The sequence below is a fragment of the Mesorhizobium sp. GW821-FHT07A06 genome (assembly GCF_059419085.1).
Genome location: NZ_JBWKRC010000009.1, coordinates 1 through 115,343, shown reverse-complemented (window position 1 = coordinate 115,343; position 115,343 = coordinate 1). Strand labels below are relative to the sequence as shown.

General features: G+C 62.9%; 67 protein-coding genes and 1 pseudogene (1 of these 68 running past the window's edge). 37 read left to right on the top strand and 31 right to left on the bottom strand.

All coding sequences use genetic code 11. From position 1 onward, the window contains the following. The 6 genes and pseudogenes from AC07SZ_RS25285 to AC07SZ_RS25260 form a co-directional block, all read left to right on the top strand. A protein-coding gene (locus AC07SZ_RS25285) for a nucleoside/nucleotide kinase family protein (RefSeq protein WP_494916350.1) crosses the window boundary here: on the top strand, positions 1-297 show its final stretch. It extends 1,146 nt beyond the left edge of the window; only the last 297 of its 1,443 coding nucleotides appear in the window; its start codon lies off the left edge, out of view; it ends in the stop codon at positions 295-297. After that, positions 290-1,153, top strand: coding sequence for a hypothetical protein (locus AC07SZ_RS25280; protein WP_244493920.1), 864 nt, complete (start codon positions 290-292; stop codon positions 1,151-1,153). Before AC07SZ_RS25285 ends, AC07SZ_RS25280 begins: the two co-directional genes overlap by 8 nt. A gap of 18 nt (positions 1,154-1,171) precedes the next feature. Beyond that, on the top strand, positions 1,172-2,110 hold the full coding sequence (locus AC07SZ_RS25275; RefSeq protein WP_056565065.1) for a radical SAM protein: 939 nt from the start codon (positions 1,172-1,174) through the stop codon (positions 2,108-2,110). 89 nt (positions 2,111-2,199) lie between these two features. Further along, the gene (locus tag AC07SZ_RS25270; protein WP_056565063.1) at positions 2,200-2,982 is read left to right on the top strand and encodes a SapC family protein; all 783 of its coding nucleotides are present in this window, start codon (positions 2,200-2,202) and stop codon (positions 2,980-2,982) included. A gap of 106 nt (positions 2,983-3,088) precedes the next feature. Next, positions 3,089-33,265, top strand: a complete 30,177-nt coding sequence (locus AC07SZ_RS25265; RefSeq protein WP_494916347.1) for an LEPR-XLL domain-containing protein — start codon at positions 3,089-3,091, stop codon at positions 33,263-33,265. A gap of 35 nt (positions 33,266-33,300) precedes the next feature. Beyond that, positions 33,301-33,752: pseudogene (locus tag AC07SZ_RS25260) on the top strand (arginine deiminase family protein); the annotation flags it as partial. Positions 33,753-34,275: 523 nt separating this feature from the next. Here AC07SZ_RS25260 and AC07SZ_RS25255 read toward each other — a convergent pair. The 5 genes from AC07SZ_RS25255 to AC07SZ_RS25235 form a co-directional block, all read right to left on the bottom strand. After that, the gene (locus AC07SZ_RS25255) at positions 34,276-34,449 is read right to left on the bottom strand and encodes a hypothetical protein (protein WP_171883328.1); all 174 of its coding nucleotides are present in this window, start codon (positions 34,447-34,449) and stop codon (positions 34,276-34,278) included. A gap of 32 nt (positions 34,450-34,481) precedes the next feature. Next, a complete protein-coding gene (locus AC07SZ_RS25250; protein ID WP_494916345.1) occupies positions 34,482-35,609 on the bottom strand; it encodes a WD40 repeat domain-containing protein in 1,128 nt (375 codons plus the stop codon). 12 nt (positions 35,610-35,621) lie between these two features. Then, positions 35,622-35,945, bottom strand: coding sequence for a hypothetical protein (locus AC07SZ_RS25245; protein ID WP_056565051.1), 324 nt, complete (start codon positions 35,943-35,945; stop codon positions 35,622-35,624). Further along, positions 35,942-36,415, bottom strand: a complete 474-nt coding sequence (locus AC07SZ_RS25240; RefSeq protein WP_494916344.1) for a hypothetical protein — start codon at positions 36,413-36,415, stop codon at positions 35,942-35,944. The genes AC07SZ_RS25245 and AC07SZ_RS25240 overlap by 4 nt, the downstream gene beginning before the upstream one ends. 245 nt (positions 36,416-36,660) lie before the next feature. Beyond that, the gene (locus tag AC07SZ_RS25235; protein ID WP_494916343.1) at positions 36,661-36,864 is read right to left on the bottom strand and encodes a hypothetical protein; all 204 of its coding nucleotides are present in this window, start codon (positions 36,862-36,864) and stop codon (positions 36,661-36,663) included. 115 nt (positions 36,865-36,979) lie between these two features. Here AC07SZ_RS25235 and AC07SZ_RS25230 point away from each other — a divergent pair, with 115 nt between their 5' ends. The 8 genes from AC07SZ_RS25230 (at position 36,980) to AC07SZ_RS25195 (ending at position 45,952) form a co-directional block, all read left to right on the top strand. Beyond that, positions 36,980-38,653 (top strand): aromatic/alkene/methane monooxygenase hydroxylase/oxygenase subunit alpha, encoded by a 1,674-nt coding sequence (locus AC07SZ_RS25230; protein ID WP_196772366.1) that lies wholly within the window; start codon positions 36,980-36,982, stop codon positions 38,651-38,653. Between the two features lie 51 nt (positions 38,654-38,704). Then, on the top strand, positions 38,705-39,766 hold the full coding sequence (locus tag AC07SZ_RS25225) for an NADH:ubiquinone reductase (Na(+)-transporting) subunit F (RefSeq protein ID WP_494916342.1): 1,062 nt from the start codon (positions 38,705-38,707) through the stop codon (positions 39,764-39,766). 47 nt (positions 39,767-39,813) lie between these two features. Then, positions 39,814-40,872 carry an aromatic/alkene monooxygenase hydroxylase subunit beta gene (locus AC07SZ_RS25220; protein ID WP_172374333.1) on the top strand — a complete coding sequence of 353 codons (1,059 nt, stop codon included), beginning with the start codon at positions 39,814-39,816 and terminating at the stop codon, positions 40,870-40,872. A 17-nt stretch (positions 40,873-40,889) separates the two neighbouring features. Continuing rightward, the gene (locus AC07SZ_RS25215; RefSeq protein WP_056565037.1) at positions 40,890-41,261 is read left to right on the top strand and encodes an MmoB/DmpM family protein; all 372 of its coding nucleotides are present in this window, start codon (positions 40,890-40,892) and stop codon (positions 41,259-41,261) included. 75 nt (positions 41,262-41,336) lie between these two features. After that, the gene (locus AC07SZ_RS25210; protein ID WP_172351752.1) at positions 41,337-42,359 is read left to right on the top strand and encodes an amidohydrolase family protein; all 1,023 of its coding nucleotides are present in this window, start codon (positions 41,337-41,339) and stop codon (positions 42,357-42,359) included. A 5-nt stretch (positions 42,360-42,364) separates the two neighbouring features. Continuing rightward, positions 42,365-43,162, top strand: coding sequence for an iron-sulfur cluster assembly protein (locus tag AC07SZ_RS25205; protein ID WP_056565031.1), 798 nt, complete (start codon positions 42,365-42,367; stop codon positions 43,160-43,162). Between the two features lie 77 nt (positions 43,163-43,239). Beyond that, the gene (locus AC07SZ_RS25200; protein ID WP_056565029.1) at positions 43,240-44,871 is read left to right on the top strand and encodes a molecular chaperone GroEL; all 1,632 of its coding nucleotides are present in this window, start codon (positions 43,240-43,242) and stop codon (positions 44,869-44,871) included. A 37-nt stretch (positions 44,872-44,908) separates the two neighbouring features. Beyond that, positions 44,909-45,952, top strand: coding sequence for an NAD(P)-dependent alcohol dehydrogenase (locus AC07SZ_RS25195; protein WP_027045789.1), 1,044 nt, complete (start codon positions 44,909-44,911; stop codon positions 45,950-45,952). Between the two features lie 107 nt (positions 45,953-46,059). Here the strand turns inward: AC07SZ_RS25195 and AC07SZ_RS25190 are convergent, their stop codons facing one another. Both AC07SZ_RS25190 and AC07SZ_RS25185 read right to left on the bottom strand, forming a co-directional pair. After that, complete coding sequence (locus AC07SZ_RS25190) at positions 46,060-48,138, bottom strand: sigma-54-dependent Fis family transcriptional regulator (RefSeq protein WP_056565027.1); 2,079 nt, start codon at positions 48,136-48,138, stop codon at positions 46,060-46,062. Between the two features lie 86 nt (positions 48,139-48,224). Further along, on the bottom strand, positions 48,225-48,698 hold the full coding sequence (locus tag AC07SZ_RS25185) for a hypothetical protein (protein ID WP_056565782.1): 474 nt from the start codon (positions 48,696-48,698) through the stop codon (positions 48,225-48,227). A 396-nt stretch (positions 48,699-49,094) separates the two neighbouring features. Here AC07SZ_RS25185 and AC07SZ_RS25180 point away from each other — a divergent pair, with 396 nt between their 5' ends. The 4 genes from AC07SZ_RS25180 to AC07SZ_RS25165 all read left to right on the top strand — a co-directional run bounded on the left by AC07SZ_RS25180 (position 49,095) and on the right by AC07SZ_RS25165 (position 54,537). Next, positions 49,095-51,644, top strand: a complete 2,550-nt coding sequence (locus AC07SZ_RS25180; RefSeq protein WP_494916341.1) for a caspase family protein — start codon at positions 49,095-49,097, stop codon at positions 51,642-51,644. 17 nt (positions 51,645-51,661) lie between these two features. Continuing rightward, positions 51,662-51,988, top strand: a complete 327-nt coding sequence (locus AC07SZ_RS25175; protein ID WP_494916340.1) for a hypothetical protein — start codon at positions 51,662-51,664, stop codon at positions 51,986-51,988. 202 nt (positions 51,989-52,190) lie between these two features. Continuing rightward, positions 52,191-53,291 (top strand): OmpA family protein, encoded by a 1,101-nt coding sequence (locus tag AC07SZ_RS25170; RefSeq protein ID WP_494916339.1) that lies wholly within the window; start codon positions 52,191-52,193, stop codon positions 53,289-53,291. Positions 53,292-53,298: 7 nt separating this feature from the next. Further along, positions 53,299-54,537: a caspase family protein gene (locus AC07SZ_RS25165; protein ID WP_494916337.1), complete on the top strand. Its 1,239-nt coding sequence runs from the start codon at positions 53,299-53,301 to the stop codon at positions 54,535-54,537. 44 nt (positions 54,538-54,581) lie between these two features. Here the strand turns inward: AC07SZ_RS25165 and AC07SZ_RS25160 are convergent, their stop codons facing one another. After that, entirely contained in the window at positions 54,582-55,118 is a 537-nt protein-coding gene (locus AC07SZ_RS25160; RefSeq protein ID WP_244493917.1) for a DUF6931 family protein, read from the bottom strand. Between the two features lie 231 nt (positions 55,119-55,349). Between AC07SZ_RS25160 and AC07SZ_RS25155 the strand changes: the two genes are divergently transcribed. Further along, entirely contained in the window at positions 55,350-55,886 is a 537-nt protein-coding gene (locus AC07SZ_RS25155; protein ID WP_494916336.1) for an OmpA family protein, read from the top strand. 185 nt (positions 55,887-56,071) lie between these two features. Here AC07SZ_RS25155 and AC07SZ_RS25150 read toward each other — a convergent pair whose 3' ends face one another. From AC07SZ_RS25150 to tagH (AC07SZ_RS25120), 7 genes are all read right to left on the bottom strand, one after another. Then, complete coding sequence (locus AC07SZ_RS25150) at positions 56,072-58,480, bottom strand: M23 family metallopeptidase (RefSeq protein WP_494916334.1); 2,409 nt, start codon at positions 58,478-58,480, stop codon at positions 56,072-56,074. After that, entirely contained in the window at positions 58,477-58,872 is a 396-nt protein-coding gene (locus tag AC07SZ_RS25145) for a DUF1036 domain-containing protein (RefSeq protein ID WP_081294656.1), read from the bottom strand. Before AC07SZ_RS25145 ends, AC07SZ_RS25150 begins: the two co-directional genes overlap by 4 nt. A gap of 117 nt (positions 58,873-58,989) precedes the next feature. Beyond that, positions 58,990-61,572, bottom strand: a complete 2,583-nt coding sequence (locus AC07SZ_RS25140; protein ID WP_494916332.1) for a serine/threonine-protein kinase — start codon at positions 61,570-61,572, stop codon at positions 58,990-58,992. A 5-nt stretch (positions 61,573-61,577) separates the two neighbouring features. Further along, on the bottom strand, positions 61,578-62,351 hold the full coding sequence (locus AC07SZ_RS25135) for a PP2C family protein-serine/threonine phosphatase (protein ID WP_056565005.1): 774 nt from the start codon (positions 62,349-62,351) through the stop codon (positions 61,578-61,580). Between the two features lie 159 nt (positions 62,352-62,510). Next, positions 62,511-66,068 (bottom strand): type VI secretion system membrane subunit TssM, encoded by a 3,558-nt coding sequence (gene tssM / locus AC07SZ_RS25130; RefSeq protein WP_494916330.1) that lies wholly within the window; start codon positions 66,066-66,068, stop codon positions 62,511-62,513. 22 nt (positions 66,069-66,090) lie between these two features. After that, on the bottom strand, positions 66,091-67,572 hold the full coding sequence (tssL, locus tag AC07SZ_RS25125) for a type VI secretion system protein TssL, long form (protein ID WP_494916329.1): 1,482 nt from the start codon (positions 67,570-67,572) through the stop codon (positions 66,091-66,093). A 300-nt stretch (positions 67,573-67,872) separates the two neighbouring features. Continuing rightward, complete coding sequence (gene tagH / locus AC07SZ_RS25120) at positions 67,873-68,928, bottom strand: type VI secretion system-associated FHA domain protein TagH (RefSeq protein WP_494916328.1); 1,056 nt, start codon at positions 68,926-68,928, stop codon at positions 67,873-67,875. Positions 68,929-69,174: 246 nt separating this feature from the next. On the opposite strand from tagH (AC07SZ_RS25120), the gene AC07SZ_RS25115 reads away from it, so the two are divergent. Genes AC07SZ_RS25115 through AC07SZ_RS25090 form a run of 6 tightly spaced genes read left to right on the top strand, consistent with a single transcriptional unit; the run spans position 69,175 to position 75,531 of the window. Beyond that, entirely contained in the window at positions 69,175-71,502 is a 2,328-nt protein-coding gene (locus AC07SZ_RS25115; RefSeq protein WP_494916326.1) for a type VI secretion system Vgr family protein, read from the top strand. 10 nt (positions 71,503-71,512) lie between these two features. Beyond that, a complete protein-coding gene (locus AC07SZ_RS25110; protein WP_056564993.1) occupies positions 71,513-71,938 on the top strand; it encodes a DUF6484 domain-containing protein in 426 nt (141 codons plus the stop codon). Next, the gene (locus tag AC07SZ_RS25105) at positions 71,938-73,011 is read left to right on the top strand and encodes a HEAT repeat domain-containing protein (RefSeq protein ID WP_494916440.1); all 1,074 of its coding nucleotides are present in this window, start codon (positions 71,938-71,940) and stop codon (positions 73,009-73,011) included. Before AC07SZ_RS25110 ends, AC07SZ_RS25105 begins: the two co-directional genes overlap by 1 nt. A 4-nt stretch (positions 73,012-73,015) precedes the next feature. After that, entirely contained in the window at positions 73,016-73,975 is a 960-nt protein-coding gene (locus tag AC07SZ_RS25100) for a DUF4150 domain-containing protein (protein WP_065004919.1), read from the top strand. Between the two features lie 10 nt (positions 73,976-73,985). Next, the gene (locus tag AC07SZ_RS25095) at positions 73,986-74,540 is read left to right on the top strand and encodes an SMI1/KNR4 family protein (RefSeq protein WP_494916325.1); all 555 of its coding nucleotides are present in this window, start codon (positions 73,986-73,988) and stop codon (positions 74,538-74,540) included. 13 nt (positions 74,541-74,553) lie between these two features. After that, positions 74,554-75,531 (top strand): type VI immunity family protein, encoded by a 978-nt coding sequence (locus AC07SZ_RS25090; RefSeq protein WP_494916324.1) that lies wholly within the window; start codon positions 74,554-74,556, stop codon positions 75,529-75,531. Here AC07SZ_RS25090 and AC07SZ_RS25085 read toward each other — a convergent pair. The 15 genes from AC07SZ_RS25085 to tssA all read right to left on the bottom strand — a co-directional run bounded on the left by AC07SZ_RS25085 (position 75,518) and on the right by tssA (position 93,834). Next, positions 75,518-76,609: a beta-ketoacyl synthase N-terminal-like domain-containing protein gene (locus AC07SZ_RS25085; RefSeq protein WP_056564984.1), complete on the bottom strand. Its 1,092-nt coding sequence runs from the start codon at positions 76,607-76,609 to the stop codon at positions 75,518-75,520. The two genes, AC07SZ_RS25090 and AC07SZ_RS25085, sit on opposite strands and share 14 nt — an antisense overlap. After that, positions 76,609-77,664 carry a DUF2169 family type VI secretion system accessory protein gene (locus tag AC07SZ_RS25080; RefSeq protein ID WP_494916323.1) on the bottom strand — a complete coding sequence of 352 codons (1,056 nt, stop codon included), beginning with the start codon at positions 77,662-77,664 and terminating at the stop codon, positions 76,609-76,611. The genes AC07SZ_RS25085 and AC07SZ_RS25080 overlap by 1 nt, the downstream gene beginning before the upstream one ends. 80 nt (positions 77,665-77,744) lie before the next feature. Beyond that, positions 77,745-78,287, bottom strand: coding sequence for a type VI secretion system-associated protein TagF (gene tagF, locus AC07SZ_RS25075; protein WP_494916322.1), 543 nt, complete (start codon positions 78,285-78,287; stop codon positions 77,745-77,747). Continuing rightward, positions 78,269-81,805, bottom strand: a complete 3,537-nt coding sequence (gene tssM / locus AC07SZ_RS25070) for a type VI secretion system membrane subunit TssM (RefSeq protein ID WP_494916320.1) — start codon at positions 81,803-81,805, stop codon at positions 78,269-78,271. Before tssM (AC07SZ_RS25070) ends, tagF begins: the two co-directional genes overlap by 19 nt. A 1-nt stretch (position 81,806) precedes the next feature. After that, on the bottom strand, positions 81,807-83,129 hold the full coding sequence (gene icmH, locus AC07SZ_RS25065) for a type IVB secretion system protein IcmH/DotU (RefSeq protein ID WP_056565768.1): 1,323 nt from the start codon (positions 83,127-83,129) through the stop codon (positions 81,807-81,809). Positions 83,130-83,133: 4 nt separating this feature from the next. Next, positions 83,134-84,468: a type VI secretion system baseplate subunit TssK gene (gene tssK / locus AC07SZ_RS25060; RefSeq protein WP_494916319.1), complete on the bottom strand. Its 1,335-nt coding sequence runs from the start codon at positions 84,466-84,468 to the stop codon at positions 83,134-83,136. A gap of 39 nt (positions 84,469-84,507) precedes the next feature. After that, complete coding sequence (gene tssJ, locus AC07SZ_RS25055) at positions 84,508-84,960, bottom strand: type VI secretion system lipoprotein TssJ (RefSeq protein ID WP_056564974.1); 453 nt, start codon at positions 84,958-84,960, stop codon at positions 84,508-84,510. A gap of 3 nt (positions 84,961-84,963) precedes the next feature. Continuing rightward, positions 84,964-86,430, bottom strand: a complete 1,467-nt coding sequence (gene tagH / locus AC07SZ_RS25050; RefSeq protein ID WP_494916318.1) for a type VI secretion system-associated FHA domain protein TagH — start codon at positions 86,428-86,430, stop codon at positions 84,964-84,966. Further along, the gene (gene tssG, locus AC07SZ_RS25045) at positions 86,427-87,530 is read right to left on the bottom strand and encodes a type VI secretion system baseplate subunit TssG (RefSeq protein WP_494916316.1); all 1,104 of its coding nucleotides are present in this window, start codon (positions 87,528-87,530) and stop codon (positions 86,427-86,429) included. The genes tagH (AC07SZ_RS25050) and tssG overlap by 4 nt, the downstream gene beginning before the upstream one ends. Beyond that, complete coding sequence (tssF, locus tag AC07SZ_RS25040; protein ID WP_056564970.1) at positions 87,494-89,368, bottom strand: type VI secretion system baseplate subunit TssF; 1,875 nt, start codon at positions 89,366-89,368, stop codon at positions 87,494-87,496. The genes tssG and tssF overlap by 37 nt, the downstream gene beginning before the upstream one ends. 1 nt (position 89,369) lies before the next feature. Next, complete coding sequence (gene tssE / locus AC07SZ_RS25035) at positions 89,370-90,125, bottom strand: type VI secretion system baseplate subunit TssE (RefSeq protein WP_056564968.1); 756 nt, start codon at positions 90,123-90,125, stop codon at positions 89,370-89,372. Further along, positions 90,112-90,567 carry an Hcp family type VI secretion system effector gene (locus AC07SZ_RS25030; RefSeq protein ID WP_056564966.1) on the bottom strand — a complete coding sequence of 152 codons (456 nt, stop codon included), beginning with the start codon at positions 90,565-90,567 and terminating at the stop codon, positions 90,112-90,114. Before AC07SZ_RS25030 ends, tssE begins: the two co-directional genes overlap by 14 nt. 48 nt (positions 90,568-90,615) lie before the next feature. Then, positions 90,616-92,121 carry a type VI secretion system contractile sheath large subunit gene (tssC, locus tag AC07SZ_RS25025; RefSeq protein ID WP_056564964.1) on the bottom strand — a complete coding sequence of 502 codons (1,506 nt, stop codon included), beginning with the start codon at positions 92,119-92,121 and terminating at the stop codon, positions 90,616-90,618. A 3-nt stretch (positions 92,122-92,124) separates the two neighbouring features. Then, positions 92,125-92,664, bottom strand: a complete 540-nt coding sequence (gene tssB, locus AC07SZ_RS25020) for a type VI secretion system contractile sheath small subunit (protein WP_056564962.1) — start codon at positions 92,662-92,664, stop codon at positions 92,125-92,127. 6 nt (positions 92,665-92,670) lie between these two features. Beyond that, positions 92,671-93,834 (bottom strand): type VI secretion system protein TssA, encoded by a 1,164-nt coding sequence (gene tssA / locus AC07SZ_RS25015; RefSeq protein WP_494916314.1) that lies wholly within the window; start codon positions 93,832-93,834, stop codon positions 92,671-92,673. A gap of 336 nt (positions 93,835-94,170) precedes the next feature. Between tssA and tssH the strand changes: the two genes are divergently transcribed. The 4 genes from tssH to AC07SZ_RS24995 all read left to right on the top strand — a co-directional run bounded on the left by tssH (position 94,171) and on the right by AC07SZ_RS24995 (position 100,240). Further along, on the top strand, positions 94,171-96,981 hold the full coding sequence (tssH, locus tag AC07SZ_RS25010; RefSeq protein WP_494916313.1) for a type VI secretion system ATPase TssH: 2,811 nt from the start codon (positions 94,171-94,173) through the stop codon (positions 96,979-96,981). A gap of 251 nt (positions 96,982-97,232) precedes the next feature. After that, a complete protein-coding gene (locus AC07SZ_RS25005; RefSeq protein WP_056564955.1) occupies positions 97,233-97,907 on the top strand; it encodes an N-acetylmuramoyl-L-alanine amidase in 675 nt (224 codons plus the stop codon). Positions 97,908-98,288: 381 nt separating this feature from the next. Next, entirely contained in the window at positions 98,289-99,818 is a 1,530-nt protein-coding gene (locus tag AC07SZ_RS25000) for a peroxidase family protein (protein ID WP_162258873.1), read from the top strand. Between the two features lie 17 nt (positions 99,819-99,835). Then, positions 99,836-100,240: a hypothetical protein gene (locus AC07SZ_RS24995; protein ID WP_056564951.1), complete on the top strand. Its 405-nt coding sequence runs from the start codon at positions 99,836-99,838 to the stop codon at positions 100,238-100,240. Positions 100,241-100,262: 22 nt separating this feature from the next. Here AC07SZ_RS24995 and AC07SZ_RS24990 read toward each other — a convergent pair whose 3' ends face one another. Beyond that, on the bottom strand, positions 100,263-102,296 hold the full coding sequence (locus tag AC07SZ_RS24990; RefSeq protein ID WP_494916310.1) for an AfsR/SARP family transcriptional regulator: 2,034 nt from the start codon (positions 102,294-102,296) through the stop codon (positions 100,263-100,265). On the opposite strand from AC07SZ_RS24990, the gene AC07SZ_RS24985 reads away from it, so the two are divergent. The 8 genes from AC07SZ_RS24985 (at position 102,295) to AC07SZ_RS24950 (ending at position 115,302) form a co-directional block, all read left to right on the top strand. Next, complete coding sequence (locus AC07SZ_RS24985) at positions 102,295-103,761, top strand: YcaO-like family protein (protein ID WP_494916308.1); 1,467 nt, start codon at positions 102,295-102,297, stop codon at positions 103,759-103,761. The genes AC07SZ_RS24990 and AC07SZ_RS24985 overlap by 2 nt on opposite strands. Before the next feature lie 88 nt (positions 103,762-103,849). Beyond that, complete coding sequence (locus AC07SZ_RS24980; protein ID WP_494916306.1) at positions 103,850-104,830, top strand: hypothetical protein; 981 nt, start codon at positions 103,850-103,852, stop codon at positions 104,828-104,830. A 4-nt stretch (positions 104,831-104,834) separates the two neighbouring features. Then, positions 104,835-107,639, top strand: coding sequence for a S8 family serine peptidase (locus AC07SZ_RS24975; RefSeq protein ID WP_494916304.1), 2,805 nt, complete (start codon positions 104,835-104,837; stop codon positions 107,637-107,639). A 153-nt stretch (positions 107,640-107,792) separates the two neighbouring features. Continuing rightward, a complete protein-coding gene (locus AC07SZ_RS24970; protein ID WP_196772367.1) occupies positions 107,793-108,656 on the top strand; it encodes a DNA/RNA non-specific endonuclease in 864 nt (287 codons plus the stop codon). A 44-nt stretch (positions 108,657-108,700) separates the two neighbouring features. After that, positions 108,701-109,957 (top strand): S8 family peptidase, encoded by a 1,257-nt coding sequence (locus AC07SZ_RS24965; protein ID WP_494916302.1) that lies wholly within the window; start codon positions 108,701-108,703, stop codon positions 109,955-109,957. A gap of 145 nt (positions 109,958-110,102) precedes the next feature. Continuing rightward, positions 110,103-111,800 carry a hypothetical protein gene (locus tag AC07SZ_RS24960; protein ID WP_494916301.1) on the top strand — a complete coding sequence of 566 codons (1,698 nt, stop codon included), beginning with the start codon at positions 110,103-110,105 and terminating at the stop codon, positions 111,798-111,800. A gap of 14 nt (positions 111,801-111,814) precedes the next feature. Then, on the top strand, positions 111,815-112,951 hold the full coding sequence (locus AC07SZ_RS24955) for an AAA family ATPase (RefSeq protein WP_056564934.1): 1,137 nt from the start codon (positions 111,815-111,817) through the stop codon (positions 112,949-112,951). Beyond that, positions 112,948-115,302 (top strand): hypothetical protein, encoded by a 2,355-nt coding sequence (locus AC07SZ_RS24950; protein ID WP_494916299.1) that lies wholly within the window; start codon positions 112,948-112,950, stop codon positions 115,300-115,302. Before AC07SZ_RS24955 ends, AC07SZ_RS24950 begins: the two co-directional genes overlap by 4 nt. Positions 115,303-115,343: the final 41 nt, after the last annotated feature.

The window sequence follows — 115,343 nt, the reverse complement described above, 5'->3', positions numbered from 1 at the left end:
CGCCACCATTGCCCGGACGACCGGATTTTCTTCATGGAGGTGCAGGAAGACGGATCGCCTCGGCATTCCTTCGACATCAACTTCTACTCGGCCGGTCTCCAGGTTGCCTCGGTGGAGGACACGGTCGGGCGGCTGGGGCGTGCCTATCATATCGAGCCGGCTAAGATTGATGGATGGCTTTCGCGGATCGCCGGCGAACCGCTCGGTCATCTGTCCGGCGGAATCGGACGCAATGGCCGGGATTTCGCGACGCTTTATTTTGGCGCATCCGCGAGAAAGGGCGTTGGCCGTGGCTGACTTTCTTGAGTGGACGCAGCCGGGTGACAAGCAGTTCGACTACTGCCTTTGGCCCTACGAACCGGTGGCCGCCACGGCGGGCAAGCTGCGCTCCTCGACGCTGCTCTGGCAATCCTTCGAGGCGCTTGGCGCTCCGCCCCTGCTGAACGAGATGGTGCGCGCGGTACAGGGCGAAATCGGTCCGTTCCGGACCGTGTGGGGCGTCAAGCAAAAAGGGAGCGATTTCAGCTGGGAGCTCTATTTCTACGACTACGAGCGCCTTGAGCGAGAAGTCTCGATAGAACGGGTGCTGGCTGCGTTGGCGCCCTATGCGCCATCGGCGCTCGCCTTGTCGCCGAAGCGCCCCTACTTCATGTTCTCGCTCGATCTCGATGCCGCACTCGGCGCGCAGGAACGCGGGATCGAAGAGATCAGCGTCTATCTCGGCAATCCGAGCGGCGTGGTTTCGTCCGGGCTCTGCTACCAGCTCAGCCCGTCCGGCTTGCGCTTCGACAACCTCTATTATTTCTTCGACGCCAAGGATGATTGGGAAGACATTGTGGGCAAGGTCGCGGCGTCGGCGCATCTCGACCTCGACGGCCTCGATATCTCCTCCATCCTGTGGCCGGAACTCTGCGACTGCGGCATCATCGTCGTTGCCAACAAGAAGTACAATGACGGTGTTTATTTCTCCCGGATACGCATCGACCAACTGATCTGGTTCGTCGACAGGCTAGGCTATCCCGACGCCATCCAGGCCTTCCTGACCGCCAACAAAGCCCGGCTCGACCACATGCTCTATGATGTCGGCATCGATTACCGTATGATCGACGGCAGGCTGGAAATTCTCAAAAGCGCCTATTACGGCGTTCTGTAGATTTCTCATGGGCGCGTGATGGCAATCTACGATCATAGCAAATACGTGTCGCTGACGATGGAGTTCCGCTGCAACCTCAAATGCGTGCATTGCATGATCGAGGGCACGATGGATCGCCTTGCGCCCGAGAGCGATGACAGCTTCCGTGAGTTGCTCGCCCACAACAGCCGCACCCGCCAATGGACGGGCCTTATCCTCACCGGCTCGGAAATCACACTTCGCCGCGACCTGCCGGACCTGGCTCGCCAGGCACGTGCCGCCGGCTTCGACCATGTCCGTATTCAGACGCATGGCATGCACCTGGGCCGCCGGGCGTACAGTGAGAGCCTCGTGGAAGCGGGTATAGATGAATTTTTCGTGAGCGTCGCCGGAAGCGACGCCATGACCCACGACACGATAACCACGGTCAAGGGTTCGTTTGAAAAGACGGTACGCGGATTGGAGATCCTCGACGAATATCCGGGCGTCGCTACAATCACCAATACTGTTGTAACTGAAGCCAGCTATCGATTGTTGCCGGCCGTTGTTGACAGGCTTGCGCATCTGAAGCGGCTCACGCAGATGGAATTCTGGTTGTATTGGCCGATGGCCGAGACCGACGAGAAGGGCCTGGCCGCCAACCATCTGGACGTATTGCCCTACCTGAAGGAGGCGGCGCGCAAAGCGCGCGCATACGGTCGTTCGGTGGAGATCAAGAACTTTCCCGAGTGCCTGCTCGGCGACGATTCTTTACTTCTGGTTAACGATCAGCCGCAACTTTACATCGACCCTGCCTTCTGGGACGAGTTCGCAAAAAACGGCTTCTATCAATGCCCCTACAGGGACAGTTGCGCGTCAACACAATGCCTTGGCCTCAACAGCGCTTATGTCAAAAGATATGGCGATCATGCAGATCGACTGGTCCCGCTGATCAATTCTTCAAAAGAAGCTGTTGCCCTTGCGGAAACCATCGTCTAGTTTCCTAATAAAGGGTTTCCTTAATGTTTTTTTGGACGGAAGCCGAACGAGATCGTTCGGTTGCTTTTTTGTGCTGATACGGGTGGGGAATGGTTAAGCAACTTTTAATATATGAGCGCGCGGTACCGGTATCACGCCAAAGCCACGGCGACTTGTCGGTCAAGACCGGCAACAATTTTGCTTTCGCCAGGCAGGTTAACTCGGTGCCGCTGATGGCCGCCGAATTTTCCGGTGCCGCGGCAGAATATGCCGTGGTTTTCGCCGGACAGGGCGAAAGTATAATTCCTGTGGTTCTGCTCGGCGTGCGCGACGGTGAGAATCTCTTTGTCAATGAGGACGGATCCTGGGGCGGGCGCTATGTCCCGGCGTTCCTGCGCCGCTATCCCTTCGTCTTCTCGAGCACCGATGACGGTGCGAATTTCACGCTTTGCGTCGACGAGGAATTCGAGGGCTGCAACCGCAAGGGGCGTGGCGAGCGGCTGTTCGACGGCGACGGCGAACGCACATTGTACCTGCAAAACGTGCTTGGTTTCCTGCAGGCCTATCAGGTGCAGTTCCAGCGCACCCAGGCGCTGACCAAGCGGCTCAACGATCTCAACCTGTTCGAAGCGATGCAGGCCCGCTTCACGTTGCGCGACGGCAAGACGCTGATGCTGTCGGGATTTTTCGCGGTCAACCGCGATCGGCTGAAGGCGTTGTCTGGCGATCAACTGGCCGAGCTTGCCAGGGCCGACGACCTGGAACTGATTTATTTGCATCTGCAGTCGATGCGCCATCTGTCGGCGACGGCCGAGCGCATGGGGGCGGGAGCGGTCGGGCTGAAAGATGAAGCGCCCGAGCCGGAAACTGCTCCGGAGCCTGCGGACGCATGATTTGAAGGAGGGCGCATTCAATGCGCCCTTTTTCGCCATTGGGCAGGGAATTTGGGGCGTTCCGCGCGGTTCATGAGATGAGCGCGCGAGCGGGGGGTAAGCGAAGATGGCATTTCCGTTCAAGTCGGAAGGCATTTCCGGCAGGCCTATATCGCACCGGCGGGCGAAGCTTTCTGAAATCCTGAAAGCCAAACTGGCGCGCTTGGTCAAGGGCTCGCGCGTGCAGCGCGAACTCGCCGACCGCATTCGGCTGATCTTCGATCCACTCGAGCCGCGCCTGCTGCTCAATGCCGACCTCAATGTCAATCTGGCAACCGACGGCCCGAACGTCGACCATGAAATCCTGGTCCGTCTGATCGAAGAGGTGCAGACGGTCAACAACGTCGCCACCACCATCCAGCAGGTCCAGATCATCGACCAGACCGATGGCGGCAAGGTGCTGGCATTCGGCGACCTGAGCACCATCAATGCCAGCGCAAACACGTCGTCGATCTCGATCACCGGCGGCAGCGGCAGGGATACGCTGAAAATCGACGAGGATTCGTTTGGCGCCAATACGCTTTCCAAGTCGATCCTGTTCGACGGCGGCGGCGGCAACGACAAGGTGGTGTTCGACAGCTCCGCCAACACCGCCTGGACGCTGAACGGCAACAATGCCGGCACCATCAATGGCGCGCATGTCGATGTGGCATTCACCGGCACGGAGAACCTGAAGGGCGCCGACGGCAACAACGACACCTTCACGATCGCGGCCGCGGGCAAGCTCAGCGGCACGATGGACGGTGGCTTCGGCGGGCAGGACACGATTGTCTATTCGGGAGGCCTGGCCGCCAGCAGCGCGACGCTGGGGGCGAACGGTTCCGGAAAGGTCACGTTCGCCAATCCGAACGGCTCGACGCTTGCCTTCGAGAACATGGAGCCTTTCGCCGTCGGTGGCGGCGTGCTCGTCGTCGACCGCTCGGCCACGGTTTCGGCGGCAGCCAACAAGAACGTCACCGTGCAGGCGAACGGCGCCAACTCCCTGCGCGTGATCATCGACGGCACCAATTACGATTCGGCGGCGACCAGCAAAGTCTGGCTCTATCTCGGCGACAGCGCCAATGTGACGACGCTTTCGTCATTGCCCAGCAATGCCGGCTTCTCGCTGATGCTGGATGCCGGCGAGGAGATCGCCGTCAATTCGGCCGTTTCAACCACGGGCAGCCTTGGCTTGAGCGCCGAGGACATCAACATCGGCTCCTCCGCCGTGATCAGCGCACAGTCGATCGACATAGAGGCCGTTGACTGGGCTCGCACATCGATCGACGCGGCCGGGATCGTTTCGACGCTCAGTGCAACGACGGCGACGTCGGCAACCGTCACCATCGCCGGATCGCTTGCGGCGGCCGGCGGCGCGGTGACGGTTTCGTCTCAGGTGTCCAACACGGTCAAGGCCCACGGCAAGGCTCAGAGCACCCTGCGCACCATCGCCGCGACGCTGACCGACACATCGACGGTGACGCTGGCTGCCACGGCGTCGCTCACCGGATCGGCGATAACGATAGCGGCCAACACCGGTGTCGATGTAGACCTGATGATCACCGAGGTTCCGATCCCCAACCTCCTCGGCCTTACCGAAGTCGTCGTGCCCGACAACGTTCTTGCGCTTACCAGCATCCCGCAAGACACGATCGCCCAGATCAAGGCCGGCTCCGGCGGCATTTTCGATACCAGCTCGCAGGCTTTCAATGACGCGCTGTCGCGCGGCGAGATTGCCGCGGAAGACCTGGCGACGATGGCGAAGACCGTCATCAACGGTTTTACGAACTCGCAGGTTCAATCCAACGTCACTGTCACCAACACGACGGCAACGTCGGTCGATGCCGCAGCAAAGATCATTCAGACCGGCGGCACGATCAACGATGGCGTCACGGACGTGCAAATCTCGGCCGCCGACGACAGCCGCGTTGCGGTCGATCTTCAGACCGAAACCGATGTGCTGATTCCCGGCACCGAGGGGATAGTCATCTTCTCGGCTGTCAGTTCGGACACCAATGTCAATCGGACCACGGGCGTCACTGTCGGTCCCGCAACCGCCGCCGTCTCCACCCATCCAGTGGCGATCAGTGCCCATGGCGATGTTGCGCTCGCCGCGTCCAGCAAGGGCGAGGTGCGCAACGCCATTGTCTCGGGCTCGCTCGGCTCGGTGACCAATGTCGCCTCCGATGCAACGAAGGCGCTGGCCCGTGGGATCACCGTGAATGCCGGTGGACTGGAGGTTACGGCCGAGAGTGCGACCACCTACCGTTCGACCGGTCTCGACGCCGAGAATCGCGTCACTGGCGAAACCAGCGCCGGGATAGACGAGAGCGTTGTCAACGCCGGCACTGGCGGCGTTTCTGTGCTGGCCGGCGACTATTCGACCTTCATCGCGATCGCGACACCCTTCCAGCCGCGCGTGAACCCCAACGACACAGCGCCCTCGACGCAGGTCGCGCGCGTCAGCGTCATCAACATGGTGACCAAGACGACCGCCGCTTCGATTTCGCAGTCGAATGTCGACAGCGACGGCACGGTCACGGTCGCCGCGATAAACCAGACCAACCTTTTGGCCTACTCGTCCTCGGCCCCGGTCGGTGAGGATGCGAATGCCCCGATTGTCGCCAAGACAGCGGTCGCCGGCGTTCTGGCTGTCAACGTCGTCAATGGCTCGACCACGGCAACGATCGATCTCAGCGATGTCCAGACGACCGGCACCGCCGACGTCGTCGTTTCGGCCACCGACAACAGCTTCGTCGACGCAACCATCTATGTCGATATAGACGGTCGTGGTCCGGTCAGCCTGGCCATGGGTTCTTCGAAGGCTGTGACCGGGCTGGAGGCGCTCAACGTCATCGGCTTCAATGTCGGCAGCACGGCCGCTGGTATCGCCAGGGCGACGCTCGATGTCCTGCTCGGCACCCAGTTCTGGACCAACGAGCAACAGGTCAAGGTCAGTGCCACGATCTCGGATTCCGTGGTCGCGGCAGCCGGCGCGCTGATGGTCACGGCACTTTCGAAAGGCGTCGTCAACGCCACCGTCAGCAATGCCTCGCGCAATGTCTCCGAAGGCGGCATTCTCTCCAGCGGCGCGAAGTCGATCGGCGCGATCCTGTCGAGCAACCAGGTCAGCAGGCTTGCCTCGGCGACGATCGACGGCGGTTCGACTTCCAAGCAGGTCAGCGCGAGCGGCGCACTCGATGTCAGCGCCCGGGACGACACCACGATCAATTCCAACACCAAGATCGAGACGGCGGCGATCGCCTCCAGTGACGGCGGGCTGCACGCGCTTGCGGATCTGTTCGATGACGGGCAGAAGCCCGACACAGACCGCTTGCTGACCGACGACAAGGTGGTGCCGCTGGCCTATGGCACCAAGGTCGGACTCGATTACGACGTCAAGACCGATGGCAACACCGGCTCGATCGACGTCAAGACCGGCGATATCGTCTATGTTTCGGTGCTGGGCGGCGCCGGCCATCTCTACAAATATACCGGCCCCGACAAGCATATCGATTTCACGCATAGCTCCACGACCGTCGATTTCGCGACCGATCCCGCCTTCGTCCTGCTGACCGGCGAACGCGGGCAAACCTACACCTATCTGGGCGCCGACAATCCGACGCTCGACCTGACGGATCCGAGCCAGGTCGATTTCACCGACAAGGATCTGTGGAAGGCCGATCTCGATTATTCGATACTCGATTTCAACCTGCGCGCGACCAGCGGCAGCGCGATCGGCGCGGCCATCGTGTTCAACGACGTGCGTGGCGGCGCGACCGCGCTCATCAACAAGGCCAAAGTTCAAGCAGCCACTGTCTCGGTGACGGCGGATTCGACCGGCGCCATCCGGGCCATGGCGGATGTGCTCAGCGAAGCCGAAGGCGGTTCGCCGTTCAACCAGGATGCGCTGGTCCAGAAGGCGCTCGGTTCGGTCAAGGGCTTCCTGTTCAAGGCAGGCGCCACCAGCGGGCAGAGCGCTATCGTGGCAACCAACCTGATCCAGGGGCAGACCTCAGCCAAGATCACCAACGCCACCATCGGTACGAGTGCTAACACGGTCGGCGACGTCACCGTCCACGCCGAGAACCATTCGCTGATCGAGTCCGAAAACAAGACCGTCGCCGAAGTGGGAGAAGGCGAAAAGGCCGCGGCGTTCCAGATCGCCAACAACACGATCGGTTGGGAGCGCGGCAACTTCCTGTTCAACACGGTGGAGACGCTGCTCGGAGACGTCGTCGCCGATGTCGCCGGCGCGACGGGCGATACCAACACGTCGCTTCGCCATGAAAACCCGTTCAATGTCGAAGCCTCGATCACCAATTCCAACGTCACCTCCCATGGCGAAGTGCTTGTCGAGGCGGTATCGAGCGCGCTGATCACCGCGACGATCACCAACGAGGCCTCCGCCTCGGTCGAAGCCCTGTTTGACGGTGCGACGACCGGCTACGGCGCGGTCATTTCCGGCAATAAGGTCAGCAGCACGGCGACCGCGTTCATCAGCGGCGGCACGGTCGTCGCCAAGACGGTCGCGGTCAGTGCCGCCGACGAGGCCGGAATCGAAGCCACAACCGGCCTTGGCGTCAGTTCCCAGCTCGACAACACCAATGGTGTCAACATCGTCAACGAGATCGCCGGCGACATGCTGGACGATTACAAATACACGACGAAGTCGGGCACGCCTCATCTCAACCTGGGCGACACCGTTCGTATCAGCGACGCGGACGACTATGCGGGCACGGGCGAAAAGGGCGGCATCTACCAGTACATGGGACCGGACGGCGCGGCTGTCGATCTGGCGACGGCCAATTTCGACGATTTCGGCCTGTGGAAGAAGCTCAACAGCGACAACCTGATCCCGGCGGATCTGGCCAAGACGGGCCTTTTGGCGGCCGGCATGTCGGAGAAATCCGTGGTCGGCAATGCCACGGGCCTGGGCGGCATCTTCGACCGCAATCAGGTCAAGAGCAATGTGATCGCCAAGCTCGTCAACACGTCGGTGACCACGAACGGCGCGGTTTCGGTCACGGCGGATGAGTCCGCCACCATCACCGCCGTCGACACCAGCGTCATCGATTCCTGGGATTCGACCAGCGGCGTCTCGGTTTCCAATACCGTGCAGGGTGGTGCGTCGGCTTCCGTTGAGAACAGCTCAGTCACCAAGGCAACGAGTGGGATTGCCGGTAACGACCTGACCGTCAAGGCGACGACCAAAGCGACAATCGACGCAACGGCGCTCAGCCAGGCCTATGGCTCGGGCAGCGTCTACGGTTTCGTGCTCGCCTTCAACGCCGTCGGCTGGCAGCCGCAGAACCTGCTCTTCGATGCGGTCGACACGCTGATCGGATCACCCGAGATAGGCAAGGCGCTCGGCAACGAAACACCGGTGCTGACCACCGCCTTCATCACGAACTCCAGCATCGACATCGCCGGCGACATCGATCTGTCGGCCGTCAATGAGGCCGGCATCACCGCCACGACCGGCAACGAAACGGCGATGGACTGGACGAACACGTTCACGCCTTCCGCCAAATATGGCGTCAGCGGCACCGCGGCCGGAGCGATCCTGGCCAGCAACAAGGTCAGTTCGGGTGCGTCCGCCTATATCGACAACAGCGGTACCCCGGCCAGGACCGTCACCGCGGGCGGCGCGGTCGACATCGAGACCTCGAATGCGGCGACGATATCGGCCGACATATCGGTGGTGTCGACAGCCGCGCCGGGCAGCACGCTCGGCGCGCTGCAAGATGTCGTCAGCAAAGTGGCCGATGAACTGGGCGCCGGCGATTACAAATACACAACCAAGTCCGGAACACGCACGGTCGAGAACGGCGACAAGGTCCGTGTCGCGCTCGACTATCTCGACGCCAAATACGATCTCGACACGGTGAGCGGGTCCGTCGACATCACGCATGGCGATCTGGTCGAGAAGGGCGGCACTATCTACCGCTATCTCGGCGACGATCCGATCACCCAGACAAGCGGCATCACCCTGACCGACACGGCGCAGTGGAAGGCCCTCGATGTCAATTCGGGCGAGGTCTACAAATATATCGGCGACACGCCGTTCACCGCTGACCTCGGTGGCGGCTCCGTGGACTATTCCGACATCACGAAATGGCAGCAGCTGAAGACGTCCGACTTCGAGGACATCTTCTTCCCGGCAATCGGGAATGTGGTGACGACCAATTCCAAGGCGATCGGCCTGTCCATCGCCTACAACGACACCCGTGGCGATGCCAAAGCCTACATCAAGGGCACGACTGTCGCGGCCAATGGCGGCGACTTGACGGTTGCGGCCAAGGGCGCCTCGACGATCACGGCCTACACCACGAACACGGTTTCGGCCGCCGGCGGCAGCGGCATCGACGGCTCCGGCGACGTGCTCGGCTTCAGCGGCCAGATCGACACCAATGTCGTGCTCGGCAAGACCTCGGCCAGCATCGAGGACAGTTCGGTCACCGCCAGCGGCAACCTGGTCGTGTCGGCGGATAACGAGGCGCGCATCGACGCCAGGCTTTATTCGTCGGGCGTATCCGGCGCGACGGCTGTCGGTGTGACGCTCGCCTACAATTCCGTCGGTTGGGAAGCGCAGAACATTCTGTTCAACACGCTCGACACGCTGATCGGTTCGCCTTACCTCGCCGACAATGCCTTCGACGGCAATGTCGGCGCCGACGCCACCGCCTCAATTCTGAGGAGTTCCGTCGACGCCGGTGGCGGCATCGACGTTTCGGCGCTCAACAACGCGCAGATCAACGCTACCGTGTCCAATGCGGCCGTGACCGACACGGCGGCGCTGTACGGGGCATCCGGCGCCTCCTACGGCGCGGTGATATCGGGCAACAAGGTCTCGGGGGCAGCCAAGGCGACCATCGACAACAGTGGCACGACCGGCAAGACGATCAGTGCCGGCGACACGATCTCCGTCACGGCCAACGATTCCTCCGGCATCTATTCGAACTCCAAGCTGGTCGCCGAGACCTCGGTCAGCACCGATGGCGGCGCATCGATCATCCAGGAGACCATCAACGACATCCTGCCGGCCGATTACGACACGAAGCCTGACGCAGGCATCGGCACCAAGATCCGCGACATCAAATTTGGCGACCGTGTGCGCATCGCCGACGACTACACCGGTAATGTGGTCATCAATCTCGACCAGATGCTGCCGCCGTCGAAATTCCCGATCTCGAACGGCGACGCGGTCCAGTTCGAGGCTCCCGAAGGCGAGGACAGTGGCCCGATCTACCGGTACAATGGCGAGGACGGCGTCATCGATCTCGAGGCGCTGGTCAATGCAATCGACGCTGGCACGGAAGACATCGACAACGATCCTAACTGGACCCGCATCGGCGGTAACGCCGGCAGCATCTATATCTACATGGGCGACAACGCGAGCGGTCAGGGGCTCGATCTCGCCAGCACCGACTTCACTAATCTCGGCTATTGGAAGGAAGCGCCGGAGGCGACTGTCCTGCTGCAGGATCTGAACCTGTCGGCGGCGCCCTCGCGGGCGGTTGGCGGCCTGGTGGTCATGAACGACGTGCGCGGCGGTTCCGACGCCTCGATCAAGAACGCCACCGTCTCCACCACTGCCGGCGACGTGCAGGTTGTGGCGCTGGAAAGCGCCGACATCAAAGCCAAGGTTGACACGTCGATCACGGCGAATGGCGGCAGTTCGATCGACTGGGACGGCGATTCCAAGACCGACGGCAGCAACGGCAAGCCGGCCGACACGGATCCCGGCACCGACCACAAGCCGGGCTCGCCGGCCGATCCGGCCAATCCCGTGACGCCGGCCGATCCGAAGGAAGAGACACCGGCAGACAAGGTGTTGGCGATCAACGGCACCATCGCCACCAACATCGTGCAGAGCAGCGCCACGGCTACGATCTCCAACAGCGACGTGACCAGCGCCGGCGCCGTGACCGTGGCCGCGCAGAACGTGTCTGCAATCAAGGCCGATACGCAGAGTTCGGCCTACACAAGCGGCGGCGACACGGGCGGCGTGACGCTCGCCTTCAACACGATCGGCTGGAAGGCGAGCAATGTGCTCTTCAACGGCGTCGACGCCCTGCTTGGCGACGACCTGATCGCCGACGCGTTCGGAGGCCGCAATCCGGCGATGACGCAGGCGACCATCGTCGATTCCAACATCGCGGCCGGTGGCGCCGTTTCGGTGACGGCCGACAACAAGTCGATCATCGACGCTACGGTCGGCAACAAGGCTACCTCGTCCTCGACCTCGATTTCGGGCACGGACGGCAAGGCCTTCGGCTTCATCCTGGCGATGAACAAGATCGCCAGCGAATCCACGGCATCCATCGACAACAGCGGTGCCTCGACGGCCCAGGTCAAAGGCACGGACGTCACGGTGGCCTCGACAGACGATGCCTCGATCACGTCCGACGGTAAAGTTCAGGCGCTCGCCGAGATCAAGAACGATTACGGCGCCTCGGTGGTCACCAATCTGATCAATTCGGCGCTCGGCAGCTATCAGTTCACCACCAAGTCCGGTGTCCAGACTGTCAACAGCGGCGACCTCGTCTATATCGACGACGATACGGGCCTCAACGGTCCGGCAACCGGCGAAAAATGGGTTTATGACGGCCCCGACGGCGCGTCGATCGATCTGTCGAGCATCGATTTCTCGGACGGCAACTGGTCCAAGTTCATCGCTACCGACATTGTCGACTGGATCAACACCAACCTCGTGCCCAGCCTGGCCGGCGGCAGCGCCATCGCGGCGGGCGGCATTGCCACCCGCAACGACATTGACAGCGGTGCGTCCGCCACGGTCACGGCTGCCAGTATCATCGCCACCGGCAACGTGCTGGTCTCGGCGCTGCAAACCGGGATGATCACCGCCACCACCACGGCGCGCGTGGAAGCTACGGGCAGCGCCAAGGGCAAGTCGATCGCCGTCAACGGCGTCATCGCCACCAACAACGTCGTCAGCCATGCCACCGCGCTGGTCGAGGACAGTCACGTCGAAGGCGCCGACCTCGCCGTCACGGCGGAAAGCCACGCGTCGATCGACGCCTCGATCGACGCCGACACGATCGCCAAGGCGACCGCGGCCGGCATCACGCTGGCTTTCAACACGATCGGGCTCGCCGGGCAGAACTTCCTGTTCAACACCGTGGATGCATTGGTCGGCACCAATCTTGTCGACACCATCTACGGCCACGATCCGGCCGCGCAGGTCAGTGCGCGGATTTCGAATTCGACCACCGACATGAGCGGTGCCCTGACCGTCTCGGCGACGGCTTCGCAGACGATCAACGCGGAAATCTCCAACTACGTGAAGACCCTGCGCGGCGGTGCCCCGACGGCGGTCAGCGTGGGCGGCGTTTTCGCCCTCAACCGGGTCATCAATTCCGTCGAGGCGGCGATCGAGGACTCGACCGGCATCGACGCCGACGGCTTGGTCACGGTCTCGGCCAGCAACATCAGCGAGATCACATCGCATGTGGTCCTCCCCGTCATAGCCATCAACTACACTTACGGCCAGGATCCTGACGGTAAATCCGTTTCGATCGGGCTGGTGGTGTCGCGCAATGCGATCGACGCCACGGTTTCCGCCACCATCGACAATGTGTCCGACCTCAATGCGGGCAGCGTCTCGGTCACCGCTTCCCAGGCTGGCAAGATCGATGCCACGGCGGCGGCGGCTTCCGTGTCGGTGGCCGCCGGAACTGGCAGCGGGCTGGCAGTCGGCGTCGCCGGCACCATTGCCTTCAACACCATACTGGGCGCGGTCGGCGCGCTGATCCAGGACAGCGATGTGCAGGCGACCGGCGACGTCACCGTGTCCGCCACCAACAGCGCCGACATCGACGCCACCATTGCGGCCGCGGCCGCCTCGGTCGCCGGAGGTTTCAATTCGTCGGGCACCGCGATTGCCGTCGGGATCGTGCTTGCCTTCAACTATGTCGGCTATGCCGGCAGTATCGAAGCACCCGGAGTGGCGACACCGCTGAAAACCGAGGCTCGCATCCGCAATTCCAGCGTCGGCGGTTCCAAGTTCGGCGTGTCGGCGACGTCCGGCCAGACCATAGATGCGCTTACCGTTGCAGGTTCCGTCGCGGTCGGCATTTCGGCGTCCGGCAACGGCACATCCTTCAGCGCCGGTGGCGTGTTTGCCCAAAACAGCATCGCAGCCGACACAACGGCACTGATCGACGGCGGCACTGTCGCCAACGGCAAATCGACCATCACCGCCGGCGCCGGCGGCGTCGATGTCGAGGCAGTGAACACAAGCGAGATCCATGCGCTGGCCGCGGCCGCAACCGTCGCCGCGTCCTTTGCCGCTAAAAATGCGACCGCTATATCGATCGGCCTTGCCGTCGCGCTCAACGACATCAAGGGCAGCGTTGGCGCCGGCGTCGCCGACACGGATGTGACTTCGGACGGAGCGGTCAAGGTAAAGGCCGACAATCACGCCGTCATTGATGCCAAGGGCGCCGCGGCGTCGATAACGGTCGGTTTCTCCGGCAACAATTCGATCGCCATCAGCGGCGCGGGCGCCGCGCTGTCCAACATCATCAACGTCGATACTTCGGCTTCGATCGTGGACTCGGACATCATCGACAGCGCCAGCGTCGATGTCGAGGCGCTGAGCGAATCGACGATTACCGCCACCGTGCTTGCCGCGTCCGTCGGCATCGGCGTGGGCGCGAATGCCGGCATCGGCGCCTCGATCGGCGCCGCCGTCGCCATCAATCGCATCGGCGACTGGTCGGTCGAGGAAGAGGAAGACGATGCGAGCGGCCAGACCTTGCCGACAGGCAATGCAACGCTTGCCAGCGACGGCACCAACGGTGTGCGCGCCTTCATAAGCAACACCGATGTGAACAGCGACGGCCAGGTGAAGGTCGATGCGCATTCCACCGGTTCGATCGAAGCCATTGTCGCGGCTGGGTCGGTTGCGATCGCCGGCGGCGGGTCGACCGGTGTCGGCGTCAGCGTCGCGGGCGTCTACACGCTGAATTTCGTCGCGGTGGCGACCCAGGCCTATATCACCGACGCCAGCAGCGTCTCCGTCGGATCGATCGACATCTCGGCCAAGGACGAAACGACGATCAACGTGCTGGCCGGCGCGGCAAGCCTTGCCGCCGGCATGGCCGGCACCACCGGCGTCGCCGTGTCGATCGGCTTCGCCATGGCGCAGAACAAGATAGAGAACAACGTTGCCGCCTATCTCAAGAACGCCGACAGCGTGGACGCGACGGCGGGCGGCATTTCGATAAGCGCCGAAAACGCCGCCAAGATCCACTCGACGGTTGCCACCGCCTCCATCTCGGTGGCTATCGGCGGCTCCGCCGGTATTTCGTTCAGCGGCGGCGGCGCGGTGGCGCTCAACAACATCGCCACCGACACCAATGCCTTCATCGAGGCGAGCGGCATTTCACAGGCGGATTCCATCTCGGTCACCGCGAGCGGGTCCTCGACCATCAAGGCGGAGACGCTCGCCGTGTCGCTTTCGCTCGGTATCGGCGGCGATGTCGGCGGCGCGGCATCCTTCGGCGCGGCAGTGGCGGTCAACGAGATCGGCCATGGCGAGGCGGACCGCGACCAGGTGCAGGCCTATGTGCGCGGCAGTTCCATCGAAGCCACCGGCGCGCTTACGCTGGGCGCGACCTCGAGCGGAACCATCGACGCCATCGTCGCCGCCGGGTCGGCCGCGATCGGCGCCGGCACGGCCGGCGTAGGCATCAGCGGCGCCGGCGCGGGTACCCGCAACACGGTCGCGGTGCGCACCGCTGCGTTCCTCGACGATCCGAGCGATCAGGCCGGGTCCGTCATCACGGTCGGCTCGGCGGCTATCGGCGCCACCGACACGTCCCACATCAACGCGATCGTCGGGGCGGCGTCGCTGGCGGCCGGCTTCGGCGCCGTGGGTGTCGCCGTCACCATCGGTATCTCGGTCGCTCTCAACGACATCCACAACGACACCTATGCGGGCATCCTCGATGGGCAGACACTAACCACGACATCGGGCGCGATCTCCGTCAAGGCTACCCAGAGCGCCACGATCGACGCCATCTCGGTGGCGGCATCGATCGGCATCGGCATCGGCGGCGCCGGCGGCATCGCGTTTTCGGGCGCGGGTGCCGCTGCCAAGAACACGATCAACGACAACACGATCGCGACCGTCGTCGGCAGCACGCTGGTCAGCGCCGGCGCGGTTACCGTCGAGGCGCTTTCGACATCCTCCATCACCGCCAAGATCGCCGCGCTGTCGCTCGCGGTCGGGGCGTCGGCAGGTCCCGGTATCGGCGCCGCCATCGGTGTCTCGGCCGCCATCAACCGGATCGGCAACTGGACTGTTCCCAACAATCCAGACAATGATCCGACCCTGGCGCCGATCTTCAACGCGACCGGCAGCGGTGGCGTCAGTGCCACGATCATCAACAGCGGCGTGACGGCGGGCGGCACGCTGACGGTTCATGCCAAGGCCGACCAGACAATCGACGCGTTGGTCATCTCTGGCGCCGTGGCGCTCGGTGCCGGAACCGTCGGTGTCGGCGTCGCCGGCGCGGGCGTCTACACCGAAAACATGATCGGCGTGCTGACCGAAGCCTCGATCACCGGCAAGTCCGCCGCCGACAAGGCGACGATCAGTGCGGCCAATGTGACGGTGGGCGCGGAAGATACCTCGCACATCACGGCCAAGGCCGGCGCCGCCGCGATCTCGGCGGCCGTCGGTCTAGTGGGCGCCAGCGTCAGCTTCGGTGTCGCGATCGCCAAGAACACGATCGCCAACGATGTCGACGCCCATCTCGATTTCGCCGATGTGGCGGTCACCGACATACCGATCCACAATCCGACTTACACCAGCGGTGTCGAGACGAACGTGCCGGCACCCGCCGCCGCACCGGGCACCATCACGGTCTCGGCTACGGAAGGTGCGACGATCGACGCCATTTCGGCCGCTGCCGCCGTCGCAATTTCCGGAGGTGCGGTGGCCGTATCCGTCGCTGGCGGCGGTGCCGTCGCGACCAACGTCATTCTCGGCGGAACCCGCGCCTACGCGCTCGACAGCGTCCTCGACGCGGGCGGCGACATTGGCTTCAGCGCCGCGAACACATCGGCCATCACGGCGGACATCGTCGCCGCGGCCGTTGGCGTGGCGATCGGCGGCGTTGCGGTCGGTGCCTCGCTCGGTTTCGGCGTCGCGCTGAATTCCATCGGCTACACGGTCGGTGGTGCGCGCTCCGCGGTCGAGGTTTCAGCCTATCTGAAGGACACCAATGTCGACACATATGGCGCGCTCGGCGTGTCGGCGAACTCCGACCAGTCCATCGATGCCAATGTCGCCGCCGCATCGGTCGCCCTCTCCCTCGGCATGTATTCCTTCAGCGCCGCGGGCGCGGCCGCCACGACGCTGAATCGCGTCGGGGCCGACGTGCACGGCTTCATCGAGGGTGGCATCATCAAAGCCGGCGACGTTGCCATCGAAGCGATCGACTCGTCTTCCATCGATGCTTTTGCCGGCGCGGCCGCGGTGGCCATCTCCGTCGGCTTCGGCGGCGGCAGCAGCGCGCTGGCGCTGGGCGTCGCCTATGCCGAGAACCTGATCTCCAACGACATCTCGGCCTACGCCGAGAACACCAACATCACCGCGACCGGCCAGATTCCGGTGCAGTCGAACGGCTATATCTACACCTTGCCCGGCGCTGTTCACCCGGGCACGGGCATCTCGACCGTGGTCAACAACGTGCTCGTCTTTATCCCGCCGGTGTACGATCGCGTCATGCCGGCCTATCAGGCCAAAACTGGGTCGCTGGCGATCACCGCCAGGGAAAGCGCCTCGCTCTCGTCCGCCGCCATCATGGCCTCGCTGGCGGCATCGACGGATATCGGCGTCACCGTCGCCGGTGGCGGCGCGGTCACTAAAAACACCGCCTCATCAAGCACGGCGGTCTCGCTGACCGGCAGCACCATCAACGTCAACGGCGCGTTCACCATGAGCGCGCGCGACGTCACCTCTGTGGTCACTGAGGTCGAGGCGATTTCGCTGGCGATCGGCATCTTCAGCCTTGCCGCCGGAGGCGCATCGGCGCAATCCAATGTCAATTCCAGCGTTTCGGCGGAGATTTCCGGCTCGACGGTCACGGCCGGGGCGGTCGATGTCGAGGCGGTCATGACACCGAAAGCGCGCTCGCAGGCGGCCGGCGTCAACGCCGGCACCGCCGCGGTCGGTGTGTCGGTGGCCAAGGCCTATGTCGACACGCATGTGAGCGCCCAGACCAGCAGCACCACGTTCAATGTGGACAGCCTGCGCATCGCCGCAAGCCAGACGCTGCCTTCGATCGGCGATACCGCCAACGCCAAGGCGCAAGGCCTTGCCGGCGGCCTAATCGGCGTCGATGCGACGATTACCGAAGCGATCAACACCAGCACGGTGGTCGCTCTGCTCGGCGCCGGCACGCTGATCACGGCGGCCCGCGGCGTCAGCGTCGCGGCGCAGAACGACAGCCGCCAGCGCGCCGATTCCAACAGCGCTGCCTACGGTCTGGTCGCCGCGGGCGCCACCAAGGCCAAGGCGCAGTCGCTGCAGCATTCCAACAATGGCGTGCCGGTGGCCAACACCACGGCCCAGGTGGCCGACAATGTCACGATCAGCGCTGGTGCGATGAGCATCTCGGCGCTGGGCAGCGACGACAACAAGGCATCGAGCTCGCCGGGCGCCGGCGGCCTCGTCGGCATCGCCGCTGCGGTGGCCGACACGACCTCCAACGCCGTCACTCAGGCGGTGCTGGGAAACAACACGCAGGTAACGCTGTCCAAGGCCGCTACCCAGTTGGCGGGCGAGAGCGCTGCGGCCTTCACCGCCTACCAGGGCATCGCCGGCCGTTTCGCCATGACCTCCGACCATCTGGCGCGCGCCAACACGGTGATCGTCACCAGTGCCTATGGCTTGCTTTCCGGTTCGGGCGCCGAGGCCGACAACAACATCAACTCGACCTCCAACGTGATCGTCGGCGACGGCGCCAAGGTTACCGCCTATGCGATCAACGCTACGTCGCTCAACCGGTTCGACAAGCCGAATATCGGTGACAACGTCAACGGCAGCACCGGCGGCCTGGTCAACGGCGCGGGCGTCAGCAGCGACACGCACCTGACGCTGAACACCAAGACGCTGGTCAAGAACAACGCCCAGCTCAAGGTGATCGGGACGTCGATCAACGCCGGCGAGTTCACGCTCGCGGCGCGGAACGACATCACCTTCTACGAGAACGTCTCCTACAAGGGCGGCGGTCTCGGGTCCGGCATCGGCGCAGAGAGCACATTTGACGCCGACAATGTCTTCGCGACCGTCCAGATCGGCACCAACACGGCCGTCGACAGCAATGTCGAGCTGAGCACCGTCGGCGAGATGGATCTCAAGGCCGACACCAACGCAAACGCGGAACTGCATGTCAGCGTCGACAACTATGGCGGCGTGACCGTGTCCGTGGCCGACGCCACCATCAATCTCAGCCCGACCAACAGCATCCTCGTCGGCAACGGCTCGCACATCAAGGCGCTGTCCGACGTCAACATGCTGTCGGGCATGGATGCCAACTCCAACCATGACGTCTATCGCGTGGCGGTCTACAGCGACACCTTCGCCGGCAGCGTCATCCCGATCGACCACGTGGTTTCAGACGCGCTCCTGTACCAGGAAAACGTGATCACCATCTATGCCGCCGCGCTGGTCGAAACGGGCGGAAATGTCAGGCTGTTCGCCGATAAATCCGCCTTCGCCGACATGACTTCGCAAGGCAAGGCGGTCAACTGGGCGTCTTCGCTGTCGGGCGCCATCGACAAGGCGCTGGGTGGCAATGCCTATGCGCAGTTCGACGGCACCGCGCACACCGATTCGCACGCCTTCGTTACCGTCGACGGCACGGTGAGGACCGGCCTCAACCGCAACATCAATATCACCATCAACAGCATCGGCGGGACCGCGGCCAACCCAACGATCGACTATAGCGGTCCCGGCTCCGAGACCGTTTCGCTGAGCGTTGATCAGGCGCCGCTGGTTTCCGGTTATTTCGACCTGATCGCCGATGCCGAAAACAAGAAGGCGCAATACGCCGACAACCAGGACCTCGTCGATTTCTACGATCGCGAGATCGCCCGCATGACCAACGAGTTGCTCTTCCTTGGGCTTGCCAAGGTGGAAACACTGGTTGACGGTAACGGCAATCCGATCCTGGATTCGAACGGGCATGTCCAGACCGCGCTTTTCGCGGTCCAGAAAAAGGTGCTGACAATCCATGTCGACCCGATCCTGGCGGCGGCCGGGTACATTGATATCCGGGGCGATGTGCTGCAGGGCCAGGGCAAGCTCGACGCGCCCGGCAACGTCAACGTCACGATCGTCAACAACACGGTCGCCTTCCTCGACATCGGCGGCATCTATATCCCCGAGAACAATGGCGGCGTCTATTTCAACGGCTTCCAGAACGAGATTTCGCAGATCGACAATCCGGCGACCGATCCGGCCGTGGTGCGCGGCCTGCTCAACGGCGTAATCGCCGCCCAGAACCAGGCCAATGCCAACTCCGACAATTCGGACGGCCAGCGCGGCGGCGAGCCGGTGTTGGTGCCGGGCCTCGTCAACCTTGACATCACCCGTACCTTTGGTGTTGCGCCGGTCAACAAGGTGCTCATCCAGAACACGCTGATCGTCGATACCAACCACAACCCGTGGCCGGGAATAACGATTTCCGGCGACATCGACGCGATCTCGGCCGACGTCACGATCGACAACAGCGTCGGCTCTGGCAACATCACCATCACCGGCAGTATCCACAGCGCCTCGTTGAAGGTCATCACCGCCGGCATGGTGGTGATCGACCTGCCGCCGGGCAGCGTGCTCAACACCGGCGGCGACCCCTATATTGCCTGGAAGCAGATCACCAGTCCGGATGGTATGGGCGCGGCGACCGACGCCAACCGCGACGCCGAACTCGCCAAGCAGCCGACCAGCGGCATCTATGCCAGCCTGATCTCGATCAACGCCGAATATGTGAACCTCAACGGCCTGATCCAGAGCGGTTCGAGCGACTATGTCCTGAACATCGGCGCCGACACGATCGCCGAGATCGACCAGATCAAGAAGGACATTGCCAGCGGCAAGATCCAGGGCGGCAAGGTCATGCTGAAGACCGCCCAGTACAACGAATTCAAGGCGTACTGGGATTCCGACCTCGGCAAGATCGTCATCCAGGAGTTCAGGACGCCGGCCGGATCGATCACGATCACCGGCAAGCTGATGAACACCGGCAACGGGCAGATCAAGGCGCTCGGCGCCTATGTCAACGTCACCGTCAACAATGCGTCTAACTACGACGTGCTGATCAAGCGGATCGACGTGACGGAGCGCGGCCTCGGCACGATCATCCTCAACGACAAGTCGAAGCGTACCGATGGCGGCTACACCCAAACCTGGTACCAGACGCAGATCGACGGCACGGTCGACGTGCGCGTTGTCGACTTCGCGCCGGTGCTGAACGCGCTCGGCGCAAATGGCCAGCCCGTACCGACCAAACAGATGGTCGAAGCCGGAGCGGCAACACTCAACACCTATACAGGCCAGCACAACGGCACCTGGGACTACGTCACGCAGTACAACCCGCAGGCGGGATGGCGCTACGGTTGGTCGGTTGCGACCAAGACACTGGAAAGCGTGACGACCACCTATGGCACGTCGGCCTGGCTGGGGATCGATTTCCTTGCCAGGGATCCGGACAACGTCGTCAATACGGAATACACGCTGCTCGAGAAGCCGACCCTGGTCCCGGGCAGCGATTATTTCTACCAGAGCAACGTCTCCGACCCCTATACCCACAGCTCGTCGACCGTGACGCTGAGCCAAACCGATCCAGTGCCTGGCGACAAGTGGACGACCAGCACCTGGTACGGCAAGAAGACCTATTATCAGAAATTCACCGTCGAGCGTCGTACGCAGACGACGGCGACCAATTCGATCAAGGCTGATCTGCCGGTGCAGATCAGCTTCATCGGCTACGAGGAAGCAACGGTTAAGGTCAATTCGACCGGGGCCGGCAAGGTCATCATCGACAACGGCATCTACAACGATACGGGCCTTACCCAGATCGTCTCCAACACCACGATCGAGGCCAGCAACGACGATTCCGTCGTGCAGGGCGTGCGCGTCACGCTCGACGGCAATCTGGGCGTCGGGACCGCCGAACGGGCACTGCAGATCGATCTCGTCGACCTCTATCCCCAAGGCTACAAGGGGCAGTCCGGCGTGAAGCCGACCGCCTACGCCTACCTGACCGGCCATTCCGCCAATGGCGACATCTATATCAAGGAACGCACCGGCGACATGTCGATCAATTCGGTCGTTGCCGACAAGGGCAATGTGACGCTGACGGCCCAGGCCGGCATCGTCGTCGCCGATTCCGGGCCCGGCACCTACCTGCAGGGCCTGGTGAAGGGTGCCAAGATCACGCTGGTCGCCGACACCTATGTCCACGGGCAGGGTGCCTTGCCGGCTGGCGCGCAGGGCGGCGTCGGCAATTCGGCGCTGCGTCCGCTGCTGCTCGACTCGGGCAATACCAACGACGACAAGGTCAATATCAGAGCGCAGGGCGACGTCTTCGTTTCCGAGGTTGCCGGTGACCTTCACCTTGAGCGCGCCATCACCCAGGGCGACGTCTGGATCCAGGTCCAGAACGGCTCGCTGCTCGATTGCGACGACGTCTCGGTCAAGGACAAGCGCACCTATGACGAACTGAAGGCCGGCGTCTGGACCGACCTGCAACTGACCGGGACCACCGGCGTGCAGGACAAGATCAACTCGACGCTGCTCGGCTACGAGTTGCTGAAGCGTGGCGATTACGACACCTATTGGCGCCTCAAGGCGAACTACGATCAGGTCTCGGGGACGGTGAAGCTCAGCGATGCCGAGCGGCAGTACTACGAGGACACGCTTTCCCCGGCCGACGCCGCGGCAGCGATAGCGACGCTTGAAGCCTCAAGGACAGCCCAGTTCACCGCTCTTGATGCCATCTACGCAAGCTACGGCTCCATCTACCGTGCGGACATCGAGGTCGCTTACAAACAATATTGGGCCTATCGCCATACACAGGCGAATTCGACGACCTACAATCCAGGCACCACCGTCGGCCTGACGGCGAGCCAACTCGCCGATTATGCCGACCTGCAAATGATGTTCGGCCGCCTCGGCGAGGCGCAGCAGGACACGACGCTGTTCATGAGCGCCGATATCAATGCCGACTATGACCGGTACTGGGGATATCGGAGCGGCCAGACCGATCCGACGAAGTTCGATCCCGAATATGTCGTGGCCATCACCGGCGCCGAACTGACCGCGCTCACCAGTGACTTGACCACGCAAGGCCAGCTTAGCGGTCTTTCCGGCAGCGCACTCGACGCCTATGTCGCCGATGGGATCCAGACCGAGCGCGATATCCGCACCACGGAATACCGCAAGCTCAACGAGCAGTTCGGTACGCTGAACGAGACGCAGAAGGACGCCAGCCGAACCTTCGGATACAAGCTCCTGTTTGCCGTGGGAGACAAGGCGACCGAACTCACCAGCACGATCAAGGTCTGGTCGGAGGCAGAACTGCTCAACGCGTTCGGATCCGGACTGACCAAGTCGGTGACCGATACCGAGGTGGTGATCGAAAGCGCCAACATCGTCGGCAAGAACATCGAGATTCACACCAGCCAGAACATCGGCGTCGTGCTGGGCGAACTCAACATCGATCTCAGCGATGGCAACAAGCACATCATCCTCACCGATGACCAGCGCGTCGCGCTCGCTGCCGCCGAGCGGCAGGACATCGTCTATGTAGGCGGCTATGAGACCTCGCCTGGCGTCGTCGCCAGCTCCTACATCGCCTCCACGGTCGTCAACTTTGCCGCCGTGGCCGGCGGCACACAGGGTACGATCACCGCTGCCAGCGCCTGGCCGGCGGGCATGTTCAAGCCGGGTGACCTGCTCTACATCGCCGGAAACACGCAGAACACGACCGAGGACGACGCCTATTTCACCGTTGCCTCGGTGGTCGGCAACGTGATTACGGTCAACCTGGCTCCCGATCAGTCGTTCGTCACCGAGCTCGGTCGCACGGTCACGCTCGCCGCCGTCGTCGACGATCCGCTGAGCACGACCGAGCGCATCACCCGCATCATCGTCAATCGCCGCGAAGACGTCGACGTGACGGTGGGCAACCTGCTTACGGCCAAGGCCGGGGGCGCTATCTATCTCGGTTCCGAAACCACCATCAAGCTCGGCAATGTGGTTGCCGGCGAGGGTCACGCGAACGGCGACGACATCCGCATCAAGACCAGCGGCAGTCTGATCAACGGCGCGACGAGCGGCGTCAATCTGGACGGCGCCAACATCCTGCTGGAAGCCAGCAAGGGCCACATTGGCGAGGCCGGCGCTGCCGTCACCGTGACGATGCGCGGCCAGGGCGGGCTCATCGCCAGGGCACAGGACGATGTCCGCATCACCGCTCCGACCAGCGACCTCAGGGTGGAATCCGTCTATTCGAAGAGCGGGGACGCCTTCCTGACCGCGACGGCGCAGTCGATCCTCGACGCGCTGCCGGGCTCGACCGCGACCAAGGTGCAGGCGCAGCACATATCACTCAGCGCCGGCGGAAGCATCGGAACGAGCACCAACGCGCTCGAGATCGACGTCACCGGCAACCTGTCGAGCGACCCTGCGATCAATGCGACGAACCGCGGCACGATCATCGCGATCGCGGGCGGCTCGATATTCCTGACGGAAACGCACGGCGACATGAATGTCCGCGGCATCCATTCGATCAACGGGGATGTCACTTTGGTCGCCGAAGAGGGATCGATCATCGATGCCGAGCTTCCCGATCCAAACTACAATCTCACCATTCCGGACTCGAATATCGACCCGTCGCATCCGACACGGGCGGTCGTGCTGCCGAAGGCCGACGTCATCGGCCGCAACATCAATCTCACCGCGCATCTCGGCATCGGCACCGTCGCCAACGAGCTTGATATCGACAGCTCCGCGTCCGGGCCGGGCACTGTCAGTGCGCACACCGATCTCGAGAGCATCTACTTCATCGAGACCTCGGGCGATCTCGTCCTCAACGAGGTCGGCGCCGGGATGGCCAATGCAGCGGCGTTCGCCGACGCGGTGGCCTTCATCACCGCGGTCAACGGCAGCATCCTGAACGGTCGCACCGACGGCCTTGCCAACGTCATTTCGAAGAAAACCTATCTGTTCGCTTCCAAGAGCATCGGCACGTCCTCGAAGCGCGTCACAACCTCTGTCGCCAACCTCGAATCCTGGTCCTACCAGAACGACACGTGGATTCAGAATCTCGGTGCGCTCGAAGTTGGCGGCGTGCGCGCCGAGACTTCCGGCGTCAATGCCGGGGGCGGCGCCTATATCATGGCGTCGAGCCCGATCCTGATCACCGAAAGCAGTATCGCCCAGCACGCCACGCTCGAATTCTGGGCCGAGGACGACCTTGAGGGCACACACATCGGCGATGACGACCTGCCGGACGACATCACCGTCGCGGCGGGCGTGATACTGGAAGCCTCGGTTGGCGATGTTCGTATCCTGGCGGGCGACAACGTCTATACGGATGCGACCTCGGTCATCATCTCGCCCACCAAGATACTGATTGCCGGCGACTATCAGGCTCCGGCTGTGACAGATCCCGATCCAGGCGTGGGCTCCAGCATCGAACTGCACGGCACGCTGCAGGCGCCGCAGATCGAGATCGCGGGCGGCGGCGACAAGGACAACATCCTGATCGACGTGGCCTCGCTGCGCGGCAACACGCTTGTCCATGGCGGGGGAGACGAGGATCTCATCACCGTCAACAAGCTGCCGTCGATGACCACCTACCTGGGCAAGGACGTGGCGCCGGGCGCCAACGGCCTGCCGGCGTTCGGCCGCGACGCCACCGGTCGCATCATTCGCGACGAACTGACGATCGACGGCGAGGGCGGCACGGATTCCGTGGTCGTCAACATCGAGGGCGATGCCGACTATGTCATGAACATCCATGACAGCGGCGCCGGCGGTGACGGCGTCGACACGCTGACGATCGAGGGCACGAGCGTCGCGGACACGTTCCTGTTCCGCAAGAACTTCATCGCCCATATGGTGCCCGATGGCAGCGGCGGCTACAGGTCCGCCGTCGAGCGCATCAACTATGATGCCAGCAGCAATGGCCGCGTCATCGTCGAAGGCAATGAGGGTGACGACCGCTTCTATTTCGACGACAATTCGGCGATCCTCACCGTTGACGGCGGCATCGGCAACGACTTCTTCCAGGTCGGCCAGATCTTCGGGAGTTCACGCGACCAGAAAGTCGATGCGAACGGCAAACTCGACCCGAACGGCGCCTATGCCATCATCTCGGAAGAAGACCGCTTCGCCACGATCGAGACGACCCTTGGCTATCTGTCGCAAGGCATCACCGTGCCGGCCGTGCTCTATGGCGGCAGCGGCGAGGACATGTTCGTCGTCTACTCAAACCATGCCGACCTCAGGCTCGAGGGCGAGGACGGCAATGACGAGTTCATCATCCGCGCCTTCGCGCTGGCCGACGGCGTCAATGTCAAGGTCAATGGCGGCAATGGCGACGACGTCATCCAGTACAATGTCAACGCGCCCGTCAACATCGATGGCGGCGCCGGGTTCGACAGGGTCGTGGTGTTGGGCACCGAGCTCGCCGACACGTTTGTCATCACCAAGGACGGCGTCTACGGCGCCGGCCTGACGGTCAAGGTCAGCAACGCCGAGGCGATGGATGTCGACGGACTCGAGGGCGACGACACGTTCTACGTGCTGTCGACCGCCGACGACATCGTCACCACCCTGATTGGCGGCCTCGGCAGCGACACCTTCAACGTCGCGGGCGACGTAACGCAGACCGTTGTGTCGGACGATACCAATGGCGACAGCGGCACAATCACTCATACGGTGACCAGCGCCGACCCGCGCTACAGCGGCCTGTTCACGCCCGGTATCGATCTCACCACCAAGGGCAGCACGGCCGTTGCGGTCAATATCGGCGACGGGCTCACGGTCAAGGAAGACGACGCGACCTCGGTGGACAGCTACACGCTGACGCTGCCGATGGCGCCGGTGGCCGGCACCATCGCCTATGTCACGGTTTCGGCCGCGCAGGCGTCGGCCCAGCAGCGTGCCAAGCAGGGCCAGACCATCCTGGTCTCGCTGACCGGAAACGCCGACGACTGGCATGAAGCCGTGACAGTCGCCTTCGACGGCTCGAACTGGCAGGCAGGGCGGCAGATCTTCGTCAAGGCGATCTCCGACAACGCCGAGGAGGGCAAGACCGTCGTTGCCATCAGCCATTCGGTCATCAATGTCGACAGCAATGGCGTCGCCCAGCCGCTTAACAATCTCGAGATCCCGAACGTGCTGGTCACCGTCATCGACGACGACAAACCGGACGCCATCATCACCGAAAGCGGCGGCTCGACGAGTGTGATCGAAGGCGGCGCCGCCGATGGCTATACTGTCGTGCTGAACAAGCCGCCGGCAGTCGGCGAAACCGTCACCGTGACATTGTCCTCCAGCAGCAACCAGGTCGATCTATCGCGCACAACCATCAAGTTCGGGCTGGTCGCGGATGCCGCAAACAATGTCTTCGCCTGGAACGACGCGCAGACCGTGCTTGTGTCCTCGCCGACCGATTCCACGCCCGAGAACCGCATCGTCGCCACCATCAGCAATGTCGTCACTTCGGACAAGGCGGATGGCGTCTATGCTGTCGTCGATACCCAGAAGGTCAGTGTCGAGGTGGTCGATTCCGATACGGCAGCGGTTCGGATCATCGAAACCAATGGCAGCACCGTCGTGTCGCAGGCAGGCGAAACCGACAGCTACCAGATCGTGCTGACGACCAAGCCGACAGCGCCGGTCACGGTCCATATTGCCATTGACGGCCAGGCGCGCGTCGATCTTGCCGCTTCCCCAGGCGTGCAACAGGACGCCAGCGGCTATTTCGTGACATTCAACGACACCAACTGGGATCAGCCGGTTACCGTCAACCTGGTCTTCGACGCCGCCGGCCAAGCGCCGCCGGAAGGCATCCGTGTATTCTCCCAGCAGCCGCATGACCTGACCCGCATCGGCGGCCCCCTGTTCGTCGAAGGCGGCGTCGGACCGGAAGACCGTTCGCTGACGCCTTCGGTGGCGCTGCCGGACGAGTTCAACCCGGAAGTGATCCGGCAGATAGAGGTCGATGACGGCACCGATGTGGACCAGCTCGTCGTATTCAGCGACACCGCCCAGGCGCCGCTGACCGGCGTGTTGACCGACACGCACATTTCCGGCCTGGGCATGCCGGCGAACCCATTGTCGGTCGACTACAATGACGGCAATCCGCCGGTCGACGTGCCGCGCGGCATCACCTACACCAACCTGCAGGTGGTCGAGGTTCTGCTTGGCGTGGCCAACGACAACTTCGCCATCAACAGCACCAAGGACCAGACCTTGACCGTCGTGCATGGCGGCGGCGGCAGCGATACGCTGACTGTCCACGACAGCACCGGACCGGTCGTCCTGTTCGGCGACACCTCGGCAAACGGGTTGCGGTACAGCTCGACGCCGGGCACGCCGAACGGCACCGCCTATTCGTTCCTCAATACCGGTGACGACATCATCGACGCATCGGGCGCCCATGGTATCGTCGTCATCGACGGAGGCGCCGGCAAGGACACGCTGACCGGTGGCCACAGCACGAACTTCATCGCTGGCGGCGCCGACGCCGACCATATCTTCGGTGGCATCACCGGCAAGAACTGGATCATTGGCGACTCGTCCTTCGACGTCGACTATCTCAACCGCACCGTCATCATCGATGATGACGGCATCAACGCCCAGGGCGTCACCGAAACGGCCGGCGCCGATATCATCACCGGTGGTGACACCGGTGACGTCATCATTGGCGATCACGGCATCATCACGCAGGTTGCGACCATCGCCGGTTCCAGCCTCGTTCTGGTGCCCGGCACGCTCGACATGATGGTTGACCGCGCGGTGATCAAGGTCGAGACATCGAACCCGTCGGTGGGCGGCAACGACCAGATCGACGCCGGCAAGGGACCCAATATTGTCTTCGGCGGCTTCGGCGCCGACATCATCAAGAGCACCGGCGGTCAGGACCTGATCGTCGGCGACAATGGCAGCGCCGAATTCGCCAACGGTCTGCCGAAGATCGTCAAGACCACCTATCCGCAGTTCGGCGGCGCCGACCAGATCACCAGCGCCGGCGGCCGCAACATCCTGGTCGGCGGCTCGGCCGGGGACACCATCAAAGTCCTCGGCGGCAGCGCCATGGACATCGGCGACGTCGTGCTCGGCGACAATGGCGTGATCCTGTTCGACGCCATCGGCAATGTCACAGGCATCGAAAGCACGGACCCGATCTACTACGGCGACGACGTGATCGAGACGGGTGCGGGCGACAACATCGTGATTGCCGGCTCGGGCAACGACAAGGTGACCTCGCAGGGCGGCGACGATGTTATCCTCGGCGACAATGGCAAGGCGACGTTCGCAAACAACATCCTTCTCCGCATCGAAAGCACCTTCGCCGATTTCGCACCGCTTCTGAACGGCTTGCCTGTGCTGATCGGCTACAAGGATACGATCAAGGCCGGATCGGGCCGCAATGTCGTCTTCGGCGGCAATGGCGACGACGACATCACCGCCGGCGACGGCGACAGCGTCATCCTCGGCGACAACGGCCTGGCGATTTTCGACGCGACAGGCCGGCGTGTCTCGGTCGAGACGACAGATGTCACCTATGGCGGCAACGACACCATCACCATCGCCAGCGGCAATCATGTGCTGATGGGCGGTTCGTTCGCCGACAAGATCGTTGCCGGCGGCGGCAACGATGTCATCCTGGGCGACAACGGCATTGCCCGCTACGTCGGTGGCAAGATGACGTCAGTGCACAGTGCATGGACCAAGGACGACGGCATCGACGATATCCAGGCGGGCAACGGCAGCCATGTCGTGTTCGGCGGCGGCGCCGGTGACAAGATCAAGATCGGTACCGGCAACAGCGTCGTCTTCGGCGACAGCGGATATGCCGAGTTCGACAACACCTTGCCGACGCTCGCTTATTCGATCGACACGGGCAAGGGTGGTGCCGACACGATAACGACCGGCGACGGCGACAACATCGTGGCTGGCGGCGCCTTTGGCGACACGATAACCACCGGAAATGGTGCCGATGTCATCTTCGGTGACAATGCCCGGTTCGAATTCGCGATCGCAACTGTCCTGGGACAGCGTGTTGCCAACCTGCAGAGAGGCTTCACCATCAATCCGCTTGATGGCGGCAATGACTTGATCAATGCGGGCGGCGGCAACGACATTGCGGTCGGCGGCACCGGCGCGGACGAGATCCACGGTGGCGCGAACGACGACCGCCTGTTCGGCGATCACGCGCTGTTCGACCTGACCTTGCCGGAAAACCAGCGGATCATCTCGATCTACACCACCAATCAGGACGGCGCTGGAAACGACACGATCTACGGCGATGCCGGCAACGATATTATCGTCGGCCAGCAAGGCAACGACCGGCTGTTCGGAGGCGACGGCGATGACGACATCATCGGCGGCCACAATGTAATCGGCGGCGCTGACGGCCACGATTATGTCGAGGGTGGGGCCGGGGAAGACGTCGTGCTCGGCGACAATGGCCTGATCGCCCGCAAGGTGATCGGCGGAACGTCGTGGAAGAACACCGTATGGCAACTCGATCCGGCAATTCCCGGAAAAGCGCCGTCGTTGCTTCGCGACGTCATCCGCTTCGATCTGATCGATGGTGTCGGCGGCAAGGATGAGATCCACGGCGGCGACGGCGATGACCGGATTTTTGGCCAGCGTGGCGACGACCGCCTGTATGGCGACAACGGTATCGACGAGATCGTCGGCGGCCTCGGGTCCGACACGATCGAAGGCGGCGCTGGGGTGGACTATCTGCTCGGCGACGAAGGCCAGATTCTGCGAGCTTTCAACCCCAACGGCACCGCGTTGCTGAACAGCGACGGCAGCTGGCACCGCGATGTGGTGCTGGAAGAAGTCGCCACGATGGTCAGCATCGTCTCGATCAGTTCCAGCAAGACGGTGTCGCGCGCCAATCTGGCATCGAACCTGCTCAGTCCCGACATGCTGCTTGTCGGCGGGGTCGTCAATGCCAACGGCGTCCAGGTGACGTTGGCTGGCGGGACATGGGACACGCAGGCGATCGGCATAGACCTTGAAGCCGCCTATGATGACCACATCGACGGTGGCGACGGCAACGATGTGATCTTCGGCCAGCGCGGCAACGACACGCTGCTTGGCGGGCTCGGCGATGACACGATCTTCGGCGACCGCGCCTCCAACGGGAGCGGTTTCCAGACGGACCTGCCCAAGATCGTCAATGCCTATCGCATCATCGGCGCGGCGGCGGGTCTCAACATCTCGCTGCCGATCGGCGGCCAGCTGGTGGTGCCGGGTGCAAACCTGCTGCCATCGGAATTGACGAATTCCTTGCCGCAGCTCGAGATTCTGCCGGGGGCCAGTGGCTTCCTTGGCGAGTTCTCGGCCAAGAACGACATCATGCGCGTCGATGGAAAGCACATCGAGGTGTTTGCCTCGGTACTGTCGGATGTGACGCGGGTGAAGGACCTGGCTTACGGCAATGACATAATCGACGGCGGCGCCGGCAACGATAGCATTTTCGGCGACGACGGACGGATCACCACCATCACCGAGACCGGCCTGGCGGCTATCGACAACGAGGTTGCCGGCCTGTCGGTTTCGATGAACGACCTGCTGCTCGACCTGTCATCGCTTGGATTTGCCAAAAATGCGCTCGATGCGGCTCCAAAAGCGGCCATCGTCAATGTGACGGTTGGGGCGGACCAGATCACCGGCGGCGATGGCGACGACACGATATTCGGCGATACCGGGACCATAATCGTGCCGGCGACCGCGCTGACCATGGTCGGCACCAACCTCACCGCTGGGGCGCTCAGCCTGCACAACTGGCTGATGGATTTCCAGACCGTGGTCACTGACATGTCGTACACGGCGCATGCCGCCGGCGAACAGGTGATCGCCGATTTCGGCGTCAAGACCAATACGACGAATGCCACCTTCGTTGCCGGTCAGTCGACGCTGCGGGGCGCAACCTATCGGCTGAACATCGGCAATGACGTCATCCATGGCGGCCTGGGCAACGATTTCGTCGTCGGCGACAACGGCATCGTCGTGCTGCCGGCGGTGAGCGCGGCGAATTCAGCCACGCTGGCCGGCGTCTCGACGGCCGAACTCTCCGCCGTCAACGCCGCGCTGGCGGCGCAGGACAAAACCCGGACCACCGCTCTGGCGGCCCATATGGCGCGCGACCATGCCATCAACGCCAACGCCAACAATGTTGGCAACTGGGTGTTCGGTAACGGTCTGGGCTATGCGCTCAATGTCGGCAACGACCAGATATTCGGCGATGCCGGCAACGATGTCCTGATCGGCGACGTAGGACTGATCGAGCAGCCGATGCTGACGATCGCGAGCACGTCGTCGACCGCCAAGCCGATTGCCGACGGTCTGCAAGACGCCTTCTTCAAGACGATCGATCGGCTTTATCTGGGCAATATCAGCGCGACGCTGGCGCGCGCCGAGGCTTGGGGCGTACAGTCGACGCTTACAGCTTCCAAGACCGTCGATTGGTCGCAGAACGGGTCAAGGAGTTCCTGGCTGCTCAATACCCAGGACAAGCGCCAGTCGCAGCGTCCTGCCGCCGATTACATCGTCCTCGACAGCGATGTCATGGACGGCGGCATCGGCAATGACCTGATGTTCGGCGATATGGCGGCCGTCATTCCGATCGTCACAGGCACCACAGGCGCCGGCATGATCCAGAGCATGAGGGTCCTGCCTGTCGGAGAAACCGCTGCTACGCTGACGGCGACGCTCCGCTACGTCTACAACTATGGCGCGTTCGGGGCCTTGCATGGCGCCTTGGCGACCGATGTGAACACGCCATCGCTGTTCAAGATCGATGCTGATCGGCTTATCGGCAACGACGGTGACGACGTTCTCTATGGTCTGCTCGGCGACGACTATATTTCGGGCGGCGCCGGCAACGATCAACTGTCCGGCGGCAACGGCTTCGATACCGTCAATGGCGGCATCGGCACCAACATCTATGCCTTCGATCGGACACGCGACAAAGTCGAGGCCGGCGGCGGCACGGATGTGGTCCGTCAGTCGCTGGATGCAGGCTCCAGCAGCCTGGTGCTGGGCAGCTCCTGGATCAGCCCCTTGATGACGCAACTTGGCGCCAATGTCAGGACCGCGGCAGCATCGCTGGACCCGATCGGATTGAATTCGGTCAGAGTTGGCGCCGCATCAGCCCCGGCAAATGGCATCAGCACAACGCCCAAAATCATCAACACGGTCGCTCAGCCGCCGGTCTATCGCCCGACCGCCGACTTGACGTTCATAAAGGGTTTCGATGAAACGACGCTGCCCAACGCGGCCGGACTCCTGATGGCGTTTGCGGCTGCCAAGCCGCAAACGGATGTGCAGGTTTCCGCTGCGGCGGTGAAGCCAGCGGCTGCTCCGGTAGTGGCAGCTCCGGCTGCGAAGGCTCCGGCTGCGCCTGTGGTGACAGCGGCAACTCCGGCAACGAAGGCTCCGGCTGCGCCTGTGGTGACAGCGGCAGCTCCGGCAGCGAAGGCTGCGGCTGCGACCATGGTCAAGACAGTGGCGGCTCCGGCGGCGAAGGCTTCGGTTGCTCCCGTTGTCAAGACGGTGGCGGCTCCGGCGGCAAAGACTTCGGTTGCGCCCGTGGTCAAGACAGTGGCGGCTCCGGCGGCGAAGGCTGCGGTTGCGCCCGTGGTCAAGACAGTGGCGGCTCCGGCGGCGAAGGCTTCGGTTGCGCCTGCGGTGAAGGCTTTGGCTACCCCCGTGAAGAAGAAAAATACAGCGGCGCCGTCTCAACTGATATCGGGCATTCGCAGCGGCGACATCACCATCAAGGGCACCACAGTCGTTCCGACGCCTTCGAAAGATGTCATTCGCAGTGTTGGCAATGTAACATTCCGGATCAGGGAAGAGTTGGAGGCCGCCCCCTACATCGATCGCGACGTCCTGTTCTTCGATGCCGAGACCGGTTCGTTTGAGCTGCCCGCCGATCATGACGACGATATCGCTTTTCACTAAGTCTTGGATCATCGGATAGACCGAGCGCATCTGACGTGGCAGCAATTCCCATGCTACGCGCGGCGATGCACCTCGACACGGTGTTCACCTTGCCGATCATGACTGTGTCCTGCTGTATACGGACATCGTCGATGGCATCGATGCATTCTCCTATCGCCCCGACGGGAAGGGCGGCGTCGAACTCCACAAGGACAAGGGCAGTTTCGTCGAGACGGTGCGTGATGCGCTTGGTCTCAAAAGGATGCGCGTCGTTGAAACCAGCGGCAACGACTACATGCGTGAGCGCGCCCAGTGGGACAGCGGCGCCGACCTTGTCTGTGCCTCGCCAGGCGTGGTGTTCGCCTATGATCGCAATACCTACACCAACACGCTGCTTCGCAAGGAAGGCATCGAGGTCATCACCATCACCGGTGCCGAGCTCAGGCGTGGACGTGGAGGTGGTCACTGCATGACCCGCCCGATCATCCGCGACGTCGTCGATTATTGACCGTCAAGGATCAAGACGCGGACGTTGTTGAGCCGGTCGAGGTGGGAACATGGCCCAACTCGACACTCCCGGTGCGCAAGAGGCCGCGGCGGCATCCTGTCAACCCATAAGTGCGCGGGCCTTTATCGGGCGGCTTCTGGCGCGCTTACGATTCCACCGTTTCGGGCTTGGGCTGGAGCGCAGGTGAATCAGAGACCGGGCACACATTTTTTGGACTTCCCGCTCATGCGTCGCCTGTTGAAATAGTAAGTAATTCAAGATGATAGCTCTAACTCAGAGCCATAAAATCGTTCGGAGAATAAAGAAGGCGCAAGATTGCTGAAGCTTGAAGCCTATAAAAACCGCGCTCGATGACCACGCTTCGGCAAGCCGTCCGATCGTCCGGGACTGGTCGACGTCACTGCCCTGACCTTCGCTTTCCCCGGCTGGGGCGGTTCACCATTTGACGGAAACGGCAAACTGCTCCAGCTATTTGTTTTTACGCAATTCCCTGGGAAGCCATTCACGCTTTCCTGTAATTGCTCTAGTTGGTCTTTAGCTTGCCGACGCGGTTCTCGGCGATCCAGCGGGCGGCCAGTACCAGCGCGCCCATGCTGAAATCCTTGCCATGCTTGGCCACCATTTCTTCCGACAGATTGGCAAGCCGTTCGAAAAAATCGTCCTTGCTTTTGTCCTCTGCGGTGAGTTCGGTCTGCATTTCATCCTCCTGTGTCATGCGGACAGCGTCCGCTATTTGAACATCTGCGCGGGGAAGGTGACGATCGCGGCGGTGCCGTCGACGGCGCCTATCGCCAGATGTCGACCATCGCCCGACCAGGCAAGCGCGGTTACCGCGCTGCCCAGCGGCCTGACGAGGAGCTCGTCACGCATGCCGACCTGGGCGACGGTGATGCGGCCATTGGCGTAGCCGGCCGCGATCAGCTTCTTTTCCGGGTGTGCCGCCACCACCTCGACCAGGACCAGCCCGGCACGACCCGTTTCCAATGCACCCGAGGTTTCGCCACCAACCGGCGGGGCTGTCATCGACCAGCCGGCGATCCGGAACGCGCCCGAGGCAAACAGCGCATTTGCCGGCGAGCTCCAGCACACGGTCCGAACAGGCGAGGGGAATCCCTCGACGATGTCAGCTTGGCCACCGGCGATGCTGACCAGGCCAAGGCCTCCTGTCTCCAGCCCGCAGGCCAGCCACGTGCCGTCACGATTCCATCGGATCGACACCGGGCGTGCCGGGAGGGAAACATCGCGTATCAGGGCCGCGTCGTCTTCGATCGCCCAGATCGACAGCCCCTCGCCAAGGCCCAAGGCAAGGCGCCGGCCGCCTGGCGAGAAGGCAAGGCAATCCGTCGACGATTTCACATCGCGTTCCAGTCGCGTGGTGCCGCTTTCGCTCTGCGAGAGGAAGACATCATGCCCGTTGCTGACGGCTGTCGTGCCAGCCCTTGCGCTGTGGTCGATCGCGACGATCGGCCCGTCTATTCTGATCAGGGGATTCGCGACTTCACCGCCGGCGCTCAGATGCAGCACCTCGCCGCTGGCCGCGCCAACCAGAAAGCCGGAATGCGGATGGGTGGCGAGCGGGACATCGCCCTCCGCGAATGCCGCCGTGGCAATCAATGGCAATGGGGGCTTTTCCCGGGGGCGGATCGTCGTCTGGCCGAGATCGTTGCTCACCCGGATCCGCGCTTCCGGCGGCTCGTTGTCCGCGACCGCGGCAATGGCGACGGTTCCGTCCACCGAAGTGAAAGCGATAGCAGATCCGTCGGCGCTGAAGCGCAGTTCCGCGATCGCCGACGGTCGTTGCCAGGTGCGCGCCAAGAGGTCGAACAAGGTCAGCTTCTGCATCGTCTGCTGGTTCATGCTGTCTCTCCATCAGTCCTTGTTCGTCGTTGCGGCAAGCCGGCGATCAACGTCATCGACATCATCTTCGGCCGCGACAATGCGTTGCTCGCACGCCGCGCATGCCTGCATGATTGCCGCCGCGCTCTGCTCTGCGTCATGCAAGTCCCGCACCAGTTGCGCACTGGCCCCACTTCTGCCGATTTCCAGCTCCAGGCGCAGCACGTCCATTTCGATGCCGGCGCGCTTCTGGTTCAGCCGCAACGCTTCCGCGGTGAGAGCGGAGACGCTGGCGACAAGATCGAGTCGGCGCGCAAGCAGCGCGCCACGCCTGGCTGTTTCGGATCCCTTGGTCATTTTTCCCTCCCCAAAGGCCCGGCTGGTTTTTCGAAAGCCGAGAGCAATCTGGGCAGCGTGCCGGCCTGCGACTGGAACTGCTTTTCGGCCGTTTCGATATGGCTTTTGAGTTGGTCCCAGATGTCCACGCGGATCATCGACGTCGTGTCGCCCGTCAAGCGCTCGATCTCCTCGACACGGAACTGACGCGTCAGCGAAACACCTGAAAACACGAAGTCCCGCAACAGGATCGCATGGCTTTCTATGAACAGATGGACCATCGGATGCGTCTCCGAGGTGACGCCGCCGGCGGTGAGTTCGGCCCGGATGAAGTCCTGGAAATGGGCCTGCAGGCGGTGCTGGCTCTCGCCCATGAAACGCATGACGAAGACCAGGTCGCGGGGCATCAGCTTGACAAGATCGCCGGCGATGCCGTCGGCATGGCTGGACATCGGTCCGGGCGGCCCGTTTCTGTCTTCATCGTTCGGCATGGTCTTTCTCCAGCGCGAAGCCCGTCGATGGGCTGTGGCTTTCAAATAATAGAGAAAGACGAATAATTAAACAGGTGATGTTGATTTTGATATTTGCTGCAATTGCTAACTAAATATGTTGCGAGTGCGAATATACACGCCAAATATTACAGCCGTAAGTTACAGGTGTAAAGAAACGTTACATTCGAATTCGGGGTTGCGCGCCGAAGGGGTCGCGATCTTGTTTTCAGTCCCGGCCATGAGTGCTATTCCGGAACTGGCACGCTGCTTGCTTTGCTCATTTTCATAAGAAGCCCATCGCGCTTGGCGCGGTGCCAAAAGAACGAAGGAACGGAGGAAGCAGAGACGCATTCCGCTTCGATACGCCCACCGCACATGCGGTTGGCGCCGCGGGTTTCTGCAAACGCCTCGAGAACCTTTGCCGCGATCCACTTGAATGGCTGGACCATGAGTCGCGCCTCGATGCGCGACCCCTTGTCATGCCGTTCGCACTCTCACTGGCGGCGTTTTGTGCCGCTTCATGCCGGGGTCAAGGGACCCGCGGCTCAAACCTGGTGGAGGCTTATGACCATGACGTCTCTGACGCTCAACAAGATTACCTCGCAGCGCGGAATCTCCGTCGGCGAGGCGACCAAGAAGATTGCCGACCTCGGCTGGAATCCTTCCTACGTGCAGGAAGCGATGACGTTTCCGACCGACTACAAGATCAACAAGACGCCGCGCGACCCGATGAAACAGGTTTTGCGGTCCTATTTCCCGATGCAGGAAGAGAAGGACAACCGCGTCTATGGAGCGCTCGACGCGGCATTGCGCGGCGACATGTTCCGCAACGTCGAACCGCGCTGGGTCGAGTGGATGAAGCTCTTCCTGGCCATCATTCCCTTCCCGGAAATCTCCGCCGCCCGATCGATGGCGATGGTTGCCCGCATCGCGCCCGGCGAGGAACTCAGAACCGGCTTCACCATGCAGATGATCGACGAGTTCCGTCACTCGACGATCCAGATGAATCTGAAGAAATGGTACATGGAGAACTACATCGATCCGGCCGGCTTCGACATCACCGAGGAAGCCTTCGGAAAGTGCTATGCCACCACCATCGGCCGGCAGTTCGCCGAAGGCTTCATCACCGGTGACACGATGACCGCCGCCTGCATGTACCTGACCGTGGTGGCCGAGACCGCCTTCACCAACACACTGTTCGTCGCCATGCCTTCGGAGGCCGCCCGCAACGGTGACTACGCCCTGCCGACCGTCTTCCTGTCGGTGCAGTCCGACGAGAGCCGGCATATCGGCAATGGCCATTCGCTGCTGATGGCGGCGCTCAAGGAGCCTGAGAACCATCTGCTGCTTGAACGCGACCTGCGCTACGCCTTCTGGCAGAACCACGCGATCGTCGATGCCGCCATCGGCACCTTCATCGAATACGGCACCACCAACCGCGACAAGAACAAGGAGTCCTACGCGGAAATGTGGCACCGCTGGATCTATGAGGACTACTATCGCACCTACATGCTGCCGCTTGAGAAATACGGCATCAAGGTCCATCACGACGACGTCCAGGCGGCTTGGGAGCGCATCACCAAGAAGAACTACGTCCACAAGGTCGGGCAGTTCTTCGCGGTCGGCTGGCCCGTCAATTTCTGGCGCATCGAGGCCCAGACCGACAAGGACTTCGAGTGGTTCGAGCACAAGTATCCGGGCTGGTACGCCGAATTCGGCGACTTCTGGAAATGGTACGCCAAGCTCAGCCACAAGGGCGAGAAGGTGCTGCTGTTCAACAGCGACGTCGGCTACGTCTATCCGCACCGCTGCTGGTCCTGCCTCGTCCCCTGCCTGATCCGCGAGGACATGGTGGTCGGCGAGATCAACGGCGAACTCTACACATTCGCTCACGAGCTCGACCGCTGGACCACGATGGTCGCCTTCAACGACGAGTATGAGGGCCGTCCGACGCCGGCGATGGGCCGCTTCAGCGGCAAGCGCGAGTGGGAGACGCTCTATGACGGCTGGGACCTGGCTGATGCCATCAAGGACCTGAACTTCGTCCGCTCCGACGGCAAGACGCTGGTTCCACAACCGCATCTGCGCTTCGACGACAAGGAGATGTGGACGCTTGACGATGTGCGCGGCAACACGCTCGGATCGCCGCTCAACGCCCTGCGTGCCATGTCGCCCGCGGACCGTGAGAAGCATCTGGCCGAATACCGGGCCGGCTTCACCATCAATCCCTGCAACTGATCAGGCCAGGGGGCGGGTTCGTCCCGCCCCTTGCTTTCACTGGAGGTCCGTATGTCGGAAACCCACACGGTCAGGCTCAGCCCAGTCGGTGTCGAGTTCGATGTCGAGAATGGCGAAACGGTGCTCAACGCCGCGTTTCGTCAGGGCATCGCGCTGCCGCACGGCTGCAAGGAAGGGCAGTGCTCGGCCTGCAAAAGCGTGTTGCTCGAAGGCGAAGTCGACATGCTGAAATATTCGACCTTCGCGCTGAACGACATGGAGAAGGAAAGCGGGCACGTCCTGTTGTGCCGTTGCATCGCCTACTCCGACCTGGAAGTCGAGCTTCTCAACTACGACGAGGAGATTCTGGCGAAGGCGATTGCCGTTAAAACGTACAAGGGCCGGATTGCTCGCATCGAGCAGCTGACCCACGACATTCGCGGCATCGAGATCGAACTCGGCTCGCCGATGAAGTTTTGGGCGGGGCAATATGTCGACATCACGGTTACCACGCAAAAAGGGGAGACGATTACGCGCTCGTTCTCCATGGCAAATACGCCGGACCAAACCCAAAAACTCTCCTTCATCATCAAAAAATACCCCGAAGGAAAGTTCTCGGGAGAACTCGATTCCGGAGGCATCAGGGCCGGAGCCGAAGTCACCGTCGTCGGACCCTACGGAACCTGCTTCCGCCGCAACGAACGGCAAGGACCACTGATCCTGGTCGGGGCCGGATCGGGCATGTCGCCGATCTGGTCGATCCTCAACGACCACCTGAAGAGCGGCGAGAAACGTCCGGTCTATTTCTTCTACGGCGCCCGCACCCGCAGCGACCTGTTCTATCTCGACAGGATCGCCGAGCTGGTCGGCAATCATTCCGACGTCACCTTCATTCCCGTGCTGTCGCACGCCAATGACGACGCCGAATGGCAAGGCGAGCGTGGCTTCGTGCACCAGAGTGTCGATGCCAAGCTCAAGCAACTGGCGGTCGACGGGCAGGGCGATGTCCATGCCTGCGGCCCGCCGCCGATGATCGATGCGCTGCAGCCGGTGCTGTTCATGAACGGCTTCGAGACCGAGCGGATCTTCTTCGACAAGTTCACCACATCGGCAGGCGCAACGTCGGCCCATTGAGGGCGGTCGTGCCAAGCCAACCACAACTGCAACAAGGGAGAGAGACTATGCCTGCAACCTCGAGTTCAGTCGGTTCCGGAGCCGCTGGTGCCGCGATCTTCGCCGACTCCGACAGCCGGAAATACCGGTACTTCGAGCCGAAAGGCCAGCGTGCCACACACTACGAGGACATGACGGTCGACGTTCAGCCCGATCCGGAACGCTACCTGATCCAGGACTGGATCATCTCCTTCGCCGACGGCAAGGGCGCCTATGTCAAGCAGAACACCGCCGCCCAGAGCTCCAACTGGCATGCCTTCCGCGCCCCTGACCAGGAGTGGGAGCGCACGCACTACCAGCGCCAGTCGAAGATCGAGACGATGGTGCAGAGCGTCATCAACAATGCCCGCAAGTCGGGTGCGCCGAAGACCTTCGACAAGGCCTGGGTCAAGATCCTGCAGACGCAGCTCGGCGCCTGGAAACATGCCGAATTCGGGCTCGGCACCTCGCTGATGCAGGCGCAGCGTTACGGCTACACCCAGATGATCAACAACGCGACGCTGACCAACTCGTCCTACAAGCTGCGGCTTGCCCAGGATATCACGCTCTACCTTGCCGAGATCGGCATGGACCTGCCGGGCTGGGACGACGAACTCGGCAAGAAGGCCTGGCTCGAGGACAAGAACTGGCAGGGCACGCGCGAAGCGATCGAGACCATCATGGGCGCGACCGATTATCTCGAGCAGTATTTCGCCATCAACATCGTCTTCGAGCCGCTGGTTGGCGAGGCGTTCCGCTCCGGTTTCCTGATGCAGATCGCCGCCGCCAACCATGACTTCATTACGCCCGCGGTGATCTCGGCGGCCGAGGCGGACTACGAGCGCAACCTCGCCAACACGATCGACCTGATCCACATGCTCGCCAACGACGAGAAATACGGCGCGGCGAACAAGAAGCTCTTCCAGGGCTGGGTCAAGAAGCACGGCGCACTCGCCGACAAGGCAGCCACCGGCCTGCAGCCGATCTGGTCGATGCCGCATTCCAAGCCCGTCGCATTCGTCGATGTCCGTGCCAAATCCGAGGAGCGGATTGGCCAGATCCTCGGCGAACTCGGCCTCAAGCGCTGAAACAGGAGAAAATCGTCATGTCACTATCTGCACGCGACGCAACGCATTCCAACATCTTCAAGGCGATGAAGGATATCACCTTCGAGCAGACGATTTCGCATCAGTGCGGCGTCACCATGAACGACTCGGTCGAGGCACGCGCCATCGCCGAATTCATGGGTCAGAAGCCTGGGGTGACCATCACTTATCAGCCGGCACTGATCCGCATCGACGGCGACGGCAAGCTGATCTTCAAGATGGACGCGATCGGCGAATATCTCGGCCGCGAGATGTCGGCCGAGACCTTCGAGGTCAATACCTCCACCCATTACGGCCGCATGGTTCGGGTCGACGACAACACCGTGATCCTGTTCGGCAACATGGACGAGATGTTCGAATACATCGAATAGCCATCGCCAAAAAATCCGGCGCGCCGCCGGGTGCGGCGCGCCCAACCCATCAACGCGATTGCTGCGGAGGAAAACATGTACAGAACACCGGAAGGCAAGGACATCTTCATAGTCGACGGCCACACCCATTTCTGGGACGGCAGCCCGGAAAACCAGAAGAACATCCACGGCAAGCAGTTCATCGAGTGCTTCTATGCCTACCACACGGGCTTGAGTCCGAAGGAGCAGCTGTGGGAGAAGAGCAAGTTCGAGAAATACAGCGCCGATGATCTCTATCGCGACCTGTTCATCGACGGTCCCGACGATGTGGCGATCGTCCAGTCGACCTATCTCAAGGACTTCTACAAGAACGGCTTCAACACGATCGAGCGCAATGCCGAGGTGGCCAAGCGCTATCCCGAGCGGTTCATCGTCAACGGCGCCTTCGATCCGCGCGATGGCGAGAAGGCGCTGGAATACATCCACTTCCTCAAGGAGACCTACAACGTCAAGGGCGTGAAGATGTACACGGCCGAGTGGAACGGCGCCTCCAAGGGCTGGAAGCTCACCGATCCCGATGCCTACAAATGCTTCGAGCTCTGCGACAAGCTCGGCATCAGGAACATCCACGTCCACAAGGGCCCGACGATCCTGCCGCTCTCGAAGGATGCGTTCGACGTTCATGACGTCGACCATGCGGCGACGGATTTCCAGGGCCTCAACTGGATCATCGAGCATTGCGGCCTGCCGCGCCTCGACGATTTCTGCTGGATCGCGACGCAGGAAACCAACGTCTATGGCGGCTTGGCGGTGGCACTGCCCTTCATCCACGCACGCCCGCGCTATTTCGGCGAGGTCATCGCCGAGCTTCTGTTCTGGCTCGGGCCGGAGAAGATCCTGTTCGGCTCGGACTACGCGATCTGGACGCCGCGCTGGCTGGTCGAGAAATTCTGGGCCTACCAGATCCCGCAGGACATCGCCGCCGAACGGGGCGTGCAGCTGACCGACGAGATCAAGGAGAAGATCCTCGGCCTCAACGCGGCTCGTCTCTACAACATCGATATCGAAGCCAAGAAGAAGGCGCTCGCCAGCTCGCCCTTCAGCATCGCGGCGGAGTAGGGGCCATGGCAACCGCCACCGTTTCCGGCGACCGCCAGAAGGAACTCTGGCGGCGCCTTGGGGAGGTCAATGACCCTGAACTCGACGAACCCATCACCGAGATGGGTTTCGTTGAGCGGGGCGAGGTGAAGGGCGATGGCAGCGTGGAGATAGATTTCCGGCTGCCAACCTACTGGTGCTCGCCCAACTTCGCGTTCCTGATGCTGGACGGTGTGCGCAAGGCACTCGACCAGCTTTCCTGGTCACCGGCCTATCGCGTCAAGCTGCACGATCACATGTTCGCCGAAGAGGTCAATCGCGGCATGGAGGCCGGCAAGGCGTTCGGCGACATCTTCGCCGTGCTTGCCGAGGATCAGGATCTCGGCGCCTTGCGCGAAACCTTCGCGATGAAGGCCTTCAAGCGGCGACAGGAGGCACTTCTGCGCGGCCTCAAGGCGCACGGTCTCACCGATCGCGAAATCCTCGGCATGGACCTGCCGGCATATGACGTCGCGCGTTTCGAGCCGGGCGAGGCAGCCAAACAGAAGCCGAGATACCGGGCGGCCCTGCTCGAGCGTTTTCCCGGCCGCAGGGCGGACGAACCCGTCTTCGTGACCTGGGAAGGGCGACCCGTACCGCCTGCCGCGCTCAGCGCCTACCTCGCCGAATTGCGCGGTGTGCGCATCAACATGGAGTTCAACGGCGCGCTGTGCCGGGGACTCAAGCAGACCAGGTACAAGGAACTGGATGTGGTCGACGGCGAACCAACGTTGGTCGATTTCATCATGGATCGCGTTCCGGTGCGAGTCGCACCAACCGCCTGAAGCAGAGCCGACAGCAACGGCCTCCCTTGCACGAGGCCCCTAACCAACAACCCCCCCGTAAGGCGGAAGGAGGAACCATGCCCAAGATAATGCTTCATAATTCCGAAGCCCGCCGCGCTCTCGCCCGTGGCGTCTTCCGGCTCGCCGCCGCCGTCGAGCCGACGCTCGGCCCCAAAGGCATGAACGCCATGATCGACCGGCCGATCGGCACGCCGATGGTGACCCGCGACGGTGTCAGCATCGCCTCCGAGATCGAGCTGCACGACCGTTTCGAAAACATGGGCGCGCAAGTCGTCCGCGAAGTATCGATGCAGACCAACGAGGTCGCCGGCGATGGCACCACGACGGCCATCGTGCTCGCCAATGCGCTGATCCAGGGCGGCGTCGAAGCGAACGAGCGCGGGGTGAAATCCGTCGATCTGTGCAAGGGCATCGACCTTGCCGTGGCGGCGGTGGTCGCCGCGCTCAAGACTTCCGCCAAACCCGCCAAGGGCAACGGTATCCTGGCGTCGGTCGCCAACATCGCGGCGACCAACGCCAAGCTTGGCGCCCTGGTGGCGGAGGCGCATCAGCGGGTGGGTGCCGAAGGCGTCATCACCACCGATTTCAGCGTTACCACCGAGACCACGCTCGACGTCGTCGAAGGCATGTCCTTCGAACGCGGCTATCTCTCGCATCACATGGTGACCGATCAGGAGAAGATGGAGGCGGTTCTCGATCGGCCCTACATCCTGATGACCGACCTCAAGATCAAGGAGCCGGGACAGCTCGATGCGGTTCGCCGCATTGCCAACGAGAATGGCCGGCCTTTGCTGATCGTATCGGAGGAGATGTCGCCGGAAGTGGTGGTGACGCTGCTCGGCAAGCAGGGGCCGGGACGATACCTCGTCGTTCATCCGCCGGAATATGGCCATTGGCGCAAGGCGATGATGGAGGATCTGGCCATCATCACCGGCGGCAAGGTGATCGCGCGCGATCTCGGCGGCCGGCTCGAGGATGTCACCGCCGAGGATCTCGGCACCGCCGACCGGGTGAAGACCAGTTCGTCCTACACCTCGATCATTCGCGGCGGCGGCGACCATGCGGCGATCGCCTCGCGCCGCGCTCAGGTCCAGCGGCAGTATGAAGCCTCGCAGCCGAACATCGACCAGGACAAGCTGCGCGAACGCCTGGCCAAGCTCTCGGGCGGCACCGCGATCCTCTATGCCGGCGGCGTCACGCCGGTCGAGCAGAAGCGGACCATCCAGCTGATCGAGGATTCCTTGAATGCGGTGCGCGCCGCATCCGAAGAGGGTGTGGTCGCCGGCGGCGGCTCGGCACTCGCACAGATCGCGCCGTTGCTCGACAAGGTGGCGGCCGGGGTCGACGGCGACGTCGCCGAGGGCGTGCGCCTGGTGCGCTCGGTCCTGACGCGACCGCTCTGGCGCATCGCCGCCAATGCCGGCGCCGATCCCGAAGCCGTGGTGATCGAGGTCACACGCATCAACGGCGGCTACGGCTACAACGCATCGACCGGCGCCTATCAGAACATGTTCGAGGCAGGGATCATCGATCCGGTTCGTGTCACCTACACCGCGCTCGCCAACGCGGCGTCGGTGGCGACGCTGATCCTGACCACCGAGACGCTGATTGGCGACCTCGCCGAGGATGAGGATCCGACGGCCGGTCCGGCGCGTGGCGGCGGCTCGGAAAAGCTCGGCCGCGCCTGAAGCAATCCAGACAATCTCGACGTTGAAGGATACGACCATGAAAGCTGCCAGACTCTACGAATACGACCCGAAGATGAACGTCCAGCTCAAGATCGAGGAGGTCAAGGCGCCGACAATCACCGCGCCCGACGAGGTGATCGTACGGGTCGGCGCCGCCGGTCTCTGTCGCACCGACCTGCACATCATCGAGGGTGTTTGGAAGCCGACCATGGACCCCGAGGGCACGCTTTTGCCCTACATCATGGGTCACGAAAATGCCGGCTGGGTCGAAGAGGTCGGCAGCGGCGTCAAATCGGTCAAGCGCGGCGATGCGGTGATCTGCCATCCTTTCCGCTCATGCGGCATCTGCCTCAACTGTCGCCATGGCGAGGACATGTATTGCGACAACGGTCAATTCCCCGGCCTTGGCATGAATGGCGGCTTCGCCGAATACTTCATCACCAGCGAACGCTCGCTGATCAAGCTCAACGCCAACATCACGCCGATCGAGGTGGCGCCGCTGGCCGATGCCGGCATCACCGCCTACCGCGCCGCCAAACGCGCCGCCAAGCTGCTACGGCCGGGGAGTTACTGCGTGCTGCTCGGCATAGGCGGGCTCGGCCACATCGCGCTGCAATCGCTGCACGCGATCTCGGGTTGCCGCATCATCGCCGTCGATCGAGAACCGGCGGCACGGGTGCTGGCCAAGGATCTCGGTGCCGACTTCATCCTTGATGGCGGGCCAAACGTCGTCGAGGAGGTCAGCCAGATCACCGGCGGCGGCGCGCATGTGGTCATTGACTTCGTCGGCGAACTCGGCGTCGAGAACATCTGCTGGAAGATGGTGCGCAAGGGCGGACAATTGTTTGTCGTCGGCTATGGCGGCAACATCAATGTGCCGACCGCGCATCTCGTCATCGAGGAGATCAACATCGGCGGCAGCCTGGTCGGCAATTTCACCGAGCTTGTCGAACTGATGGAACTCAACGCCGACGGCAAGGTGAAGATGCACTACACCGAATACAATCTCGCCAGCATCAACACCGCACTCGACGATTTCAAGAACCGGCGGTTCACCGGGCGCGGCGTCATCGTTCCCTGACGCCCGGCCGGAATGCGGGCGCAGGCCAGTCGCCAGTCCGATCCATCAGCCGCAATTCCCCCAACCCCATGGCGCGAATGCCGTGGGGTTCTTCTTTTTGCTGCGTGTCAGAGGAACCCGCGCCGGATGCCGTACTGGCCGAGCTTGCGATAGAGCGTCGGCCGCGAAATGCCGAGCCTCAGCGCAACCTTGCTGAGATTGCCGCTCTCCGCGACAAGCGCATTCTTGATCGCCTGGCGTTCGGCATCCTCGAAGGTGCATACAGGTGCTTCGAGCATGGTCGCGGGATGGTCGCCATGCATGGCTATTGCGTCGCGATTGCCCGCACTGATTTCCCCGGGAAGGTCCTGGAGTTCGATCGTGCCGCCGCGCGCCAGTATATGCAGGCGCTCGACCAGGTTCTTCAATTCGCGCACATTTCCCGGCCAGCGATAGGCCAGCAGCGCGTCGAGGGCGTCGTTTGAAAACTCCAGCGGGTCGTTGCCCGCCAGCTTCGCGATCCGCCGGTTGAAATGCTCGACCAGCAGCAGAACGTCGTCGCCGCGTTCACGCAACGCCGGCACATGGATCGAAACCGCGCCGATGCGGTAATAGAGATCGCTGCGGAAGCGCCCGGCCGCCACTTCCTGCTTGAGGTCGCGGTTGGTCGAGGCGACCAGCCGCACATCCACCGGCCGGCCCCTGGAATCGCCGATGCGGTGGACGACACGTTCTTCCAGGACACGCAACAGGAAGGGCTGGATCTCGAGCGGCAACTCGCCGATTTCGTCAAGGCTGAGCACGCCGCCATTGGCGAGTTCGAAGATGCCCGGCTTGCCCTCGCGCGAAGCTCCGGTGAAGGCGCCGCCGACGTGACCGAACAATTCGCTGCCGAACAGTTCCTTGGTGATCGCGCCACAGTTCATGGCAATGAAAGGGTCGTTTTCGGTGCGTCGGCTGCCGGCATGGACAAGCCGGGCAAACAGCTCTTTTCCGACGCCCGTTTCGCCTTCTATCAGCAACGAGGTGACACCGTTCGAGCCGGCCACCCGGGAGGCGACATCGACGGCAGCCAGCAATTTCTCGCTTTCGCCGACGATCATCGCCGCGGCTGTCCGCAGATGCTTGTTTTCTTCTCGGCGGATCACCGTCATGCTCGAGACGGCCGGCACCGATGGAAACACCAGGGCCGCGCCACGAAGATCGCCGTCAAGCTTCAGCGGTGTGACATGGCAGGATCGCAGATGCGCCGGCAGCGCGTTGGCGAGATCGCTGTCGGAGCCGGAGGCCGGCAGGTTCATCAGCCATCGACCACGCCCCGGTTCCATCGGGCCGTCCATCATCTCTGTCGTGTCGCCATTGGGCACGTTGTTGCAGAAGATCGCGCGGCCGCGATGATCGACAATCACCAACCCATCTTTGCGGCGGTAGCTGGGTGCCGAGGAAATGAAGGCTTCGAGTAGGCGCGTGCGCTGTTCCTGCTGCTGTTCGGCCAGGGCCTTTTCGATCTGCCTGGCGGTGGCCGCGACCAGCGCCGTGTTGTGCGGCCGGAAGATCGGCGAATAGCCCGACAGGTCGACAACGCCGATGATCTTGCCGTCCAGGGGATCGCGGATCGGCGCGCCGGCGCAGGTCCAGGATTTGATGCCGGCGCAGAAATGTTCGGCGGCATGGACGAAAATCGGCTCTCCAGTCCACAGCGCGGTGCCGATGCCATTGGTTCCAACGGCATCCTCGTTCCATTTGCCGCCGATGCCCAGATGAATGTCCTGGCCGTTATGCAGGGTCTTCTTGTCGCCGATCGCGTCGATGAGCACGCCGTCGCTGTCGGCGAGCACCAGCATGGCTCCCGTCCCCTCCAGCAACGGGCCAAGGGAGGCAAACGATCGCCGCGCCGCCGAAAGCAGCTCGGCGTTGGCGCGGGTCAGATATTCGATCTCGTCACGGTCGCTGGAGAGCGGTGCCTCGATGCCTTGAGCGTCGATGCCGCCGGTGGCGCTGCGATACCAGGAATCGTGGATCAGCGAGCGGACATGGACCGGATCGCGGGCGCACTTCGGCGCGTCAGCCAGAAAACTTTCCCAGGCGCGCATGGTGGCGCGCTCGTCATAGTCGACGTTGTCCAGAACCAACTGTCCGGTGGCCATCGACGCACGCGCCGGAATAGCCTTTGTCTTCATCTGATTGGGGCCGTTCGCGTGTCTCATTCAGCCATCACAGTACCTTTTGAGGTATGCCATTTCTGTATGCTGTCGCGGATTGGGCATGCTCAGCGACGCCCAACAGCCTGCCGTCAGTCGATGCCGAGTTTCGCGCCGATATCGGCTGCAAGCTGCTCCTCGGTGTAAGTCGCGGTCAGCCGGGACCCGTCCAACTCGGTGAGCGCCTCGCCGATGGCTTCGTCGACCGGCGAGAAAAAGCCGTTCTGCTTTGTTCCCAGAACGAAGATCTGCTCTCCATCCCGATTGCGGATATCGCCTATATGATGCAGCTGGCGGCCGGTATTCTGGTCCTTGGAGATCACACGGCCATTCATGGTGACGCGGATGGACGGCTTGGCCTCGGCCACGGTGGCCGCGCCGCCGCCAACGTGGATGATCAGGCCTTCAGCCTTGGGTTGCTGGCGTGGCTTCCTGGAAGCCGAATAGCCGCCGCCGCTGATCTGGTCGGCAAGTCGAACGATGGTCGAGCGGTTCTGCTCGATCAGCCGCTTGACCTGAACATCCTCGCGACGCGGGCCGTCCCGCTTGGAGATGATCTCGACCATGAATCCTCCCAGATTCGTCAGCTTGGCGGTGCCGCAGGTACGGTCATTTTTATGTGCGGCGAAGCCTACACTGCCATCGTCAGATGCGCCATTCACAATAGGTAGCGCCGAAATTCGCGTCGGTGGTAGCAGGTGGCTGCTACACCATTACCTGCCGTATCTGCTGTTTCAAAAAAAGGTGAGCCGGACAGCTGGCCGAGCGGTTCGACACTCATTGCGAATGGTTCGGTCGTGAGGTAGTTTACACATTCGGATGAGGAAGGTGCCAGCTGCGGCGACGGGTTTCCGGTCTTGTTTCTGTCCCTGTCGCTGCGGATTGTGAGTTCTTCAACAGATCTTGATGCCACAATCTGGGGAGCTTGTGGTCGTCAGGTCGCGGCGGTTGAGGCAGTTGCCATGCTCCGGCTTTGCGGATTGATCGCGGTCGTCCTTGTCGCGGCCCTTACAAGTTTCGATGCGTCGGCCGATCGAAGGGTGGCCCTGGTGATCGGCAATTCCCAGTACCGGGAAATCCCTGCTCTCAAGAACCCCGACAAGGATGCCGAGGACGTATCCAAGACGTTTCGGCTGGCCGGCTTCGAAGTGTTCGTCGCCAAGGATCTCACAAAGTTGCAGTTCGAGAAGCAGTTCCGCAACTACCTCGCGGCGGCGGATGGCGCCGATCTGTCCGTCGTCTACTATTCCGGCCATGGCTTTCAGATCGGCGGCGAGAATTTCCTGATCCCCGTCGATGCCTCGCTAAAGAATGCGGCCGACATAGAGGTCCAGGCGGTCAAGCTGGACGATGTCCTGCAGCAATTGCGCGCGAAATCGAAGATCCAGGTGATCATCCTCGATGCCTGTCGCAACAACCCGTTTCCGCGCAAGGATTATTGGTTGAGGGATCAGCTGATCACGGCGGGCAATACCGGTCTTGCTCAGGTCAAAAGCTCGCTCAACACACTGATTGCCTTTGCCACCGAGCCAGGAGCGGTCGCTTATGATGGAGCGGGAGACCTCAGCCCGTTTTCATCCGCATTCTCGCATCGCGCGCTGGCGCCCAACCAGGAGATACGCACGGTCATGGCCGCGGTGCGCCGCGATGTGGTCGAGGCCACCGACGGCAAGCAGGTTCCCTGGGAGAATTCGTCGCTCATCGACGAGGTTGTCCTGATGCGCCGCGCCAGCCGACCTTCGCTGCCGCCGGTTCTCGAAAAAGTCGTGCCCTCGGGTGTCGGACCTGTTGCCCTGGATCTGCCGGAACCGGTCGATGTCGATGGCGGATCGATCACGGTCAGCATCGAAAGGCCGCCCGCGCTTGGACGCCTGCTGCTGGACGGCAAGGCTGTCGCGGTCGGCGAACAGATCGAGGGCAGGGACCTGCCGCGCCTGAAGATGGATGTGCCCAAGGGCGTCGGTGCGCCCGAAGAGGTCGACATGCTGGCCTACGCCACGCATGACAATTGGGGCGGTCAGGCCCAGGGCATCATGGTGTTCCGCGTCAAGGACGGCCAGGGCGCCGAGGGCGAACAGATCGTGGCCTCGCTCGATACGGAGCAGAAGCAGCAGGTGCTGGAGCGGGGCATCCACATCACCGGCGCCGCCGAGGCGATCGAAGACCGCGAGATCAGCGTTCCGGTCGGTGTCGGCCCGGTTCCGCTGAAGCTGGACTTCCCGACCCGGGATCCTGCGGTCAGCCTGAAACTCGCGAGCTACCCGGCAACGGGAACCCTGTCCCTGCCGGACCGTGCTCTGTCGCCAGAGTCGAGCCTGATGGCGGATGAGGTCGACCTGCTGCGCTACGAACCCCAGATTGGTGCTGCCGGTGCTGTCGAGGTCGGCTTCGAGATCCGGGCCGACAGCAGCTCCTCAAAGCCCGCCACGATGAAACTGTCGCCAAGCGTCGATCCGTGCGACCAGGCCGCCGGCGAGCCTCTCGATCTGCAAGGCGTGGTTCCCGGCCTGCTGCCGAATGAAATTGGCGCCGAGGCGGTCAAGGCCTGCGAGGCGGCGGTGAAGGCCTATCCCGATGTCGCCCGCTTCCGCTACGAGCTGGGCCGGGCGCTGCTTGCGGCCGGCAAGGTCGAGGACGCCAAGAAAGCGATCCAGGCGGCAGCCGATAAAGGCCACGTTCGCGCGGTGTTCGAGCTGGGCTACCTCAATGCGACGGGAACGGGAATGCCCGTCGACCGCAAGCAGGCCAATAGCTTCTACGCCGCCGCGTCCGACAAGGGCGATCCTTACGGGATGACGTCCTGGGGCCGTGCATTGTTCAATGGCTATGGTGTCGAGCGCGATACCGGCAAGGGGCTGGACCTGCTGCTCAAGGCGGCAGCCATGGGCCATACCTACGCGATGAACGATCTCGCCGCGATCTTCACGGAGGGCCGTAATGGCGTGCCTGCGGATCCGTCCCGCGCCGTGGCTTTTCTGAAAGCTGGCGTGGAGCGGCAGGACATGTATTCGATGAATCTGCTCGGCCGTAACTATTTGGCCGGCGTGGGCGTCGGCAAGGATCCCAGGCAGGCGCAAGGGCTTTTCCAGCAGGCCATGGATCTCGGCCAGCCTTATGCTCCGGCTAGCCTCGCCCGCATGTATCGCGACGGTGTCGGTGTAGGACGAAACCTCGATGAAGCGCAACGACTGTTCGAGCTGGCCACCGCTCGCGGCGATCAATCCGGTGCGTATGATCGCGCCGCGCTCGAGATGCAGAAGGGCGACAAGGCTGACCAGGCGAAAGCGGTGCGTTATCTGGCCTTCGCGGTCGCACTTGATCTTCGCAAGGAACTGCCGGGCGCCCAGACGGCGCTGACAAAATTCGGGGCGAAAACAAAAGCCGCGGCGCTCAAGCAGTTGCGCGGCGAACTCAAGTCGAAGATCCCGGCGAACGGTTCGCTGGACGACCAACTGGTCAAGGCAGCCAGAGCGGTTTGGGAGCAAGCCAACCCGCGACGGGACTTGTTTTGACGCACAAGGAGGTAACTGTGGGCAGGGCAGTGAAGCAGGCATTGATTGCGGCAGTTCTATCCGGTGCCCTTGCGGCGCTAACGGGCTGCATGTCCGTCGCGCCCAAGGCCGAATCGACGGTGACGACGACGAAACATAGGCCGAAGCTGGTTCGCACGACGTCCACGCCAAAGATCGGCCAGCAGAAGAAGGTCACCGCCAAGAAGGTGATCAAGCCGGTTGAGGAATCCATTGTTTCCCCGCCTGTCGTTCCTACGGCGGGTGGAGGCGGCGGCGCTGGCGGAAGCGGCGGAGGCAGCAGTGGTGGAGGCAGCAGCAGCGGCGGAGGCGGCTGGGGAGGTTGAGCAAGCCTCGAGATTTTGGTCGTAGCCGACTCCCGTACCGTTTTCACAGAGGCTTAGTTTACGGCCTGCACGAATGCGGCAGTTCCTGGCCGATTTTCCGGTAGTATCGGGATTCTCGGGAGTTGCTCGCCAACCAGCCGCAAGTGCTCTATGCTCGCGATTGGTGTCGTGTCGATACGGTTGTCCTGGGCAGGGGCGTTCCATGTTCGAAGTCGTCGCATTCCGGTGGAAAACGGGGTCTGGGAACCTCACCCTAAGGGCTCTTGGCCTGGTCGTGGCTTTCTCCGGGCTGCTGCTGTTCGGATCGCAAGCGTCAGGCGCCGCGCCGAACTGGACGCTCGATCCCACCGCTTCGGTGATCACATACCAGTCGGTCAAGAAGAACACGATCGTCGAGACCAACAAGATCAGGAACATCACCGGCACACTGAGTTCGGCGGGTGATGCCAAGGTCACGTTCGACCTCAATTCGGTCGATACCGGCGTCGATCTGCGCAATGTCCGCATGCGCTTCCTGTTCTTCGAGACATTCAAATACCCGACCGCCGAGCTTACGGCGAAGGTGGATCCTGCCGCATTCGGCGACCTCGCGACAAAGCGCAGGGTGAAGGCAACGCTGCCCTTCCGCCTCAATCTGCACGGCGTCGACAAGGACCTCGAGGCCAGTGTCGTCGTCACCATGATCAGCGACACCATGGTGTCGGTTGCCTCGGAAGCTCCGGTCGCGGTCCATGTCGAGGATTTCGGCCTGTTGCCGAACATCGACAAGCTGCAGCAGGCCGCCAACGTCACCAACATCGTGCCAACCGCGTCGGTATCGTTCGATTTCGTCTTTACCGCGGACGGCAGCAAGCCGGCCGCCACCCAGGTCGCCGCGGCGAGTTCGGCCGATGTGGGTCCGGTTGCCACGGATGCCGCCAAGGCGAACTTCAGCGACGAGGAATGCCTGAACAGGTTCGCCGTGCTCTCGCGCACCGGCGCCATATATTTCCGGCCTGCCAGCGCGCGGCTCGACGCGAAAAGCCGTCCCTTGCTGACCGAGGTTGAAGGCGTCGTCGGAAAATGCCCGAGCCTGAAGGTCGAGGTCTCCGGTTATACCGATTCAGACGGATCGCCGGAGGCGAACAAGCTGTTGTCGGAGCGCCGGGCCCAGGCGGTTGCGGATGCGTTGGTTGCCGCCGGCATTCCACGCAACCAGGTCAGTTCCACGGGCTACGGCGAGGAGCGGCCGGTTGCCGCCAACGATACCCCCAAGAACAAGGCGCTCAATCGGCGGATCGAGTTTTCCGCCACCAAGCTTTGAGGTCGCGGTGAAGTCCGATCCGATCGCCCGTTGCGGTGGCTTCTTTCGCGCCGCCTGTCTTGCGGCGCTCGCCTTGCTGTTGAGTTTGACGGGCGCCAGCGCCGAGCGCCGCGTGGCGCTTGTCCTCGGCAACGCCCAGTACCAGCACGCGGCGGCGCTCGCCAATCCGGTGCGCGACGCCCAGGTCATGGCCGAACGCTTGAAGAAGCTCGACTTCGAGGTCGTTTCCGGTTTCGACGAAACCAAATTGCAGACGCAGGCGACGATCGCCCAGTTCGCAAAACAGGTGCGTGGTGCCGACATCGCGCTCTTTTTCTATGCCGGGCACGGCTTGCAGGTTTCCGGCAAGAACTACCTGCTTCCGGTCGACGCCGCGCTGGAGGACGAGACCTCTCTCGACTTCGAGGCTGTGTCGGTTGATTTCGTTTTGCGACAGATGTCGCGGGAGACCAGCATCAGGCTGGTATTTCTCGACGCCTGCCGCGACAATCCTCTTGCCGAGGCGCTGGCCAAGACCGCGGGCGTCAACGGTGCGAGCAGCGGCCTGGCCGAGATTCCGATCGAGAATGGAGGCGCCGGCACGCTCGTCGCCTTCGCCGCCAGCCCCAACCAACTCGCCTATGACGGGTCGGGCGAGCACTCGCCCTTCACAGCGGCATTGCTTCAGCACATCGGCGAATCCAACGTCTCCATCACCGAGGCCATGAACAGGGTCACCAGCGACGTCTTCAAGGCAACAGCCGGCAAGCAGCGTCCCTGGATCAACGTTTCGCTGACCACGGAGGTCGTCCTGCACAAGGTCGATCTCAATGCGCCATTGATCGTTGGCGAGGCGAGCGCGCCTCAGGCGGAAAGCGGCTCCGAAGCGCGCAACACCGGCGCGGCGGCGAACCAGGGCGATGACCAGCTTGCGCTTGATGCGCTGCGTCGGAAAATCCCCAAACTGGCGTCGGATGCCCCGATCCTTTTCGACCATCCGATCGACTTCGGCGATGCGGCGATCGACGGCAAGAGCATCGCCGAACTGATCAAGGGCAAGCCGCTTTTCAGCCCGGTGGAGGGGTTGGACAAGTCGGTCTGGGAGGGCAAGCACTGCGACGGTTGCCACGAATGGAACGAGGCCCGGCTGTGCGATCAGGCGAAGAATTTTGCCTCCAACGATGTCTCGGTGCTGCGCCTGCAACATCCGCTGGGCACACGCTTCAAGGTGGCGCTTGCCAAATGGGCGCAGGGCGGCTGCAAATAGGCAGGAAAGTGGCGGCTCCAGTCGATTCCGCCGGGATGGCGGCCTTAATAGGCATCCGCCGATTGGCGCAACGCCTCGATCTCGGCCATCTGGATGCCCATGTCGACAAATGCCGAAAGCACGGCAAACCGGTCCGTGAGAGCGACACGGGCCAGTCCGGCCAGTATCCCCGCATTGACTGCATGGGCGGCAGGAAATGGTTGCAAGGCCGCCATCTCGGTCGTGGCCATGGCCGAGCCGCTGTCACGCCATCCGGCGGCGAGAGCGATCCAGCCGACCGGCGTTGTCGGTGGTGCGGCCGCGGCTGTGCCGACGGCTGCTCGATGGCGGGGATTGTCCGGTTCACCCACCCAGTCGCGAACATGCGCAAGCAGTTCTTGATCGGTTCCATCGAACAGGTCGGTCAAGTGGCTCAGGCATTCATGCGCCCACCAGACCGCGGCCCGCTCGGGAAGCAGGTAGGCACAAAAGGTGATCGCTTCCTCGGGAACGCGTCCGGCAAGGAGGTCGCGGCAAAATGCGATCGAGTCCTGTTCGGTTGGAGGTGTTCCCATGTCCCTGGCAATGGCGGGACAAGCCATGAAAAGATCCCGTGCCGTCTTGAATCGAAGCCCATTGGCCATGACCGCCACGCTTTCATCGAGAAGCCCTGGCCACTCAAGCCTCAGGCGCGGCGCGGGTCAAGTCTGAACCTCTGACGCCGCGGGACCCGTCGGCACTATCGTGCTCCAGCGTTTATCGACAGACAATTGCCTTGCGATTTGATATCATCACGATCGTCGAAATCGGATGCTCAAACAGGAGTAACCGCTATGCAGTGGGGCAGTACAGCCTTTGTGTTGGCGGTCGTGTTTTTCTCGACCCACGCTTCCGCCGATCCCGTTCAGAAATCAGAAGACATCGTGAAGTTTTTTGCCGGCGCGGCCGATCTAGGCAAGTCGCGCGGAATTTGTGTCGGCACCGAGGAGGAGTGCAAAAGCAAGAGCAAGGCGAAGGACGGGCCGGCCGAAAAATCCAGCCTCGATATGCTGATCAATTTCGGATTGGATTCGGCCGCGCTCGATACCACAGCGCGCGCTGAACTCGACGAGTTCGCCAAGGCTCTCAAGGACAGCAGGCTGAGCACCTTCAGCTTCGTCGTCGAAGGCTACACCGACGCCACCGGCACTGTGCATTACAACGAAGGCTTGTCACAACGACGAGCACAATCGGTGGCAGCCTTCCTGAAGGCCAAGGGGATTGAGGCAGCCCGCATTGACGCCATTGGCATGGGCGAAAAGAATCCACGCAGCCCCAACCCTTACGATCCGGTCAACCGCCGCGTGGAAATGCGGATAAAGACGCAGTAGCGCGCACCGGTCGCTGGTTGAGCGCGCCACCCCCGGCCACACGGCGCCGAAGGTCAGTGCCCTTGGCGGGAAGTCGTTGTTGCGCCCGGGTGGCGGGATCATCCCGCCGCACGGCCGCGGTTGCGCCACTTCTCAACGACCTGCAGGGCGTATGTGATCTTGACCGCAATCCCATGATGGGAGCCTCAAAGCGTATTCTGAATCGAACCTATGAGGGCGGTGACGGCCTGCTTGTATTCTTCGAACTCCGGCGATGTCTGGCGGATCTCCGTAGTCGTCGTCTGCGGGCTGGCGTCGGTGGCCACACGGCTCAGCTTTTGGCCCATCTTCCTTTCGGCCCAGTCCACCACATAGCTGGCTGTCTTGCCGGTGAGAAACGGGTTGGCCTGGATGACGGCCGACCCCAGCACGGCGCTCAGTTGCGCCGAAGCTGGCGCCGACAGCACCTGGTGCGCGCCTTCCATTCCCAGGAAATGACAGAGATAGAGCCGGCCGGCCGTGATCTGGTGGCCGCGCGCCCGAAGATAGGCCTCGCCTTCGCGCGCCAGATTGCGCACCATCTCTCGTGAAATGGTGGCGTCGTAGCGCAGAGCCAAGAGGTCGGCGGTCGACAGCGTGCGCGCGAGTTCCGGACGATAGGTATTCATCATCCGGATCCAGGTCTTGGTTATGAACTGGCCGGCGCCGGTCGCCGAGGAATTCGGGTTCTTGGCGCGGGCGCTGCCGCCGCTTTCGACGTGAACGATCCGCTCGGTCAGCGTTTCAACGGCGACATCGCCGGAATTGCCGGCATCATAGGTGGCGACCGTGGTGGAGGTCCCCAGCGGATCGATCGCCTCGCCATTCTGGTAGAGCTCGAAATGCAAATGCGGGCCGGTCGAAAGCCCGGTGGTGCCGATATAGCCAATGACGTCGCCGGCCTTCACCTTGGTGCCGACGCCGCTCGCAATGGCGAATTTTTGCATATGCGCGTAGCGCGTTTCGCGCCCGTTCGCATGCGAGATCTTCACCAGATTGCCATAGCTGCCGCCGTCGCCCTGGAAACTGATCTCGCCATCGAAGGCCGCCTCGACCGGCGTGCCGACAGGGGCTGCCCAATCGACACCCTTGTGGATGCGAACGACGCCGAGGATCGGGTGCTTGCGCGGGCCGAACGTCGAGGTCATGACCCCGTTCACCGGCGTGACCATGCCGTTGGCGACAGTCAGCGAGCGCACCTCGTCATTGCCCGTCACGCAGGCGAACTGGCCGTCGCTCTGCTGGAAGACGAAACAGTCGATGGTCTTCTCACCGCCCTGGACGCCGACATAAAGCACCCGCCCGGACGTCTCGTCCTTGCCGCGCGGCGTCTGCGAGTAGATCAGCACCAGGCGCTGGTCCTCGCTGGCGAAGGCGTCGAGGTCCTGTCCTCGCGACAGGTACATGATCGCCTCGCCGATGACGCCGGTCGGGACCTTGTTGCGCGCGGCCGTCGAATAGATCGCGTCGAGCAGGCGGTATTGCCGCTTGGGCCCGCCTTGATCGGTACCGGAATAGTTGAACAGGTCCTCGCGCACCCAGGGGTCGACACCCGACACGAAGGCGCCCGCGGCGTCGCGCGTCAGCGTGCCGACAAAGACATTCTTGGCGTAGACCGAAACCTGCATGAGCGACATCGTGGCCGTGCCGCGGTTCGGCCGGAACCCGCGCATGGCGACGACATAACCCGGTTCCAGCCCGTCCCGGTTGAAGAGCGCCTTCAGCGCTTCGCCCGCCAGTTTGGCATCGTCGGTGGAGAAATGTGCATCGAGCACAACGCTGTCCAGGCTGCGGTCGTTGAGGATCTTCACGAACGTGTCTTCGGTCGCCTCGAAGCGCTGGTATTCGTTGGTCACGGTTGCCACGGTCGTATTGTTCTCGATCTGGGTCTTCGTGAAAGCGGGCAGCGCTGCCTCGCCCTGATTGACGGTCTCTCCCCAGCCGGCCTCCGGGTCGTCGGCATCCTGCTTGGGCACCGGAACAGCCGGGGCCCCACCCGCATCGGGTGCCGCCTGAAGGTCGTTATTCAGGTCGCCCTGCTGGTCGTCCGGTGGCGACGCCGGGGCAGGCGGGGCGGCCTGCTCTGTGGGTGCGGCGGCCGGAGATGCCGGAGCGGTCCGCCGCTGCGCCTGGAAGAACGCGAAGTCCTCCTGCGTCGACGGGATCGTCGTCATGAACTTTTCGCTGGCGCTAAGCATCACGTCGGAGAGGATCTCGATCTGCGGCGAGGCGCCGGAACTGTCGAGCTCGGCCGGCCGTGCCACCGTATGGCCCTTGCTTGCGGTGTCGGCATCGGGTGCCAGGGTGATCCACATCGGATCTCCAGCCAGGTCTATGATGGCGGGCACGTAGACGGAGGCATCGGCCGGCACATCGTCCGCACCTTCGACGGCGTGCAATTCCTCGTCTTCGTCGCCGAACGACCAATAGTCCGCGGTTAAGTAGAAACCGGCGGCGATGGACAGCAGGATCACCACAGCGAAACCGGCAATGAGCCTGCGCCAAAGCGTGCGCCTGCGCAGCGCGGCTCGCGCCTGCTTCTTCTGCTTGAAGCTCGTGTCGATGCTGTGCGTCACGGACTGTTTCCGGTCAGGAAGAAGGTCCACCGCACCTGTTCAAGCGTATCGACTTCGAGAAATTGCGCCGCGATATGGCCACGCTGCCAGCAATCGTCGATGCCGCGTATCGAAAAGCGTCGTCGCTCGATGCACATCTCGGTCGATCCGGTAAGGATCGCGTGACCAAACACATCCGTCGCATAGATGTAGATGTAACGGTTCGTCAGTTCCTCGCGGATGACGTTCACGCATTGATTTGCGCCGATGGTCCACCAGCCGTCGGTCTGGTCCGCATTGTCGACCCTCTGGCCGACCGCCAGATTGACGACGTCGAGTGTCTGGTTGCAGACCGTGAATTCGGCGCGCGCTTCGCTGGATGCCAGCATGGCCAGCAGTGCCGCTCCCGCCATGACCGCGAGCTTGATGCGGCCAGTCAGGGCAGGCAGGGTTCGAGCCGGATCACGCTGCTCTATGGGCAGGGCGGCAGGGGGCAAACACGCGCGGCTGGGTTCCATCGGGCGCCCATGCTATCCGCCGAGCCGGAAATACTTGGCAGTGGCTGAAAACTGAGATCCGTCGGTTTCGATCTCCTCGAGAATTTTTGGCAGCAGCACCGAGGCTGGCGTTGGCGTGGAGAAGGCAGCAGCCTGAATATCCTGCGGGCCTGTGATCACCATTATGATCTGCGGCACGGCCTTCCCAGTGGCTTTGTCGGCGGCGCCCAGCCCGATCGGAATGCTGAAAGTGGCCTTGTCCGGTTGCACGACGATGCGGTCGTCGAGATTGAACACCATGCCCTTGTGGTCGATCAGCAGCACACTGGAAATGAGCCCGCCACGCGTCACCAGCGTACCGCGGATCGGCGTACCATCCGGCACCGATGTCCGGTCGAGAACAAGTTGCGGTCTGTCGGCCGCGGTCTGTCCCAGAAAGCGCAGAAAGTTGGTGACTTCGCATTGGCTCTGCTCAATGAGGCGGACGCTGATGTCCGGCTCGACACGGAATTTTGCCTGGAAAGCGCCCAGCATCCGTTCGAATGGCTGGACCGCCGTGCCAAATCCTTCGATCGCGGGGGGCTTGTCGGCTGATGACGTCATGGTCGCATAGAAACAGTCACCGCCGCTGAAGTCGCGAACCCAGGAGACTCGTTGCGCGCTGTCGTCGACAGGCGAGGGGATCGCTGGTTTGGGCACGTTCAACGCGACGACAGCTTGGTCCGGCTGTTTGGTTGACGGCAACGATGCGTTCTGACCCTCGGCGTTCGCGCCATCCGTCTGGCTTGCAGTGGGTTTGGGGGCCGGCGCAGCCGCCTCGGGTGCCTCCGGCCGACTGATCTGTGGCTCAGGCTTGGGGATCTGCACGGCCTCTGGCTGGGCCGGCGGCGGCGTTGCGACCTTCTCGGCTGGCGGGGTTGGAGCTGTCGTCCCGGATGCTGGGGCCGACATTTGGCTGTTGCTGGCCATCGTATCCGGCTGGATTGCCGGCGATGCCGTTTCGGACGGCTGCTTCACCTCCGCTGCGGATGGCTTCGGGGGTTCTTCGGTTTGCGCGGAGGCTGTGGGCTTCGCCGGCTCCGGCGCTTGCACCGGCTTGGCATCAGCCTGGCTTTCAGCCGACGGCGTGCCCGCTTCTGTTTGCGGTTGCGCCGCCATTGCCGGCGGCTTCGGGGGTGCCTCGGCCGGTGAGAGAGCTTCCGCGGGTTTGGCCGGCCGTGGCTTTTGAGCCACCTCTGCCCCTGGCTGATTTTCAGCCGGAGCCACGCTGGCTTCCGGCTGTGCGGGCGGAACCGGCTTTGCCGGTTCCGGGGCGTTCGCGATCTTGTCGGCCGGGAGCGGCTTTGCCGTTTCCGCAGCAGGCTTTGACAGTTCGGACGCGGAAAGCGACGTCTTGCCCGCAATCGGCGGCGCAGGCGTCATGAAGCCGGCCAAGTAAAGGCCCGCGCCTGAGGCGACAGCCAGCATCGCCACGGCGGCGATCGCGGCGGTGCGGGTCCTTCCGGGTTTTCCTGGAGCGTTGCGTGCGGCAGCACGGGGCGGGCTGGGATTCGCCCGAGGCTGCGGTTCGGATAAAAGCGCGGGCCGGACATGCGGCACGAAGGGCTGCGCGCCCGCGCCCACTGCCGCTGGCGCACCGTGTCCCGGGACGTAGGATGGCTGGGGCTGCGCTCTGGGATCGGGAGCAAGGGTCTGCCCGGCTCGAGGCAAGCCCGGCCGGTCGCGGGGGGTGATCGACGTCGGCGGCGTTGTTTCTTCGTCCTCGTCGCGCGTCATCCTGGCGATATCCGCCATGCTGACCGGCCGGTCCCGCGGATCCGGTTGCAGCATGGCTTCGACAATGCCGCGAAAGTCCTCGTCGATGTCGGCGAGGTCGGGCACGGTCCGGCGCTTTTCGATGATCTCGAACTGCGATCCGCTCATGTCGATCGGCTTGCCGCGCAGGGCGGCGGCCAGCACCAGCCCAAGGCTGTAGATGTCGGACTGTTCACGGACGTCGCCGCTGTAAAGGCCGAGCTGTTCGGGTGAAACGTAGTTGTACTTTCCCGCGAACTTTCCGCCGATCAGCGTCTCACCGCCCACGGTCGCCGATCGCGCAATGCCGAAATCGATGATCTTTGCACGGTCGACGCGGCCTCCCGGCAGGATGATGTTGTCGGGTGAAAGGTCGCGGTGGATCGCGCCCGCCTGATGCACGGCGCTCAGGCCGGATGCGAGGCGATGGCAGAGCTTGCGCACCTCTTCCACCGGCATCGGCCCGCGTCGCATGATGTCGAACAGCGACTCGCCGTCGACGAATTCCATGGCAAGGTAGGGACGGCCGATCCCGGGATCGATGGTGAAGACGTGGTATCGCACGACCGCGTCATGCGACAAATGGTTGAGGATCGAGGCCTCCTTGCGGAACAAGGACAGGATCGTCTGGTCACGGGCAAACTCGGGCAGGACGATCTTGATCGCGACGTGATCTCCGGTCTGGATGTTGTGGCCACGGTAGACCTCGCCCATGCCGCCGAATGCGATCCGCTCGTCAAGTTCGTAGATGCCGCTGAGCTGCGTGCCCACGGCGGTGTTGGCCACCTGCGGCGATATTCGCGTCTTGTCGTCGGCGCTCATCAGCCTCAGCCCTCCGCTCTCGACAGATCAGCGCTGAGCGATTGTCCATTGCGCCCGTTTCCGATCTTCACCAGCACAATGGTGACATTGTCCGTTCCGCCTCGCGCCAGCACCGTTTCCAAAAGATTTTCGCAGGCCCCCTGCGGCGTTGCCGACACCACCGCTGCCTCGATCTCCGCGTCGGTGACATGCGCTGTCAGCCCATCGGTGCTCAGCACGAAAATATCCCCCGGCATCAGTTCGCCTTGCTGGAAGTCGATGATGAAGTCATCGCTGACGCCGACCGCATGCGTGATGACATTGCGGCGTGGCCAGGTGAGCGCCTCGGCTGCACTGATCATGCCTCGGTCCAGCAGTTCCTGCACTTCGGTGTGGTCCTTCGAAATCTGCGAGATCGAGGCGTTGCGGATCAGATAGATCCGGCTGTCACCCGCCCACAGACAGGCAAACCGTCCGTCCATCGCCAACAGGGCGGCGACAGTGGAGCCGATGGTGATGCCGCGCGATTCCGATATCCTGCGGATCTCGGCATTGGCCCGGCTCAGCCTGTCCTCGAAGCGCGCCCGCAGGTCCGGAGCGGAGCTTGCGATGCCGATCGTGGCCAGATGGTCGACAATGCTGGCCGAGGCGACCTCTCCGGCATCATGCCCACCCATCCCGTCGGCCACCACCCAAAGCCCGGTTCGTGGCTCCAGCAGATAGTTGTCTTCGTTGACCTCGCGGACACAGCCTTTGTGGCTCACGCCGAAGCTGTCAAAGGGAAGGGCGACATTGCTCAACTTGCCACCAAACGCGTCTTGCGCGTCCTCTGCGGCGCACTCGCGGGCGCTCGCTCTCGCCACTTTGCCACAGGCTCGACCATTAAAGTATAGAAATTAAGGTCCGGGCGCGTGAGGCTCATACAGGCTGTCATTGTATTGAAAAGCTCGAAGCTCATTTCAAAACGCCTTCGGACAGCTGAATCCCGAGAGTGCGGGAAGGAAGAAGGGGTTGGGCCCGGAGCCGGTCTGGATCGTATAGGTGACGTCGCGCCCGCCGATCACGAAGCGCGCTTCGACATTGGGGTCGTTGCCGCTGATGGTCGCCTTGTCCAGCAGCCGTTTCAGCGCCCACGGCCCTTCGAACTTGAGGGCGGATTCGCGGCCTGGCATCTCCGGCGTCAGGCTCAGACTGGCGGATCCGGAAGCCGTGCCGCTCGGCCAGGTCACCGTGCTCGGCGTGTTGCCCGCCTGGTTGCTCTGGACGGTCTGGCCATCGACATCGAGCACCGCCGCGTCGGCGTCGCCATGCAGTGAGAACGGCGTGAAGGTGACGCTGACCGAGGGCACCGAACCGCCTTGGGGGAAAAAGGCGCTGCGGATTTCGGCCGCCAGCTGGAAGTTCTTCAGCGTCGACTTAGACAGGCCGCGCCCGAAGCGCGCATCCTGCTTCCAGCTCCAGTCCTGGCCCGTCATGTCGATCAGCGACGCGAGATTCTGGGCGAAGAACCGGTCCATCAGCCCGCCGGGGGCGAACAGTTTCGCGAAATCCGCCATTGCCATGTCCTCGGCACCATTGCCGGAGAAAGGGTAACGGCCGTTGACGGCCGCCTCGCAGGGCGCCGTGACCGATTGATCAAGCATCTGGTTCAAATTCGCCACCGAGGTCTCGGTGACGTTGCCTTCGAACTCGTCCGCCGTCGCATTGACCATTCTGGCGAGCTGCTTGGGCAGGCGTGAGGCATTGGCGCGAAGGGTGGCTATCTGGAGTTGCAGGTTTGCGTTGACGCGTTCCGTCTGGGAGGGAACGTCGGTCGCCAGTTTCAGGCTCTGGTAGATATCGCGGAAATTCTGGGTCAAGGCATCGATCGGGCGGTGTCCGGCAGGACCGCTCACCAAGGCCTGGAATGACCTGAACTGCGCTTCGATGTTGGCCCCGGGATTTTGGTTTTGCGCGTTTGCGGATCCTGTGCCGGCACGGCTTTGCGATTTTCCGGTGGCGATTTGTATGCCGATGCGAGCCAGGCCCCTGGCCATGTTTACAGCCTCCTGTGACTGGCCTTGAACCGTGCCGGCTTCGGTGCCTGAGTCCTGGCCGGAAGCAGTGCTCCGCGTCAGTGCTGTCTCGTCGGCGATCGCCGTAAACAGCTGTTCGATCGGCGAGGATGGCGAGGCGACGGCGGAAAGCGCGATATAATGCGGCTTGTCCTTCAGCATCGCCTTGAACTTCAACCCGTCGAGAACGCCGTTCCACGCCGTTGCGAACTCCTTCCCGTAACGATCGAGAAGTTCGGGGCCGAGCTTGAGCAACTCCTGGTCGATGCCGCCTTGCTCGCCGCCGCCGCCGAGCACCCACTGGTCGTCGACGAGCATCTGCGCAATGTGCGAAAGCTGTCCGAGATAGAAGTGGTTGAAACCTGCCCAGGTATAGAGGCCGGGCACGCGAAGGCCCGACAGATCGCTGCCATCGACACGTTCGAACAACAGCCGCGCTTCCGGTCCGCCTTTCATGGAAAAGGAAAAATCGTCCAGCGCCGCCGAATACACCGCCGACTTGATCAAGGCGGAGGCGCGGTCGGCGAGGCTCATGCGCCCGAGCGAACGCTGAGCGGCTTCGATGAGGGGCTGGTTGAGTTCGAAAACCGGATCATACGCGTCGTCCAGGGCAAGCATGGCGCGCAGGTGCTTTTCGAGTTGCTCGCGTCCCGCGCGGTTGTTCTCGCCTGGATACCGGTTTTGCTCCCAATCCTGCTTCATCCAGGAAACGATCAGCGCGTCGTCGACCTTCGGCGCCTTGCCGCCGAGCATCAGATAGATCTTCAACGGCTCGTAAAGCGCGGCGGGATCGGCCATCCTGGCCTGGATCGTCCGCTCGGCCTGGATCAGCAAACGCGACCGCAACATGCGTTCCAGCGCTTGCCGGTAAGCCGTCCTGGACGCCGAAACAAGTCTCTCGCGTTGGCCGAGGCCGAAGGTCTCCTCGATCGGTGTCGACACGTCGCCGATTTCGAACCCGGCCGGCAGATCGCGCAACTGGTCGAGCGGGCCGATGACGTTTTCGAGGTCGACGTCGGTGACCTCGGTAGTTTTGAGCAGCGCGTCCGCCGTCGCGCGATACTGGCCCATGGCCAGCGTTGTGGAGGCGATCAGCGACCTGTTGGCCGTGAAGCTCAGGGCCAAGGTGCCGAGGGCCGCCGCGGCGATCAACGCGATGGCGCAAAGTCCTGCAAATCTGGCGATCGCCGCACGCCTTACAGCCGATTTGTCGTAGGAGACCCATCCGGATTCAGCAAAAATGACGCCCGTCAGCAGATCATGCAAAAAGAAGCTTTTGCCGGTTCCCGAAAAATGGGCGCGGGAATTGCCGCCGAAGCTGCGGCCGATCGCGCCCAACACCTGGTCGATTGGCGTTCCCTCTTGCGTACCTGACGAAAAATAGAGGCCACGCAGGCTGACATTCACCTGGCTGCGGGCCGGATCGAACAAGCCGGCGATAAAACGCGCAATTCGGCTCTTCAGCGCCCCAAACTGCGCCGGAAAGCCAAAAGCGGATATGCGCGCTACCGGATCGACCTCTTCTTGAAGGCGGTCCGGCATCTCTTCGACCAGGCGTCTTGCCAGCGCATCGAATTCGGCCGGGGCCTCGGCCGCCATGTTCTTGTTGCGATCCGTGGTTTGGAACGTCGCGCCCCAGACCTTGCGTCGGCGGGGCTCATCGAAAGCGCCGAAGTAATCCGTGAACCCCGAAACGAGATCGGCCTTGGTGAACAGCAGATACACTGGAAACTGGATCTTCAGCGTCTCGTGGATTTCCCGCAGCCGGCTGCGTATCTCCACGACGTGAGCATCAAGCTGCTGATCGTCGAGGCTGATGAGATCGGCGAGGCTGATAGCCAGGATGACGCCGTTTATCGGCTGCCGCGTGCGGTATTTCTTGAGCAGCGACAGGAAGGCGAGCCAGCTCTTCTTGTCGCTCTCGGCATTGGAATCCTGCGTCGTGTAGCGTCCAGCGGTGTCGATCAGCACGGCCTCGTCGGTAAACCACCAGTCGCAGGCACGTGTTCCGCCGACACCGGCGACCGGCTGGGCATCACCCGAACCTGCCAGCGGAAAATTCAGACCCGAATTGACCAGTGCCGTTGTCTTGCCCGCTCCGGGCGGGCCGATGATGATATACCAGGGGATCTCATAGAGGAAATTGCGCTTGCCGCTCGACCGTTTGAGCGCGGCGATGGCTTCGTTCATGCGCGCCTCGAGCACCAGTGAGTCGTCATCCCTGTCATCATTGCGGGCAACGGCGGTCTCCAGCGCCTTTTGTGCCTTGCGCATCCGCCAGAAACGCAATCCATGGAAGAGCGCTACGGCCGCCACGATCACACCGATGATTGCCGCGCGCAGCCAGGCCGGCCCGAGAGGACGGCTATCGGCGAAGCGGATCAGAGGTCCGGCAAACCACACTGCCGCTGAAAAACCGGCCAGCGCGATCATGCTGAATATCCGCGGCAGCCAACGTGTCATCGGCGCATCCAACCGGCCCTGCTCACAATGTCTCCTCCTTGGCGATCATCACATCGACACGGCGGTTCCTGGCGCGGCCTTCCTGTGTAGCATTGTCGGCGATCGGCTCGTCCTCGCCCTTGCCGTCGACCGTCAGTCGCGAAGGATCGCTCAACTTCTGCGCCATCATGGTTTCGACGGCCTTCGCCCGGGCGACGGAAAGATCGAAGTTGGACTTGAACAGGCTCGACTTTCGTGGCTTCACATTGTCCGTATGGCCGACGATCCTGATTGGTCCGCGCTCCGGTTCCAGGGCGGCTGCGATGTCGGCGGCTATGGGCTGGAACTCCGGCTTCGCGTCGGCTCTGCCGGACTGGAACACCAGGAGATTGTTGATTTCAACGACGATGAAGTCGCCCTTCGTGCCGACGGTCAGCCCGCCGGCCTCGATATCCTTGGCCAGGGCCGAGCGGATGCGATCGATCTGCGTGGTCGTGGCTGCCGGAGGGGTGACTTTCGCCGGCTCGGCCAAAGGCGCCACGCTGGCGCGCTCGATGGTGATGGGTGTCGACGGGTTGAGGGCCAGCAATTCACCAGCGGTGGCGTCGCCTTCATTGGTGATGAAGACCCGCAACGCGAAGAATGCCGCCGTCAGCAGCGCCGCTGCCGCTGCCGCAACGGCCCAGAGCGGCAGGCGTGTCGAAGACTGCGTCATCGTTGCCGCCAGGCCCTGCCAGCGAGGCGAGATGTCTTCGTCCGCGCGCGGCCTGAAATAGCGAAGCGTTTCGTAGACGTCGCGCCGAACGCGTTCGAGATTGGTATCCTCGCGTGTCAGGCCGCGATATTGGCCCTCGTACCCCAGCGACAGGCACACATGCATCAGTTCGAGCAGATCGTAATGTGCCTCCGGGCTGGCCAGGATTTTGTTCAGCGCTTCGAAAAAGCCCGTGCCATTGGGCTCGACGTGGAAGAACCGCGATAGCATGCTGTGCCGCGCCCAGGCGTCCTTCCGTGGCCAGGGCAGGTTGCCGATGAGATCGTCGGCGGTTTCGCACAGGACAAATTTCGCAATCCGCGCATCCTCTTCGGCAACGCCTGCTTTCTCCAGTGCGCTGTCGAACTTGTCGATCGCCTCGGTGATGTGTTCCGCCAACGGCTCCGCTTGTCTCTCGACCGGGATAAGCCTGAACTGGCCGAACAGCATCAGCAACGGTGCAGCCGCGGCAAGGATCGGATTTGCCGCGGAATATCGGACACTGTCCGTGACATTGAGCAGGGTCTCCTGCGACAGAGCCGGAGCCGGCGCCGCCACGGGAGGAGTCCCCTGGTAAATCACGGTTCCGGATGTCCAACCGGGTGGTGTATGCTGGCCGACGCCGGGATCGAACACGGTCGAATCCTTGACCTGCGAGGGTTGTCCGCTATCCGCGACGGGAGGACTAGGGGCCGGTTTTCGCTCACGCCGTGGCGTGGCGCGAATGACGGTCTTGCCCGCCGGGCCGAAAGGATCGTCCTTCGAGCTCATCGTCGATCGTCCGTCCGTGCCTGGCTCCTGCGCCCTTGCCGGACAGGCGCAGAGCTTTTCGCGGTCGGGTAAAACAAAGCCGGGCCCTGCGTGGCAGGGCAGTATCGTGAGGACGGTTGGCTACATCTTGCTATCCCGCCGTAGGATGACATTTGCCGCAGACCCCCAGGTCGATGAGCCTTACCCGCTTGGCGAATTGTCGTATGCGATCGTAGTCTCAGAAACTCCCGATTGGAACCGGATGCCGCGCACCGAAGAGGTATCTTCGTCGGCTGCGGCGCCACGGCTCTCCTGAAGCGCCTATTTCTGCTTGTCGGCCTTGGCATAGGCTTCGCTGAAATAGGCCAGGAATATGTCCAGCATGCCGTTCTCGTGCGCTTCCTCCATGGTTCGCCAGGTCGCGACAAAAGCGTCCCAGGCCTGGCTCTTTTTCGACGAGAACGACGTCGGCGGAAGCTTTCTTCCGATCGCTTCGGGAGACAGGTCGTCGAGCAGCCGCGACAGCGCCGCTTGCATGGCGGCATAGGTGGCGAATTCGTGCGTCTTGAGATCGCGGAACGCATCCTCGATGCTGCGTCTGGCATCGAGATAGCCGGCACGGCGCCGCGCAAACATGATCTCGAGAATGTCGTCGGTTCCTGGGACGAACTTCAGGGGATTGTTGTCGGCCGCGCTGATCATCGTTCGTTGTGTGCTCTTGGCCAGCATTTTCGCGGCCGCGCGTGCTTTCAGCAGCAAGGTCACCTCCTCGACCACCGTCCGCAGCACCGCGCCGATTTCGGCGGCGACTTCATGCGGGTCGCGCGATTGCAGCAATTCCGGCGAGATACCGGCCGCGATCGCGATTTCCCGCAGCACCTCGTCTCGCGTCGAGGGAATCGGCGAGGGTTGCGACGAGAATGCTGGAGCCGCAACCCGCTGCCCGGACCGTTGCTCCGCGGGATCGAAGAAGGGCCCTTCTCCGAATTCCAGCGACCGATTTGTCGCGGCCTGCATTTCTCGCTGCGTCGAGCCGCGGCTGGGATGACCTGTCGCCGCGCGCTCGTCGTCGATCGACACGAAGATCACATAACGGCCGATTAGCATCCGGTCGCCATGACCCAGCCGATGCGGGCCGGCCATGCGCTGGCTTGATCCGTTGATGTAGGTTCCATTGCGCGAGACATCGTGCAGCCAGAACGCGCCTGCCTCGTATCGAACCTCGCAATGCCGGCCCGAGATGAACTTGTCGGGGTCCGACAAGGTCCAGTCACACGCATCGCGTCCGATTTCGAAGCTGCGGTCGCGCGCCGCGTAGCCGGTCGAGATGCCGGCGGGCAAGGCGTCGACATTGTTGATTTGCAGACTGATGTACATCCAAGGATCGCCGTCGAACGCTGACCGATACTCCACATTCTAGCAGTTTGCACATACAACAGGACAGCAGTGTTTCGAGCCGATGCATCGACAGGGCAAGGTTTGGCCGCTGTGCGCCCTCTTTGGTTGGCAGGACAATATGTGGTAGGCTCAACATGGCCTGGCGCGGCGGGTCTTAAAGGTTCCTCAGCGGATGGAACTTCAGATCCACCGCGTCGGCGGCCGCGTCCAGGAGGGGCACGACCCATGCCGAACGAACGTGCCACGGTTGTACAGACACCGGTTGGCGCCGAGCTGTTGACCTTCACGCATCTTGTCGGGCGCGATGAGATCAGCCGTTGCTTTGCCTATACGGTCGGGTTCGTCAGCCCCAGCTCCGACATCGATCCGCTGAAGATGCTGGGAGGCGTGGTTTCGGTCGAAGGTGAATCCGATCCGAAACGGTGGTTCAGCGGCCTGGTGTCGGAGTTTCGCCTGACCCGCATCGAAGACCGGTTGGCCTACTACGAAGCGATCGTCAGGCCGTGGCTCTGGTTCCTCGGCAATGCGACCGATTGCCGGATCTTTCAGAACATGACCGCTGTCGAGATCGTCGAAAAGATCTTCTCGAAATACGGTGCGGCGAAATTCGAGAAGCGGCTGCAAGGGTCGTATCCCTCGCGCGAATACTGCGTGCAGTATGATGAAAGCGATCTGGATTTCGTGCAGCGCCTGCTCGAGCACGAAGGCATCTTCTATTTCTTCGAGCATGACGAGGGCAAGCACACGCTCGTGCTGTGCGACGCCATGAGCAAGCTGAAGCCGGCGCCGGGCTACGAGAAGATACTGTATAATTTCGAGGGACATGGCTCGCGGCGCGACGTCGAATACATCACCGAATGGATTCCAGGCAGTTCGGTGCGGCCCGGGGCCTATGCCCATACCGACTATGATTTCCAGAAACCTGGCGCCGATCTGATGGCGAAGTCCGCCCAGCCGTTCAGCCACAAGGAAGCCTCCGGCGAGAATTATCGCCAGCCTGGGGCGCATCTCGATGTGGGGCGCGGCGACACCCTGGCCGGCATCCGGCGCGAGGAACTCCAGGCCGCGCATCAGCGCATCACCGCCGTTGGAACCGTGCGCGGCCTCCATTCCGGCTGTACCTTCAAGCTGGAAAGCTTTCCGCGCGACGACCAGAACCAGGAATATCTGGTGATCAGCGCCGAATACAGGTTGTTCGATCCGGGCTACAGGACCCAGAACGAGGCCCACAGCGAGAATTTCAAGGTCGTGCTCGGCGTCGCGCCGACTGCCTTGCCCTATCGCCCGCCACGGATCACGGCGCGGCCGATCATGCGCGGGCCGCAGACGGCGACGGTTGTCGGCCCTTCCGGCGAGGAGATATTCACCGACAAATATGCCCGGGTGAAGGTGCAGTTCCACTGGGACCGCCTGGGCAAGAAGAACGAAAACAGTTCCTGCTTCGTGCGTGTCTCGCAGACCTGGGCCGGCAGCGGCTGGGGCTTCATCCAGATACCGCGCATCGGCCAGGAGGTGATCGTCGACTTCCTTGAAGGCGATCCCGACCTGCCCATCATCACCGGCAGGGTCTACAACGCCTCGCAGATGCCGCCCTACGGCTTGCCGGGCAACGCGACGCAATCGGGCTGGAAATCCAACTCCTCGAAAGGCGGCGGCGGCTACAACGAGCTGATGTTCGAGGACAAGGCCGGCTCCGAACTGGTCAATTTCCAGGCCCAGAAGGACCACAAGCTGCTGATCAAGCACGACCGCGCCAAGCTGGTCCAGCACGATCAATCCGACCGCATCGACCACGACGCCAAGCACTCCGTCGGCCACAACCTCGACGAGGACGTCGGCAACAACAAGACGGTCAAGGTCGGCGTCGACCAGACCACGAATATCGGCTCGAACGACACCGAGACGGTGGGCAAGAACCGCTCACTGACAGTGGGGGCGAATGAGACGATCAGCATCGGTTCGAACTCGACGGAAACGATCGGCTCCAACCACTCGCAGACGGTGGGGATTGTCCAGACAGTGACTGTTGGCGCGGCGCGCATCGATACGGTCGGGGCCTCCGAGACACGAAGCGTTGGCGGCCCGCAAGCCAATACGATCGGCGCGACACGGTCGGTCACCGTGGGGTCAGCGCAAAGCCACGACATCGGGGCAGCCGACAGCTGGAACATCGCGGCGGCGCAAAGCGTCAATATCGGCGCTGATCAGAGCGTGACTATCGGCAGCGCCCAGACGTTCAACGTCGGTGCGGCGCGCAGCGCCAGCATCGCCGCCGACGATTCCACGACCGTCGGCGGCGCCCATTCCTTGGGTGTTGCGAAAGGCAGTTCGATCAACGTCGGCGAGAACAGCTCCATCAAGGTCGGCAAGAAGCTGGTGATCGACGCCGGTGACGAAATCCTGATCAAATGCGGATCGGCCAAGATCATGATGAAGAAGGACGGTTCGATAGGCATCGAGGGCAAGGACATTTCGGTGAACGGGTCCGGCAAGATCACCATCAAGGCTTCCAGCGACATTGTGATGAAGGGTTCGAAGATCAGTGAAAACTGAGGATGTGACGATGGTCGAAACACGTGAGCGTATCGAAGGGGTCGTGATCGGGATTTTCCTGGGGTTCGGAGAAGGTGCGCCGCTTGTCGTCTTCCCCGGCAATCCAGAAGAGATAGCCATCCCGGCCCGCAGCTTGACCGAACTCAGCTCCGAAATGATCGGTGCCGAAGTCGCACTGCTGTTTCAAGATGGCAATCCGGGTCGCCCTTTGATTGTTGGGCGCGTAGTCGAGCCGGCCCGCAAGGCGGCCTCGCCGCAGATCATTCGCGACGGCGAGATTGTGCGGATTGTGGGCAAGGAGCGTATCGAGTTGCGTTGCGGCGAGGCGGCGATCCTGATGGAAAAAGACGGCCGCATCACCATTCGCGGCACCTATGTCACCAGCCAGGCCAGCGCCGCCAATCGTATCCGGGGCGGATCGATCGATCTCAACTGATGTTGGCGGCACAGGACAAACCGAAAGCGGAAGGCGCGCCCGAGCGGCGAATAGTGCCGGATATCGTTCGGCAGCATGCCGAGCAGGCCGCGTTCTTCTGGGCGCAGCGCGACACGTTGATGGAGAGCGATCCGCCCGATGTCGATGTGGTCGCCGGCGTCGACAGGCGCCTGGAGGCCAACCTTGATGGTTTGCGCATCGCCGGTCCCGCCGCCTGGCCGTATATCTTGGCGGCGTATGAGGACTTCCCCGAAAAGGGCGAACTGTTCCTCTACGGATGGATGGGGATCGAGCAGACCGATGGTCGCCGTGTTGCCGAGGCCGTCGAGTTCGGCCGTCAAGGTGGCGACGACGCTCGCGGGCTGATCGGTGCGCTGGCCTGGCACGAGCCGACAACGATCGCCCCCTTGGTGCGGGACTGGATCGGAGCGCCGGATGCGTTCAAGCGATTTCTCGGTGTATCCGCCTGCCTCGGGCACAATGTCGATCCCAGGCAGATGCTGGTTCGACTTGTCCGCGATCCGGATGCACGGGTTCGCGCCACCAGCCTGCACCTCGCCGGAAAGCTGAAACGTGCGGACCTTGTGGAGGAACTGAGAGCCGCCTTGAATGATGCCGACGAGAAGTCGCGGTTCTGGGCGGCCTGGGCGCTGACCGAACTCGGCTCAGGCGATCTGGCCAGCCCTCAATTGCGGAAGGTGGCGGTCGGTGGTGGTGCCGATGCAATGACGGCCTTGCGCGCGGTGATCAAGGCCGAGCCGGACAAGGATGTGCGCGGCTGGATGGGTGGATTGCTCAAGACGCCGGAAACCGCGCCCTTGGCCGTGCGAGGCGCGGGTATGCTCGGCGATCGCACCCTCCTGCACTGGCTCATCCACCAGATGCGCACACCGGCGCTGGCGGTGCCCGCGGGGGCGGCATTTTTAGAATTGTTTCCCGAGGCACGGCTGGAGGACAGCTTGTTTTCCGTCGAGCCGGAAGTGCTCGGTGACGCCTTCGCGACGTATTTCGAGGACAACCCACCCTACCTGCCGGTAGCGGACCGGGTGAAGGATTGGGCAAGGGGGCTGTAAGGCGATGCCGTCACACATCTCCGTCAACAACCTTGGCCTGACCTACAAGGGCACGGTCGGCCTCTCGATGGCGACAATCCCGGATGTCTGCAAGACGCCAAGCCCCGGCGGGCCTGTCCCGCTTCCCTACCCCAATATCGCGGAACAATCATCGCTCTCCGATGGAACGACGACGGTGTTCGCAAAGGGCAAGATGATTGCCATCAAGGGATCCCACTACAGCCGAAGCAATGGCGACGAACCCGGCACCGTTGGCGGCGTAAAATCCAACGTCAACATGAAGGCGACGGACTGGATCACCTACTCCTTCGACGTGAAAATGGACGGCCAGAACGCCTGCCGCCACACGGACAAGAAGTTTCACAACGACAAGAATACGGTGGATCTTGGGGGCAATGTGGATCCCCGGAGCAAGACCGAAGGCACGGTTCTGGTGATCCTGTGCGAAGACGCGCCGAAGGGAAAAACGAAATCCGGAAAGCCGCGCAAAAAGTACGACGAGTGCGAGCTGGAAGAGATATGCGCCAAGATCAAGGCGTACGATGCCGCGCTCAAGGGCAGAAAGAGTTCGGAGTTCACCGAGGTCAAGCAGGCCGGCAAGAGATACGGGCCGGATGGCGACGGAACTAGAAATTCCGGCAACAACGTCTGCAAGTCGATCAAGCGCTACGCCAGGCTGGGCAAGGGTCCGGGCGGGGAAGGAAAGCCCGAGGACATGGGATTCCATGACGTTTCCCCGGACTGTCAGAAGAAACTCAAGGAGAAGGCCGAGAGCACGCGGCCAAAATACAGGCTGTTCAGCCCGGATCACGTCCAGGAAATCCAGCACAACGGCCATCCTACCCGGGGATCCAATCTTCGTTGGATGTCACGCCGGCCGAACAAATGGATCGGTGGTGCGATGAGCGATCTGAAAACGAGCGGCCCGAACCGACATACGGGCGTTCGCGGGGACTGCTGCTGATGGAGCCGCCATGCTGAACGATCGAGAGCGCACGGATCTTGTGGCCCAGCTTTTGGAGGCCAAGCGGGAACTCGACATGCTCACGCTGGATGAGGACATGACCGCTCCGCCGTCGAAGCCGGCAACGGAAAAGGACATCGCACGCTTCGAGAAGAAATGCGGGTTCCCCATCGAGCCGTCCTATCGCGAGTTCCTCTTGATGCATGACGGCTGGACCGACTTCGACGGCGACGCCGCGATCCTGGGGACGAGAGGAAGCAACGAGGAATGGTTCGAGGACACGCTCGAGATGGTCTGGGAGGTGTTCGAGGATTTTGGTGACGAGAATCCGGCCGACGACGCGGTCGCCGTCGTGCTCGGCGAGGACACCAACAATTACCTGTTCATGTGGCCGCCGCAGGAGGGTTCGGATGGCAAGGCGACGTTCAAGGAGTATGAGGACGGAAAGCTGACGCGCGAATACGTTGATTTTGACGAATACCTCACGGAGTTCCTGAAATCGTTGAGGCACTCCATCGAAGTGGAGCGCGAAGGTGCGGACCGCGGCGATGCCGACGAACAGTGATCCAGGAAAACCCTTGCCGGGATTCCCCGCCGCGCTCTTGCGATCGAGAGTGGTCGACGATGCGCCACTCAACAAGATCCTGCTTGAGGTTGTGATCTACCCGAAACGATTGACGGTCGACGATTTCGACTGGATTCTGGATGTGTATGAGGCGGTGTGCCCGAAGAGCCGCATCAAGCTGTTCAAGATAGCGGAATTGCCCTTTTGGTCGTCGGTTGCGGATCCGGTTCTGACGCAGGCGGCGCGAAGCGCCGACCAATCGAACTATCGGTTCTTCGAAGCGGCAAGAAAGCGGATCCGCGAGGGCAGGGGCCTTGAGGCCCAGCTTTGGGACGGTTGTGAGATCGACGATGACCGGGGAACATTCAGCCTCAACATCGAGGCGATGAAGCGACGATCGCTGGGGTTGGCCTGGTATGTCCGTTTTCTCTTTCCGTTGGATTTTCCCGTCGAGCAATTGACGCGTCTCCTGCGCACTCTGGCGGATCGAATAGATATCTATTCGGGGCATGGCGGGCCCGTCTTCGCCTTCGCGAGGGACAAAAAGGACGAGGCCTTCACGGAAATCTACGCCAAGGCCCGACGGTTCTGGGGCGTCGATATCGACATGCTCGACCTCATTCCGTTCCGGATGCGAAGCGAACTGAAATCACCATGTTGGATCAACCTGTTGGGCACGTCCTTCATGGACGACGCGGGCGTGGCTGCCCGCATCCAGGACCTTCGTGCGGACGCCGATATCGCCATATTCGAGCAACGGTTCGGAACAGTGTTCATGTTGGCGGCCGAACCCGACTCGCTCGATAGAAACCGGCTGGCCAGGAAGGTGCTTGCCTATCAGCAAATGGCCAAAGTGATGGACGGCTTTGTCCTCAGCGGCGTCGGCCCGCTGGCCGGCGACGGTTTCATATCCAACGCCGAATCCACCGACGAGTGGCTTCACCGCTTCTCGATCGATTCGAAATGGCTGACCTTGCCTACCGTGCAATAGGCCGGGGGCCGTCAGCCCCGGAACTCGGCCGGACGCCCGGTGAGCCGAGCAGGGCGGCTGCGCGCGAGCCGTTCTCGGAACTTGCCCAGATCAGCGACAGCGGGCCTTTCTGATAGTTACGCGCTTGCGCCTCGGTGACGAGACTGACGTATAGCGGCCCGGATGCCGCGCCGACGTCGCCCCAGCAGTCGGCCGGGGTTTCGAAATCAGCGGCGTCTCGGAAGCGGCCGGGATTGCGGATCACCGCGAAGCCATATTCGTTTCCGCGGTAACGTTCCCCGTTCATGTCGCAGATGATGCGATCGACGGGGTCTGTCGGCGCATCCTCGAACAGAGTCCGGAACGCCGCTCCCAAGCCCTCGCCAAGCACCACGGTCTCCGTCTTGATCTTGTTTTCTTCGCCCGCGGCCGACGTCGCGACAACCTCGAGCAGCGGTTGCAAACCGAGCGCGCGAGCTGTCGCCAATGTGGTCAACAGGCAGAATCCCGCCGCCTCGCCAGGGCAGAATCCGTAGATATTCCCCTCCGAATGCAGCTGTCCGTTCTCATCGAGCCACTCAAGCGTTTCGGGTTCGAGATAGGTGTCGACCCCTCCGGCGAGGCACAACTTGGCCTTGCCTTCGCGCAGCAACTTGCACCCGTGGTAAATCGCTAGCAAACCGCCGGCGTGACCGCCCGCGGTCGAGCCCCCGCCCTCCAATATGACGTGCTGTGAAAGCCGCCTGCGCAGCTTGGAGTTCACTTCAGCTGCGAAGCCTTGCGGTTGACCCGGGCGAGGTTCGCCGGTGGAGAGTATGAGCGAAACCTCGGTCGACGGCGTGCTCGCCAGCAAGGGCCGAAGCGCATCCAGCGCCGGCGAGATTGCGATTTCAACGGCACGGTCCGGACCGTTGAGGGTGACATCGATCCCGGTGTCGCGCGTTACCTTCATCAATTCTCCGAAGCGGTCGACCATGAAAGGGTGATCCTGGATCGCCGAAAGACGGGCACGTACCGCTGCCGCGCTTGACGACGCGTCGAAGCCAAGAGGCGTGCGCGCGCCAACGCCGACCACCACGATGACCGCGCCCCCGGCCATCACGAATCCTCCGCCGACCACACTCCGGTGGCCGCGATTGTCGGTGATACACCGATCCGCCTCTTCAGCCGCACCGTCGTGTTTTTCAGATGCTCCTCGTCATAGGGGACCGGCAGGATTGACATCCACGTGATCGAGAACTGCCGCAAATCGGGTTTGATGCGCAGTGTGTGGATCGGCGCCTCGTCATGCCTTCGGTCCGCCCGGCCGTAGAACTCGGTGGTGATCACGAACGTCACGCGCGGCAGCAGGAACCGCCAGAAGCCGTCAGTCGTGAAGTTGCCGAGACGCACGTCCTCGTAGCCGACGAGCGGTAGTTTGGTCTGCTGGTCTTGAGGGGCGCATTGATAATACAGGCGGCTGAAATCATGCGGCAAAAGCGGGTCCCGTGTCTTTTTCCATTCCTCGCCATAGGTGCCGGCGTGCTTTGCCCGTGGCTGCCAATGCCGGGCCACCGGACCGAAAGCTGCCGGCTTGCCGCTGCGATGATCGCGATAGGGTGCGTCGGGATATTCAAAGTTCGGTGCCGTCTTGCCGACCAGTCTTTGCGGGTTCACCGCAAAGCCGGTGCCGAGCGGATTGCGCTGATCCCAGTCCGGCGTCGAGGCCTCCATGTCCATGCCGCCATAGGTTCGGCGCCAGCTGATCGGCATCTCGACAAAGGGTTGCGGACGGCTCATGCGGACCGAAACCGGGCCGGGCATGAAGACACGGTCGCCGCTGACCCTGACGGTCTTGTCCAGATCGCCGATCTTGACGCGGGCGACGGTATCGAGGCTCGGCTGGCCGCCCGGTGCGTAAACATGCCCCTCGATCAGCACATCGGAATGTTTCTTTTCGATATTGAAATCGCTCTCGTCCAGCAATTCGTTTGGATCCGCGCCGTGAAGCGGAGCCTTGGTGACCGGGGTCTGGTCTTTCAGCAGCGTCTGTTTGCCGTCAGGATCGATCTCGAATGAGCCTTTGATCGCCACGAGCCAGACCTCATGGCCGCGTTCGTCGCGTGTCCAGTTGCGCTCTACGGCGAATGGCGTCTGGTTCGACAAGAGCCACATCGACGCGCTCTTTCAACCGGTCCCGGGTGGCGGCATCCCGCCGCGCGTGGCAGCGCGATCCGCCCAAGGCGCCTCGTCCATCAGCTGGTCTCCCAGCTGGCGGCGAGGATTTGTTCCAGCGTCGTTTGCGGCGATTGCGGATCGATGTCGAAAATGTCCGAATTGGCCGTCCACATCACCATGTTGCTGATGATCTCGTCGCCCGGCTCGACGGCTGGCACCGGCAGTCCGGCCAGCGCGGCATCCAGTTGGTCCGGCGTCAATTCGCCGTTCTGGGCGGTGACGGCCGCCGCTTCGATGCCGGAAAACCACGCCTCGGCGGCAGCCAGCTGAATGGGCGCTTCGGCAAGCTGCGCAACGACGCTCAAAGGGAACTTCCTGCCCACCCTGTCGGCGCTTTGCACGATGATGCCCGCCGAGGCGCCGAAGGACGCCGGGCCAGCCAGAAAGCGCAGCGCGGTCGTGCTTGGCCAGGATTGCGAGCCGAACAGCGGAACGAGGTGCTGCGCCAGCCAGCGATCCCAGCCGCGAACAAACTCACCCGACAGCCGCCGCGTCACGAAATCGCCGGTTGCGGGCATTTTGCCGTAGAAGCCGGGCAGGATCATATCTGCGGCGGACATGAGAATTTCTTGAACATCTGCAGATTGTAGGGGTTCTCGACGCTGGCGGCCTTGAGCTCGAAATCGGCATACATGCCCTTCGTGCCCAGGCGCAGGCTGTAAACATCGGACAGCTGCGTGCCGGCGAAACGGCCGCTGCGCAGCATCCTCAGCCAAGCCCAGCTGCCGGTCTCATTGAGCATGATTTCAGGCGATCCGTCGATGGGCTGGAAGGCAAGCGAAATGACCCCTGTCCCATCCTTGCCGGGCCAGGTCATCGGTTGCGGCCGCGTTGCATTGTTGTAGTAGACGAGGGTCTGGCCGTCGAGATTGAGCGTGACGCGCGTGACGTTCGGAGACAGGTCCTTCGGTTCGAGCGTGAAGCTCATCACCGGTCCGGTGCCGCCTGGAAAAAGATCGTCGCGGATATGCCTGGCCTGCTCGAATGCCGCCAGCGCCGAGGGATCGAGGCCGAAATCGGCACGCCATTTCCACGGCTGGCTGGTCGTGTCGACATAGTTGATCAGATGGTCGTTGATGAAACCGTCGATCAGTCCGGCCGGCCCGAACAAGCGGGCGAAATCACGTACATTGACGTCCACCGCGCTGTCGGCGCTGAACGGATAGCGGTCGTTCAGCGCTGCCTGGCAGAAGGGCAGTATGTCCGCCCGCCAGATCGCGTTGAGCTCCGAGGTCACAGCCTTTTGCGTCAAATTGCTGGTGTCACCGGCAATCCCGCCGAGCCAGGCGTTGATAGGGTCGGGCAGGATCTGTGCCTGCCTGGCGACCGCACCCGTCAGTTCGGCAAGGCCGCCTTGCTTCTTGATGGCATCCTGCGGATTGGGGTTAGCGGTGACCGTCTGCAGGACGTTCGACAGCGCGGTCAGCGCGACGACCGCGGCATCCAGTGCAGGCGGCTGGCCGTCGACCTCGGCAATGGTGCTCTTCAGCGGCTTGAAATGTACCGCCACCAGATTGCCGGTCAGGTCCACCTCTGTGGCTGATCCGGCGCGGGGAAGCAGCTTAGCCCCCGATGTCGCCAGCTTGCCGAGCTTGCCAAGCTTGCCGAGCAGTTTCGAAGCGCCCTTGGCCGCTGCCTTGTCGTCGGCGGGCGCTTCGTCGGAGCGCGTCAGTTCGGTCTCCTGCACGACCGCCGTCAGCAGACGTTTCAGGGCTGAATCGGCACTCGACAGATCCTTCAGATTCTCACTGGCGACATTGAGATCGGTCAGTGGCGCGAGCCGCATGTCTCGCAGGAAGCTGTCCCATTGGGCGATGTAGTCGTCATAGTAGAGCTTCAGAATATCCTCGGACAGCGCCGAGACCGAGGTCTCGGAGTTTTCCGAACAGCCGCCGGCAAAAACCGCGCGATCGAGCGCCGCCTGGGCGGCGACATCGTCGATGCGGTCGAGAATGGCGTCGTGGAAACCGGCATAGGTGAATGCCCCCGCGATCCCGACGCGAAGTGTCTTGTCGGAACGCCGCGCAAACACCTTGCCGCCATTGGGGCCGGCGAAATTGGCCGGGATCCACTCCTTGAGACCGGCCACCTCCGGATCGGCCAGCAACTGCTTGTAGGCCCGCGCCGGCAACGAGATCGTGCAGACTGTTTTCAGCGCTTCGGCGACCAGCGCTTGGTCGGGCGCGACATAGCTTTCGTCGACCGCCATGCGGCGGATGGCGGCAAGCTGATGCTCTTCGGCGTCGGCGGTCGGAAACGGCGCGGCGGCCGCGAATTCCGGCAAGCTGTTCACCCACCAGTTCTGGGCGAAATCGGCATCCATCTGCGACAGGCCCGTCATCATGCGATAGGTCTTCAGCGCTCCCAGCATGAAATCCGGATCGCGGATCTGCCGCCACATGGTCGCCTCGAGCAGTGCGACCATGCGTGGCTCGAGAACATTGCGCAAGGCATGGTCGTATGTGTCGCTCTGCGCTCGCACCAGTTCGGCCGAGGCGGATGGACCCAGCAGATCCTGGGCGGCGCCCGGCGGTGCGGTCCGGGCATTCGCGACCGCGTCCATCGCTTCGAGTGCGCCGTCGAGGGCGGGCTGCTGCACCGATGCCGGGCTTGCGGCAGCCGAGGTCAGCGGCGCTTGCAACGATTCGAACTGGCTTGCCTGCGCCGTGATCGCGTTGCGGTTGTCGAAATAGGACCAGGTGAACAGACCGCCGGCCAGCAAGGCGCCGGCCGCGCACGCGGCCGCGGCGCCCCGCCAGATCCAGGCGCGGCGGCGTTGCGCCAGCGGGTCGAACGTGCCGAGGCCGGCTTCCTTGAAGATGACTTCGGTGAGCAGGTTCTTCAGGAAGAAGCTGCGTTTCTCCACCCTTGGCGCGGGCAGGGCGCGTCGTGGCGGCAGGCCGAAGGACGACGACAGCGCCGCGGTCAGCCGGTCGATGGGCGCCCCCTCCTGCGTTGCCGATGTCAGGTAGAGGCCACGCAGCCAGGCGGCCTCTTCATACCGGCTTTCGCCGAACATCGCTTCGACCAGCACCTGGATCGGTTCGGACAGGCTGGACAACTGGGCGGGAAACCTGAAGATCTCGGCGCGGGCGGCGAGTTTGTCTTCGTCCTCCAGGCGCGGTACCAGCCGCCGCTCGAGTTCCGTCGCCAGTATTGAAATTTCCCGCTCGATGGTCTTGGCATCGACGCGCGCATCCAGCGCGAAGGTCGTTCCCCATACCTGTTCGCGCGAAGCGGTGGACAGGCCGCCGAAGAAAGCCTCGAAACCCTTGATCAGATCGGCCTTGGTCAGCATCAGATAGACTGGAAGTCGGATTTCGAGCCGGTCGTTGAGTTCGGCCAGCCGGCGACGGATCTTGCGGCCGTGTGCCTTGATGGCTTCGTCGCCCTCTGAAAGCACGTCGATCGAAAGCGCGACGATCACGCCGTTGAGCGCGCGGCGGCCGCGATGTTTCTTCAGAAGGTCGAGGAAGCCCAGCCATTCCGCCGCGTCGACATCGGGCTGACTTTCCTGCTGGACATAGCGGCCGGCGGTGTCGATCAGAACCGCGTTCTCGGAAAAGAACCAGTCGCAGTTGCGCGTGCCGCCGACCCCTTGCAGGTCGTCGGTGAGGTCGATCGGAAAATTCAGTCCGGACTGCCGCAGGGCCGTGGTCTTGCCGGTGGCCGGCGGCCCGACGATCACGTACCACGGCATCTCGCGCAGGAACTTGCGTCCGCCGAGCTTGCGGCGCTTCAGTTCGGCCATCACCTCGGCGAATTTGGCACCAACGGCGGCGACGTTTTCCTCGCCGGGGCTGAGCGGCTTTTCCGCCACCGGCGCCGCGATCTCGGCGACGAACATGCGGTTGGCGCGGATCGCACGGCGCTGGGCGACGATCAGCCAGATCAGCCAGAAGATGACCAGCAGCGCGATGATGACGATACGCACATTTTCGGAAGTGAATGGTTCGTAAGGACCGACCCTGACGATCGGACCGAACACCCAGATGACCAGGGAAAGCAGCGTGATGCCGACCAGCGTCCACAGCCAGCGCGATGTCAGGACCGCCCAGAGGAAGCGCAGGATGAACATCTCACAGCCTCTTTTCGACGAGCACCTCGACGCGGCGGTTCAAGGCTCGCCCCTCGCGCGTGCTGTCGCTGGCCACTGGATCGGTCGCCGCGCGGCCCTCGGAATGAACGCGGTCCTGCGGCACCCCGTTCTGGACCAGCATGTCGGCGATCGTCTGGGCGCGGGCCTCCGACAGCCGCTGGTTGGTCGACAGCGGATTGGTCTTCTGCAGGGGAACGCCGTCCGTATGTCCGATCACCGTGATGTTCCCGATCAGCTCCCGATTGGCGAGGATGACCTTGGCGATCGAACCGATCAGCGGCTCGAAGCCTTCGGTCAGTTGTGGCCGCGACGACTGGAACAGTTCCGGGTTGGAGGCCTGGATGATCAGCTTGGCCAGCGAGACGCTCTCGGTGCCGCTCAGGGCGGACCTGAGGTCGGCCGGCGCCCCCGCCTGGAATTCCGGCAAGAGCGCGAAATCCACTTTCTCCGGTGGCGGAGCATCGACCTTGGGCGAGGTCCGGCTGATGTCACCGCGTTCAGGCGGCGGCAAGGTACGAACAAGCGCTGAAAGCTCGACCGCCTGGCTGCTCAGCCCCATCGACAGCCCGATATGGACGGCCGTGGCGACAACCGCCGCACCGAGCGTCATGACCCAGATCGGAACGATGAAGCGCTGCGGCTCGTCGGAGGCGATCACGCCCTTCCAGTTTGGCGACAGGGGCGCGCCCTCGGCGTCGGCGTCGCGCAGGAAGCGTGCCGCGGCCACGCGAACGGCGTTGAGCGAGCGGTCGCCCGACCGGCCGGGCACGCGATATTTGCCGCGGAAGCCGAGCGCCATGCAGTCATATTGCAGTTCCAGCAATTCGCGATCGCGGTTGGGATGGCGTTCCAGTTCGTCGAGACGCGTGAAGAACTGCGTGCCGGCATCGACATCGCCGCGCAGCATGACCACGAGCGGCTGCCGCGGCCAGGCGCTGGCCCCGCCCCACGGCGTGTTCAGGGCGAGATCGTCGAGCAACGCCGCCACCACCCAGGCTGCCTGGTCGGCCCGCTCCAGCGAGGACCCCGTAGCCATCGCCGTGTCGCGTGCCCGAACCAGTTCTTCGAGCAGACGGGTGCGCAGCGCTTCCGGGTTCTCCGGCGCCAGCGCGCTTTCAAGCTCGGGCGCGAATTCGAGCAAGGGCGCGAACGCGTTGACAAGCGCGTTCGGATGCGTGCGCGATCGCTTGACCGCCGTGCCCGGCAAGAGCGGCGCCATCGGCCGTGGCATCGGCGCGCCGGTCAGCCGTATGCGGGTTCGTTCGCGATCCTCCGACAGTCCGAAAGGATCATCGCGGCTCATCATCTCACCTGTTCACCGAATAGCAGTCCACCTGCGGCTCGCTTGGCAACACGCCCGAAACGCCGATGACGAAGCCGGGAGCATCGAGCAGCGACGCCCAGTGTTCGCTTTTCTGGTCCAGTTCAAGGCATAGCCGATCGCCGTCGTAAGGGATCTCGCGCGGCTGGGAGTGAAGCGGTTTCAGCGGAATGCCGGGCAGGCGCGATTTCCACAGGCCCTCGAATTGGTCGGCCGAACCGACAGTCGCCTGGTTGACGAAGATCTTGCGCAGCGCGTCTTCCGACAACTCTGAACCGACCCGGATGACGATGCGGCTGGCGACCAGCAGCTTCGGGTTGTCGATGCGGATTTTCCAGACATTGGTCGAATGCCGCATGACCGGCAGCGCCCGCGATTTCGGCTCGATGTAGCGCAGGCTGAGGATGAGCGAGCGCAGCGCATCCGCCAGCGCCATATAGGCGGGCCCGGGGGCCATGTGATCGTAAGCCGGCAATTCGCCCAGCCGCCGCGCGCTCGATCCGTAGGTCGCCATCGAACCGGCGAGGCCGGCAAGCTCCAGGTAAAGCTCGGCCGGATGGAAGACATCCTGCGCCAGCATGTGGGCCAGTCGCGGCCGCGCCGCATTGGCGAGGTTCAGCATCAGCAGGTCTTCGACGCTGCGCCCCGGTCCGCCCATGACCATCTTGCCATGCGCCTCGGCGATCTGGTCGAGGCCCGTGACGACTTCCAGCAGCAATTGGCGATACCAGGCCACCGCGCCGGTCACCAGTGTCGGCGGGAGGAAGGTCTCGTCCAGCGAGACGCCGCCATCGGCTCGAATCCCCTTGAGGTCGGCTATCGGCAAGGCCGTGTAACCACCGACCGACCTGCCGGGCGCCAGCAGCAGCGCCTGCGGCCGTGCGATTTCGATTTCTTCGGGGTCTGAACCGCCCTGGACGGCGTCGCGCACCGAAACGATCCGCCCATGATAGCGTGCTCCCGAAGCGGCCGCGTGTGCCGGATCGAAGCCGACACCGCCGGGAGGTTCCAGCGGCAAGGCGACCAGCACCGGTCCGGCGCCTGTGTCCGGGGTGACCGGCAACGGTCGCGGCGCATCCATCATGTCGGGAATGGAGAACGGCGTCCCGTCCGGGAAGATGCCCCGAGCGGAGAGGATCGAGACCTGGCCGGCTTCCAGCAATGCCTGGTCCAGCGTCAGCTGTTGAAAGCCGAACGTATGCAGTTGCCCGGCCTGCAACGCGCCGCGCACCGTCGCCTCGAAGAAACGATCCTGCTGCTGGAAATGCTGGGTCCGCAGGAAAAGGCCTTCGGACCACAGCACCCTGTTTGCATCGCTCATGCCGCTGCTCTCTGCATCGAGCTCTCCTTGCCCTGGCCGCTAGGCGGAAATACCGCCGCTGCCAAGCGTGACGTTGATTGTGAATTTGGATCCCGGGGACACCGACTTGGTCGTCCGCCAGTTCCTGCCTGTGGGCTCGCGGATCAGCGCAACGAAGCCCAGCGCCGTGGCATCGGGCTCGACGGTGATGGTTTTGGACGCGGATTTTCCCGGCCCGACGGCGATCTGGTCGGATCCGATAAGATCGCCTGCCAGCGCCGTACCGGCATCGCCCTGCAAGGCGAAATAGTCGGCGGAATTGAATTTGCCGGTGCCGCGCAGCCGCATCACGAGGACAGTCACTGGCCTGTCACCGCCGCCCGGTCCCGGGTTCATGCCGGCCCCGCCGGACACGTTGACGGTGATCACCGAAGGTTTTGGCGGGCCGCTCTGGCAAGCCGCAAGCAGCCCCGTTGCGCCAAGGGCAACGATAAATTCGCGTCGATCGATCATGTTTCACTCCTCCTCATATGCGTCCCGGAAATCAGCGCCGATTTCGCCAAGGAAGCTTTTCTCCGCGCTCTCGGCGATTTCACGATGGCGTTTCTGGTAGAGTTCCCACAGCTTGGCGCCGCGCCCGCCCGAAAGCAGGGTGCCGATCGCCGAATTCGATTTCAGCTCTTCCTCGATCGCCGCCGGGTCAAAGCGGTCGATCATCCGTCGCAAGGCGCCTTGCACGCCGCGCCAGGCGCGCACGTGATGCTGGGCGAGATCGCGAACCGCGTCGGCGATAGCCGCTTCGGCGGCGAGGAATCCGGGGCTGCGCTCGGCGATAAGCGTGACGATGGCGTCGTCGACCGTTGGCAGAAACTTGAGCGGATTGACCTCGGAAGCCCCGACCATGGTCTGGGCGACGCGGGCGTTTCCCTTTTCCTCGGCCCGCTTGCGCAGAAGCTGCATCAGGCCTTCCATCATCAGCCGGTATTCACGGCCGAATTTCTCCATTTCCGCGATGCTGTCGCGTCCGGGGAAATCGGCTTCCTCGACGCCCATGCCGCGCAGGAACGCGGAACGAAGCGCCATGCCTCCCGGCTGGGCCGCCGCCGGCAGGCGAGCGGGCGCGGCAGCGGCGCCCGCGCGCGCCGGAGACGGACCATCTGCCGCTTGCACGGGCAAATCCCAGGGATTGGCGGATCGCTGGACAACGCGCTCGCGCTGTCCGGCCGATCCGGCGCCGTTTGCCGACCCGGTTGCGGCGGCTGGCCCGAAACCAAAATCATCATTGAAATCGGACGGCTTTCCCCGAGCGAGCTGGGATCCGCGTCCGAGGGATGGCAAGGGCTCGAGGCTGAACGGGTCCGTTTGGTTCTCGTGGCCGCCGGGTTCGAGGTAAGGAGCGGCGTCTTTCGACACAGGCGTCGAAACCGGATCGAGGCTGAACGGGTCATCGAAAGCAGGCGAACTGCGCTGGCTGGACGCGGCACGCTCGAACGCGCCCGCAATCGGCTGCTCGAACGGGTTGGGCAGATCGGCCGGACGCGGCCGTCGCGGCTCTTCCTCGACCTTGGCGGAAAAGAAATCATCACGGCCGATGCTCACCGGCGCCCGCGATGCCGGCGGCAGGCGTTCCGGAATGGGCAAGCTGGCTGCTTGTGCCTGGGCGGTTGGCGTCTGCAAGTCGACATGGACGACGTAGTCGCCCAGTCTCAGCCGCATGCCGTTTTGAAGGCGCGTCGACTTGCCGGGGCCAAGCGGGCTGTCGGAATCGTTTATGAACAGTCCGCTGCTCGACGTGTCGGTGACGAAATACCCGTCCCGCCCGCCCGAAATCTTGCAATGAGCCCGGGAAACGAACATGTCGGGATCGTTTATCTGCCAGCCTGCGTCCGCGCTGCGGCCGATCACCAGCTCGCCCTCGTCCAGCCGGGTCTGCCGTACCGTCTGGGTGCGTGGCCCTTGCTCCAGCGTCAGCAGCAGGCTCATGCCGCGCCCTCCGCCATTTCCGGCCGCCATCCGACAATTGTCCGCAGCCGCAGATCGTCAGCATCCCCCCTTTCGGTGGGCCGCGCAAGCCAGGCGGTCCGGCCAAGCTGGACCGTTCCGATACAAGGCGGCGGCACGGCTTCACGCGCCAGCACGATGCGCAGGTCGACGTCGAGCGTTTCCCCAACCATGTCGCGAACCGCCTGCTTGAACAGTTTGAGGCGCGACCCTCCCGGCAGGAATGCCTTGAATTCCTCAAGCCCGAGAGGGCCGATGCGCAGTTCGATCCTGCTTTGGCGGTTGAAGACGCGCGGACCGATGGTCGCTCCCCGGCCGAGCCCCGCATAGGCTTTTGCGAGCCGGGTCTGGAGCCTCGTCGGGATGGTTATCCAGGCGGCGATGAATTCCTTGATTTGAACCGGTACCTTGAACGCTTCGGCCAGGAACAACGTGAGCCTTTCCGGTCCGTCGACCTGGTTGGCGAGCGCCGCGGCCTGGCGAAGCTTGACGGTGTCGAGATCAGGATTTTGGGTGCCGGGAAGCCCGATCCCCGCCATCGCCTCAAGCATGGCGCGAACGCGGCCACCCACCGCGCGCTCGACCTGGACAGCGGGATGCGCATCCGCCCAGGCCCGGTAGTAGAGGGCGATCATGCGGTGCTGAAGGATGTTGACGAAGTCCACGAATGTCGTGTCGCTGGTGTGCTGTGCGTCGGCGCCGGCGAACCAGCGCTGCGACAGGCGGTCGAGTACCCAGCGCGTCAGATGCAGCGGCATTGGGCCCTCGGGGCCCAACAGGCCGAGATTTGCAACCGTGACCCGTGCCGGCGCCTTGTCGTTGGCTTCGCGGAACTGAACCAGGTCCCGCGCGGAAAAGGCGAGCCGCACATGCTGGCCGAGCCTCGCGGGCTCGCGGTCGGGTCGTCCGGAATGGCCGAACAGACCGCTGCGCTGTTCAAGACGGCGCAGCAATTCGAAAAAGTCGAATGCTTCGGACAGACCTTCGGCCCGGTCCGGGCCAGTCTTGTCCAGCTCGGGTGTCTTGTCCGGTTCAGGTGTCTTGTCTAGATCAGGTAGCGATTGCCGGGCGTCATCGGCCATGGCACATCCTCCTGCTTCTGCAATAGCCGCGTGCGAGTTCGCACGAAGCCGTTTATTCCGGCATGACGGGCAAACAGCCGCGCCAGCAAGGCCGAAAGCAGCAAGGTGCTTTGCCCCGCCAGCACCGACTGATCGACATGCAGCGTCACTTCAGTGCCGCGCCCGAAGCACATCGGTCCATCGATCTGCAGCCGCTCGACCACCGACCGCGAGTCTATGCGCACGATCGAATGCACGTTGCGGGCAAGTCCGGGGTCGCCCCGGTCGGCATAGAGATCAAGCAGCGCGTGCAGCGGATCGACGCCGCGGCCTTCCCTGGCAAGGCTGAGAAAGTTGAGCGCCAGCTGCGCGACCAGCCGCCAGGCGAGATCGTCGGCGCGGGATTCACCATCGGCTCCGGCGGGAAGCGCCGCCGGGATGGCTGGCTGTGGCGGACGCAACGCACCAAGCAGCCGAACGGATTCGACCGGGTCACCGGCCTCGAGCGTCAAGGTCGGATTGTCGTCGAGGATCGGCAGGTCGCGATTGGTGCAAAGCGCCATGATGTCGAGACGCTTCAGCGGCCGGTTCGCGGGACTTGCGAGCGGCCGCGATACGGCCAGGAAAACGTCGTCCCCGGTGTATGATGTGCGGGTCAGGCCTTCGCGCCGTTCATCCTCCGTTGCTCGCCTAGGGCGTCGTTCCGTCGAATAGACCCAGCCACTGCCGCGGTTCTGCCCGAGGCTGAACAACTCCGGTATCTCGGCGTCGCTGCCTTCACTGTCGGCATCCTCGACGCGGATCACGCGATAAATCTCGAAGTCGCGCGCCCGTGTGCGGTCGGCGTGGATCACCTGCCGCGTCTTGCGCGCGTCGAGCTCTACGACATTGCACTCACGCTCGAACAGATTGATGATCGGCGTTGCGAAAAGTTCGAAATCCGCCGGCGTCAGGTCGGCGAGTTCGGGCACGGGGCGGCGGAACAGGAAGATGATCTCCAGGCCGGCCTCGCATTTGCGCACCACGGTCTGCAGCCCCTGGACCCGCACATAGTGAAAGCGCTCCGGCATGACGAAGTATTCGCGCAACAGGCGGTACCCTTCGAATGTCGGGCGGGTGCGCGGCATCAAGGCCTCGTCGTCGCTGATGCCGACCATTTCGGGTGCCGGCAAGGGCGACAGCCGGTTGGTCTTGCCTTCCGGCCGTGCGCCAACAGCCACGCAGGCGCCGAAGATCGCGTCGAACAGAAGCGGCGCCTTGGTGCGTCCGGCAAAATAGAGGTCAAGCTGGTCGAGCGCCAATTCGTCGAGTTTGCCTTTTCCCGTCCGCGTCAACCCCAGGCGCAGCGCCGCCGCGCCGCCGGTACCGCCGATCGGTCCTATGCCGGCCGCGGCCAGCGCGCTTCGATCCTGAGAATAGCTGACCGAAGTGATCGCTATCGGCCACAGCGTCATGTCCTGCGCGGTGGAGAAAGTGCAGCGCGTCGACAGTCCGGGTTGCAGGCTGGAGACCAGCCGCGTGTTGCGCTTGACGACGTGGCCGGCGGGCATGGTCTGCACCTGCTGGCCGGGTTTCAGCACGGCCATCGCCGTTGCCGGCGCCGGCGTGACCAGATCGGGATAGAGGACTTCGAGCACGCTGCGCGAAAATCGCGAACGCTCGGCGTCGACTTTCAGCCGGGTGCGCGCGGCGAGGAAGGCGACGCCGTCCAGCAGCCGTTCGACATAAGGATCCGGGCAGGGCACCGTATCGAGGGAAAGGTTGCGCGCCACCGCCGGATGCATGTCGGCAAATTCCGCCGCGAGGCCGCGGATATGGGTAAGTTCCTCCTCGTAATATTCGACGAAGACCCGATCCATCTCAGGCGTCCCTAATTTCGGTCCGCGCCAAGCCGTTGTCGAGATTGATCGTGGTGCGCAGGCGCATGCGTTCCGGTGTGGGCGTCATGATCAGCACGGCGTCTATCTCGATCTTCAGGCCCACGGTCTTGTCGCCCAGGGTGACGGTAACCTTCGTCGCGCTTTCCTTGAGGCGGGGCTCGAAGGTGGCGAGCACTAAGCGGATTTCGCGCGCCAGCACGTCGCGGTCAAAGTCGCGGGACGACCGGCCCGAGAAGGAGGGCACGCCGTAATTGACCACGCTTCGACGGACCTCCGGAAAATCGGCGAGCGACGGCGGATTGTCCGCCATTTGCTCGTTTTCCAGGTCGGAAAGCAACGGCGTGGCCTCGAAACGCTCGGTGTTGAACAGAGCCTCGATGTCGCGCCGCACTGCTTCCCTGAGGACGCGCGCCGATACCACCACGCCACGGCTTTCGATCTCGGCGCGGTGCTGGGTCTGGAAGGCCAGGCGATGCAGACGCCGCTTCTGGTCTGGCGTCAGCTCCGCATCGGCGTCGATGGTCCGCGCACTGCCGGCAACGAAGGCGTCGAGGCGGTCCGCGCCAAGCTCGTCCAGCAGGACATGGCGCAGCCCGTCTATCTCCGAGGTCAGGCCCGGCAGATCGTTGACAAGACGATCCCATAGCGATGGCTGGACGGCCTCGCTTTTTGCCCGCAAGCTGCCGGCTATCTGCTGCTTGCCCGCGCCGGGCCGCCGAACCTCACTTGCCGACATAGACATCCATTTCGGCTTCATCATTGCCGTCATAGACGAACTTGATCTTCTTGTAGGCGAAGCTGACCTCTTCCTGGATCAGGTCTTCCTCGTCCTCGGCCTGCGACATGTCGTATTCCATGATCGAGGCGTCGGTGAGCGTGACGACCAGGTAATCCTTGGTCTCGCCATCGATGGTCCGCCGTGCGGAGAACACCACTTCATCCAGCGCCTTGTTCTCGAACAACGCCTTTGCCAGGTATGGTGAGGACTTGTCGTAATGCTTGATGAACTTGATCATGCCCATCGACACGCGCCCGCGGCGTGAGAGCGAATTCGGGTCATAGGGCGCGACCATCTTGTAGTCGACGCCATGGATTTCGATTTCGTCCGAGTGGCCGTCGCGGGTGCTTGGGCCCTTGATATCGGGAACCTTCAGAAAACCATCAATCTTGACTGGCATTGTCTTTCTCCACCGCTTTCAAACAAAACAAGGTTTGGTTGCTGCAAATCAGGTCTTCACGGACGGCAGTTCCGATACCAGCCGCAGCGAGGCGTTGATGCCTTCCAGCTGGTAATGCGGGCGCAGGTAGAAGCGGGCGTTGTAGTAGCCCGGCCGCCCCTCCACGCTGTCCACCTGGACTTCCGCCGCCGCCAGCGGGCGCTTGGCGCGCGCCTTGTCGTCGGCGAAGGCAGGGTTGGCCAGCACGTAGCGGTTGATCCACTCGGTCAGCCAGATCTGCATGTCGGAGCGTTCCTTGAACGAGCCGACCTTGTCGCGCGCGATCGCCTTGAGGTAGTGCGCGAAGCGCGAGACCGGGAAGAGATAGGGCAGGTTGGCGCTCAGCCGTTCGTTCGACTGGGCATCGGGGTCGACTAGCCGGCCGGCGCGCGTTTCGTCGTCCTGCAGCGAATGGGCGCCGATGAAGGCCGCGAGATCGGTGTTCTTCCGGTGCAGGATCGGCATCAGGCCGAGCTTGGCCAGTTCGGCCTCGCGCCGGTCGTCGATGGCGACTTCGGTCGGACATTTCATCGCGATCGAGCCGTCGTCGGTCGGGAAGCTGTGCACCGGCAGGTTAAGCACTGTGCCGCCATTCTCAACGCCGCGGATCTGCGTGCCCCAGCCGAAAAGCTTGTGGCTGCGGTTGATGTTGACGCCCATCGGGAAGGCGGCGTTCATCCAGACATATTTGTTGTGATCGCCCTGCACCTCTTCCTCGAAGGTGAAGCCCTTCACCGGGACCGTATCGGTGCCATAGGGCAACCTGGCCAGGACGCGCGGCATGGTCAGGCCGATATAGCGTGCGTCCTCGCTCTCACGCAGCGACTGCCACGAGGCATAGGCCGGGTTGGAGACGATCTGCTGCAGGTCTTGCGGATTCGGCAGTTCCTGCCAGCTGTCCATGCGGAACAGGCGGGGCGAGGCGGCGGCGATAAACGGCGTGTGCGCCGAGGCGCAGATGCCGGAAATATTGCGCAGCAAGCCGACATCGCGCGGGTGGTTGGAGAATTCGTAGGCGCCGATCACACAGCCGATCGGCTCGCCGCCCAGCATCGAATACTCGTCCGTGTAGACCTTCTTGAAGATCGGGCTCTGGTCCCACATCTGGCCTTCATAGTCTTCGAGCGTGTCGGCCAGCTGTTCCTTGGAGATGTTCATCACCCGGATCTTCAGCTTCTGGTCGGTCTCGGTGTTGTTGACGAGATACCAGAGGCCTCGCCATGTGCCCTCCATCTCGCGCACTTCCGGCGCGTGCAGGATCTCGTTGACCTGTGTCGTCAGCATCTTGTCGATGCCCGCGATCAGCGACTTGATCGACTTGATCGCATTGGACGAGATGGTCGTGGTGTCGGAACGCGATTGCGCCGCGAGCGCGAGATTGCGCACGAGTTGCTGCAGCTTCTCGCTGTCGTCCTTCTTGACCTTGAAATCCTTCTCGAGGAGCCCGCTGAATTCGTCGAGGTTTATGGCTTCGGCATCAGCGGTGACGGCGGCGGTCTTTTGCTGTTCGGCCATGGTTTACTCCCCTGCCTTGTCGTCGTCGGCCAGTGCCTGGCTGGCGATCTTGCCAAGCAGCGGCTCGTTGTTCAGAAGCTGCGCGATGCGTTTTTCGGCGTCGACGCGGCCGTCCATGAAGCCAAGCAACTCTTCGAGCTGGCGGCGCATCTTCAGGATCTCGGCCAGTTGCGGCACCTGTTCGGCAATTTTGTCGGGGGCGAAATCACCCATCTTGGTGAAGGTGAGATCGAGCGCCAGTTCCTCGTCGCGCTCCTGGCCTTCGGCCTGCGGCAGCGTGTTCTTCACCCGGGCTTTGACGCGCGGCCCGAGCGCTTCCATGAATTTGGGGAAGCGGTTCGCGTCGGTCTCGACGAAGGATCGGTCGAGCACCGATTTCGATGCTTCCCTGGTCTGCGAAGCGCCGGAAAGGTCGGCCATCACGGCCATCACAAACGGCAATTCGATCGTCGTCGGGCTGCCGTAGGTTTCCACGTCGTAGGCGATCTGCACCCGCGGCGCGCGATTTCGTTCGATGACCTTCGCTTTGCTTTCGGCTGGCATGTGCTGTTACCTTTCATCCTTCTGAGCCGTCTTCTTGACATCGGGAACGCCGGCAAGGAGCCGGAATTCCTTCAGCCCAGACGGGGCGAGATCTTCCATCAGTTCAACGAAATCCATGTGCACCATCCGGCGCACGCGCCGCGCCAGATGCGGTATGGGGCTCGACGGTTCGGTGCGGTCATAGAAGGCGACGACCAAGTCCAGGCATTTGACCACGTCGTCGCGAGAGGAGATCCGGTCGGGAAGCCCCGTGCTCGAGTCCGCGTAGCTTGCCGCACTTGCCATAGTCTCGGCTCCATGACCGTTTCGAGCAGGTGTTACCGGTTCAGCCGGCTTGGCCACGCCATTCGCCACGGCGCCGGCTGCCGAATTCCGTTCGAGGGTCGTCAGCAAACGCTGAAGGAACCGTTTTAATTCCGGAACGGGAGCGCCGCCGCCTTCGAGACGGGCGTTCAGCGCCGTTTCGACCGCGTCGAGGGCCGCGATCGCCGCCCGGGCGTCGGCGACGAGCGAGACCATCTCCGCACCGGCCTGATCGATCTGTGCCGCGCATCCGGCGCGCACCCGGTTCAACAATTGCCCGTGTGCGCTGACCAGTGCGGCCTTTTCCGCGGTGTTCAATCCCGACGCGGCTTCCTGGAGCATGACGCGGTCGTCGAGCGCGCTTTGTTCCAGGTCGCGTCCGCTGACCGGCCCGATCGAGCGTGGCGTAAAGAAAATCATTTGCCTCAGGTTCGCCAACAACCCGCCCTGACTGTTCTGGAGGTCGAGCAGCGCGTTGATACGGCGCAAGGCGGCATCGCGAGGCGAAGCGTTGGGCCGCAGTACCGGATGCATGGTTTCCCAATGCTGGTCGAAGGTCTGCGCAATAAGCGTCAGCCCCTGCGCGAGCCCGGCCAGTCCTTCTTCATTGGCCAGCGCGCGGGTGACGATGACCAGCAGCCGCAGGTCGCGGCCATGCGCACGCAATTCCCCCGCCTTCGCCAGCACGGCGGACCAGTCGACCGGAATGGTGCTTTGCGACGTGGGCTTGTTGTTGCCGTCGTGGACGACTTTGATCTCGGGTTCGGTCAGGCGCTCCAGCTCGTGAAAAGCCGGGTCGTTGCGCAAGTCTTCCCCTGACGGATTTTCACCGTCGAGCGGACTAAGCCAGAGTGCGACATCAATCACACAAACCCCCAGCGACCAGCCTCAAGCCATATGTGACGCAACGTTATCACACGGTTGCACTTTACCACAATTCAACGAGCGCTCAAAAATTAACAGAAGCTAAACGCGATCGCCTCACGAGCGCTGAAATCCACGGCGCGGTTGCCTTGGCAGCATACGAACCGCGTTGCGGAGGGGCGTCCAGTGCCGTGGCTTTTTGCAGTCAAGGGTGCGGGACTTTCCACAAATGGAAAGGAGCCGGCTAAACCGGGCATCGGGACATCGTCCATGACGCTCTTTGTCAAGTGACGTCTTATGTGGCAGTTTATCGGCTGGCAGACTGCAGGAGCACGTTCGATGGAACAGCGCCGGTCATCGCAGACTTTCAAACGCAAGGAACTGGTCGGCAAGCTCAATCCTGTCGGTGTCCGCGCCTTCAAGGCTGCCGCCGATGCCGCCAAACTGCGCGGTAATCCCTATGTCGAACTGGTCCATTTCATCGAGCAACTGGTGCTTTCCGACCGCTCGGATGTGCAGATGATCATCGCCGATGCGGGCGTGGATGCGAGCCGGCTCACGGCCGACATGACCCGCGCCGTCGACAAGCTGCCTTATGGCGCGACCTCGATCGAGGAATTCTCCGACCACATCTTTCATGCCATCCAGGAGGCCTGGAACCTGGCAACGCTCGAGTTCGGCGTCGAGGAAGTCCGCGGCGCACATATTCTGCTTGCCTGCCTGAGGACGCCGGTGCTGGAAGGCCTGCTGTCGAAGATCAGCGGCGAGTTCGACAAGATCGACGCCGACGCGGTCATTGCGCGGTTCGCCGACGTCGTGGAAGGTTCGCTCGAAGCCGGCGCCTCGACCCCGGTCTCCGCCCCTGAAGCGCCGCGGCGGGGGCCAGGCGGGGATTCGGCGCTGGCGAAATACGCCACCGACCTGACCCAGCGCGCCCGCGACGGCAAGATCGACCCGGTCGTCGGCCGCGATCCGGAAATCCGGCAGATCGTCGATATCCTGATGCGGCGCCGGCAGAACAACCCGATCCTGACCGGCGAGGCCGGTGTCGGCAAGACCGCGGTGGTCGAGGGCTTTGCCTTGCGTGTCGCCGCGGACGACGTGCCGCCCACACTGCAAGGCGTCAGCGTGCGCATGCTCGACGTCGGATTGATGCAGGCGGGCGCCAGCGTGAAGGGCGAATTTGAAAAACGGCTGAAGGCGGTCATCGACGAGGTTCAGTCGTCCGAGACGCCGGTCATCCTGTTCATCGACGAGGCGCACACGCTGATCGGCGCCGGCGGCGCGGCTGGAACAGGCGACGCGGCCAATCTCTTGAAGCCGGCGCTGGCGCGCGGTGAACTTCGCACGATCGCGGCGACGACCTGGGCCGAATACAAGCAGCACATCGAGAAAGACCCTGCGCTGACCCGCCGTTTCCAGGTGGTCAAGATCGACGAACCGTCGGAGGCGGTGGCCGTGCTGATGTTGCGCGGTGTGGCCGGCGTTCTGGAGAAGCATCACGAGGTGCAGATACTCGATGAGGCGATCGAGGCGGCGGTCGGCCTGTCGCATCGCTACATCCCGGCGCGGCAACTGCCGGACAAGGCGGTGAGCCTGCTCGACACCGCTTGTGCCCGTGTCGCCATATCGCAGCACGCGACGCCGGCCGAGGTCGAGGACATCATTCGCCGCCGCCAGGCGCTGGAGGTCGAGCGCGGCATCATCGGTCGCGAGGCTGCGATCGGCATCGAGGTGGCGGAGCGGCAGGCGCGGGTTGAAGCCGGGTTAGCCGAAACCGAGACCACGCTGGCTGCCGCCGAGGGGCGCTGGGAGCGTGAAAAGGCGCTGGTCGCCGAGATACTCGAATTGCGCGCGCGGCTGCGCGGTGAGGGCGTGCCGCTCGATGCGGAGGCGACCGCTGAGGCCGACACTGAAACGGCAGTGACGGACGCGGAAAAGACCAAGGTGCCCAAGACTGAGCCGCCCAAGACGGAAACGGCGAAGGCGGAAACGACGAAGACCAAGGCGGCCAAAGCCAGGGCCGAGGCGCCGGCGGCTGCCGATCCGGCGCCGTCGGATCCGGCGGCCGACCTTGCTCGGTTGCGCGAGCTGATGGCCGAACTGGCCACGGCGCAAGGCGAGACACCGCTGATCCTGCCCTCGGTTGACCGCAATGCCGTGGCCGCCGTGGTCCAGGACTGGACGGGAATCCCGACTGGACGGATGTTGTCGAGCCAGACCGAAAAGGCGCTCAAGCTCGCCACCACGCTCTCGGAGCGGGTCGTCGGCCAGGATCACGCCATGGAGATGATCGCCAGGCGCGTACAGACCAGCCGCGCCGGGCTCGGTGCACCGGAAAAGCCGGTCGGCGTGTTCCTGCTCTGCGGCCCCTCGGGCGTCGGCAAGACTGAAACCGCGCTGGCGCTGGCCGAAACCCTCTATGGCGGCGAACAGAACCTGATCTCGATCAACATGTCCGAGTTCCAGGAGGCGCATACGGTGTCCACCTTGAAAGGTGCGCCGCCCGGCTATGTCGGTTACGGCAAGGGCGGCATCCTGACCGAGGCCGTGCGCAGAAAACCCTATTCGGTGATCCTGCTCGACGAGGTCGAGAAGGCGCATCCCGACGTCCACGAGATATTCTTTCAGGTTTTCGACAAGGGCATGATGGACGACAGCGAGGGGCGACGGATCGATTTCAAGAACACGCTGATCCTGCTTACCTCCAATGTCGGCTCGGAGGTCATCATGGAGCGGACCGGGAACGGCACTATACGGGCCGGACTTGACGATCTGGACATCGCCTTGCGCAGCCCGCTGCTGAAGGTCTTCCCGGCTGCCTTCCTCGGCCGGGTGGTGACCATTCCCTATTACCCGCTCTCGGACGGGATGATCGAAGCCATCACCCGTCACCAGTTTGCCAAGATCGCTCGCCGGCTGCGCACGACCAACGATGCGGAACTGGTAATCGGCGACGGTGTCATGGATCTGGTCAAGGCCCGCTGCACCGAGATCGAATCCGGCGGACGGATGATCGATGCCATCCTGACCAACACGCTGCTGCCGGAACTGAGCCGGGGCGTGCTCGACCGGTCGCTCGCGGGCGAGAAAATGTCAAAGGTCACCGTTGGCGCCTCCAAGGAAGGTTTCACCTATTCCTTCGAGTAGCTCGGGCGAATGCCGGTCAAGCAAGGATTGCCACGGTGGCGCAGCCGCTTCGAGTATAGCGTATCCGCGGCGATCATACTCCCAGAACGTGCTGGATTCTATCGAGAATCGGATTGATCAGGCGCTGCTGGCCGATGGACCATCTCTTGATGGCCAGTGATGCCTCCGAGGCGGCGGAACATGGTTCACGCTGGTTTCACGCCAACGTTGCGATACCGGGGCGTCAAACGCGAGCTTTGCAGGAGCAAGCAATGCCGGATCCGAAGACGTACCTGTTCGATTTGCCGGCCGCGGGCAGGCCGGCACCATTTGCGATCCCGGAGGTGCTCTATCCCGGCGTCCAAGATTACTGGGCGGGCTCGACGTCCTTGCGGCGTTTCGATCCGATCCTCGGCATCGAGGCGGTTGTCATTCATGCGACTGCCGGCGGCAGCTCGGCCGGGGCGATGTCGGTGATGCAGGCCGGCACCGCCAGTTTTCACTGGCTGGTTCCCGATGAGAACGAAAGCCAGCACGGAAACATTGTCTGGGCGTGTGCGCCGGAATCGCGGGCGGCCTGGCATGTAGGAAACGACAAGAGCCATCCGCGGGTCAATGGCGGCGCCAAGCGCGTCAATCACTGGAGCCTTGGCATTGAAGTCGTCAACAGCCAGGTCGCGGCCCCATTCTCGAGCTGGCAGGTCGAAGTGACGGCGAGGATTGTGCGCTATTGCTGGGCGAAATACCCGAACCTCAAGACCATCGTTTCGCATGCCGCGCTCGATCCGGCCCGCCGGCCCGATCCAGGCATGAGCTTCGACTGGAACCGTTTTCGCCAGCTCGTCATATCGCCTCCCGGCACGGAATCCGTGTCGTCGATGATTGGCGGCGTGACCCCGATGGGCAAACTTGCGCCAACTGATGTCCGGACCTGTTGCACCGGGTGATCGGCAGGCTTCAACCATGCATCTCAAGTCGGCCGGGGGGTCGGCGGCGGGACGGATTTTGGGCCTCCCAACATAATCCGTCCCGCCCTCGGACTGGGCCGTTCGGCCGGGGGCGCAAGATATGGCCGGCTGGCATCGCCGAGCGCGTGCGAATGGAATAGTCTTTGACGAAAAGAGGTGGTGATGAGACACGGCGAGTATGCGGCATATGAAACCCTGGTAAATCACCGCCGCGCGCTCAACGCGATGGCGAGGACTGCTGGAGGTCAAACCGTCGAAGCGGCAGGTGCGGACGCGGGCGACGCTCTTCGGCGCCGGCTCCTGTTTCCCGATCTCGCCGAAAAGCCGATAAGCCTCATGCCGGCTGGAGAAGATGGCTCCATGACGGAGAGAACCCAGGCGGCGCTCACCGACATCTCGAACTCCATGCTCGGTCCCATCGATTCCCCCGACCTCAGCGACAATCCCGCTGCCTATACCTATTTCGGCCAGTTCGCTTTTCACGACATCGTCTTTAGCCGCATATTTGGCATGCCGGGCGATCATGCCGGGCGCACCTTGAGGAACGCCGTCTCGGGCAGTCTCGATCTGTCGGGCCTTTATGGACGAGGCCTGGTTGTGGACTCGCATCTCTATGACTCCGCATCGGAAAGCGACACCACCCTGTGTCGATTCCCGATCGGCCTGCCCGGGGTCAGCGACAAGCAGGTCAAACTTCCCGTCGATGGTGCGGTCGAAAGGGCGCGAGACGTCCCGCGCGTCGACGCCTCCAGCGGTTTTCTGAGCGTGTGCGGACGAAAGGCGCCTTACCGTCCGCTGATCGGCGACCCCAGGAACGACGACAATCTCATTCTCTCGCAGCTGCAATGCTCGTTGATGCTGGTGCACAACCGTCTCGTCGATTTGCTGATGGCGCGACGCGCTGTACCGCCGCAGACCGCCTTCGACCAAGCGCGGCTTTACCTGACCGGTGTCTATCGCCGCGTCGTCGTCGACGACTATCTCAGGCGAATTCTGGCCCCGGCGGTCTGGGCGCACTTCTTCGATGGCGAGGAGTTTCGCGGACCCGGCGTCGCATCGCTGAGGCCGCTGGCGGACTTGCCGATCGAATTCACATTTGGCGCCTCGCGGTTTGCGCATTCGATGGTCCGCGACCGCTATGCCCTCAACAAGGCATTCGAAGAGGAAGCCGGCACCTTGCGCGAGATCCTGGCATTTTCGAGCCAGCGCCCGAATGGTGACGTTCCGGTCCGCGTGAATTGGGCCGTCGACTGGAGCCGTTTCATCGAGTCGGACGATGCGAAGGCGCTGAAGGCACGCCGTATCAGCCCGTTTCTCAACTACGAGATGGCGGTGGTTCAGCACGCCGCCGACTTCGACGGGGCCCCTCGGTCCATCGCCTTCATGGATTGCTGGCGCTGTTACGATCTAGGCATCGCATCAGGCCAGACGATTGCCGGCGCCGTCGCTGCTGCGCTTTCCGCGGATGTGCCTGTACTTTCCGGCGCTGCCATGCTGCCCACGCAAAGCTGCAGGAAGCGTTACAGCTTCCAGGCTGGCGCGCTTGAGAAGACGCTGCTGGCCCATCCGCAGTTCCTGACCGAGACCCCTCTGTCCTATTACATCATGCAGGAAGCCGCCGTGCTCGGCGATGACGGCAACCGGCTGGGACCGACCGGCTCGTTCATCGTCGCGGCCACCGTCGCCGCCGCACTGTTCAATGCCGGAGACAGCGAAATCCAGATGCCGCTGTCCCTGTCATCGGCCGAACCCGGCAATCTGGCGGGGCTCTTGGGGTTGGCCGACGACAGGCTGGTTTCAGACGACCAGCTCTACGAATACTTCCAGCGGTACGCTAACCTGGACATGCCGGGGCGGGCCTATCGAAGAACCGGCAACGTCGCAACCTGAAGAAATGGAGAGGGGTCATGGCCAAATTCGAGAATGTGCAGTTCGAAGCGTTGGGAGCCTTTATTCGAGAAGCCATAAAGGATCCCGCCACCATGGAGATATTCAGGAAAGGCACGCAGGACGAGAAGAAAGACCTGCTCAGAGGGTTCATGAACCCGCGCGGCAAGACCTGGGACGAGATCGAGATCATCGCGCATTTCGATGAAGAAAACGTCGTCAACATTGCCTTTCCTTTCACCGGGGACGTCGAGGAGACCGTGCGGACGATCGCGCCCGAGGTCGGCCCCGGAGAGGATTATCCTTTCCCGGCCCACTACAAATTCGATCCCAACGCAGGCGCGACGGTCGAGGAGAAGAAGGCAAACCGGCTCCGGGGCTACCGTTGCCGGCTTGGCGACTATGTCATGTCGCGCTGCAGATAGGATGCGCCGGGCTTCGGCCGCGTCATGCCAGCCGTGAGGCGCGGTCGATGCCTTCGCTCAGTCTCGCGCGGTCGGCATCCAGGCGGATCGGGAAGACGTTCTTGAACCAGTCGATCGCGCTTCGCCGGGTCGGGCGCTCGCCATTGTGCCATGCGGTCGTGATACCCTTCAGAAATATTCTGAAGTCGGTGGCGGCTTTCGCGTCATCGCCCATGAAGGCATGCGCGGCAGCCGACCAGCCTCGGATATCGGGAAACAGGCCGTCGCTTTTTTCGACAGCCTCGACGCAGCCCTGCAGGTCGCCCGCCAGGAATGCAACGGTCGCATGGTAACCGTGGTAGTGCGGCTCATGCAGCGGGTTGAGCTCGAACGACCGTCGCGACAGGTCGACCGCCCGCTGATGGTTTCCGATGAACGCGCTGAAAAGCGAATAGGCGATAAGGGTCGCCGGATTGGCGGCGTTGAGGTCGTGCGCCAGTCCGAAATGAAATTCCGCCAGTTCCCAGCGCCGCGCCAGGAGGTGGCTCCAAGCCAGGTTGACCTGGTTGCGATGATCGAGAGGATCGATCGCGACCGCCTTCTTGGCGAGGTCGAATGCGCGGTCGAGGTCGGCGCTCTCGACCGGATAGCCGGGCAGCACGATCCACCGCGAATTCAGGATCACAGCCAGGCTCGAATAGGCGCAGGCCAGGCTAGGGTCCTGGCGAATGGCTTCTTCGTAACGCGCGATCGCGATGGCGTCGGTGTCTTTGCGCCACAACGTCGAAAGCCGCTGTCCGTCGAGCCAATTGTCATAGGCCGAGATGTAGTTTGGCGACTGTTCGTCGATGCGATGGAGGCGCGTGGTGGAAATCACCAACTGGAGGCGTGAAGCAACCCGCGCGCAGATTTCATTGAAGACGGGTCTCCATGCCGCCGGTTCTCGAGGCGCGGTGGTGGAGAACTGCAAGACGCCCGTTGGGATCGTGCGGCATGAAATATCGAAATGCGGTTCGTCCTCGCCGTCGGACGCGGTTATGATCACGGCAAGGTCAGCGGTTTCCCCCACGGCGGCACGAAGCGTCTCGACAGACCCTGATCGTATCGTGTCGCGATCAAGCTCGGTGTGGATTGCGGTCCAATGCCTGAACCGCGAGAGGGTGGCGGAAAGTTCACTGACCAGGGCGAACTGAATGTGCGCGTCGGTGCTCCTGTGTTTTTCCGTGACGAGCACGATCGTCGGCCTTTCGACAAGCTGGCGCGGCGCGGCAGGGTCGAGGGCGACTTGCGGCTGCGCATCCGTCGCATCCACGGCCGCTGTCTTGAACCGCTCCAGTTGCTGAATGATTTCGCGTGGCGGTGCGAGATCGAGTTCCGATCTCAGATCGCTGACATAGCGTTCGAAGAAAACGCGGGCCCTGGCATAGCCGCCTTCCCGATGCAGCGCGCCCAACATGGTGATGACCGCCGATTCATGGAAAGGGTCGAGGCGCAAGATGCAGCCGGCGATCGCCTTGCGTTCCGCCAGGGTCGAATTTGCCTCGTTGAGCGATTTCGACAGTTGATGGGTCAGACCATCCGACCACTGGGTCGAAATCATCCCGATCCAGTTGTCGAATACCGGATCGCAATCCTGAAGCCCGATGCAAAGTGATCTGTCGCTTCGCGCCAGGATGCCGTCGACAGCCGGGAAATCCCGATCCCTGAGCGCATGGCGCAGAGCGGCGAGATCCGTGCGCAGGACATTGGGATCGATCCCCACGGAGAGCTTGTCGAGGACCAGAAACGGCACCCCCGTCGTGAGTTCGATCTGCTTCAGATCGCGAATGGATTGCCTCAGCGAGGCGCGTGCGTGTTCTTCATCGCTGTCGCTCCACAGGAGCGCGGACAAACGTCCGCGTGTTTCGCGCGTCTGTTCGGACAAAATGAGATAGGCCAGGATCGCGCAGGCCTTGCGTTTGTCGAGAGCATAAACCTTATCGAGGCTGCGTATCTCGAAATTGCCGACGAGTTTGATCTCGAGGCTTTTCCTGGAAGAGCCCCTTTCTCTCTGCCTGTGGATCATGGTTACTGACATGATCGACCCAAACGCCCTTTGGTCATTTAATACCAGAACCGGACTGACGTTAAGCGAAGATCGAAGAATGCGGTTAGAAAAAAGTCATTGGGAAGTGCTTTGCGCACAGCCGCATTCCGCAGTCGACTCTTCGAACACGGTGCTGGACAAGGTGCCCGATACAATAAGGCGGGATCTTCGGCTCGCGGGATTGGAGCTCCGGCCGGAAACGGATGTCGAGGCTTCCGATCGCCTGCGTCTTTACAGCTTCGCCGCCCTTCACGGCCTGATTGTCGATCTGTTCGAGATACCGGGCGGTATTCTGGCCGCGGCGAATCTCGATCTGCCGTGGAGCGGCGGTATCCGCCAAGTGACTGTAAGCGGAAAGGGATACAGCCGGTCACAGGCCTTGTTGGGATGCCTTGGCGAAGCCGTGGAAATCAGCAGTTGGATGTATCAGGCCTTGGACGAGTGCACGCTTGTAGCGGCCGGCCAGACCAGCGATATCATCCCGGCCGAAGCGGTACTGGGTTTTTCCAGGCGCCAGATACAGCAGCGCCGCCGTCTCAACCGCATGTGGGATGGCTGGGATGCGATTCCCCCGCCCCGGCAACTGCACGATCCCGACCGGCTGGCCCGCGTGCGCGACTTCGCGGGCTCGCGCACCGCGATGTGCCCCGCATTTCTCTGCTTCGGTGGCTTTGGCGACGCCGTCCATGGAGACAACAGCCTGAACGCCGATTCCAATGGCTGCGCCGCCGGAAGCACCATCGACGCCGCTATGTCGCGCGCCGTGCTCGAGCTCGTTGAGCGCGATGCAACCGGCATATGGTGGTGGCGAGGCTGCCGGCGTCGGCGCTTTGCTCCCACCGGGCACGATGCTTCCCTGGCAGCGGCCTTGACGGAGCACGCCATCGAAACCGGGCGGCGTGTCTGGTTCCTCGACATTTCAACCTTTCACAGCGCGCATGTGGCAGCCGCGATATCGTGCGACGGGGACGGCCGGCGCCTGGCGGTCGGATTTGCGGCGGCCTTCGATTTGCAGGCGGCGGCCAAGGCCGCGTTCCTCGAGATGATCCAGACCGAGCTCGCGTTCGATGCCCATGAGATGCGGGTCGCAACAAACGGCAATGCGCCGATGTCTGCCGCGGACCGTCGCGTCGCGGCCTGGCTGGAGCACGCAAACCTCGACACAATGGGCTTTTTGAGCGGCTCCGATCCCGGCTCGGCAACGCAGACAGGCCAAGCCGGGATGCTGTCGCGCCTGATGGAAGAGATAAGCAGCGCAAGCGGCGGCAATGTATGGTTCGCGGACTTGCAGCGGCCCTCATTCGAGGTCCCCGTGGTCAAGGCGATCTGCGTCGGTCTCGCGCATTTCAAGCCGCGGTCAGGGTGTAAACGGCTCTGGATGTTACCTCAACAACGAGGTTGGCAGGCAACTTACGGCCGCCGCGATTTTGAGCGGCTGATGCCCCTCCTCGTCTGAGGGTTTGGGCTCCGCCTGAGGTTGATTTCACGCTGAGTTCACGGTGCTCCTCCCAAATTGCCGCGACGGTTAGGGGAGGGGTGCGGCGATGAAGAACCGATACAGTTCGACCGACGTCAAATCTGGCGTGACGACAAGGGAGCCGGAAACCGCGGCGGCTCGCAGGATTGGCGAGAGGCGTTGCGCGGACGCGGTGGGCACCCGGTCACCCGCCGCGGGTTGGCGCAAGGCCCTTGCGTACGTTCTTCCGGTTCTCACCATATCGACCCAGCAGGCAGTCGCGCAGGGCAACGACATTCCGAATGCCTCCAACATCCTCACCGAATTGATGAAGGTGTTTCTGATCGCCGCGGTGTTCGAGCAGGCGTTCGCCGCAATCTTCAACTGGCGGCTCTATCAGGAGTTTTTTTCGGCGCGCGCGGTGAAGACGTTGGTGATGCTGGTTATCGCGGCTCTGTTCGTCGGCCTCTCCGGATACGATCCCGTCAGCAAGATCATCGGCTTTGCCAACGGTATCCAGCAGGTGCCGGCGACCATGCCGACAACGGTGCTGACCACCGTCCTGTCGGCGTTGATCATCGCAGGCGGAAGCGCCGGCGTGAACACCTTGCTGGTCAACCTTGGCTTGCGCACGCCCTCCGCCGCCGCCGAACCGCCCAAGCCGCAAACCGGGTCGGCGTGGTTTTCGGTGCGGGTGGTCGCCTCGAGAAGCGCCCCGCGGGCCGACTATGTCGTCGGCCTGACCTTGGCTGACCAATCAGTGGCCGGGGATCCCGTGCTTGGCGTGCTGGCCAGGCGCAGTGTGGGGGAGAGATTGAGGCGGGTCTTTTCACGCGATCCGATGCGTTACCCGTCGAGCGGCGGCTACACCGTGCCAACGGGCAAGCCCTACGCGATCACGCTGTCGCAAGTCGTGCAGGATCCTCCGCCGACAAAGGGCGAAAAAGTCATCAAGACCACGCTCAAGCCGATCTGGAGTTGGACCGGGTCGTTTGCCGACAGGGCGATAGCGGACTTCGAAATCACGCTCGAGCGGAATGCCGGCGTCGACTTGAGCGCGGGAGGATAACGCCATGTATCGTCAATTCCTGAAGGCGGCCGCCGACGCAACCGATGACCCGGATTCGAAAACGCTCGCACCGGACATCATCCGTTTCACGCTCGAATACGGCGCGCCGCCCGATCTTCCGGCGGAACGCGCGAAGCTGGCCGGACTGATTGGCAGCGAGCGCTTTGCTTTCTTCCCTTTGCCGCCCGGTGAAGATCCGCTCGTCCACGTCTTGCAGTTTCCCAATGTGCGGCGCGAGCAATCGGCGGGGTTCCTCTTCGAGGTCGCGCAAAATCTGATCGATGATTGCGGCCTGCGTTCCTGCGTTCCCGATGTCGATCCGGGCTGGATTGCCGACGACGAGCTTAACCGCAGTGCACCGGAATCGGTGGGCGGTATCGTCTGGACGCTATGCAAGTCGAGCGCTCCGGTTCCCCCGACCATCCGCTGGGCGATCTCGGCGGTGCGGGCCGATCGGGCATGGGCCAGGTTCGGCACCACCGGCGAGGGAATTCTGGTCGGCCAGCCCGATACGGGGGTCGCCGATCATCGCGAATTGGATGGTGCGCTCGATCTGGCAAAAGGCACGGACATTCTGGCCGGCGGCGGCCTTCCGATCGACCCACTCTCCTCGTCGATGTCTTCGCCGGGCCATGGTACGGCGACGTCGAGTACGGTCGTGAGCCGTCCCTCGTTGGCGATCGTCGGTGCGGCCCCCGGAGCGACGCTGGTTCCAATCCGTTGCGTCAATTCGGTGGTGATCGGCGGTGGCGCCGCCGTCGCGGCCGCCGTTGATCATGCCCGCCTGGCGAAATGCCACGTCATCACGATGAGTCTTGGCGGGCCGATCGAAGGCGCGGATTTGCGGCGGGCTATCGAAAGGGCCGTCAAGGCGGATATGATCGTTGTGGCCGCGGCCGGCAATTGCATACCAACTGTCGTCTATCCCGCCTGGGACCGCAATGTCATTGCCGTGGCTGGTGTCGACCTCAACGATCGACCTTGGAAAGGGACGTCCAGCGGCCCCAAGGTCGACATTTCGGCTCCGGGCGAGAATGTCTATGTGGCGCGGCGGAACCGGCCCATGGATGCCGACAAATCGGCTGTCGAGCCCGGCCAGGGGACATCCTTTGCCGTGGCTCTGACTGCCGGGTGCGCGGCACTTTGGCTTGCCAGGCACTCTCCTGCCGCGGTCAAGGCCGAGGCGGCTAGGCGCGGTGTGAACGTCCAGGAACTGTTTCGCGCCGCCGTCAGGAAATCGGCGCGCAAACCGGCAAACTGGCCCGGCAGGTCCATGGGCGCCGGTGTGGTCGATGCGGAACAGCTGCTGGCATTGCCGCTTTCCGATATCCCGGCTGCCGCTTCCGTGGAAAGCGCCCATCCCGGCCAGCCGATCCTCGAGGCGACGTCCGACCCGCAACGCTTCGTCGCGGAGGCAGGCTTTCTGGCGCTTGACCGGCGCCAGCGCATGGACCCCAAACGTGTTGGGGCACTCGAAAGCGCCGTTGCACCGCGCCCCAGCCGGGCCCTGGCGGCAGCCACCGGTACGTCCGGTGCTGCAGCCGCGCTGCTCGATCGCACCACCTTGCCGGGACCATCGGGACCGCTGACCGCTTTCGTCGGACCACGCACGCCGTCGGGTGCTTCGCAGCCGCGTCAAGGCTCCGCCTCCGAAAGCGCGGTTCCGCCGCCTATCACCGCGCGGACGATGCTTGCCCGATCCGGGAAACAGGAGATGCTCGACCGTATCGAGAAGGTCCTGAGCAGCCGAGGAGCGCGGCCGGGCACAACCGAATCCGCCCGCGCGGCCGGCCGTGTGATCATGACTCATGCCGAAGGCGTCGTCGACGCTTGGGCGAAGGGCAGGAGTATCGATGCCGGATCGGTGGGGGCCGTAAGGGCGACGGCGGAAGCGATCGTGCGGCTGACCGACCGTCCCGCGCTCCGGGTCGTGGCCGGGATGGTCGATCCCAAGGATCCGCAGCTGGAATTCTGGGCCGGCGACCTGGGGCCGCCGAGAAAGGTTCTCAAGCCGCTCATCGATGCGGTGGGCCGCATCGACATCGACGAGGCCGGCGGCCATTCGCATGTCGGCACCGGCACGGTAATCGCCAAGGGTCTGGTGATGACCAACCGGCACGTCATCGAGGCGTTTTCCGAGCCGGTTCCGTCTTCAGGTGGGCCGCGCCGGTTTGTGCTCAACGCGCCGGTGTCCATCTGCTTCGACGAGGCTGCAATCGACGAAAAGCGTCGCTTCCTGGTCAAGAGCGTGCTGACGGCGGGGCCTTGGCAGATCGGCCAGTTCGCCGACATCGGCAAGCTGGACATCGCCATCCTCGAGGTGGAAACCACCAACGCCGCTGGCGCCAGCCTGCCGGAGCCGGCCCCATCGGGTCCGCTTTTCATGGAATCGGCCGAGCAGTCCAAGTTCATCGCTGTCGGGTACCCGGCAAAACCCAACCTGTCGGCGGCCGTCGATCCGGACACCGGCGAGGTCTCGACCGATATCTGGGACCGTTTCTGGGAGCTGTTCGGCGACGAGTATGGCACCAAATATGTCAGCCCCGGTCAGATCGTCAACAAGCCGGGAGAGATGGTCGGGGACCAGCACCGCTGGGCCGTGAGCCATGACGGCACCACCCTTGCCGGCAACTCGGGCGCCCCCCTTATCAGCTTGCGCAATCCTTATGGCATAGGCGGCCTGCATTTTGGCGGGCAGACGCTGCGGCAGAACCTCGCCCACGATCTGGCCAGCATTCGCCATGCCGTCGACGGCGATGCGCAACTGCTCGATTTGAAGGCCTTTGGAAATTTTTTCAACGCCAGGTGATGTCCTCGGCTTTTTTCGATTGGAGAACTCATGTCCGCGACTGAACTTGTGACCGTAAGGATGGACCGGCGACCGCAGCTTCGCGATATGCGGCGGCTGCGCGGGCCGGGGAACGGGGCAGCTCTCGAAACGCACATTCGCAGTGAGGGTGCCATGGCCGAGCGCGCGGCTCGACCGCGCACGTCGTCGCCCCAGTCCTTTGCTGGCCGTACCGGCTTCGATCGGACTTTCCTGACCAGGTTCCCCATCGACCTGCCCAAGCCGACCGGCCAACGATCCCGCGACATAACGCCGGTTGGCGGCGATGCCAGCGGCCGGCTCGATTATTGCAACTTTTCCGTCGTCATGTGCGCGTCCCGGCGCATGGCCATGTTCACTGCCGTCAATATCGAGGGCGCCCGCTCCATTTCGATTGGGCGCGAGGACGACAAATGGGCGCTGGACGGCCGCCTGCCGGCCGAAGCGCAACTCGGTGAGGACCTCTATGCCGGCAATCGCCTCGACAGGGGACATCTCGTCAGGCGCGAGGATCCCAATTGGGGGGCCAACGCCCTCGTCGCCAATGCGGACACGTTTCACTTCACGAACTGTGCGCCGCAGATGGACATCGTCAATCAGAAGACCTGGCTCGGACTTGAGAACTACATCCTGCAGAATGCGCGGGCCTGGGCCGAGCGGTGTTCCGTGTTCACCGGACCCGTCTTCGGCGCCACTGATCTTCGCTACCGCGATGCGCTCATTCCGAAAGCTTTCTGGAAAGTGGTGTCGTTCATCTCCGATGACGGCCGTCCGTCATCGACGGCCTATGTGGTTGAGCAGGAAAAGGAGCTCAGTCAGCTGGAGGCGGCGTTCGGCGCCTACAAAACCTACCAGCGCAGCGTCAAATACGTCGAAGGGCTTTCCGGCCTCTCTTTTGGCTCGCTCGCCAATTTCGACGGGTTTTCCAATGAGGAAGAGATCGAAGGCGGGCTGTCCATTTCGTCGGAGATCAGGGTGTTGGGCGATGTGCGCGTCTAGGGCGCTTTCGCGAGGGGCATAGCCGCAAGGCAAAGGGGGATGGCATGAAGAAGATGAAGCTGGAAATGGTGGTGCTTCGCAGCCGCGCCCCGCGTGGTCTGGAAGCTGGGCTCGAAAGCACAAATCCTGAAAGCGTGCGTCGCGGCAGCCTGGACGAAGTCATGGACCCGCAACTGATTGCGGCCAGGAGGCCTCGCGCGGCTGCCCATGGTTTCGAGGATGTCGACGTTCAGGTGGACGAAATGAGCGCCGGCGATCGCCGGCGCTTTTCCGCCGATCCAACGGTGCTGTCGATCACGCCGAAGATGCCGGTCATGCTCATCGCGGCCTTCCCCACGGCGAAGGCTTCGCCGAAGGCCGCGACCGTCGGTTGGGGCATCGAAGCCGTGGCCGCTACAACGAGCCCGTTCAGCGGCGACGGCGTGACAGTGGCGGTGCTGGATACCGGCATTGACAGAACCCATCCGGCGTTCACCGGTGTCGACTTGGTCGGCCGCAATTTCATAGGTGGCGCCCCGGATGACGTCACGGACGCCGAGGGACATGGAACCCATTGTGCCGGCATCATATTCGGCCGGGATGTCGACAACTGCCGGATCGGTGTGGCCAGAGGGGTTAAGCGGGCGCTCATCGGCAAGGTTTTGGGTGAAGGGGGTGGGTCGTCCGAACAGATCGTACAGGCGATCCTGTGGGCCCAGCTTGAAGGCGCGAATGTCCTCTCGATGTCGCTGGGGATGGATTTTCCCGGCTACCAGCAATTGCTGATGACCAAATACCACTACGCGCCCGCGCAGGCCACGTCGCTTGCGCTCGCCGGCTACCGGCTCAACACGAGGCTTTTCGACGACCTGTCGCGCAGCATGGTCGATCACGATGGTCTGATGGCCGGGCAGATCGTGACGGCCGCCGCCGGCAATGAAAGCCACCGGCCGGACTACTCCATCATCGTCGCACCGCCGGCCACCGGAGAGCGGTTTCTATCCGTGGCGGCACTTGGCCGCAAGAAGGACAAGACCTTCCGCGTCGCACCCTTTTCCAATGAAGGCGCGACGATAGCGGCGCCTGGAGAAGAGATCGTCTCGGCTCGGACAGGCGGTGGTCTCGTCGCCATGAGCGGCACCAGCATGGCCGCTCCCCATGTTGCCGGAGTGGCAGCGCTGTGGGTGGAAAAGCTCAGGCAGGGTGACCAGTTCACCGCCAGGAATGTCATCGACAAGCTCAAGGCGACGGCGCTGGGGCTTGCGCCGCTGTCCAAGCAGGATGTCGGCCAGGGCCTGGTCCAGGCACCGCAGATGAAATGAAGGGCCGGTTTCGGGTGGGCCTATTCTATTCTGACACCGGCAGTGCGAGCCCAAGTATGTGCGGACAGCCGGAATTTCTGAGGAAGGGTATTCTCATGGCCGAAAGTGTTTTCACGGTAAATAGGCTGCATCGGGGCGGTTCGCGGTGGCAAAAAGTAATCCCATAGCCGACCTGACCATGTTCGTCCGGCGCCGGATTGCCGGCGGGGGCGAAGAAACGGGAACTGGCCTGTTGATCACGCCGCGCCTGGTCATGACCGCGCTCCACGTGGTCTGTCCTTTCGGGGGAGATCGTGTTGTCCCGGCGCATCATTTGCTGAAGCTTTCCGTACGGTTCGAGATTGCATCCAGCGTGGCGCCCGGGACCATTGTGAAGTTTTATCCGGCTCGGCTGGTATGGCCGCCTTCCGGCGCCGCGGCGTCGAAAGATTTCTGCGACATCGCGCTCCTGGCGCTCGACAATGAAGGCCTGAACGAAGGGGATGAAGGCTATCTTCCCGACGACTGGGTGCTCGCCGCGCAGGATCTGATCAGGCGTTATCACCTCGAGGAAGCCACAAGGCGGATACGTCTCGGCATCAGCGGGCATCGGCCGCCGGCGGTGGATTTCATGGGCTATCCCCTCGCTGGAGAAATAGCCCTGAAGACGGTGCAAAAGGCCATCGGCCGGGAAAACATTCCGCTGCCGCTGCCTATCGGCGGCGCTGTCCCTCTCGCGGATCCGACCGAGGGCTATCTTATCTTTCTCTACACCACCCAGATCTGGCCGCCGACGCCCGAGCAACCGAACCCCTTGGTGGGCATATCCGGCGCGTCTGTTTATCGTGTGCAAGAGGCCGGGGAATACGTCGAGATCTATGGCGTGCTCAACCGCCTGTTGTCGAATGATGGCGCAACCAGCCTGTTGTCCGTCGCGCCGGTTCCGAGGCCCAATGGCAACCAGTCCGACGCTGACTTCTGGTCCTTCGTCCCGGCGGCCATGGCATTTGTCGAGGCGGACTCCCGGCAGCGTGCGCTGGACGTCATTCATCGGCTCGACCGCATCGAGCCGGTAGAGATTTACCTCGACGGATTTCGAATCAAACGCCCACGCAGTTACTTTTATGTCTTTGTCACCACGAGTTGGGACGGTCCGGACGCTCTATGCAGACGGCTGCAAGAGGTGAGCACAAACAGCGACAAGCCGCTATTCGACAGCTCCTTTGCCTTGAACCCACCGTTGGTGACCATTCAGAGCATGAATGGTGCGGCGGACTGCGCGCGGCTGTTCGCCACCCTCGCTAGGCAGATCGGGGCGCGGGCACCCGGCGAGAGTCCGGCCCAGCCGACCATCGCCGACAGGCTGGCAAGCGGCGCCGGGCCGCGCCTGCTGCTTTTCGACGTCGATGAGTCTCGGATTTTCGATGAGGATACGGGCGAGCGGCTGGAAGGCGCGGTCGCGATGCTGCGGCAGCTGATGCTGGAAATCGCCGGCTGGGCAAAGCAGGAATTGATCCCACAGGGCGGCATTTCATACCAGCGGGCAAACCCTCTTGTCACGGTTTTGCGGATCCAGGTGTCGTCGTCGTGCGAGGCTCACCAGGCCTTCAAACAGGCCAAGGATCTGACCCAGCGCGCCATCGCCCTTTTCCAGGACGAATGTGGATCCCCCGAAGGCATGCATTGCGAAGTGTGCAGTCAGCCCCTCGACGAGATTTCGTTTTCCGACTTCGGCTCCTGGTGTGAGCAGCAATTCCGCACCGCCGACTTTTCCGGCACGCTCGGCAACGCGATGGAGCCGCCATTCACGGGTGGCACGTTGCGCTTCAACACTATCTGGAAACGTCTCAACGCGCTGAAATAGAACAGGAGACAAGCATGATCGGTCTCGATCTTAACGGTGATCTTCTCAAGAACAGGCTCGACGGCGCTTCTTTCGGCGGCCGCGCCGCCGGCGCCAAGAAGCGGCCATATCTGCCCGACGACAGCCTGACGACAGCGGCAGCGCTCGCGGTCCTGCTTGGACAGCCCTTGCTGTTGAGTGGCCTGCCGGGTGTCGGCAAGACCGGGGCGGCCTATCATATCGCGTCCAGCCTGTTCGGAGAGGGCCAGGAGCCGATCCGCGTCACCGTCACCACGCAAACCACGGGCCGCGACCTCCTCTACAAGTTCGACCTTTTGACCCGTTTTCACGACAAGGATTTGCCGCTGCGACGCCTGTTGCGTTTCGAGGCGCTTGGGCGCGCTATCGTGACCGCCTGCGGCGGCAGCGCGCTGGTGTTGGACGCGGCCACGGATCAGCCGGTCACCGAGCCATCGCGCATTGCGGCAATCGTCGGCGACGTGGCACGGGAGCCGGGGCCGCTGCTGCTGCGCGACCTTTTTGAGCCGGCGGAATGTCCACCGGACAGACCCAGGCCCAGCGTCGTGCTGATCGACGAGATCGACAAGGCTCCGCGCGATACGCCCAACGATCTGCTCGAGAGTTTCGAGGCGATGCGCTTTACCGTCGATGAGCTCGGCCTGAAGATCGGCGCCAAGGATGCCGCCGGGGACGACACCGAGCGTCGTCGCTCGCGGCCGGTGATCGTTGCCACCACGAATGCGGAAAACAACTTGCCGGACGCCTTTCTGCGGCGTTGCGTGTTTCATGAAATCGCCATGCCTGACGAGGCGCAGCTGAAGCGGATCGTTTCCGAGCATCTGAGGACCATCGACAAGCTCGACGACGGCAAGGCCAATGACTTGGCCAATGCGGCCTTCGCCGTCGGCGACCAGGTGGCCAACCGGATCAAGGGCTCGTCACGGCCTCCAGGTACCGCCGAATACATCGCGCTTGCGCGTGCGGTCCATGTCTCGCCGATCAGCGCCGCCGAATTCCTGGCGGCCATGGACAGCAACGTCAAGACACCCTCGGTCGATCTGATCAAGGCCCTGCTTGGCGTCCTAGTGAAGACGGCTGACGATCTCGGCAAGGCGCTCGGCGTATTCCCGTCCCTATCGCAAACACGATGACCGGCCCGCGCGAACCGAGCACGCCGCAATCCCACCCGCTTCAGGGGTGTTGGGACGAGCTTGGCGGTCGCGGTGACATCGAGCACCTGCTGTCGGAACTGGCCGGTATTGCCGGCGTTGCGCTTGGCGTCGACCGGGTGACGAGGCTGGGCGTTGCATTGGCGGTTCTTGCGGGCCGCGACGTGCGGTTCGCATCGGCGACCGAAGCCGCCGATGTGATGATGCCTCTGCTCACGGTCAACGGCGAAGCGCAACTGGCTGGGCGTGCCGCCATAGCGACTTTCTGGAATCGGCAGCAATCGGGCCCGCCCATATGCGATCAAGAAAAGCAGGCCTTGCCCGTGCCGTGGCATGAACGGCTCTACAAGCTTCGCTATCGCAGTTTGCTTGTCGCGGCGCTGATCGCCATCCTGGTGCTCGCCGTGGGCTATGTTGTTTTCGAGGTGCCGCATGCGGCGGTTGAAATCACGCCGAAGTCGCCCTCTGTCCATCCGCCGCCTTCGCCGCAGCCATCCGCCACCTTCTGGCCGTGGCTGGCGGAGCTCTTCATGCAGGACCTCCTGCATCGTCTGTTTGCCATTCTTGCGGTGCTGTGCCTTGCCGCGCTCTGGTGGGGTTATGCCGGCAAGCGGCGCGACGAGCGCCTTGCTCGTGACAGGAAAGACGGCACCGTCGCCTCGACGATGTCGCCGGAAGCCAGCGAGATTTTGTTTCCCACTGCGGTGGTGCGGCGGGCTGGCCGTCTGCTGCGCCGGCCGGTTCGCGTTGCCGGCCACCGCATCGATATACGCCGCAGCGTCGCGGCGTCGATCGAGGCCGCCGGCTACCCGACTCTGGAAACGGGCGTGGAACCGCGTGCTCCCGATTGCCTCATGCTGATCGAACGCCTCGGCAATGACGACCATCTGGCGGCTCTTGCCGACGCGTTGGCTAAACGGTTGCGCGATGGTGGCGCTGATCTGCTGCGCTACGAATTCCGGGTCTTTCCCGACGTGCTTGAAGCCGTCGGGCGCCGTTTTGGCGGCCAACCGGTGGTTTCGCTCGCCGCCCTCTCGCGCCGCCACCCGGGAGCTCGGGTCGTCATCGTCGGCACGGGGCGCGGTTTTTTCGAGCCCTATGAACAGAACAAGCTGCGGCGCGGCAAACCCTTCTTCGGCGAGCCCGAAGAACTGCCATGGGTCGACTACCGTGACGCCGACCGACAATTACGGCAGCTGCCGCGCGCCCTTCCGGCCTTTCGCGAGCCCCCGATCCTGATGACACCGTCTCCGCCCGATCGTTGGGGGCCGGCAGAGCGGGCCTTGCAGGAGGCCGGCTTCGCCGTCATCAGCCTGGGCCTTGCGGAGGACTCGAACGCCGGCCTGGAAAGCGCGGTCGAAGCTATTGTCACAAGCAGGCGATCGCAGGCCGTCGATCGTGGCGTGATGGCGCAGGCCACTCCCGGTTATGATCCGCTGCTGCTGGAACTTGATCGTGCCGACTTCGCGAGCGACATACCGCCCGTCGACGATGCCTTCCGCGACCGGCTGGCGCGGCGCGTCACCGCCTATGCCTGCGCCCGCATAGGCGAGCCGGAGGAAGGCGAACTGCCTGACGACCCCTACCAGCAGGACGATTTCGCGCTGCGGGCGGGAGCCGGGCTGGCGGCACTTGCCTTGTTTCCCAGGCTGGATCCCAATTTCACGCCGGCGCTATGGCGGCAGGCAACCGGCCAGGCGCCGAGCGCTGCCCGGCTTGCACGACTTGCCCGGCTGCCCTGGTTCCGGGTGGGACGCATGCCGGACTGGTTCCGCTCCGACCTCGCCAGGTGCTTCCAGCGCCAGACCGAACGGCTTGCCAGGCAGGATCTCTGGAAGAAACTCCGCACCGACCTCACCGTGTTTGCCAATCTGTGTCTGGTGAGGTCGTCGGCGGCATTCGGGGCGCAGGTCTATCGCCCATCGACGACTGCCGAGAAATTGCTGTCGCAGATGCGCGAGCTGCGAAAAGGCGCCGACCCTGCTTCTCGGGCGCTGGTCGAAGAACGATTGTTCCTGACCTTCGTCGAGAGCGGCGAGGTGGCGGACGCGGATCTCGCCGTGCACATCCCCGCGCCGGACCGGCTTACGCCGGTAATGCGCCTTTCGCTGTTGGGTTTCGGCATTGCCGCGCTCGTTGCGGCCGCGTTCGCGCCCTGGGGCCTGAGAGCGGCATATTCATGGGCGGCCGCGAGGTTCGATCTCAATCGTGACCAACCTACCACCCAGGTGTACATGCTGCTCGCATGCCTGCCGATCCTGGCAGTAGGGATCGGTCTGTCGTTCAGGGACATTTTTGGCGATTATCTGGTTGACAAACCCAAAGTGAAATAGGAATATAAACCTGACAGGCCGGCATGCTGACAATTAGAGCT

What these genes read in the sequence shown, in the direction of transcription:
- AC07SZ_RS25205 (WP_056565031.1), top strand. Translation starts at nt 42,365, where the DNA reads ATGGCAACCGCCACCGTTTCCGGCGACCGCCAGAAGGAACTCTGGCGG.
- AC07SZ_RS25245 (WP_056565051.1), bottom strand. Translation starts at nt 35,945, where the DNA reads ATGACCAAGGGATCCGAAACAGCCAGGCGTGGCGCGCTGCTTGCGCGC.
- AC07SZ_RS25190 (WP_056565027.1), bottom strand. Translation starts at nt 48,138, where the DNA reads ATGAGACACGCGAACGGCCCCAATCAGATGAAGACAAAGGCTATTCCG.
- AC07SZ_RS25195 (WP_027045789.1), top strand. Translation starts at nt 44,909, where the DNA reads ATGAAAGCTGCCAGACTCTACGAATACGACCCGAAGATGAACGTCCAG.
- AC07SZ_RS25250 (WP_494916345.1), bottom strand. Translation starts at nt 35,609, where the DNA reads ATGAACCAGCAGACGATGCAGAAGCTGACCTTGTTCGACCTCTTGGCG.
- AC07SZ_RS24970 (WP_196772367.1), top strand. Translation starts at nt 107,793, where the DNA reads ATGGCCGAGCGCGCGGCTCGACCGCGCACGTCGTCGCCCCAGTCCTTT.
- AC07SZ_RS25110 (WP_056564993.1), top strand. Translation starts at nt 71,513, where the DNA reads ATGGTCGAAACACGTGAGCGTATCGAAGGGGTCGTGATCGGGATTTTC.
- tssK (WP_494916319.1), bottom strand. Translation starts at nt 84,468, where the DNA reads ATGAGCGATGCAAACAGGGTGCTGTGGTCCGAAGGCCTTTTCCTGCGG.
- AC07SZ_RS25235 (WP_494916343.1), bottom strand. Translation starts at nt 36,864, where the DNA reads ATGGTCCAGCCATTCAAGTGGATCGCGGCAAAGGTTCTCGAGGCGTTT.
- AC07SZ_RS25160 (WP_244493917.1), bottom strand. Translation starts at nt 55,118, where the DNA reads ATGGCTTGTCCCGCCATTGCCAGGGACATGGGAACACCTCCAACCGAA.
- AC07SZ_RS25240 (WP_494916344.1), bottom strand. Translation starts at nt 36,415, where the DNA reads ATGCCGAACGATGAAGACAGAAACGGGCCGCCCGGACCGATGTCCAGC.
- AC07SZ_RS25115 (WP_494916326.1), top strand. Translation starts at nt 69,175, where the DNA reads ATGCCGAACGAACGTGCCACGGTTGTACAGACACCGGTTGGCGCCGAG.
- tssM (WP_494916320.1), bottom strand. Translation starts at nt 81,805, where the DNA reads ATGTTCATCCTGCGCTTCCTCTGGGCGGTCCTGACATCGCGCTGGCTG.
- icmH (WP_056565768.1), bottom strand. Translation starts at nt 83,129, where the DNA reads ATGAGCCGCGATGATCCTTTCGGACTGTCGGAGGATCGCGAACGAACC.
- tagH (WP_494916328.1), bottom strand. Translation starts at nt 68,928, where the DNA reads ATGTACATCAGTCTGCAAATCAACAATGTCGACGCCTTGCCCGCCGGC.
- tssL (WP_494916329.1), bottom strand. Translation starts at nt 67,572, where the DNA reads ATGAGCTCGAAGGACGATCCTTTCGGCCCGGCGGGCAAGACCGTCATT.
- AC07SZ_RS25275 (WP_056565065.1), top strand. Translation starts at nt 1,172, where the DNA reads ATGGCAATCTACGATCATAGCAAATACGTGTCGCTGACGATGGAGTTC.
- tssG (WP_494916316.1), bottom strand. Translation starts at nt 87,530, where the DNA reads ATGGCCGATGACGCCCGGCAATCGCTACCTGATCTAGACAAGACACCT.
- AC07SZ_RS25000 (WP_162258873.1), top strand. Translation starts at nt 98,289, where the DNA reads ATGACGGAGAGAACCCAGGCGGCGCTCACCGACATCTCGAACTCCATG.
- AC07SZ_RS24985 (WP_494916308.1), top strand. Translation starts at nt 102,295, where the DNA reads ATGATCGACCCAAACGCCCTTTGGTCATTTAATACCAGAACCGGACTG.
- AC07SZ_RS24975 (WP_494916304.1), top strand. Translation starts at nt 104,835, where the DNA reads ATGTATCGTCAATTCCTGAAGGCGGCCGCCGACGCAACCGATGACCCG.
- AC07SZ_RS24950 (WP_494916299.1), top strand. Translation starts at nt 112,948, where the DNA reads ATGACCGGCCCGCGCGAACCGAGCACGCCGCAATCCCACCCGCTTCAG.
- AC07SZ_RS25140 (WP_494916332.1), bottom strand. Translation starts at nt 61,572, where the DNA reads ATGAGCGCCGACGACAAGACGCGAATATCGCCGCAGGTGGCCAACACC.
- AC07SZ_RS25220 (WP_172374333.1), top strand. Translation starts at nt 39,814, where the DNA reads ATGCCTGCAACCTCGAGTTCAGTCGGTTCCGGAGCCGCTGGTGCCGCG.
- AC07SZ_RS25170 (WP_494916339.1), top strand. Translation starts at nt 52,191, where the DNA reads ATGTTCGAAGTCGTCGCATTCCGGTGGAAAACGGGGTCTGGGAACCTC.
- AC07SZ_RS25200 (WP_056565029.1), top strand. Translation starts at nt 43,240, where the DNA reads ATGCCCAAGATAATGCTTCATAATTCCGAAGCCCGCCGCGCTCTCGCC.
- AC07SZ_RS24980 (WP_494916306.1), top strand. Translation starts at nt 103,850, where the DNA reads ATGAAGAACCGATACAGTTCGACCGACGTCAAATCTGGCGTGACGACA.
- AC07SZ_RS25210 (WP_172351752.1), top strand. Translation starts at nt 41,337, where the DNA reads ATGTACAGAACACCGGAAGGCAAGGACATCTTCATAGTCGACGGCCAC.
- AC07SZ_RS25230 (WP_196772366.1), top strand. Translation starts at nt 36,980, where the DNA reads ATGACCATGACGTCTCTGACGCTCAACAAGATTACCTCGCAGCGCGGA.
- AC07SZ_RS25095 (WP_494916325.1), top strand. Translation starts at nt 73,986, where the DNA reads ATGCTGAACGATCGAGAGCGCACGGATCTTGTGGCCCAGCTTTTGGAG.
- AC07SZ_RS25265 (WP_494916347.1), top strand. Translation starts at nt 3,089, where the DNA reads ATGGCATTTCCGTTCAAGTCGGAAGGCATTTCCGGCAGGCCTATATCG.
- AC07SZ_RS25105 (WP_494916440.1), top strand. Translation starts at nt 71,938, where the DNA reads ATGTTGGCGGCACAGGACAAACCGAAAGCGGAAGGCGCGCCCGAGCGG.
- tssH (WP_494916313.1), top strand. Translation starts at nt 94,171, where the DNA reads ATGGAACAGCGCCGGTCATCGCAGACTTTCAAACGCAAGGAACTGGTC.
- AC07SZ_RS25005 (WP_056564955.1), top strand. Translation starts at nt 97,233, where the DNA reads ATGCCGGATCCGAAGACGTACCTGTTCGATTTGCCGGCCGCGGGCAGG.
- AC07SZ_RS25145 (WP_081294656.1), bottom strand. Translation starts at nt 58,872, where the DNA reads ATGGCGGGAGCGGCACTGCTGGCCATGCTGGCATCCAGCGAAGCGCGC.
- AC07SZ_RS25225 (WP_494916342.1), top strand. Translation starts at nt 38,705, where the DNA reads ATGTCGGAAACCCACACGGTCAGGCTCAGCCCAGTCGGTGTCGAGTTC.
- tssM (WP_494916330.1), bottom strand. Translation starts at nt 66,068, where the DNA reads ATGACACGTTGGCTGCCGCGGATATTCAGCATGATCGCGCTGGCCGGT.
- AC07SZ_RS25155 (WP_494916336.1), top strand. Translation starts at nt 55,350, where the DNA reads ATGCAGTGGGGCAGTACAGCCTTTGTGTTGGCGGTCGTGTTTTTCTCG.
- AC07SZ_RS24965 (WP_494916302.1), top strand. Translation starts at nt 108,701, where the DNA reads ATGAAGAAGATGAAGCTGGAAATGGTGGTGCTTCGCAGCCGCGCCCCG.
- AC07SZ_RS25085 (WP_056564984.1), bottom strand. Translation starts at nt 76,609, where the DNA reads ATGGCCGGGGGCGCGGTCATCGTGGTGGTCGGCGTTGGCGCGCGCACG.
- AC07SZ_RS24955 (WP_056564934.1), top strand. Translation starts at nt 111,815, where the DNA reads ATGATCGGTCTCGATCTTAACGGTGATCTTCTCAAGAACAGGCTCGAC.
- AC07SZ_RS25270 (WP_056565063.1), top strand. Translation starts at nt 2,200, where the DNA reads ATGGTTAAGCAACTTTTAATATATGAGCGCGCGGTACCGGTATCACGC.
- AC07SZ_RS25185 (WP_056565782.1), bottom strand. Translation starts at nt 48,698, where the DNA reads ATGGTCGAGATCATCTCCAAGCGGGACGGCCCGCGTCGCGAGGATGTT.
- tagH (WP_494916318.1), bottom strand. Translation starts at nt 86,430, where the DNA reads ATGAGCCTGCTGCTGACGCTGGAGCAAGGGCCACGCACCCAGACGGTA.
- AC07SZ_RS25215 (WP_056565037.1), top strand. Translation starts at nt 40,890, where the DNA reads ATGTCACTATCTGCACGCGACGCAACGCATTCCAACATCTTCAAGGCG.
- AC07SZ_RS25255 (WP_171883328.1), bottom strand. Translation starts at nt 34,449, where the DNA reads ATGCAGACCGAACTCACCGCAGAGGACAAAAGCAAGGACGATTTTTTC.
- tagF (WP_494916322.1), bottom strand. Translation starts at nt 78,287, where the DNA reads ATGTCCGCCGCAGATATGATCCTGCCCGGCTTCTACGGCAAAATGCCC.
- tssF (WP_056564970.1), bottom strand. Translation starts at nt 89,368, where the DNA reads ATGGATCGGGTCTTCGTCGAATATTACGAGGAGGAACTTACCCATATC.
- tssC (WP_056564964.1), bottom strand. Translation starts at nt 92,121, where the DNA reads ATGGCCGAACAGCAAAAGACCGCCGCCGTCACCGCTGATGCCGAAGCC.
- AC07SZ_RS24990 (WP_494916310.1), bottom strand. Translation starts at nt 102,296, where the DNA reads ATGTCAGTAACCATGATCCACAGGCAGAGAGAAAGGGGCTCTTCCAGG.
- AC07SZ_RS25080 (WP_494916323.1), bottom strand. Translation starts at nt 77,664, where the DNA reads ATGTGGCTCTTGTCGAACCAGACGCCATTCGCCGTAGAGCGCAACTGG.
- tssB (WP_056564962.1), bottom strand. Translation starts at nt 92,664, where the DNA reads ATGCCAGCCGAAAGCAAAGCGAAGGTCATCGAACGAAATCGCGCGCCG.
- AC07SZ_RS25100 (WP_065004919.1), top strand. Translation starts at nt 73,016, where the DNA reads ATGCCGTCACACATCTCCGTCAACAACCTTGGCCTGACCTACAAGGGC.
- tssJ (WP_056564974.1), bottom strand. Translation starts at nt 84,960, where the DNA reads ATGATCGATCGACGCGAATTTATCGTTGCCCTTGGCGCAACGGGGCTG.
- tssE (WP_056564968.1), bottom strand. Translation starts at nt 90,125, where the DNA reads ATGTCGGCAAGTGAGGTTCGGCGGCCCGGCGCGGGCAAGCAGCAGATA.
- AC07SZ_RS25180 (WP_494916341.1), top strand. Translation starts at nt 49,095, where the DNA reads ATGCTCCGGCTTTGCGGATTGATCGCGGTCGTCCTTGTCGCGGCCCTT.
- AC07SZ_RS25030 (WP_056564966.1), bottom strand. Translation starts at nt 90,567, where the DNA reads ATGCCAGTCAAGATTGATGGTTTTCTGAAGGTTCCCGATATCAAGGGC.
- AC07SZ_RS24995 (WP_056564951.1), top strand. Translation starts at nt 99,836, where the DNA reads ATGGCCAAATTCGAGAATGTGCAGTTCGAAGCGTTGGGAGCCTTTATT.